This is a genomic window from Pinibacter soli (assembly GCF_029961145.1).
In the GTDB taxonomy this organism is placed as follows: domain Bacteria; phylum Bacteroidota; class Bacteroidia; order Chitinophagales; family Chitinophagaceae; genus Pinibacter; species Pinibacter soli.
This window is the reverse complement of sequence record NZ_JASBRG010000008.1, coordinates 85,465-200,807: the sequence shown is the minus strand read 5'-3', so window position 1 is coordinate 200,807 and position 115,343 is coordinate 85,465. Positions and strand designations below refer to the sequence as shown.

Sequence of the window (115,343 nt, the reverse complement as noted above, 5' to 3'; positions counted from 1 at the left end):
TGCCACGCGGTAAGGTTGCTGGTAATATTTTTTCTTTTCTCTATAACTTGATCCTCCAGTTTTTTAATGGAGTCAGATAAGTCAACTTTTGTCTTCTCTTCAGTTTGCTTTAGTTTTTCGATCTCATCAAAGATTTCCTTAACAGGTTTTTCGAAATCAAGAAATTGTCGATTTTTATTGTCTGGCATAATTGAGTAATGAAGTGTAAAAATAAGGGTTGAAAATTTTTTTAAAAAAGATTTGTTTGGAAAAAGAAAATCGCCTTATATTTGCACTCCCAAAACGATACAGCGGTAACGCAAAACGTTGAAAGGCAAAGTTCTTGGATCGGTAGTTCAGTTGGTTAGAATGCCGCCCTGTCACGGCGGAGGTCGCGGGTTCGAGTCCCGTCCGGTCCGCGAAAAGGTTCACAGCAATGTGAGCCTTTTTTGTTTTTAGCTCATTTTACTTTCAGTAGCTTGATTCCTGGTATTTAGCAATGAAACTGGATTAATCAAAATTGTATTTGCGAAACTTGCATTATATAATTCTCACTTGCGTAAATAAAAATATTTTGTTGGATATCAACGTTTAAAAAATATTTCCGCAAGTATTGAGAGATGACAAACATGCGTATTTTTATTAGTTGGCTGCAACTCTAAAGACACAACCCTATGCTTTGGAAAAAGAAAATAAAAGACGACAAACCAGATAGCAAAATCATTCTGGGAATGATCATGCTTAATGACATAGATCCCTTTAACCTCGACAATCTTGTTGAGGATTATAATTCAACCTATGACAATGAAATTCAGGAATCGCTTGGCGACAATTCTTCCGCCGTATTAACCATTGCTGGACAAACTGTAATAGTAGGACACATTCCGACCCCTATCCCTTCCGGTGATATTGAGGGAACTGCAGAGTATGCATACAATTGGGTTAATGCATTAAATGACACAAAAGATCATAAAAGTCATTTAATAATTTCAGTTATGGGTAGCAAACAAAATCAAATTGCACGTTTCAAAATATTCACTCAAGTTCTCTGCTCCTTACTAAGGACAACAAACGCCATTGGCGTCTACAAAGGAAACCAGTCAATACTTGTTCCCAAAGTTGACTACCTAAAAGAAGCATCACGTATGACAGATGACTATTTACCACTTAATCTTTGGATTTATTTCGGTTTGCAAACTAATGACAAAGGAAATTCAGGTTATACTTATGGACTTAAAGAGTTTGGCAAGACAGAAATGGAAATTCTTAACTCATCAAAAGACCTGGAAGATATTAGAGGATTTCTTTTTAATATGACCCACTATGTTCTTGACTATGACGTAGCGTTCAAAAGTGGACAAACATGTGGCTTGTCGGCCGACGAAAAAATTAAGATCACTCTATCCAAAGGCAAATTAGCCGAGGGTGACACTTTTAAGTTCGCTTATTGAATAATTGAAGAAGAGCAGCAGCCAACAAGGGTTTTGCAAAAGTTGGGCAGAAGGAACTGGCCCATCGGCAGTAGGAATTCTGACCCAGCTTCAGTAATTTGGCTTTAACTAATCGACCACTTTTGTGGCCAAGCGAACAGAAGGAATGCTAATACCCAACCTTCGCAAAGCCCAGAACGTTAATGGTAACCCTATGAAGGCAACAACCCACATTTTTGCAATTGCGATACTTCTACTCTTCATTTCGTGCAGACAAGCAAATGAGAAGAAAACGGTTGCAGCTAATCACAGTGACACAAAAACCTTCGTTGACAAGAAAGAGGAAGAAAGACTTGAAAAAAGAAAACAGATTGACGAACAAGAAAAGCTTGACAGCATAAACGACGATAAAGTTTTAAGCGAAGCAATTAAAATTGTTGAACAAAGAAAGGGACAGGATAGATATAAAATGAGCTATGTTTCAACAATGCCGGATAGTTCGTATCAGGTGGACGTTGACATAAAGAGTGATTTTTATTTTTCAAATGAACTTCCGAATTTGATAATTAGAAGAACAACACCAAGTTCTATTTACATTGACATTTTCTTGAAGAAAAATCAACTATATCAAAAGATACTTTTCCATAAACAGTGGGCACTTGAATATACCAGTGACACTATTCGTGACATCAATGGAGACGGTTTAAAAGACTTCGTTGTAAACTGGTATGGCAGAACCGGCTGTTGCCTAAAGGCTTTCAGTAATGTTTATTTATTAAGGTCAGACAAGAAGTCGTTTTCCAACAGCTTTGAGTTTATCAATCCAACATTTTCACCAAAAGAGCAAATTGTTCGAGGCGTATGTTACGGGCATCCCGGTGAAACGGAGATGTACAAATACAAATGGAATAAGGAAGCGGTTGATACTATAGAGTACATTTATTATGAGAAAAACGGCAAAGGAGAGAAGACAGGAAAATTTATTATATCGAATAATCTGCCATACAGCGACAATCACAAAGTTTTAAAACGACTAAGCTTTATGCCTGCTGAATATAGAAAAATCGAAGGCTATGACTGGTTCACAGACAACTTAACTTTATAAGCCATTTTAGGACGACCAAACTATGGACAAACTATACGAAGACGGTACTGACATTTTTCAAATTCTTGATGCAATAGAAAAACGGACAGGCTTATTTCTTTTAAATAGAAACTTAGATTACCTGTATAGTTTTATTGCAGGTTATAAATTATTAGCAGCAGAAACAAAGTCTGAAGTCAAAAACATGGAAAAGTTTGACCAGTTTTCATTATTTCTAAAAGACGAGTTTAAAGAAGAATATGAAAATACGATGAGTTGGTTCGGACAACTTCATTCTGAATTTGGATCAGAGCAAGGATTTATTAAATTCTTTGAGTATCTGCACAAGTTTAAAGAAATAAACAATTACTGACACTGCATGACAACCAAACAAAAGTTGATTTTATTTCTAATTTCTTGCGACCCTGGAATCCGAGATATTTACACAATGGTTAAAGTTTATGATAAAGCAGACTTCCCAGCAAAAATGACAGAAAACTTAAAACCTTTGCTTGACAATAGCCTAATTGTTGTAGTTCAAGATTTTGATAATGGAACGCCAAATAAATATGAGATTACAGTAAATGGCAAAAAATATCTGGACGAAAACTTTGATGCTCACGAAACAATTAAATACATCAAGGCAATGGACAACCCGGAACAACTTTTATTCATTACACAAACCTACCTTGACAGACAAAGCAGCTTATAACATGGGGTTTTATGCAAGTTTAGCTTGGCATTATAACATCAGCTAATTGCAAATCCCAGGTTCAGTTCTGGCTCGACGAATAAACCTCAACATTAGTTTATAAATTCAACATGGTTCGTGAGGACACGAACCAAGGCATTGGGTAATTGGATCGCCCACTTAAGCGCATGTTAAAATTGCAACTTCCATCCGTTGGTGTTCGATTTGCAATTATATAAAATACTCATCCTTAGCTTATTCGCGCCTCCATAGCGGCGGTATATATATTCTATTTAAATGACCCTATATATATAGCTAACCCGAATGCACTCACAATACTTATTAGTCCATAAAGGAGCAGGAATGTACTTATTTTCTTTCTTGAAGATTGTGACTTATTTCGCCACTGCTTTTCAATCACATCAACAGAGTGATTTTCGCGATATATATATCTAATGTAGGTGGTAATTTGAAAGATTATACACAGGGTGATTACAAAAAGCTTATTTATTTCTACATTTTTTGCATCTGGCAGTTTGAAAACCAACACTATTGTAAACACATTCAAGGCTTGGAATCCACCTATAATCCCTGCAGATGTAGATGCGGCACCCTTTTCGTTATAACTAGAATAGAACCTATAAATCAGATAATATAAAAAATCGTAAAAAAGCATGTCTTAGTTTATTTGTTTTTTAAAAAGTACCAAGTACAGGACCCTCTGGGCTGAAGTATTTCTTTACTACATTAAAAAAGAGGATTGAAATTAATTCAATCCTCTTTCTTGATGTATCGTTTTTAAAATTTCGAAGGCGCAAAATGGCTAGTGAGTGAGGCTTTTCACATCTATTGTTACACTACTTTTTCCTAAACCTTCAGATTCAACGATCAGTTTCAATTTACCTGACTGATTTGCTTTTGCTTTTACGATAGCAAGCATTAATCCATTGAAGGCCGGACGCACAGGATTAGTAAATCCAATGAGGCAGGTAGCATCGCCATTGTCTGTCGCGACTATTTCTCCGGGTCCTTCCACTTTACAGGAAATTATATTGTTTGCCGTTGGAACCATTGCACCATTTTTATCAGTAACAGAAATTGTTACAAAAATAAGATCCTCCCCATCTGATTTAATGACAGATTTATCTGCTGATATTTTCAGCTTAGCGGGTGCTTCTGTTGTTTTTACCAAAGATTCTGCCCAGCGCTTACCATTTTTATAAGCAACTGCTTTTAGCTCTCCTGGCTGATAGCTTACACTGTCCCAACGTAAACGATATTCGTATGGCTGTTTCTTTTTTCTTCCCAACGATTTTCCATTCAAAAACAATTCAGCTTCATCGCCTGAAGTATAGATGAATACTGGTGTTATCTTTCCTACTCTATCCGGGAAATTCCAATGTGGTAATATGTGAACCATTGGCACATCAGGATTCCATCTTGATTGATATAAATAATAACGGTCTTTGGGAAACCCCGCCAAATCTATTATTCCAAAATAACTGCTTCTTGATGGTGGGCGATTTTTTTCGATCTTTTCCAGTTCCGCTTTTTTCTTCTCAAGCTCTTCCTTGCTCAGGCCATTATAATTTAATAAAATAGAAGCATCACTATTAAACGGTGTAGGTTCACCTAAATAATCAAAACCGGTCCAGACGAATTCGCCACATATCCCGGGTGATTTATCCAGCGCTGCAAAATCTTCATCAGGCAAGGTACCCCAACCGGGCTGGCGTAAGTCATAAGAAGATACTTGAAAATTTTTAGAAAAATATTCTCCCCGCGTACTTATTGTTGAAGAGCTTTCACTGGCAAATCCCGGCAGATTTTCATGTCCTTTGAAATTAAGGAATCGTTCGTATAAATCCGGGCTGCCATATGATTTATTAGGAGGATAGTTCATTCCATGAACATCCATCACTAATTCTACTCCATTGAAAGCAGTGTTTTTGGGAAAAGATACACCGCAAGTGACAGGGCGCGAAGTATCGTACTTCCTGATTATATTTTTCAGTTCTTCAAACAAATAAAACTTATCAGGATAATGTTGTTCAGGAATTTCATTTCCCATGCTCCACAGAATTACACTTGGGTGATTCCTGTCCCGTTTTACCAAAGCGCTCAAATCTTTTTCATGCCATTTATCAAACAGACGTGCATAATCTTTTCCATTGCTCTTGTCATCCTTGCTGATTTTAAAACAATCAAATGCTTCATCCATTACTAAAAAACCCATTTTATCTGCAAGCTCCAATAGTTCCGGATCAGGCGGATTGTGAGAGGTTCTCAAAGCATTGCATCCCATACTTTTTAATATGGAAAGCTGCCTTTGTAACCCGTGAATATTAGCCGCTGCGCCCAGTGCACCTAAATCTCCGTGATTACATGTCCCCTGAAGCTGAACTCTTTTTCCGTTCAGTAAAAATCCATTGTCATGCGTAAATCGAATCGTTCTAAAACCAAAGAAAGTCTCGTATTTATCAACTGGTTTGTTTTCACTTAATACAGAAACGCGAACCATGTAACGATTTGTATTTGATAGATCCCACAATTTTGGATTGGCGACTTTTAGCATTACATTCCCTGTGGAGCTTTGATTAGCTTTGATCTCCAAATCTTGTTTATTACTTGTCACAACTTTCCGGCCAGCATCACCATTTTTATTTAGTTCATAAATATCAACCGTATATTTTAATTGCACGGTCTTTGCCAGATTATTCAAAACTGAAACATTCACAGATGCCATTCCATATTCATTTGTGATCTCCGGAGTATTTACGGAAACGCCCCATTGTGCCACATGAACAGGCTCGGTTTTTACTAAATGTACATGACGATAAATGCCGCCACCAGGGTACCAGCGAGATCCCCATTCTTCGGTATTTAAACGAACTGCCAAAACATTTTCTTTTCCCAACGATATATACGGCGTAAGATCTACTCTAAATGATGTGTAGCCGTAGGGCTGTTCACCAATTTTATTTCCATTGAGCCAAACTTCAGCATTAGCCATTGCGCCATCAAAGTCAATATAAAATTGTTTCCCTTTTTCGGTTGATGGCACATTAAAATGTTTGCGATACCAACCGATAGCACGCCATGGTAACTTACCGGTTCTTCCGTCCAGATCAGCCCTGAAATTGCATTCCACTGCCCAATCGTGTGGCAACCTAAGTTTTCTCCAGTTTGAATCATCAAATGATGTGCTTGCGAGCAATGAAGAATCTGTCGGCTCGGAAATTCTGGAGCCATCAGCTTGTAAGCCGTAACGAGCAAATAACCAGTCTGCATCAAAGTTCTCTTCTGTCCTGGTCGATTGAGTAAACCCTTTAAAAAAACTTAAATAGGTCAACAGAAGTACAAGCACATTTCTCTTCATAGTTTTTTGATATTAAATCCTGTTTTATACTGAATTTTGGTCCTGAATTTCATTTGCGCCTCATGTAGATTTTTTGGAAAAAGCAAGAAAGGATCGGTTGTTTTAAACCAATCCTTGTCTACATTATTTGCACCGGACGGCATGCGCAAGCCGTGTTTGCTAATCTATTTCACTTCGGCTTTATCAATAATACTTCCGTCAGGCTTTTTAAGTGTAACGGTTATCTTGTTGCCATTTATTTCTACCAGCGTATAGGCTGTAAACCTTTTAGGTTCTGAATAATTTTCATAAATGGGGGATCCGCCAATTGCGACAAAATATGGGCTTTCCGCTTGTCCCGGCGTTAGAAGACGGGGCATATGTGTATGCCCGTTTAGCATCAGGTCAATTTTAGTTTGCTGAAAAAGCGGCAAAAAATTAGTTCTTAGATCAGCAGCGCCATGCCAATCTCCTCCACCGTCTTTATCATTAACGTAGGTTTTATAAATCGGTATATGCGAGCAGATGATTCTGTTTACAGCTTTTTTATATTCTTTAGTTTGAATTAAACTGCTATACCACTCGGCTTGTTTTTTTCTGTACGCATCATAGTCTGCAAGCCCAAAATAACTTTCATACTTGTTATCTTCTTTATCTTCTCCGCAGTCAAGAAATGTAAAATTCGTATTACCGTAGAGGAAATTATAATAATATTGATTAGCAGGATAGTCAAAATATTTGATCAGCGACCGTGTGTATCCACCGCGGGTTTCATGATTACCGCGTTCATAAATAAATGGTTTTTGTGCGCCAAAGAAACCGGAAATCTTATCAAGAAAGTTGCCATAAATCTGCTTTTCGCTCATTATGTCAGCAACAACATCTCCGTTGAAAATCACAAAATCGAAATCCTTTTCATGGGTCATGACCTCCTTGAGATATTCACACTTATTGTGTATGTCATTAAACACTAAAAACGAAAATTTTGAAACTTTTTCAGCAGGCAATGTAAACGTATGTAGGTCGCTGTACACTGTATCTTTAAACACTACCTTATATGATTCATATTTCACGATACTTTTCGAAGCTGTTCTGTAATAATAAGTTTTGCCGGGAACTAAGTTCTCAATTGCTATTTTTTGAATTTCAGAATTAGCATCAATTTGTCCGTTGGAAGAGTTAACCGCTTTTTTACCCAATGCCTGGGTTTCACCAAATTCAATCCAGCTCGTACAATTCTTGTTCATTAACCAAAATATGGATACACCTGAAGTGGTCATATTTTGCAAATATGGATGGCAAATGAAATCAAATTTCACGTCATCTTGTTTCTGTACAGCGGTCGTAGCGGACGTCACGTTTTGAGCATAATTGATCGTGCCAAATCCTATAAATAGTAAGGTCGCTAAAAAATACTTTTTCATTATAATGATGAATTTACTCCTTTAGTTGAAAAGGTACATAACAACAATGCGGATGAGTCTAAGAAAATCATCATCGACTTTATAAATAACCAATATACCGCATAGTTTGAGAACAATTGCATTCCCGGTTTTTGCATATGACTGAACTGAAGGTGATAGCAAAGTATCAGCGCATCAACCTTTGCGACAGCTAAATGCATGGAACAATCAATATGGTATTTGCCACTTCACGTTCACCATTATGATCAAATTTCTTATTGTCAGAAGGATAGTTCACTACTCCATGCTCAGGTTCTCCTTTTATATACATTGTAGATGACCCGCCACCATCCAGGTTAAGTGCAGAGACACAACCCAGCCACCGCATAATTTGCTGAAGTTCGATAAGGCTCATACCTGCTGATTCTTCGAAGCGCCCATCTACTACCAATAACATGATAGAACCATCAGCCATTTTACCAACGGCCGTACGCGGATGTCTTTTTTGGCTAAAATCATCTGCTGGTATGGGCGTATTTTTGCCTTCCAAAAGTAACAACGGTCCTGATGTCATGATGTCTCTGGAGGCAATACTATTTTCCCAACCAAAATTAACCGTGTCGGCCTGTAATATGGCCAAGCTTGTGTCACCGATGGCTACGGAGCCCTGTTGATCTCTTCGGCGGGCTGTCTGTTTGGCAACTACTTTGTTAGGAGCTACTAATTGACTATCCTTACGCAAGTAGGTTTCAGCGCGGTTATACGAAAGCTTAGAGGGTTCCAGTTTGGGCACATGGTTCAATTGCGAATGGTCATCTGGATCTGCACCGCGCATTTTGAAAAATGACCCGTTAATACCTGCAAGCGCATTGTATCTCAAAGCTTGTTGCGAGGTTGTTTCTAAAGAATCAGAATAGCCAACCACCAGCTTCACACTATTTGAATGTGGCGGAATAATGATCAGACTGATATTTTCGTTTGCAGCAAACAAATCATGCTGTGTTAAATGCGCTGTTTTCCAGTAAACCTGTGTATTCAATTTTTTAACGGCCCATTGCGCTTGCGATAACGCAATGGAATCGTTCTGCGCAAATAACAGGACACTGAATAGTAAAGCGCTTAATAAGAAGTAGTACTTTTTCATTGATGTATTTTGTCAATGAACTACGGTTTTAAGTCTTTCAATATAAATTCTTTTGCTTTTGAAGACTGATTGAAGATATCATTTAGGGTCAACGTTATGTAATATGATTTTTCTGTCGTTGATAAATTCGTTGCCGCCAATGCGACGCTTCTAATATCAGGATCGGTACCTTCTTTTTTTACAATGGGAGCTCCTGTTTTCTGGGGGTTATCATATACGGCAATACTGTACGATAACTGTGGCGCACAAGATGCTTCTATGGACCAGTCTACATAAATCATTTTCTCGCCTTTGTCGTAGAATGCACCTAAATCGTAAATACCAGCAGGTTTAATGACAGCAGGTGCTGTGGCTGTTTCTGTAACAGGAAAAGTTATTGGCTTTTTTTCTGTAGAATCCCATTGACCACATGATGTAAGGCGAATGCCATCATTGCCTAATAATTTAGCGTCCCAAAACCCATTCTTCCCAGCGTCTGCTTTGAGAGAATCTGCGTGACGCCATTCGTTACCAGTGGTCAGTAACCAATAACTTTTATATTCTGTAATTCTTGGGCGTTTACGTTGATCAGCAAAGTTTTCCAAAAAACTCGAGATGCCACTTCCCAATTTAGCATCAGCTTCAGGAACGTCGAAGGTCACATAATGGCGCCATTCATTTTTTGTATGATCATAGATAAAATATCCAACCTGGGTTTTATCTCCACCTGTATACCATCGGCGTACCACGCTCGTGTACCATTGGCCCTGAACGCCTCCAAAATCGCAATGTGAATGCAATCCTGTTCCTTCTCCACCAAAGCCACCGACAAAAGTCATAGGATCTTTATAGGATGCATGTATTTGAACTTTATTAGGGAAATCCCATACTGAAAAGATATTGTTCAATGGTTTGCTGGTACTGGCGTTACTATTTTTATTTTGAATACCGCAATAACCACCGCTTTTTCCCAGCTTAAATTGAATGCTGCAACTATATGTGTAAGGTGCGTTGGCTTCCGGCGTTACTCTAACGTCTGCCATTAACAAGTCTGCCTCTTGTTTGCCTGCAAATTTTGCACCTATATACGGGCCCCATGAAGGACCTGTTTGTGAAAAAGATGTAAGGTTTAATAAAACAGTCGCTGCGACAAATAATAATCGTTTCATTATAACATTCATGCTCGCAACGACTGCAATTTTACTGCAGCGTTGCGAATGATTTTTGATATTCTTTATTCGTTTTTTTACTCTTATCTCGAAAATTCAACTAAATATTGATCAAGCCATGCACCATAGTCCAACGCTGGTTTCCATCCCGCACTAACCGGCACATTGAACCAGTACAAAACATTAGGGAAAAGACTTGTATTTCTTGTCAAAGGATCTCCGGTAGGAGTTCCAAATGTTTGAGGAGCGTCATTCAATAAATACCACTTAGCTACTGCGCCAGGCGCTTTGCTTGCAATGAAATTAGCTGCAGTCGCCAGTTTTGATTTAAGCGTATCACCACCTCCTTCATCACAAGGCCAATACCCCACCATGCTGCTGTAGTAAGGATGCTGGGTAGCATCTTTAAGTGACACATAGTTAAACAGGATACTATCGGGCAATACGGTCTTCCAGATTCTTATATCGTTAATATACAAATTAGGATCTACTCTGGTACCAAACGGATCTTTTGGTGCTCCTACGCGATAACCAAGAGCCAGCGGCAATGTGCTGTGTATGCTGTCAAGTCCTGTAGGCATTGGTTGTGTGGAGGTTCCTTGTTTTAAGCCATCTTTAAATATATTTACCGTTTGTGATGTCCCTGTATTGACAATTGTTCCGGCCACAGTGTGCCATTTGCCATCGTTAAAACCGCCGGCAGTTGTCTCTGGTTTAGCATTGCCGCCAGCTGTGCCTGGTTTAGCACAAAAGGCCATATTACTACCTCCCTGCCAAAAACTCCATCCCGGAGGATTATAACGATCCAGTTCCGTACCTAAAATGAAAGGGTTGCCAAAGGAGTAGTTTCCGGATGCATCAGGGATGTATTTAACTCTAAATTCAACTGTCAGGCCCTGATTTTTCAGGATGTTAAAATTTCTATTTGCAGTGTTACCACTCAAAAGCACTATTCCCGGAAAGGTTGTTCCTGCAGCTGTATCACCATAGACTCTTAAAGCTGTACATGCAATAGGGTTAAACAATTTTTGTGTAAACCCTTTATTATAATATAATGAGAATATATTTTTTTGCTGTGCCAGGGTTCCTTTGTTTCCACCAGAATTAGATGTAATCATTACCATCCAGTTTTCCTTGCCATCACTATAGTGCGTTCTGTTTTGCAATGCCTGCATAATGCTTTTGATGTAATTATCAATATTGCTCACAGCTTGTTTGTAATTAGCATCGCTAAATACAAAATCATTAGCCTCTCCAGCTATCTCTGCACCGTTCAAATGAACAAATACGATGTCGGCATTGGACTTTGTCAATACACTAACAGCAGAATCCCTTGACTCAGCATCGCCACTCGTAACATAGTTCATATTGGCATACGACAAAAACCTTTTGCTGAATTGTCTCCAGGGTGTTATGGCAGCAATGTTTATAAATGGATTAGCATCGGTCAAACGTGCGAATACATTAAGTGTGTTTTGACTGCTTGCTTCAGGATCATTGGGATTTGATTGTATTTGTAAAGTGCTGTCACTTATTCCTGAAGCGCTGCTTGAAACACCGTTTAATAATGCGGCTATTGAAGCAGCATTATTTGCAGCATCGTCAGCTATACCTGAGAAGCTATATTTACTGTGCGGCAACAATGACCATACTGTTGACATCACTTTCCCACTATCTTTTTGAAATTCCTGTCCACGAATTCCGTCTATAGCAATGATCAACATTTTACGTTTACCATTCGCAAGTGTATCCGGTGAATAGGTTTCATTGTAGGGCGGTAAATTGGTAAATTTTTTACAGGACTGTAATATTCCTACCGTAGTGATAAACATCGCAACGGAAAAAACAATTATTTTATTCATGTGTATATTTTACATTTTTCATTTTTGTCACATGGAATTTCGCATAAAAATTTTCATCGCGTTTTGTATAAAGTTGCTCGAAAATTTTTATGCTTCATTTCATACAAATACTTTTCATTATTGGTATATCCCCGAGATTCTTGTTTATTAATAGATCGCACTTATTTCATTTATCCTAATAGTGTTGGTTGCATCCGTATAGATGTGTCCTGCCGTTCTTGGTATTTCAATTTTCAAATAGCGACAGGTTACACGCGATGCAAATGTCATTACCTGCTCTGTATTATTTCTGGCCAAACTTGTAGTTTGATAAGTGGGTGTAGGTGAAAAAGTAGTTGATGTACTTGCATACACATTGCAATAGTCAAAGTACCTGGACGCATCCATAATAAGCGAAACGCTGGAAATACTATAATTCGCTCCCATATCAATAACTATAAAGTGAGTGGTGCCCGCAGGATTACTGGCCCATTGTGTTTGCCAATAAGTAGTTGCATTTCCATCAATAGCTTTCGCTGCGGTATTTGAACCATCATCCGAACTTTTAGAGTTAACTGTCCACGCGGTTTTAGACACGTAAAGGTTACTGCTAACTGTTCTTGTACCACCGGTATCGGTAATAGGATTGTATGTCCAAAGATCTTTTACAGTTGCCGGTAATGGATATTTTGCCCTGATCCTCGCAGTTGCCAATGCGCTTACGTTAATACCCCATTGGAAGAAGAATTTTTCAAGATTCTGTCCTGTATAATCACATGCATTTTCAACTATGAAGTCCATTTTACTTTGATCATCGAAATTCAGACGTTGTATTCTTCTGCCTTGCTGATACCAGTAATTCATAAGGTTATAACCATCGCCGCCTCCTATTGGAGTTGTTTTTTCAAACAACTGAACAAACGGCAATATTCTTCTGAAGGGATCATTAATGGCCGCATCCACGTTAAAATTTTTCAAACCAGAAGTTGCTGCATACGCGAGCCCGGTTGCAAATGCGCCGGTAGTACCAGGCAAAGCAGGGTGAAGTTTTGCCATGTTAGCATGCGAAGTGCCTTTTCTGTGTGCGTATTTAAATGAAAACAGGTTATTGGATGTTTCACCCAGAGAGCTCAGACTCCATGCAGTACCCATTTGGCAGTTATGTCCCAGTTCATGAAGCACACCCCAGTTACCTGAAGCCAATATCGTGTTGAGGTTGACAATTCCGGTAAACCAGTTATTATCATTTTGCAATTCTATTGGATAGCCGTTATGTCCGTAACCTGCTGAGATCTGAATATCCTGAACGGCGCGCCACGGCAATCCCGGTGCCTTATCTACATCATTAGAAGCCGTGTCTGAAAGTCCCATCCAGCCATAGTAATCCTTGTTAACAATGTCATCCCAGGTTTGCATTAATGCTATTGGGTTGGTTAAAGGGAACTGGTCAAATTTATCGCGTGGTAATGTAAAAATGAAGTTGTTGGATCTCAGTTCCAGCCATGGCACTGTGGATCTTTTTACCTGCGCGGCCCATGCAGCTTCGTCGGTAGTGGTTCCTAAAATAAAATCAGGTTGTGCACAAGCGCCGGAAAATTTAAGGTTGATAATTTTACCAAGAGAGCGGGATGCTCTTACATAAATTGTACCGCCATAAGGATTACGTGCATAGTTTCTTCCAGGATTTAAAGTAGTCTGTGATACAATAATCGGATCACGCAAAAGATCTGCCTTTCCAGTTAAATTATCAGTATGCGCACCTATCTGTAATGACAGGCCCATGCCGTCAGCCGGCACATCAATAATGATCAATTCTCCGGCTGGTGCCCACAAGCCGGTGCTGAATTGTGGTTGAGGCTGTACAGATATTCTTAAGTATTGGTTGAACAACCCTGCATCCTGAAACGTAGCATTAATGGATATAGTTGTATCCATTACTCTTCTTTCAGTAGGATCCACCATTCCCGGAAATACCCTGGCTTTGCTGTACATACTTTTGTCTATTACAAAAATAGAAGTATCTACAGTCTGGTGCCCACCGCTGTCACTCCCTTTGGACCAGCCATCAGGATAACTAATTACCTGGTTTTTTTGGCAAGAGATCATACCCAACAGCATTCCTGTCAGCAATAATGACATTAATATGGGTTTCATCATATAAGCTATATTTTATAGAATGTTATAAGAAATTCAGTTTTTAATTAGCCACAAATGTATTAGGAGTCCATGGATATCCGCTAAGATCCCAATTAGGTTTCTTTGCATTTAGCCATGACAAAATCATATATGGTATATCTACACTATTGGGCACCTTTCTGTACGTACTGGTATTAACGTCAGGACTCAAACGCAGCGGATCCGTATCACTAAATGAGTTCCATGTATAAGCACCGGTAAGCGTAAAGTCATGACCAAATCCGCTTTCATCTGTTAATGCAGATCCTTTCCCGTCAAGACATGGCCAATAGCCGATCACGTTATTTAAATATGGATGGCCCACCACTCCTGTTTTTTTGAAATATTTTTGTACAACAGTATCAGGTAATGCCGCATTGAATACTTTTATCGATGTTATAAGAAAATTAGGGTTACCGCCATCGCCAGCCAATGCACCTATAGCCAATGGAGCTGGGGAGTTCATTAAGTCTTTCCTGTCCTCTATACTTACTTTACCGGTATATACGCCATCGTTATAAGCCTTTACATATCTCTTGCCTGCATCACTCGGTTCATTATAGAATTCGCCTGTAAGCGTATGCCAAGCGCCATCATTAATATTCACTGAGGAGGCTAATGTTTGCACATTGCCACTACCATTGTTTATGTTAATACCCCAGTAATTGCCCTGACAGAAAAACAGCCATCCTTTATCTACTGACCCAGAGAATTTTGCTCTTTTCGAAAACAATGTTGGATAGTTGAACGAACCCGGATTGAGGATTTTTATTTTGAACTCAACAGTGTACTCTTTTCCAGTATTGGCATTGAAATTAAAAAAGCCATTGTCCGTTAATGCCTGCGCCTTTGGGTTGCTTGGATTGTTTGAATTGGTGATCTGTGGAGCTACTCCGGTAAACGTAATGCCTGTATTGGGCTGGCCAACATAAGTGGATCCGTAACTAGGGCTATAGAAGAACACAAATGTATTTCTTCTGCTATCCTGAAATTTTGTGTCAGCGCCTTTCCATGTAGCAGTATCACTGCCTTTATTGGAAGCCAATACCACCAGCCATTTTTCTTTTGAATAAGTGGGTCTGCTTTTCAATGAAGTCATGATCGATTGAATGCATGAATCAATGTGAACTATAGCGGCGTTGTATTCAGGCACGCTTGAAGTGTAGCCTTTAGCTGCTCCGGCTGCTGCCACAGAATGAAATTGACCAACAACCACATCCACTTTGCTGCTTGTATCCAAAACTTTGATTACAGCACTTTTTACTGCATCATCTGTAGGTAATGCGCTGTGAATATCGGCACTATCAGAAAAGTAGTTATTGAAATCAGGTGATGCGCTAAAGGCCGCAATAAATTTTGCTTTATAATCGGCATCTCGTTTTATCATCTTAATAAAAGATGGATACGCTGCCAGGTTGTTTCCTGAAAATGTATTGTCGGCCACGCGATGTTTGGATCTGGTAACGCCCGTCATCATATTGGCCCAGCCTTCTCCGTCTGTATAAGCGGGATCCACATAGCTGTTGAAGTCAGCCAGTGCATTCCATGAATAAACGGCATTTTTTGAAAGTTGATTAATGCCGAAAGGGTTGATATTTTGAATTTCAGTTCCAACGGCCCCATCAACAATTAAATACAATACTTTAGGTTGCTGTACTACATAAGTAGTAGTATCGGTGTGTGTAGTTAGCAGCCTGTCAAATTTTTTGTTGCAACTACCGAAGGCAAGCACCAGCAACGCTGGCAGCAAAATAGGTACAACTAAAGAAGATTTAATTTTTTTCATCTGAATATATTTTTTCTCGCAGCTGGGATTGGTTTTATAATATCATTTTTTATCGACGACTGCTACCGCAAGCCACTTCACAAAAGTTTTATTTTAATAATTCTATCCTCACGATATTGCCTGCCGGCTTGCCATCAAATTTGGAAATGTTACCAACCATCATGATCGCCGGGTGGCCCAATGAATTGGTGATTTCTATTATTTTCTTGGTAGCTCCTTCAAACAGCCCCATGTTATTGTATGCCGGAACCAGGTTTCCGTTTTGATCCAACACCATAAAACCTTGTTTTACCACAGTTGGATTCACGTTATCTGTGTATTTATTAAAACTTCCGGTAACAATAATGTAGTTATTTGATGCAGCTGATAACTGAACAGCGTAATTGGCACTTCCTCCTATTATTTGTCCGCATTTAAAAGTTGTATTAACAGATCCATCACTGTTTAGCATTACAACGCCATTAGCAGGTGTTCCATTAAAGTTTTTAAATGAACCGGTAAGTAAAAAGCTGGTGCCATTATATGTTATTGATGAAATGATACCGTCAGAACCTAAACCGCCGAATGAGTTGTCTATCGTTCCATCTGCCTTAAATTTGGCTATGTTATGAGGTATTGACTTTCCATTGAAACTGGTAAATAACCCCACCGTAATAATTGAACCGTCTGTTAACATGTAGGCATCATTTATAATACCGTTTAAGCCAGCACCAGGAACCACAGAATAGTTGTATGTAGAATCGATTGAACCATTATAATTCATACGTACCAAATTATTGATCGGAGCAAAGTCAGTCCAGGATGTTAATAGCGTAGACTTAGGATAGTAAACAGATTGATACCCGTTGAAATTGCCTAACGCAACAATTTTACCTCCTAAAGAAGCAGGTTGAACGAATACTTTTGAAACAGTTCCGCTAATTCCTCCATTGAATGCGGAAACTATCGCGGTGTCTGGAGGACTTAAAGGCTGTGTACTGTTAACCAGACTTTTCATTGTATCCAACAAGCTGCTAATCGGATCAATCCTGGCGATATTGGAAATGTTGGGCCTGGAAGGAAATGTGTCATACAAGCTGATGTTTCCGGCAATCATTAATTTTCCTGTACTCGGTACAATCGCCAAAGAATTTATTGAGCCTGAATTAGCGCCTCTGCCATATTTATGGAGAAAAACACCATTGGGATCTACCTGTACTAAACCACCATAAGTGGTACCGGAATTTGTATATTCATAATCGCTAAACGAACCGGCCAGTATATAGCCTGAAGCATTTGGAACAAAATCAAAAATACTGCCTCCTGTTGCTCCGTTAATTACTCTAAATGACACATCACTCCTTAATTTGCCTTCTACTTTGAATACAGGTCCGAAGAACACCTGATCTTTTACCTGCACGGTAACAGCGCCTGTACTTGCCCATTTTGGAATGCTAAATACCAGCATGCTGTCAGTAACAGATTTTACAGCAGTAACGGGCGTTCCATTTACAGCTATCTGTAGCTCACCGGCATATTTTTTAAGTCCCTGGATCCCTACAGATACGGTACTATTTTCAGCTCCGCTGGCAGGCACGAGTGCGTTGTCTAAGAACTTAATGCCAAGCGGTGCTTCTCCCGCAGTATAAAGATTGGTGGAGCTGTAACTATTTGATTTATTACATGCAACAGTTGAAAACACTAGTGCTGCACAGAAAACTTTTGCAACTCTGATTAATATTGAGCTCATGAGTTATTGATTAATCTTTTGAGATACTTTTTTTGCTGAAACTTTCTTTAATTAATTCACCAACGAGAGAAAGTAGTTAAAGTCAAATCCTAAAGAATGAGGCGGATTACTAAACGCAATCACATGAACTACTCCATTGGTGGGTTGTATATCACTCGAAGTAACCCTTGCCATTATCCAGGTTCCATTACTTGTCCAGGTCGTACCTACTAAATAAGTTGGCCTCGTTAAATCAAGGATATAAGAAATATAAAGACTTCTGTATCCGGCATACTTAATACTTCCTTCATCATTATATCGCACGCCTATGTTCATTGGCCTACCATTGTATGAAACGTACATGCCTCCGGAAAAAGAATTGATAACATCAAGGTCCAACTGATGAAAATCTGTCAATTTTCTGGCTCCTTTGAACACATATAGAGACATCAGGTTTTTCCAAACAGATGGGTCTATGTCACTCAATTTTTTTACAGTGTCTCTACCCAAACTACTCAGGTAAAAATTGTAATTGGTAACCAGATTTCTTATACATATATTATTAGGAGCAAAAAAAGTAATGGTATCTGTGCTGAAAACCTTTTCCATTCCTGCGAGTTTAATAACCTGTACAGTTGTATCAAAAACACCTGTTTTGGATTGCAGATAATCCATTACAGTTCCGTTGAATTTGGGGTTACTGGTGCCGCTATCAACATAGTAGTCATTTTTTTTGCATGCCGTCAACAATAAACAGCCCAGAGTTACTATTCCTATTATTTTGCTTATACGCATAGTTCAATATTTTTTGTTGGAGTATTTATTTAAAACCTCTTACTGGCTCCAATAAGTATTAAGGATGATCGCACTGTTATTTGTTTTAGCAGAAGGGTCCAATGGCCATGTCCATGCACCGGCGCGGAATGCTTCACCTGTCATGAATTTTCCAAATGCTTTTGCCGGATCAAGTATCCTTTTTGTTCTTATTAAATCATAGTAAAAATGCCCTTCACCCATTAACTCTTTACAGCGCTCATAAAATATATCATCCGGCAACTTGTCATCAGCAATGGAAGGATCTTCAAGCACGGCGCCGGCTCTGCTCCTTACCATATTAAGCATTTCAATTGCGGCATCTTTTTTACCAAGATTGGCACATGCTTCAGCTCTCAACAGTATAGCATCTGGCAAGCGAAAGACGATCATATCATCATCCGAGTTAACATCTTCTCCGGGCCTGCCAAATACGTTCACGAATTTGCTAAATGTAAAATCAGCAGCGCCTGCATTCAACCCAGTAGCAAACCACAATGTTTTTCTTTTATCCTGGTTGTCGACAGTTGGATAAATTGTATTCAAAAATTTTGTATCATAGATTATATAGCTGTATGGTATAACCGATTTAAACGGAGCACGCAATACAAGGTCAAAGTATGTTGATGCTTGAGGGAACTGCTCACCATAGTTTAAGTTTTCTGGTACTTCGAAAAGACTTTCGGTTGTACGTCCTTTAAAAATTTCTTTTGTATTTTCTATAGGAAGCAGCGTATAAGCTTTACTTGCCAATATCTGCTGACCCAATGAATCCACCTGTTTGTAATAGTCTGCTTTTTTACCTTCGTCAAATCCTGCCAACCACATGTTCATGTGCATCATTAATGCCAGTGCTCCTCCTCTCATTGCCCTAACGCCTCTCAACGAAGGATCGGCATAGGTCCAAGGCAAATTTTGCTGCACACTACCCATATCCTTTATGCAACTTTGCAATACTGTTACCATGTTGGTTCTTGGCATATTTGATTCATGATATGCCTCAGTATAATATGGTACATCGCCGTACAGCCTAACCATAAAAAAATAAGCAAGGCAACGTTGAAAAACAGCTTCGGCCTGGTAATACAACTTATCATCATCAGACAAGGTTGGTACGCTGCCCACTTGTTTGTACATGATATTAGCAGACTGGATCATTTGGTAGAATGAATTCCACTTCTGGATGTTACCAAATCCAAAGCCGCCATAGGTAACCCACCATTGGTCCGATGACGATAGCAGAGCTGGATTTAGTAAAGTTTTCAGATTGTTGTTTGCCAAATAGTTTATATAGTTCCTGGAAGTGGATGCTTTTGTATTCCACTGAACCGGAGCCATACGTAAATCGCCGGTTCCCGGAAAAAAGCAATTCTTACACGTAAAGTTTCTGAACGTGTTATAGGTACCCAGAGAAAATGCTTCTACGTCCTGTTTAGAGGACCAGAATTCATTACCCGTCATTTGGTCAATGGGCGTTACTGTCAAGAATTTTTTACATCCCGAAGCGAAAGAACCTATGATGATTAACAGAATACTAAGTTTACTAAATATGCTTTTCATATTTTCTTTTTGAGAGATTAGAATTGTAGATCAAGGCCTAAACTGTAATTTTTCGACTGAGGATATCCATCAGAGCGGTCATAACCCATGTCAGTCACATTCTCAGGATTAGGACCTGTATATTTTGTGAACGTATATACGTTGTTCATGGTAAATGTTAACCTCGCTGATGTTATACCATATCTCTTGGTCTTGTTCCTGTCGAAATTGTATGAGAAAGCGATGCTGTTAATTTTAAAGTATGAACCATCTTCCAGGAACAATGTCTGATCCGCACGGAATGGTAAATAAGTGCCATTACCAATATTGTCTGCGCTGTATTCGCCAGTTCTTGTGAAATCGTATGGGTTAGGGAAAACTGTACCTTTGGTATTCGAAGGTGACCAATAGTTATACTGATCAATAGGCAGCATTTGTCCTAATTTTGTTGGACTGTAAAACCGCTGAAAAGCCTGCGCTGCCGCCGTATTAATGATATCTCTTTTGTATTTAAATGAAGTACTTACGTTGAGGGTAAAATTTTTATAGTTGGTATAGGATGAAAAACCACCTATCACCAATGGCATTGCATTACCGCATACGATATAATCGTTTTGATCAACAACGTAGTCGCCATTTACATCTGTCCAGCGGGCATCCCCCTGCTGAAAATAAATGGGATTACCTGCGGTGCCGGTGTGCATTCTTAAACCAGTAGCCGGATCAACGGGCACATCAGCATTGCTGGCATATACACCCTTTGTATTGTACATCACATTTGATAAGCTGTTTCTTCCCACACGATACATTGTACCAAGGCCTGTGTTGGGATCTACAACTACCATTTGCTTTGCTTCTCCAGGCAACCTTGTAAGCACTTCATGGTCAAGCGCGGCGTTGGCGGTAATAGTCCATGATACAGGGCTCGACGCACTTAAAGGTTTTGCTGTAACTGTCAATTCATAACCGTAGTTAACTAGTCCAAGTTCATTGGTACTAACCTGGCTGAATGCGTTCATGCTGGAAAGATTTTTTACATACAGGTTGTTGTCGTTCTGTTTGTAATACGCTTCAAATACAAATTGCAGCCTTTGCTTAAATAAACCCAATTCTGTTCCGAAGTTTAAGTCTGTTTTTGTTGCAGGAATAAGATGCACGTTCGGTGCCGATGACCAGTCGATATTGATAATAGGCGAGCTATTATATGTTGTGGTACCATTCAGATATTTACCGTAGGTATCGTAAATTGTACCAACAGGTATTGAGCTTTTGCCCCAGCCCAAACGGAAAGAGCCATAGTCGAGGAATGAAACGTGATCAAACAACTTTTCTTTGCTGAAGTTCCATCTTACGCCAACTGTAGGGTTAAATGCCCATGGCATATTGGGGCCGGTGATAGAACTTTTGCTCCACATAGCACCTGCGTTAAGTACATATTTTTTGTTGTAGTCATAAGAAGCATTGCCTGCATATGAAACGTCTCTCGTCTCAGTATTAGACAACGTACCACCCAAAGATGTTGCTGCACCCAATGGACCGCTTATGCCATCACTTGGTGTACCTGTTTGTTGTATAACGTCAACCTTATATTTTTTGCTGCTGATCTCAGAAAAACCATAAAAATTAATTGAATGGCCGCGCTCAAATGTTTTTGCATAGTTCAACATGAAACGATTGTATAGCGTTCCTGTCAAATCATTGTAAGCATAAGACTTAGACATGTTACCATTCATAATTGCCGGAGTGAAAGTATTTTCGGTGCCGGACATATAGTTATAGCTAAAAGTATTGGTAGCTCTCAATCCTCTTACGAATTCATATTGCATTTCGAAATTGGTATTCAACTGAGCAGTTTTGTTATTATCTATAACAGCCAGCTGTGCAAGGGCTGTGCTGTTAGCTCCAAATGCACCGGGAGGCGGCAATAATGATGAGGTATTTACATTTTGGGCAACACCGGTCTGCATAATACCATTTCCACTACCTTTTTTATTTTCGCCCATGGCAGCAGAAATAGTAGTAGACAATTTAAATTTTTGAACAGGCTGATACTGCATGTTCATGTCTACATTGTACCTGCTAAAGCCAGTATTTTTGATAATACCCTTTTGGTTAAAATAACCTATGTTGGTTTTATAGTTGAATGCCTGATCACCACCTGACACACCTACGTTATATGTTTGGTTCCATGTGTTTTTATAAAACACATCCTGCCAGTTAGTGGAGTTATTGTAATAAGCGTTCAAACTATCTGTAAGAGCAGGAGTCTGATCGATGGTCGTAAGAGCATGCTGATAGTTCGGATCAAATTGAACGATCTCATTCAGTCTCATCATTCTCTCGTCCCGTCCGCCAATGACTTTTCTTAAATTTGGTACAGTGCTCAAAAATTGATTTGTTCTAAAGTTTACAATAGGCACTTTAGACTTACCTCTTTTAGTTGTGATCAGGATTACACCATAAGCACCGCGGGAACCATATAAAGTAGTGGCCTGTGCATCTTTCAATATTTCAATTTGCTCAATATCTTCCTGCGGAATTAATGAGACAGGGTTGATACCAGGCCCTCCGGAATTAAATCCGTATTCATAAGTTGAATTTACATCAATAGGAACCCCGTCAATTACAAATAATGGAGATGTTGGTGTAAGAGCCGCATCGGCACCGGCACCGGAAAAGGAAGGATTAGAAAGCCCACGTAAATAGATAGAGCCTGTAGAACCAGGCGCCCCTGATGACGTATTGATATTGAGGCCCGCAACTTTACCTTGCAACAGATCCATAACGTTTGCACTTGGCACGTCGCGTATATCTTTAGCCGTAATAACTACCGTTGAACCGGTGGTTACCTCCCTGGCCTTTTTTGTATAACCTGTTACCACAACTTCACTCATTTTATCATCACGCACTTTCATCAGCACCTGCACGGCGGTTTGCCCAGGTTTTAGTTTCAGGTTAAAATTTGCATAACGTACATCAGTAAACGTAATAGCAGCATCTTCAGTTACTTTTATTGAAAATGTACCGTCGTTTGCAGTGATACCGATCACTTTTTTATTTGCGTAAATACTTACGCCGGCAACCGGTTCCTGAGTCTCACCATTTTTAACAATACCCGTAACCGTTATTTTGTTTTGTGCAATCAAAAAACAGGGTATTATTAAAAGCAATGCTACTATCTTAAGCATATTTTTCACTTTCATAAATTTTCCAGTTAGTATGGCTAAAAGCTATTTTTTAAATGAAACCTTTTTTAGTTATTTTCAAATTGAGGAACATCATCTTTAAACCAGAAGTCTACTTCCCAATCGCCGCTTTCATAAATACTAAAAGGGAAATTTATAACGGCATCTTCCTTTAGTCCTCCAAAACCTATTCTTGAATAGGAGAACACAGCCAAAGCCTGTGTACCATCTGAAGTAGTATAGGCAGTAGGGTATGTTATTAACGGTATAGGATACGCTACCTGGTAAGTTATCATTGCAGAATCAATCTTTTTTGGTCCCGATGTTGAATCTGCTTTCCACACAGGATTAAACCCGTGAATTAATGTAGCCCATTTAGTGGTATTGAATTTAGAGAGTTTGATTGGGTTATAGAGCGTATCGAAAAATCTAAAGGTCAGAGAAGTACCCGAAGGTATCTTGTTGTCTTTTGGTATGATTTTATGAAAGGACACCTGAACACTGCCAATGTAGCCGCGGGTCTTAGCTCCTTTAACATTAAACAAGCCTCCTATTGTTGTGTACGGAGTCAGCTGCATGCCAGATGTATGATCAAAATTTGACGGTGTATACGGAATTGGTTTGCCCGGAATCAACTTCATGCCTCTAAAGTATCGTGTACCTCCCTTGTTAGTAACTTTTACATCAAATAAATATCCTGGCTGCGGGTTAGACTGAACAAGTGTTGATGAGTTAGGATACCCCCAGAATACAAAATCCCCAGCATGATCTCTTACTTCAAAAAGAGAGTGATATTCTGTAGTTCTTTTTGCTTCAATTTCTGCGAGCGATTGCTCTTTTCCTGTGTAGGATTGCGACCATATTTTTACAGGAAACTTATCAGCAAGTTCACTTGCCGGCTCACCGGTCGCGGCATTCCTTATGTTCAATATTGAAAACGTAACAGGTGTAGATGTGTTACCATAATTGAAACTGGCGGGTATCAAAGTTGTCCTTTCCAACAGAGGATAAAATGCCTTTGTTAAATAGTCCGCCTCAGGATCCATTACCTCCTGCTCTTTGGGCACATAATCTTTGGCACATCCAGACAACATTACTATCATAGCTAAGGTCAGGATAGTATTGAATGCCTGAACAATCGATAGTCGTGATAATTTATTCATTGGTGTCTTTTTCTCTTGTATTAGATATTATTGAGTTAAGCCTCTTTTCGTAAATTCATTAAATCCAAATTCGTGACCTGATGTAAGCACGTTCATCAGTGCGTTTTTGGCTTTGCCGTTCACCGAATGGGTAGAAGCTGTTATCCAGTAACGTTTAAAAATTGAATTCTTACGATCAGAAAACATTATGTACAACTCGCCACCATTTATTACTCCTTCTGCTGTTGTTCTTAGTGCAGAACCCTGCATTAAATAATGATGATTTACTAAGCTGTCAGATAAGTTTGTTGTATCGACTGCAAGCGAGGGCAAATTCATTCCATCCAACAAACTACTTAACGTATCGGTAGTGTAAGTACCTGCTATAACATAGCGCCTAACCAATGTATCCAAATGATTGACATCGTATGTGGCAAGACTCAATGGCGCTTTACCGCTAATACTTCTTTCCCTGTTCAGATTATCCAATGCCAGACTAAAGCTTGCATTGGTTGGCAGGAACACAGTATACCTGGCTGAAAGGTTCTGTAATGTGTCTTTTAGATTTCCCGGCAGTCGATCAATTGCCAATCCAAAAGAATCCAATACTCCTTTTTGAGATTTAATATACTCGTACACACTTCCATTATATGAATCGACAGGAGTTTCATAACTATATGCTCCTCCGTCTTTTTTACACGCAAAAATTATAAACGACAACAGCACAGGTAAGACTAATATTTTTGCATACTTCTTAAACATAAAGTCTATTTTATTATAATTTGAAACTAGTTCCAGTATGAATTTTGAGATAGTTTTGGATTTGTAGCCAGTACACTTACAGAAACCGGCCAGTAAATTCCTTTCGTGTTTACCATATTCTTAACGAACGTAGGATCCTTGATTTTTTTGTACCTCACCAAATCATACCATCGCCATCCTTCTCCTATCAATTCCTTTCTTCTTTCGGCAAAAATTGCATCCAGAAGGTCCGTTCTGCTATCATATACAGCGACACCTCTTTGAGATCTTACGTCATTCAACAATGCCACCGCTTCGGGGCTTGCAGGACCCCAGATATTATACAGCGCTTCGGCTCTAAGTAGTTTAATTTCTTCCAGGCGGGTAAATACAATCGCTGAGTTGAACATTGGCAAAGTGCCTTTGTTACTGTTGATCACGCATTTTACCTTACTGAATACTGGTATCTCACCAGTGAAATTGGTGAAGCATTTTTCATAATATAATTTGGAAACAGAGTCACGACCAAAGCGAGGATCCGGTGCAATTCCCGGTTGGGCCCAGTCAGGAAATATAGACGTAATGGAATCTTTACTCACATACATATCGGGCACTGATTTAGATACAAACGGAGCGGCGAGGGTAAGCTCTTCCAAATGTCCGCTTCCAACATTTTCAGTAGCTCCGAAAGCAAAGGCTAAAATTTGGCGCTGATTATTTCCTGTAAACAAATTGCCAGATTGTGTAGGATCGCTCAAATAATTTGAACCGGTTACTCTCATCGCACTCGGTTGAATTTGAGAGGTACTTAATTCATTCACGACGTGAGAAGTGTACGCATCACAATCTATGTAATGCCCTTGCCATGCTGCGATATGAGCCAATATAGCATACGCAGAATATTTTGTAATCAAAATTCCGTACCATGACCCCGGGCCTTGTCCATAATAAGTGTTAGGCAATAACGGATCATTAGAACCAGCATAAACACCTGGCAGATCATTGATACATTTCAGTATTTCCGTCTCGGCGAAGTTTAATATAATAGTTTGGTCCGTAGCTGGTTTGGCAACAAACTCACCTTCCTCCGAAGTTGTTATCAATGGCACATTCCCCCATATACGGCTCATATAAAAATATGCGAATGCACGCATTACCCTTGCCTGCGCCACATCAGCCTTCCAGTTAGCCTCGGTGTAACGTTGATCATTGGCGCGTACAGTTCCTGAATGCTCAATAAAAGTACTTGCACTATTGATCACTGCATAAAATCGTCTCCAATCTGACAACGTTTGCAATGTGGGATAGTTATAGTTTAAGTTCCCGTTGATAATTGCTTTCAGGTCAGAGCGTGAGGTTGAGGTAAAATCACCTCCGCGCAATTCTCCCCAGAGCCAGTGAGCGTTGTCTTCAGCCAAAGCCGCACGCATCAAGCCGTACATACCCATTAGTGAGGCACGGGTATCTTCAAGTCTCTTCCAGGAATTTGCTTCAGGGGCCAATCGTGATGATTGAACATCCAACGCCTTATTACATGATGAGAAAGTTCCTAAGAGTATACAAATAAGCAGATAGGAAACTATTTTTTTATTCATCTCTTACTATTATAAATATTGAATAATGATTTTTCAGGTATAAATTCAAACCAGTCTATAGGTCTAATTTGATACCGAATGTGTATGACTTTGATAGTGGCAAACCATATCCTGTATAGTGGCCGTTAAAATCTACCAGTTCTGGATCGTTGCCTTTAAATGGTGTAATGGTCAACAAGTTCATGCCCGTTACATACACATATACCCGGGTGAAGGTTCCGCCAAGTTTTTTGATAAATCTGGAGTTGATAAAATCATATCCTGCAGTTACTGAACGTAGTTTAACAAATGATGCATCTTCCAAAAACAAATTCTGGTTTAGCTGATACGGTATTACATTGCTCCATGGGTTATATACAGGATATTTCGACAAGTCCGCATTTTTTTGCCAGTAAGTGATCTCCTTAACAGAGCTCATTGTTCCGCCATTTTCATTATTGACAAAATCTAATCTTTGAGATGCGTACTCATTTAATATTTTCTGGCCCAATGCGAAGTATATATCAAAGCTTACGTTGAAGTCTTTATATTTAATGTTATTAGCAAATCCTCCTGTTACCTTAGGCATAGCGTGGCCCATCAATACTTTATCATCATCATTAATTGTACTTGGATCGCCTTGTGTATTGGCCCATATTGGATCGCCGGCTTTTAATGCGATACCTTTATAGTTTTGCGTACTGGCCGGATCGGTGATATAAACTCCATTATTTTTCAACAACCAGTATTCATCAATCGCATGACCTACCTGCAATTTTCTGTCACCAATTATTACAGAACTCAAATCGCCCGGCAGCTTGGTTAATTCATTTTGATTATATGCAACATTAAGCTGTGCATTCCATGTGAAATGGTGCTTAGTGTCTCTTATGATGTCGCTGTTAATGATCACTTCAACACCTTTATTCAACACATCCATTCCATTGAGGTATTGACTAGCATAACCCGACTCAGATGATACAGGCACAGCAAACAACATATCCTTGTCGGCTTTTCTATAAACATCAACGCCGATATTTAACCTCGATTTAAACAGGTCTGCTTTAATGCCTGCGTTGAAATTTTCTGTATGCGCCCATTTGAAACCATATCCTACCCATCCACTTGAGTAAGGCCTTGTTAAACCAGCGAATCCATTATAGGAAGCAATAGTTGTCGCGTCTTTCCAACCCAGATCCACACCATATTGCGGGCCGGCACCAAAACGGTCATCAAGGTTATCTCTCCCTACCACTCCATAAGAAGTAGAGAAAATCAAGTTATTAATTGTGTTATGATTATTATCTATCCTGAAGATCTTTGTTAGATCCATATCAACAGCAGCGGTTGGCAATGGCATATACCAGCGGGCGTCAGGTTGTTGAGTAGAAGAACCGTCACTTCTAACCAACAGAGATGCATTGATCATCTCTTTGTAACCGTAATTAACTTTAGCGTACAGGCTGGCGCGGCGATGAGCTTCCTGATCAATAAACCTGGTAACGAGCATGCCCGCTACCGGAGTTAAATACACAGTTCCTTTAGGGTTTGAAGCGGAAATTACAGCAGAAGTGTGATTTGAATTTCCATCAACCATGTTTAGCTTAATGAAATCACTTGGCGTGTTGTACGCGTAAGCGTAGTTGTATTTATTCAGGTCAGCAGTGTAGGAAAACCCTGCTTTGAATTCGAACTTATTCGCCTTGTTTAAGTCCCATTTATATGTAGCAGCATTATCGAAAAACAGCCTTTGGTTATATCCGAAATAATTAGATACAAAGTTGTTATTCTCCATTATGGTTGTAGGAAAGAACTGATCTCTCACACCTGTGTTATAGTCGAAAGACAGCTTGGAAACTATTCCGAAATTATTAAGCTTCGCCGCCAAAGAGAAAGCGCCCTGAATACTGTTTGTAACATTATTATCAACGCTTGTAGTCAGTTGGTCAAGATAATTCGCATACATCGTTTTGTTTGGTGCGAGAGGAGTTGTCAGATCCGGAATATATCTTGCTTCAGCAAAGCGATCACGCAAATATCTTGCTCCCTCGCGTTTCATCATCGAAGCATTGATCGTGGTAGAAGAAGTCAACCATTTTAACGGAAGCATATTTACTGAAAAGAATGCCTGGTAACGGCTGAAGCCTGTTTGATCAGCTGTTCCATTATTCTTAGTTGCACCTCCAAAAAAACGGAAGTTCGCACGGTCAGAACCACCGGTAACACTTAAGTTAACATTGTAAAGTGCTGCGTTTTTATAATACAAATCCGTCCAATCTGATTTTCCGTAGTAATCAGGACTAAGATTATTGGCCAGGTATGATGGGTAATTTGTTTTTTGATCTGCAGTTGCATACTTGGCATAAAATGGTTGTCTGAAAGCATTTTCATCAGCCGCATTCAAAGTGGTGACAGCAGGTCGTTGAGCAAACCCAACATAACTATTTACACTTACCTGGCGCTCAGCTTTATGCGCATTTTTAGTAGTGATCCAAATTGCACCGTTAGGAGCCCATGGACCTAACTCTCCAATATCACCGGCATTCTTGTAAACATTAATGGATTCAACGTTGTCCAGATCGATTATTGACAACAAATTGGTTTGACTGCCTATCCTGTTGTAGTCATATTGCTGCACATCGTATGCGAAAGGATTTTCCTGGATAAGCGGCATTCCGTTTAAAAACACGGTGGGTTGTGTAGCAGTGATATTGCGGCGCAGCAGCAAAGGCATAGACAAGCCCCTGACAAACATATTTGTTTGATCTGAGCCTGGTTCTCCGCTTCTTTCCGGAACATATACACCCACTGCATTTCCTTTCAGCATTTGCTGTAAGGAAATCAATGGCTTTGTTTCAATTGTACCCATTGATACCGATCCTACAGATCGTTTAACAGGTAAGATGGAATAATCGGCCTTGCTCAATAACTGAGTTGTATCTTTTGCAGCCTGTGAAGTGTCTTTTGAGTCGCTTTTGCCTTGTGCCTCTGTATGCAGTGTGGTTCCAATACAGATAACGCAAAATAGTCCCAACCTTAGTAACAACTTATTTCCTATTCTCATAAGAAGATCTCTTTTAGAAATTTATTGATTACAGAAAATGCTTATGCTTTTTTGCTTCTCTTTCGGAGTGCTTAAAAGCTTAAAAATTTGTAACCAAATTCTTTAAGCAGTGATAACATTTTCAGCAATTTTGGTTTTAACAAATCTATGTGAGTTTTACATATTCTGCCAACTAAACACATTACAAAATAACACATGTGATAGCAATGACGCAGTTATCAAACGTTTGCGTAATCTTAAAAACAGCATAGTAAATCCACGTTCTATCGATGATTTTGGGAAAAAGTGCGCATAAACTTCATATCAATGACAAACAAAGAAATCTATATACGATCATTTTGAAGCAATTCCTGATACAGAGGATGGCGAAACAATACTTTTTAAAAAACCTCGAAAAAAAGCAGCGAAAGTACCGAAAAAAATGCATCTTTACCCGCCCTAAAAATAATTACCCAATTAACGAATTGCACCCTGTTCTTCTGTTTGCAAGGCTGCGTAAGAGACTGTTATGGCCGAAAAACAACCAACAATAAAGGAAATAGCAAAACGGTTGAATATATCTATCTCAACTGTTTCCAGAGCATTGCACAATCATCCTTCTATAGGATTAAAAACAAAAACGCTTGTTCAGCAATTAGCGCAAAAGCTGGATTATGAGCCAAACCAAATGGCCATCTCCCTTCAGCAACGCAAAACATTTACGCTAGGGGTTATTCTGCCAGGTTTATCAGAGTCATTTTTTTCTTCTGCAATTAGCGGCATTGAGGAAGTAGCCAACATGAACGGCTATACTGTGTTAATGGGGCAAAGCCACGATGATATCGAAAGAGAAAAGCAGCTGATGGAAACAATGAAAAAACATCGTGTGGACGGGCTAATTATTTCTATTACAAAAAACACAAAAACATTTGAGCATTTTGAATTTTTTAAAAAAGCAAACATACCTGTAGTTTTCTTTGACAGAATTCCTGACATGAACGACATCAATTATGTTGCGTGCAATATTTTATCCGGCACCATAAAAGCCATCAGCTATCTGCTTAAAGCACGTCACAGAGTTATAGGAATGATCAATGGTCCCAAAACGTTAGTCGCTACTGCTGAAAGGCGGGACGGCTATATGCAGGCAATGCAAAAGAACAGACTCAAATTTGATCCTTCATTGGTATTCAATTGTGACTTGTCAAAAGAAAGCGTTTATGAAGCCACTCAAAAATTACTGTCACATAGTCGAAAGCCAACCGCCATTGTTACATTCAATGATTATGTAGCTATGGATGCTATGCACTATGCCACTCAACAAAATATTTGTGTAAACAAAGATTTGCTGTTTGTAAGCTATGTCAACCTGCCCATGCTGCCACACCTAAAATTTCGTCCAATTGCAAGTGTTGAACAATATCCATTTAAGCAAGGCCAAAAAGCAGCACAAATGTTGGTAGAACTTTTGCAAAATAAAATTGAAAACACGGAGCGTCAGATGCATTATAAAATCATTATTGATTCGGATTTGGTAATCCACGCTTAGTCATAATTTTTGAATGATTAAGCTTCACTTATACAATTACCAAAACATCTGAATACGTTCTATTCTCAAACCCGCCTTCACGTGCTTTAAGCCACTTGCTAAATAGTGCTCTGGACAAACTCAAAAAGAGCATCCGATTTTCATTTGTTGCCTCTTTAAAACAATCGTGCGTCCTTTTTTTAAAATCAGTAAAATTATTTATGGTGCTGTTTCTGTTCTCGCAACCATTTCAACTAATGACCGGTCTTTAGAGATTATAAAAATCTAAACCGCATCAAATGAAAAAACATTTTCTCGCAATTGCTTTATGTGTTGCAATTGCATCAGCTTCAGTGGCCCAAACTTCAACCAACATTCTTGCAGCAACGCAAACAACAGAAAGCACTATTAAAATTGACAAAACAGAGCGCAGTGCCATAGCATGCGAGTACAACATGACAGCCGATGCACTAAAAGATGCATTGAAAGAAAGTTTCAAAGCGAAAGGAATAAAGCTCGAAAAATCCAAAGGTCTTTTAATCGCTAAAGGAGTTTCACTACAAGAAATGGGCAACAATACCTATGACGTATATTTTGAGGTTGACAATAAAAGCCGTTCGGAAAAAGACAAGTCTATCGGCAAGATGGCTTTATCAAGTGGCTATGACAATTTCATAGACCCAACAAATACCGACACTTATCTAAAAGCTAAAAACTACATTCTTTCTTCTCTTAATCCTTCGATATATGCGGAGAAAAAACAGGTCGATATCTCTGCACAAACAGATGCCTATACGAAAGCCCAAAATAAATACAATGATCTGATAAAAGAAAACGAAAAATTGGAAAAACAGCGTAAGAACCTGGAAGGAGACATTGCTGAAAACAAAAGAACCCAGGAGCAACAACTTAAAGAAGTGGAACGACTGAAAACAGCGCTTGATACACTAAAATCTATCAACAATAAATAATATCCGAAATGAAAAGCCCCCTGTTAAGTACCAGGGGGCTTTTTCTAAAATGCTTGTTTGAATATTGTTTCAACAAATCTGATCTACATAGCTGCAACGTTACACTCCAAATAGATTTGCTGACTTAATTGTTTCATGTGATCCTCAAGATCTGAAATATAAAATACGGCTATCAGCTTAAACTCTTTCATCAGCTTTAGCAGCATTTCTACAACTTCAATCTTTTCGCAGGCTTCGGCTGCGTGGCGGGTTTTATCTGCAGACATATCCATTTTATAAAGCGTAATGACCATCTCAATGCACGCTTTGCTTAAACTCTTCATCATTGCTTTCTCCATTGTTCTTTCTACCCTCTCCACAAGTCCGGATATCTTCACAAAAAGATCATACGCCCTTTTATAAGCCACACTATTTGAAACATTGCTTTTAAGGCGCTCTACAGCATTGAATTCACCGGTAGCGCGAATTGGCTTCAATTCATGAATCTGAACCAGATGTTTTTCGTCATATTCTAGATTTTTCATTGGTGGGCGTTTTATTCAAAATTGAGCAATCTCAATCTGCTATTTGGTTTCAAAAAATTCGTGTATTGTTAAATGTTAACAAACTGAAGACTGAATTATACTGACGATAGTTGCTTTCTAAAATGTAGAAAAGGCCGTCAGTCTTTTTTAAATATTATATCAAAAGCTGAGTGAAGATTATTTTACTTTAGGATACATACGATTCTCATCTCGTTCGTCAAGTCGTCGTTCCGCAAAAAAAATACGGCAGCATAACCAAACAATGAATAAACTACCAGATACGGCACAAGTGGTATTAACAACTTGCGAAACAAGTTGCCAGTTAACAAATGCAAAATTCCAAAGGCAAAAAATAGTTACGGTCAATAGACAAATAATAATGGAAATAGCGATGAAGCCTATGAGTGTTTTCATGGAAATTATATTTAGATTTAATCCGTTTTTTATTACAAAAAGCGAGTTGCAAAGAAATCAACTCTTTTGCACTATTACTTTATGAAAAAGTTAGATTTGATTAGGAAAAAGCCCTAAATAGGTCTGTATGGGGAGGTTGATATAAGATTCTAAAGGGCCACGTCGCCATAGATAAATATTCTGACAACGCATGCATTGATTTATGTAACCAGATTGCTACAATGAAGCAGAAAGAACCGGTTGTTTATTCAAAAAATAAATGGGCAATATTACCGAGATTGAACTTCAATTTCACTTGGCGACACTTTAAACTTTTTTTTGAACGCCACGCTAAAATTACTGATTGAATTAAAACTGAATTCATAGGCAGTGTTACTAACTGATTTGCCCAAAATTATGGCTTGGCGAGCCCCCTGCAGACGATAGTGCTGATAATATTGATAATATGGTAACTTAAATAATTTTTTAAAAAGGGCCTTAAATTTAGTAGCACTCATTTGAGCCTTTTTCGCCATTTCTTCAAGCAGAGGACAATCATTCGAAAAGTCTGCAATCAATAAATTTCTTATCTGGATCATTCTTGCGACCTCTACTACTCCGGTAGATTGCTTAAGTAATTCGCGATCGGCTTCTATTTGCAGAAATAAAACCGCAAGTAACTGATAAACTGCCCCCAGCAAATACAATGATTGAATATGCTCCACGGATTCATGTTCAAATATGTCGGTTACTTTCTCAACCATTTCTGCATTCTTGTTTGAATACCCTTTTAAAGACTGACCAACACGAAAACCCGAAGATTCACTATTAGTAGAATAGGGAAAAATATTATGAAGAGCCCTACTTGTAAAAACCAAAATCACAATTTTTGTTTCCTCGTCCGGTGTTACCCTAAACAGGCTTTGCACATCTGATGAAAAATAAAGCACAGAGTGCTTTCCAGACAAGCCCAGACCGTTCATTTCCTGTTTGTCAGCTTCGCCGTCAAAAACGTGCATATCAATGCCTTCCTTTAAAGAAAATAAACAGGCATAATACTCCGGCCCTGACTCAAGTAGTCGCTTAAAATTGATTGCTTCAGCAAATAAAATGCCTATTCGCACCAGCGCAATTCCGTTGTTGAATGGGAAAAAATCAACATAGCCTTTGGCAAGGGAATTATCTATTTGTATGCTATCATTTTTTAACACTACCCCTACCCCAAGCGCATCCAGCATAGTATTAAAGAACTTGTTGAAATGGGGCTTGTCCACGCCCCAGTCCGCTATTATTTCCTTCATATGCAACTGATAACAATACATTAACCAAAAAAGTTTAATTGCCATCTCGCATTTAATGGACTAATTATAAAATTGACGACACGAGGTTGCAGAAAACCAAGCTTCAATGTAAAATTTGTGCCCGGGAAACAACACTCTATAATGTCATGTTTAAGTCATCGTTAGTGGCTGCCTTTTATCGAAAATCGAATGACATTTTGATAAACTTCAGCGAATAGCTAGTGGATAATTTTGTGTCTTCAATATTTAAAAGTGGGCGAGCATAAAACAGCAATTAGCTAACTACGGCCATTAAATATTTTTTTAACACAACAGTAAAACCTAGCATTATGAAACTGGAATTTAGCAGAGAGTCGGTTACCAAACAGTGGCAAATTAAAACAATGCCAGAGCCAGGCGAAAAATTCCTGGGCGATGTGAAATTTAGTGGGGAAAAGGTTGTATTTCCGGAAAGTATTGCGACAGGCTTCAGTTCGCATCACAAATTAGACGATGATATCGAACTTTCCACTTGTAATCTGATATTTAAGACCGATGCGTCTCTTGAGCGCAAAGCAACTGAAGAAACCGAATTTTATACAATGCACATTAATTGTAGTCCCACTCAATTATCCCATTTCTGCGAAGGCAGACAATCAAAAATTGGAGGTGATCTAAGCTTAGGTGTATTTTGGTCCGCGTCGGATATACAATCTTTTATTAAGGTGGGAGCAGGTGAATCTTTTTCGGGAATAGTGATTCATATGTCAAAACAGTTCTTGCAAAATGCTTTAGGATATTCGGCTTTGCCAGCCCTAAATACTAACCAAATTATAGAAACTGCGAAGCATCATCTACATAATGAGCCTGGTAACAAGGCCATTAGCACTACTGCTTATCAAAAAAACATAGTTTCGGGAAGCATCTATTCAACCATTTGTGAAAAAAAATATGAGTTGGTGCGAGAAATTTTAAGTTTTGACCTAAACCACTCTCCTCACGAAAGACTATTGATAAAAGCTAATATTCTGAAAATACTTGCACTTTTCATAAAACGCATCTCAAGTAAAAATGAAAGAAATGAAAAGTATGCACACTTCAGCGATGCGACTAAAATTTTTGAAATAAAAAAACTAATAGACGACCATGCAGCTTCTGAAGATTTCTCTCTGACTTATTTAGCAAGAGCGGCAGCTATTAGCAAAACTAAACTTAAAACAAAGTTCAAAGAAATTATAGGCAAAACCGTCTATCAATATTACCTGAATGCAAAAATGGAAAAAGCCAAGTTTATACTTGAAGATAGTCCGATTCCGATAAGCGATCTGGCTTATGAACTTGGATTTAAATCGATAAGTCATTTTTCCCAGGCATTTAAAAAGCATTACGGAGTATCTCCAAGTCAGTTAGTTTAAGAAAACCAGGCATTCAAATTACACAGTTTATCTGGAGAGAAATCAATCAAACCCGCTGTACAAGAGAATCATCAACCTGAAAAGGCGTGCATTTTGCACGCTTTTTTAATGTGTTATTGCCAGGTGATGCAGCTCTTACACGGGACAATTTTGATATTCCTTTTAAATAAAACCTGTTAACATGCGTGTCGATAGATATCCGGCTCACAAGCCAGATCTTCTGGCATTAAGGAAAAAAATATAAAAGAAAAAAACTGACAAATGCCTAAGGTCAACGGAGAGTGAGATAACCAATTGAGAGTGATGCACCTGGATTCCTTTCATAACAGCTGTAAAACATACTTAGTCCTTCGAATTTCTTTGACTGGCCTTTCCTTAAAATCGAATGCCCTAATAATAAACTCCAGCGGCTCAAGTTAAAATAATTTCGCATCTGTAAACCTGACGTGCGGCATTCAAGCGTATGGATGCGCACTAATAAACCTTAAAAAAATTAAACCTATTAATAACCGATTCTATGAAAGTAATGTTTAAAAAAGATGGGATTGATAACCAATGGTTAGTTGACATGGTACAAGATATGAATGCAAAGTTACCAGGCAAGATTGAACTCAGGGATAACAAAGTTATCTTCCCTGAAAATATTGCAACCGGTATATGCTCTTATCACCAATTATCTGAACGTCTTGATTTATGTATTTTTAATCTTACGTTTAATACGCCATTGTGGATCGAACGAACCGCAACAGATGATTCTAAGTATTATTCAATGCATATCAATTGCAGCCCTTCTGAAATATCTCATATTTCGGAAGGCAAGGAGTCAAAAATTGCAGGTCCTGTAAACTCAAGTATATTTTGGTCTGCCTCCGATCTGTCTTCATCCTTTAAAATTGAAAAGGGACAGACGTTCCAGGCAATAATCGTTTACATGACAAATGAGTTTTTGATGGAGGCATTCGGAGAAGAAACAGCACACAATTCCTCTGCCGAAAGCAACAGCACCAGATGCCAACAGAACGACACTACAACTATGAGACATCTCATCGAGCAAAAACATTTTATGTCCCGCAGTTTACAAACAGGCTTAGGAACATTAAAATATGAGCTGATGCAGGAGATTCTGAATTTTGACAAAAAAGACTCGTTTTCAGAAACGCTTCTGATAAAAGCGAACATTCTAAAAATTATTGCACTGTTTATAAAACGTGTTGCTAAAAAAAATAACAGAGATGAAGGATCTGCTAAATACTGTGATGCCAACAGAATCCTTGAAGTAAAAAAGATAATTGATGAAAATGCAGGCAACGAGCCAATTTCGTTAACCGATCTTGCAAAAAATGCTGCGATGAGCAAAACGAAACTCAAAACAAAATTCAAAGAAATTGTAGGAACAACCGCTTACCAATATTATCTGGATGTAAAAATGGAAAAAGCCAAGTCTATACTTGAAGATAGTCCAATTCCAATATGCGATCTGGCTTATGAACTTGGATTTAAATCGACAAGTCATTTTTCACAGGCCTTTAAAAAACACTATGGAGTAACTCCAAAATCCGTAGCCTCAAAAAACTAACACACTACACAAAATAAATTGCTTCAAAAAAGAGGAGCTTAACGGTCGCGCCTGAAGCATTTCAAAACAAATTCATCTTATCCTTTTAGCCTTCGTCCTTTAAAACAAGGCGTGCAAATATTTTTAGCACGCTTTGCTTTTTATACTTCGTGCATCGAAATACTCATCACTCATCACTTCTTTCCATAACTTTTCGTCCAGAAATTTGCCAGCGGAATATCTATGGCCACAAACCAGTTGCTTCGCCAGCGTGACTTATCTGACACCAATAGTTTTCCTTCATCATTCTTGTAGTACAGCTTTGATCCATATTGCCAGCCATATCCAACGGACAATGGAATGTAGGGCGCTTTTTTAAAAGGCAATCCAATTCCATAAACAAGATACCCGCCCGGCGCAAAAATATCATTCAAAGTAACCTTCTGTTCCAGTGCCGTACTATCGTCATTAAGTCTGTAACCAGCAATGGCCCCCACATCGATTACTGTAAAATATGCACTTAGAGAGCCCAGCGTCCGTCCGTCCTTCCAGAATCCGAGGCCCTTGCTTACAGCGAATCCCACCGGCGCCGTCACCCCCACTTTTGAATTGCCTCCGTCTATTTGATCGGTGCTATTAAATGACCTTCCAAAATATCCTCCTATATAGGCATTAAGAGAAATGTTCCATGCAGAATTCTTTTTAATGGATGAACTTCCAGCCGGTAACACTGCCGCTTCTATCGCAGCTTGTGCTTCTTCGGGTCCTTGAGATTTTACAATACTAGCCATCACGTTTCCATACTTCAGAGCACCTTCCACAAACTTCCAACGATCCTTTATCGAATCAAGAGAAAAAAACCTGCTAACGTCAAGCTTTGATTTTGCAGCAGCAAAACTTGTCTTTACAGGCGCTGATATTCTGGTGTCCACTCTAAAGACCGAATCTTTTGCAGCAACCGCTTCTTTAGGTTTTTCCAGTACTTCCTGCAAAATCTGGTACGCGTTCATTACCGCAGCATTGTAGTTTTTTGTGTAGATGTTCTTGTATAAACTGTTTGCGTTTCGCGCCATTACAATGTACCGGTCATTTGCAATACCATCTTTAATCGTATTAGCTACCTTAAATCCATAATCTACAACATTGATTGCTTTTTCTATGTAAGTGGAATAATCATCGTTGGAAAGATTGCCTTTCTTTGTTTTGATGTCTTTCAGTGTTTGTTCTACGTCATTTGCCAACACCAAAAAATTTTCTATGAGATCTGCAATCTTCAAAATATTATCCGCATTATCTCTCATAAAATCCTGCACGCTAGTGTCTTTGCCGGGCGCATAGAGGAAAGCAATGTTTTGCATTTTTTGATACAACAGGCCCAGGTATATTCTTAACGTGATAGTGTCATTCAAAATATGCTGGTTAAAATCACAGAATCTTATCCAGGCTACATCTTTATTGTAAATAGTGTCATATTTAAATAAGACAACGCTGTCCAGCCTGACCAGGCCCTTTGCGGAAATTTTTGTGGTGTCCGTTTTAAAAAGATTGGGCCCAAGCTGAGTCATCTTCACCATAAATGTGTCTTTTGTTAATGGCACTGCCTTTACTGTTAATGATCGTGCCGTATCCACAGTGTATTCAACACGTCTCACGCTTTCAGAAATTTTATCGAGTACCTGCCACGAACTTTGCAGATTGATGTTCATTTCGCCCCACTCGCTTAATTGTGCAAAATGATTGATGAGAATTGCAGGATGCAGTGATGAATCAGGTTGCGAAAGTGCACTGATTATTTTTGCGGAGCGTATCGCCAAACGAATCTCTGGCAATGTTTTCAAAAGCTGCTGGTACTTGGGAAGATCAATCAACAAATTCAAATTAACAATCAGGTTGCTAACATCCTTATAAAATGCTTCGCGTAGTGATTGCAAAAATTCCGAATAACGATACGAAGCTATGCTACCCAAAAAAAATGTTGTAGAAGGAAATAATGTTCTCGCCTCAACATGATCCTCAAGATATTTTTTCATCCTTTCAAAAAAAGCAATGTTCAATTCTTCTTTCCCCCGCTTGATAAGAAATCTTGCGAGACCATCTGCGATGTTGGTTACATCAAGATTTCCAAGCGCACCAATGCCAGATTGCACAAGACTTGTAAAAGCACCTTTCGAGGCGTTCGGATCAAATCTTATGAAGGGATTGTATTTAAACGACTTTTCCATGGAATCGATCGGGCTTTTTTCTGGTGTAACGTACCATTGCATTATCTGATGCACTTCGGGAATATCAGGAATATTGATAAACACAGAGTCACCAATCTTCAATTTATCTTCGCCAACTGAATAAAGCGTACGAAGCTTTATTGCATCATAGTATGCGTTCTGTGCGTTTAATAGAATTGGAATAATCAGCAAGAGGCCTAAGGTTATTCTTTTCATGATGTTACGTTGATGAGGTTTAAACTATTGAATGATTCCACAGAAGAGGGAAATGCTATTTCATTTAATGCATTTTTTATTGATGCTCTATCAAATCCAACTTTGTTAGATGATATCAATAAAGCGATGATTCCGGACACAACAGCACATGCAAAGCTGTCGCCTCTTTGTTGTGCGAAGAGACCGGATGTTTTACCGTAGGATACGAAATTGTAATTCGGCAAAACGAAATCCACTTTGCTATTTAGTTTTGGAAGATTGCTTAAAGGCTTTGTTATTGCTCCAACCGCAATAACATTGTCAAGGGAAGCAGGATCTCTGATTATATCTGCAGATAATTGCTCATCAATTCCAGCCGCGGCAACTACAATCTTGTTGGGTCTGAAATTTTTAATTGTATCATTATACTGTGCATCGAGTTTGTTGCTGATATTAACAATCATCGGCTGATCATCTCTATTGATAAATTGCAATACCGCATTTATATCAATTCCGCCGGAGCTGGCTCTGGCATTGAATACAGGCAATTCAACCAAACGGCATTTGTTTGCAAATCCTATTATTCCCGTAGTTCCTGCGATGATGCCGGCAATGAAGTTTCCATGGAAATTAAAAAGCGGATCGTTTACGTGAAATGGAGCACTAACCGGATTATTAAATTGGATCGATGTGCTCATTGGATGATCCAGTATTCCGATGGTTACGTTTTGACCGCCGGCAATTTTAACCGCATCCTCTATTTCCAGCAACGCTCCATAGTTGATTTCAGATTTGAGTGTTTGCCCATCAAAGCAGGAATTCAAAAAAGATTGCAGATCGGGTATTGGTTTCTCTGCTGCCGATGGAGAACCCAAACCAACTTCCCATGCCCAATAACCCTTTTCGTTTTGATACCATTTCCCAACTTTGTTTGTCTTTTCATTGACACTTATGAAAGGAGCGCCGTTAAACAATTTTGCCACCACATTGCTCTTATCAGAAAAATCTTCTACAGGAGCTTTGCGAATATTAAGCTTCGGTACTATTACCCTCATTTGCGTCATACTGATGATTTATAGTAAGAGACTTGTGTCTTTTAAAATATTCAAATCAACTGTTGGATTCCTGCCAATGGTACCATGTTCCGTATACTGCCAAACGGCCCAATCATTCCAACCATTTGGTACAGGCACTTTGGTTGCGTCAGGGTTTGATGGATAATACGACATCCATAGTTTATGCTTTCCCAATCCATGATTGGCCGGTAATTTTCTGTCGAGATATTCTTTTCGACTGTAAAGCATTACTCCTTTTGTAAAATGGGCATCGATGGCTTCGATAAACGTATTTACCCATAGCAAATAATCGGCTTTACCCAAAGGAGAATCCCATGTTGGCTGATCTTCAAGATCAAGCACTATGGGCAAATCGGGCGATGCGAGAGTGGCAATTCTGCTAATCATTTCATTTGCTTCTGCTGTGGCATCGCTTTTTACAGAACCGCCGTTTCTTGTGTCTGGTCTGCAAAAATGATAATAGCCAATTTTAAAATTCTGGAGCTTTGCATTGTGTACATGCGTTGCAGACAGCATATCAGGTGTGCCCACTCCTTCTGATGTTTTGATATACACAAACTCACAACCTGCATTCTTAAAAGCGTTCCAATCCGGTGCATCGTTGTGATGCGAAACATCAACTCCAAAGGAAAAACCCGCCGGCAGATTAATGGGAAGATTTTTGAAATTGGAAATAACTCTTCCCGGAAGTCTTATCACACCACCACCCCAATAGTAGATTCCTGCCTTGTCTCTATACCATTTGCCGATAGCTGGATTAGTGGGGTCTTCCGTTTCCTCTCCTTCAAATTTAAAGCCTTGCAAAGCAACGCCGACAATATTGTTTTTATCGGCAAGACTTGGAGGAAAACCGCTTCGTTTGTTTAATTTTTTTGCGCTAACCTGTAACAGCATATTATCCTACGGCCTCCTCTCCTGAATTAGGGTTGACTATTATTGTAGGAGCATTGCTATTATTATTGTTCGGTTGATTACCGGAACTTTTGCTATCATCGCCACTGCCGGTGGCCGTATCGACTTTTGTTCCTACTCCTCTTATGCTGATTAGTTTATTCAGCATGTCAAACCAAAACGGTGCGCCAAGACAAATAGCAACAGCAGTAATCAACCATCCTATTATGGTAACAAATCCTCCTTGCTGCCTCGAACTGTTCTTAAAATAATGGTGTTTTCTCTCATTTTGTATATAAGCACAGCGATCGTTAAACATCTGCATTCTCGCATACTCAGATATAGCCGATGAGCCCATTTTTTTTAACGATTCATCGATGTTTTTCTGTTGTACTCGAAATGCATCGGCCTTAGTTTGTGCAACGTCTTTTCCTTTATTGTCCAACTTCTCAGCCCTCGTTGTATATGTGTCGATAGAATCTGTCAATGTGGCTCTCAATATCCTGGTTGCTTGAATTGTATCTACGATAAGCTTTAACGAGTCGATCTTGCGATAATATTCTTTGGTCAATGTTTCTTCGCAAATTTTACAAGTGTCGCCCCAACCCCATCCTAATCCTAATATCTCGTTTGCCGTGTTTGCATCATTGTTGAGCTGCTGATAAATTGTGTTGATAGTTGTATCGTTATTCTGTGCTGCGTATACCTTTCGCAGCTTTGCGGTATCATCGTACAGGTTGTTAATGATGCTCCCATATTGTTGCTGCCGGCTGATGGCCATTTGCACCAATTGATCCCTCGCCGTTTTGTCTTTTGCCAATATCGAATGAATAGCAATAGTGTCTACATTAAAAAATATCGCCATTATCAATCCCAAAATGAAGAGAATAACGCGGTTATATCGTTTATACCAGCCCGAACATCTATCCATTGTATCGTTGAACCATGCTTCTAGTTTTAGTTTGAAAGTATCCAAATCAGCGTTTGACTCTAACCAGAGGGAACGTAAAAACAGTGCAGTATCCATGTTGATATCAACTGTATCAAGTGTTGAGACAACAGTGTCTTGTTTTTGGAAAAGAAGAGCTTTTACTGCTGGATTTTTTTTATCAGATTCCAGATTGATGGGCAGTTTGTAAATCTTGCCATTATTAATAGAATCAGATATTGTTTGTATTTCGTTGAGGTCATCTTTACCAAAGCCCTTGAGAAGATCGACAATTACTTTTGAAAAATTTTGCGGAGAAATGTATGCGGGCTTGCTGTAGAAATTATCTTCTCCCAGATATCTTATCAGTGGATGTGCATAAAACCAGGGAGTAATGGTTTTGTCTTTTAGCAAGTTAGGCTTCCCGAGCAAATGCGCAAATGACTTTAATCTACTCCAAAAACCGTTTGCTGTCGTGGCTTTGCCGTCTTCCAACATGCGTATAATTGCTTTCTCCAAAACCTTCGATCGAAAGGCTAGTTTAGTAGAAATCATCTCCTGCAAAATGGTAGCAAGCAAGCTGTATAATAGGAACACGAATACGAGTCCTATAAAAACATCAAGGGCAACATTGTTGAACATCGCTATTGGGAGTTATGTGTTCTTGTTTACAAAGACGAGATATCGCTTACATAACGGACCGTGTTCACATGCTTTACTTACGGAAAAGCTTATGAATAAAGCTTTTTAAGGGGACGGTATAAGATGAGGAGATAACAACTTCTTTTGTTACTCTAAGCTAACTAAAGTAATTTCTATTTGCAACAGCAATTACTAACACTACTCCTGATTGACGATTATGCGCTTTTTTCTTTTTGTCATGGCAGCTAATGCAAAGAAAACGCCTGCAAATGCAAACGATTCGCAAAGTCCCATTCTGTCGCTGACATCGTTCATGTTGGAAACAAATCTTGGTATATGCAGTAAAATAAACCAGCCCAGGATCATAATACCGCAAAGCAAAGAAGCGAGATGTATGGTGGGGCGCAACAGTATGCCAACGCCACCGGAAATAAGGCACACACCGCAGAAATATGTCCAGAATTCATGGAATGGAATATAGGTAGGAATGAAATTTCGTACAAAATCTGCATACTTGAAATGCGCATAACCACCGGCTATTAGAAAAGGAGCGATAAAAATAGTACCTGCAATAATCAGTAGCCTTCGCCTGCTATCATGCGCGGAGGCGTTTGGAATGATGTTGTGTTTGTTTTCTAAAAAACTGGCTGCAATGATCAATGCGCCTCCCATTAGTGCGATGGCTTTATAACCATTTACCCAGTCATTCATAAAATGGAATAATGCCCTGATAACAGAAAGAAAGAAAATAAGCAATGCAATTAATAAGGCAGAAATAACTGGACGTTTTTTTAAAATAACGCCAATGCATAGAATAATTAGAACGGTAGCGGAAACATAGGCCAGTGCAGGATTTAGATTAAGGCTGGCGGGCCAGGCAGGTGGACGGCCCACAATAAAATCTTTTGAGATAAAGCAAATAATGGAAAGACCTATGAGGCCGATGGCGTACATAACACGGCCCGGTTCTGACAGCTTTTTCATTAATGGCGTATTAAAATGGTGCGATAAGGATAGCTTTAAATATAGAGCCATTTAAATATAAATAAAAATACCCAAAGCACAGAATGATGACTGTACTTTGGGTATACATGTAGAATTACTCTATTAACTTCCTTACCATAAACCTAACAGGTGCCACCATGCGCCACCCGCTAAAAACCAAACAAGCAGGAATAATGTGCTTATAAAAAAACCATGCACCCACCATTCTTTCATTGTTACATAATTAGATCCAAAGTAAATAGGTGCTGGTCCATGACCATAATGCGTCAGTGATCCTGTTAATGTTGCGGCTGCGCCAAGAAATATTGCTAACATTGGGCCAGGTATGCCTACAGACACACCAACAGTTAAGAATACTAAATACATGGATGCGGCATGAGCTGTAGCACTGGCAAACATATAATGGCAGTAGGAATAAATTAAAATAATAACAGGAAAGGCTGTTGTCCATGGCAAATGACCAATGCTGGCACTTACCGTTTTTCCGAACCAGCCTATAAAGCCCAGGGAATTAAGATATGATCCCATCATAACTAATGAAGAGAACCATACGATAGTATCCCATGCTCCTTTTTCAGATTTCACATCTTCCCAGGTTAATACACCAGTCAATAACAATATGCAAAGCCCGATCAATGCACCGGTAGTAGCATCCATTGAAAACAAATTGCCGAATATCCATAGTGTCAGGAGAACCACAAATGTGAATATCATTAGCCATTCTTGCTTTGTAATGGGTCCCATCTCTTTAAGTTTTTGAGATGCTATAGATGGTGCATCCGCGGTTTTCTTAAGCTGAGGTGCATAAAATTTATACAAGTACAATGGCAATAAAATAAAGCATAGCAATCCTGGTACACTTGCTGCAATAAACCAACTCGTCCATGAAATGGTAATGCCTAATTCCTTCGCGAACTTTTGTGCCATGGGATTACTTGCCGTAGCTGTTAAGAACAGAACAGAAGTGACCATATTGTTATTATAACTGCCCAGGGTTAGAAAACTTCCAATTTTTTTCCGTGATGCTTCGCTGTCTGGCGTTGAATCATAGTTGATAGCAATAGATTTCATAATCGGGAAAATAACCCCTCCTGCCCTTGCAGTATTGCTTGGTATTGCAGGCGCCAACAACAAGTCTGCAAGGTTTAATCCGTACATAAGTCCAAGGGAATTTCTGCCAAATAATTTTACAAAATAGTAGGCTATTCTTGTGCCTAAACCCGTTTTCACAAAGCCTCTGGCAATAAAAAATGCAAGCCCTATTAACCAAATAACCGAATTACCAAATCCGCTCAATGCGTTCGTAACTGCTTTAGAAGGCTCTCCGGGAGCTAATACCTGTGTAACCGCACAAGCTGAGATACCAAGCATGGCCATTGTTCCCATCGACCCTGCTTTTAAAATAATACCCAGAATGGTACCCACAAAAATTGCAAAAAGATGCCAGGCATTTTCTTTTACTCCCGCAGGAATAGGCAGGAACCATATTACTAATGTTACTGCAACGGCAGCTAACATTGAAAAAGGTTTAATCTCCTTCATAGTATAAGATTTTTTTGATTTAGGGGCTTAGAATTTCAACTGCAATTGCGCATAGGCAATATTCTTATTGTAGGAAGTTGTTAGAGGTACCTGGTTTTTGTATATATCGATTATAGTACCGATCATTAACACGGCTGCATAATTATCTGAAAATATAAAGGAAAGATTAGGTGTAAAGGTTTGGTGAGGAGAGGTTTGAAGTTTTGAATTTTCATCAAGGAGCTCATAGCGTGATGAAAACTCGATAGCTCTTAGACGAGGTTTTGCAAGTTCGTACGAAATTACAGGTAATACATAGAATCCCTGCATCACATAGTCTTTGGCTTTCTTTTTAATATCGGGTGCAATACTATTGCACAGTGCGAAGTTTGTGCCTTGCTTGTATTCTGCATTTAAAAACAATTTCCATTTAGGTGCTAATCTAAATTTTGACACTACATCTGCTCCCCATGCGTTTCCTTTTCCACCTCCATCGCTTCCAAGTGCACCATTTACGCTTATTGTAACAGCTTTCTTTAGAATGTCTGTTTCAAGACGGGCATATACATTTTTCGTTTTGTCATTATCCACTTGTTTGTTACGATTGTTACCATTATACACTCCTGCATAATATCGCAATGGTATTTGTCCTTTATCTGTATTTGTAACATCTCCAAAAACAGTTGCACCTAATTGAAAGCTTTGCCAACCGCTGCTTCCAAACAAATTATACTGGTTTGAGTAATCCCATGTCATAGTATATTCTGCGGGATATAGGTCTTCCACTCCAAAAAATGGCCTGAATTGTCCTACCTGTATATTTAGGTATTTGTTTTTTGAATATTTCACAAACGCATTTTCCAAAACTCTGTTGGCAATATCAGTATTTGAAAAATCAGCGAAGTTTATCAAAAGGTTAGCGGAAAACTGATCATTGATATTTCCTTTTAGGCCCAATCTTGCACGCTTTAGTGAGAAGGAATTGTCTACACCTTTAGTTAAAGAGGGGTTGAAATTTTTACCGGTTACATCCACATTTTTAGTAAGCGACTGCTGATCTCGGACTTGAAGCAGTCCAAAAATTGAGAGTGATCTTTTAAAGGACGAATAATTATTAACTGTGTCTGCTTTAATATTCTGTGCTGATGCCATCAAGCTACTTAAACATGCAATTACAGCAAGCATGCATTGCATTTTTCTATGTAAAATCATAATTCCAAATTTTTTATTTAAAATGGTATTTGGTGATTCTACTATCTGTAAAATGCTCGTTACTAAAATCTAAGATGGGAGCTATTGTGGCTTAATAAATAGCTGATTTTTCCAATAGGAAGCAATATGTATGATTTGAATATAAAACTAGAGATATAGTCAATTAAAATTTATAATCTGCGTCAGAATTATATATAACAAACATCAACTGAAATAAATTTCCGGTTTTTCAATTTCAAATAGATGCGTTTGAAAATTGATTTTGGTCATTTTCCAGTTGTTCGTTCATCAAACTAAAAAAGAGGCTGTCTCAAAAGTTTTTTATTCGGGTCCCTGATGGAGCGTTGTAGTCGTTTACGCAAATCCAGGGCTCTTTTTTACTTTGATACAACCTCTCTACAAATAATTTATTTCAAAATCCGTTATTCCGCCAACACCAGGCTATCCTTTAACAGACTACCCAGATTTTTTGAAGATTCAGTTTCGTTGCTTACGAGGTCATGCAAGGTAATTCTTACGAGCAGTTGGTTTACTACAAACTGCACCATTTGCCAGAGCGACCTCGCGGAGCAATCTACAGAGTTTGTACATAATCTCATGGCTCCGGTATGCTGGCCGCAGAACTCTTTGTCGAACATTTCTCCACCCAACACAGTAAGTAAGTCCTTGATAACAATATCCTTTGCAGATTTAGCCAGTAAGTAGCCGCCTTTATTACCAGGTGTACTTTTGATAAAACCTCCCATTCTTAATGCCCTTGCAAGTTTCGCAACATAATGACTGCTCAGTCCCTCCGATTCGCTCAGTTGAGGAATGCTTATACCGGCAGCATCCTTACAACCTGCAATGCGTATCAATATGCGCAAACCATATTCTTCTTGTGCTGTTATTTTCATTTGAACTTTTCCTGATATTTTTAATAACCGAATGACTGAATAACTGAAAGTTTTAAACCGAGCAACCATTCAGTTACTCAGTTACTCAATTATTCTCTACCGCTTCATTTTCAATTTTCCCGCCTGAATGACTTTAGTCGGGCAGGAATTTTCCTTACATAAATCCCAGTTCCAGCTGGGCTACTTCACTCATCATGCTTTTATCCCATTTTGGAGTCCAGGTAACGGAAACATACACATCGTTCACGCCTTCTATCAAGCGCACTTTCTGGTCTACTTCTATTGGCAGTGACTGTGCTGCAGGACAACTTGGTGCTGTCAGAGTCATTACAATCTGAACATTATTGATGGGCAATACGTCCACTTCATATATTAAACCCAACTCCCAAATACTTACAGGAATCTCAGGATCAAAGATTGTTTTCAGGCAATCAATCACCTTTTCTTTTAATTCTTCTGTATTCATTTTATTGCAATTGAGAATTTTTAATTTTAAATGCCACCGCGTAATTTTTCATTTGCTTCACCATAGATAACAAGCCATTGGAGCGGGTTTGCGCCAAATGCGTTGTCATGCCAATTCGCTGAATGAAAGTTAAAGGTGCATTGATAATTTCATCCGGCGTACGACCCGATAATACTCTTATCAGCATACTTATCAAACCCTTCACAATTATCGCATCGCTATCCGCCGTAAAATAGATCTTGCCGTCTTCTTTATATTCCGCAGCCAACCACACAGTGGATTGGCAACCTCTTACCTTATTCTCGTCTATTCTATATTTATTATCGAGCGGTGCCAAACGTTTTCCAAGGTCGATGATATATTCATATTTATCGTCCCACGAATCAAACAATGAAAATTCTTCTACTATTTCGTCTTCTATCTGTTGAATAGTCATATTTGTTAGTTGCTAGTTGTCAGTTGTTAGGCCTGATACTCGATCAGTCTTTTTGACTTTCAACCAATTCTTAATTCCTAATTCTTAATTCTTAATTAAACCAAAAGCTTAATTGCTTTTTTCAATCCCTCTACCAATGCATCAATCTCTTCTTTTGTATTATAAATCGCAAAAGAAGCACGGATGGTTCCCGGTATGCAGAAACGATCCATTAATGTTTGTGCACAGTGGTGACCGGTACGAACTGCAATGCCGCGGTTGTCGAGCAAAATGCCCACATCCTGAGGATGCACTTTATCTATTATAAATGAGATAAGACTTGTTTTTTCACGAGCCTTACCAATAATTTTCAAACCTTCAATTTGCTCCAACTGTTCTGTCGCGTACGCCAGCAATTCATGTTCGTAATCACGCATTTTTTTCATGCCTGTTTCCGTCATGAAATCGAGCGCTGCTTTGAATGCTACAACATCAGCAATGTTTGGAGTACCAGCTTCGTATTTGTATGGAAGATCATTGTAAGTAGTTTTTGCAAACGTTACTTCTTTGATCATTTCTCCACCACCCTGAAAAACAGGCATTGCTTCGAGAATGTGTTTCTTGCCATACAAAGCACCGACACCTGTTGGACCATATAATTTATGTGCAGAAAAAGCAAAGAAATCGCAATCCATTTCCTGTACATTGATGTCGAGGTGTACAGAAGATTGTGCACCGTCAACCATTACCACTGCTCCTTTCGCATGAGCAGCATCAATGATCTGCTTAACAGGATTCACAGTTCCCAGTGCATTTGAAACATGCACAACGGAAACGATCTTTGTTTTTTCTGTTAGTAATTTTTTAAATTCTTCCAGTATAAGTTCGCCGTTGTCATCAACAGGAATTACTTTCAGCACAGCTTTCTTTTCTTCACATATAATTTGCCATGGAACAATATTAGAGTGATGCTCCATGCCTGAGATGATCACTTCATCACCTGCATGCAGATTTTGTCTTCCCCATGTATATGCTACAAGGTTAATGCCTTCTGTTGTTCCTCTGGTGAAAATTATTTCTTCTCTTGATGCTGCGCCAATAAACTTTTGAATAGTATCGCGTGTTGCTTCAAAAGCTGCTGTCGCTTCTTCTGCCAGTGTGTGAATGCCGCGATGGATATTTGCATTGTAGTTTGTGTAGTAGTTTACCAACGCGTCAATAACTACCTGTGGTTTTTGAGACGTTGCCGCATTGTCGAGATAAACAAGAGGCTTTCCTTTTACTTCTCTTTTAAGTATAGGAAACTGCTCTCTGATTGCATAAACATCTAATCCTTTCTGTAAATCTGCAGCTACTTGCATAGTCAACAATTTGAAAATTTGAAAATGTGGTAATTTGAAAATTGCTTTTAGTGAAACAGTCTTTCATTTATTTAGAAACAAAATGTTGCACCTGTCATTTTCAAATTTTCAAATTATCACATTTTCAAATTGGTTTATTAATTCCCCAAACGTTCCGCAACAAGGTGATCCACGTATGTGCGGATGTGTGGAAGATTGATCTTATCGAGAATATCACTTGCAAAACCTACCAACAACATTGATTTTGCAATTTTTTCAGGAATACCTCTTGATTGCAGGTAAAACAACCCCTCTTCATCCAATTGACCAATTGTACAACCGTGTGAGCATTTCACATCGTCTGCAAAAATCTCCAACTGAGGTTTGGTATTTACGCTTGCATTGTTTGACAGCAATATATTTTTGTTTGACTGGAAGGCATTTGTTTTTTGTGCAGGCTGTCTTACAAAAATTTTACCATTGAAAACGCCGGTACTGTTTTCGTCCATCATGCCTTTGTACAGTTCATTGCTGAAGCAATGAGGCATCACGTTGTCAACAATGGTGTGGTTGTCAATATGGCTATTGCCTTTCTGGAAATACAAACCGTATAAATGCGCTTCACAATGCGGCGCTTCCATTACAACGTTTGTATTGTTGCGAACGATCTCACCATTCAAAGAAACGATGATAGCGTTTACATAACTCGTGCCTGTTTGCCTGATGTGCGTAGTGCTTACTTGGCTCGCATTCGCAGAGTCATTTTGAATTTTGCAATATTCAAATCTCGCGTCTTTCTCTACTATCACTTCCATGATCTGGTTAGTGAAGCTGTCTTCTGTACCACGAGTTGCAAATGTTTCAATGATTTGCAGTTGTGCATTTTCTGACAAATAGATAAGACTTCTTGGCTGTGCTAAAATGTTTTCAGCAGCAGCATCTGTGATGTTATAAATGTAAATAGGCTCTTCAATGATCTTGCTTCTCTTTACATGTATAAAGATGCCGTCTTTCACGAAAGCTGTATTCAGTGCATTGATACCATCTTTCAAATAATCGCTGCTATGTCCGAAATGTTTTGACACGATTTCACTATACTCATTTTTTGCAGCTTCTGCTAAATGCAATACAGTTAAATCTTTTGAGCGAATAGTTGAAAGTTTGTCTGCAAACTGACCGTTTACAAAAACTAGTTCATTTGCATCTTCGTGTCCGGGCAAACGATAAGCATCTACATCTTTTGCAGAGAAATTTACCTGCCCGCTTACCTGTGATTTATAATCTTTAGCGAATAGTGTACCAATGCGAGTATATTTCCATTCTTCATGGCGCACGGTAGGTATTCCAAATTTATTGAAAGCGCTAAATGCCTCTTCACGCAGGGCACTCAGCTTGCTATCTTTATCTTCAGCCTGCAGTTGTGCAAACTGATCTTTAAAAAGTTCTGTCATGTTCATGATCTGTCCGTCTTAGTGTTTTTCCGCAATTGATACTTCTTCGTCTTCGTTGATTTCATTTTTAATGAAATCGTACCCTTTTTCTTCCAGTTCCAAAGCTAATTCTTTGGTACCGGATTTTACGATACGTCCATTGTACAACACATGCACAAAATCAGGAACGATGTAATCAAGTAATCTTTGATAGTGTGTGATCAAAAGAACAGCGTTGTCTTTGCTGCGCAATTTGTTTACACCATTAGATACAATACGGATAGCATCAATATCAAGACCGGAGTCAGTTTCATCCAGGATAGCCAATTTCGGATCGATCATGGCCATCTGGAAAATTTCATTACGTTTCTTTTCACCACCTGAGAACCCTTCGTTTAAAGAACGGCTCAACAGCGTTTGATCAATGTTCATCAACGCCATTTTCTCTTTCATCAATTTTAAAAATGCCACTGCATCCAAAGTATCCTGTCCGCGATATTTACGAATTTCATTTACCGCAGTTTTGATGAAGTTGGTAGTGCTCAAACCCGGAATTTCTACCGGATATTGAAAGCCAAGGAACAAACCTTCACCTGCTCTTTCTTCGGGAGCAAGGTCAAGTAATTCTTTTCCTAAAAATTCAACTGAACCTTCAGTTACTTCATAATCTTGTCTTCCTGCTAATACAGAAGCCAAAGTACTTTTACCGGCACCATTTGGTCCCATGATCGCATGTACCTCACCCGCTTTAATTTCAAGGTTAAGGCCCTTTAAAATTTTTTTGTCTTCAATCCCCGCATGCAAATTGCTTATCGTCAACATAATTACAGTGTCTATTTTAATTTACTTACTATTTTTATTTCACGCAAAGGCGCAAAGTTTATAAGACCGCAAAGAAATTGTTGAGAGCGTTTCATCATTTTCAATTTTCAACTCTCAATTTCAATTCTCCATTATCCAACGCTTCCTTCAAGGCTGATTGCCAGAAGCTTTTGCGCTTCTACGGCAAATTCCATTGGCAGCTGATTCATTACTTCTTTTGCAAAACCATTGATGATCAATGCAACAGCCGTTTCTGTATCAATACCTCTTTGGTTGCAATAAAAAAGCTGATCTTCACCTATCTTAGAAGTAGTTGCCTCGTGTTCTACAACGGCAGTATTGTTTTTTACTTCTATGTAAGGGAAAGTGTGCGCTCCGCATTTATCGCCCAGCAAAAGAGAATCACACTGAGAGAAGTTTCTTGCGTTCGCAGCATTTTTGCTTACCTGTACCAAACCGCGGTAACTATTATTACTGTGCCCGGCAGAAATACCTTTTGACACAATGCGGCTTTTTGTATTCTTGCCGATGTGCATCATTTTAGTACCTGTGTCGGCTTGCTGATAATTGTTGGTAACAGCTACAGAGTAAAATTCACCTACAGAGTTGTCGCCTTTTAATATTACGCTTGGGTATTTCCAGGTAACTGCAGATCCTGTTTCAACTTGTGTCCAGGAAATCTTAGAGTTATCACCCTTACAAATACCACGTTTGGTTACGAAGTTGTAAATACCGCCGTTACCATTCTTATCACCAGGGTACCAGTTTTGAACAGTCGAGTATTTCACCTCAGCTCTTTCCATCGCCACGATTTCAACCACCGCTGCGTGCAATTGATTTTCGTCACGCATTGGCGCTGTACAACCTTCAAGGTAGCTAACATAGCTGCCAGCTTCTGCAACGATGAGGGTTCTCTCAAACTGACCTGTGTTTTCAGCGTTGATACGGAAATAAGTAGAAAGTTCCATCGGGCAGTGAACGCCTTCTGGTATATAACAAAACGAACCGTCGGTAAATACGGCAGAGTTTAATGCAGAGAAAAAGTTGTCGGTAACAGGCACCACAGAGCTAAGGTATTTTCTTACCAAATCCGGATGCTCCTGGATCGCTTCACTCATAGAACAGAAGATGATTCCCTGCTCTGCCAATTGTGCTTTAAAGGTTGTACCAATAGAAACGCTGTCAATAACAGCATCTACCGCTACACCGGAAAGTCTTTTTTGTTCGTCCAGGGAAATGCCGAGCTTCTCAAAAGTGTCTCTCAGTTCAGGATCAATTTCGTCCAGACTGCCAACTTTCTTCTTTTGTTTTGGGGCAGAGTAGTAAATAACGTCCTGGTAATTTACTTTGGGATATTTCACATTGGCCCAGTTTGGTTCTTCCATCTTAAGCCAGTGATTATAAGCCTTTAAGCGCCATTCGAGCATCCACTCAGGTTCATTTTTCTTTGCAGAAATAAACCTGATAATGTCTTCACTTAATCCCTTTGGAGCCTCATCCGCTTCAATATTGGTCACAAAACCATATTCGTACTCCTTGAGGACGGCTTTTTCTATATCTGTGCTTGAATCATTCATAAATACACTTCAGAATTTATCATTTTCAATTATCGCGCAAAGATACGAATGAATTTATACAAAAAAGTATAAATAGTTTCTATGATGAGATTGTTTTACACAGGGCAGACAAACATATACAATTGAAAAACAATTTATTATGAACTCCTAGTGATTTAGTAGAAATTTTAATAATCTGTCAAAGCAAAAAATTCCGGTGTTCGAAAACGCCGGAATTTCTCTCGATACGATTTATCTAAATCAAAATTTACAGAGCAAATGCCGGTATTTGTGTAGTTGTGCGTACACTTTTTACCTGCTGGTATTTTTTCCAGTAGAAATAAAGTACTATAAATAAAGCGAGCACAATCAAAGGAAAAATAGTTTCCCCTGCACCATCTCCAACAAAAGCTCTTGACATAAAAGCGCCGATGAAATTAAAAGTGAATCCAGCGAACGCCCACTCCTTTATTGTTTTGTATTTATCTTGTATAAGTGCAATAACTCCTAATAATTTAGCTACGCCAAAAATGGTAAGCGCATACATTGGATAACCCAAATGGCTTAAAACTTCTTGTCCTTCTTTTTGACGTGTAACGCCTCCAAAGCCATCCATCAGAAATAACAGGGAGAAAATAATTGTTAGTGTCCAGTAAACGATTTTGATTGTTTTCGGTTTCATAAAAAAAGTTTGATGTGTTTAAAAAAGTAATGAGAAGTTGTTGTTGTTGGTTATTAGTTGTTAGGCTTTAAGGATGACTATTCAATAATAGAGACTATCAACTTTCCATAAAATTAAACGCCCACTCTTTTCCATACTTGTCGATAAGCTCGCCGTAAGTGGCTCCCCAGAATTGTTTCATTAGAGGAAGCTTTACAGTGCCGCCTTGCGAAAGGTTGTTGAAGTAACTGGTAATCTCTTCTTCACTGCTGCAATTGAAAAGCAAAGTGGTATCGTTGCCTTTGACAAAGTCTTTGCCCCTCATATCGGAGGCCATTAGTGTAATGGTATCTTTTACCAGCATGGAATGTAAAACCTTGTCATGCATTTCAGCTGGCATTTGATTGGACATGGGAGTTTCTCCTACTCTTTGGAGCGTAAGTTCAGCTCCCAGGCAATCCTTATAAAAATTCATTGCTTCTTCGCATTTGCCATTTAAGTTTAAGTATGCTACAATTTGTGTCATAAAAAAGGTTTTGTGTTGTTTGATTTGTTGTTGTGTTTCTGACGTAAAATTATTTTGTGAAATAGATTCTTGTGATGGGCAAAAAAGACAATCTGAAGGGGTATTCGCGACACGCCTTTTAGATAGACTCCAAAACCATTGTCAGTACAGCTTTTTCACTTTTGCTAGTCGCAAACGACCCTGAGTTTGTCGCAAACTCAGGTATTCAATTATTCAGTTATTCAGTCCGTCCGTTCCTCTCTATCTTTACAACATGAAGGATTACAAAAAATATTACATCTTACCTGCTCCGCCTGAAGAGGTTTATATAGCGCTTACCAACCCAGCAACAATGCAGCTTTGGACTGGCGAACCTGCGATAATGAGCACCGAACCAGGCTCTGAATTTTCATTGTGGAATGATGCCATTTCGGGTACAAACCTGGAGTTTGAAACCGGGCGTAAAATTGTTCAGCGATGGAACTTTGGTGAACAGGAAGAAGATTCTATCGTAACCTTTATTTTACATCCCCATAAAAAAGGCACATCTGTGGAGTTACGACACATCAACATTCCCGACGAAGATTATGAAGACATGATAGAAGGCTGGGATGAAGTTTATTTTGGATCGTTGGAGGAGTTCTATGATGAAAAGGGAGCATAGTGTACTGTGTACTAAGTACGTTAGTTGCTATTTTACCTGACAGGGTGTCGGTGCAGCAGAACAGTTTCACTACGATTGTTTAGATTACAAAGCTTTACAAATCTTGATGGACAATTTACTTTTTTTCCAACAACAAATAATGACAAAATTTTGGAAAATAACAAATGGAGCTATTTTAATCATACAATTAATAACTTGTTCGGTAGGAACATTTTTTAAACACATTTCGTTTGGGTGGGGACTGGGAGATATGTTATGGTACGGACTTATGTATTTATTACTAATTATTCATTTCATTTTGACAATTACTTCAAAAAATAAAAAAGCAATCCGCTTTCAATTGATGACAATTATTTTTTTAGCAACTACAATTTTTATTTGTTTAAAGGCAACAATTTGGCGAGGTGTTGAATATCCTGGAATGGAAAATTATTTTACGACAACTAACGTAACGAAGGAAAAAAAATCTCCCAAACTCCTACAAAATTACTAGAAATTATAGACTACTCTATAGTGCTTAACTGTCTTGCATTTGGCTAAAGTCCCTTTATTTACTAGACTTTCCGGCCAACGCCATTCTAATTTTTCGGGTCAAAATATTGTCTGTTTATTCTTTTCACGAAGTAAAAAATCATTTAGTTTCACGCCCTGCATGTGCATTTTGCTGCACCGTTAAACAAAAGATTGCTTAGTAATGGACAATTTTATAGTACTTATTTTAGGAGGTTTTATCATTGGCACTTTGGGAACTTTAATTGGTGCAGGAGGCGGATTTATTTTGGTTCCGGTATTATTACTGGCATTCCCACAGTTGCCACCTGATGTTGTTACCGGAATTTCAATTGCCATTGTTGCGTGCAATGCCATTTCAGGATCAGTTGCCTATGCAAGATCCGGAAGAATTGATTTTAAAGCGGGATTGTTATTTGCATTGTTTACTATTCCAGGCTCAATTTTAGGTGTCCGGGCGACCAAATATATTTCACCGCAGGTGTTCACAATAGTTTTCGGCATCATCCTCATCGGTGTTGGTATTTTCCTGTTTTTAAATAAGAAAAACGGCGCGGAAAAGCCTTCTTCAGACAGACGTTCGCGCAACTGGAAACATCATGAACTTATAGATAATAAGGGCGAGAAATATTCTTATTCATACAATCAAACGATCGGAATTATTATTAGCGTTTTTGTAGGGTTCATCTCACCCGTTCTTGGCATTGGCGGCGGAATTGTGCACGTGCCCGCGATGGTGCAATGGTTGCAATTTCCAGTACACATTGCCACGGCCACATCTCACTTTATTCTTGCTATCATGTCCATTATAAGTGTTGTCACCCACTATTTGCAGGGAAGCTATAATGATCCTGCAGTGGTAAAGATGATTATTTATCTAGCTATCGGTGTAGTTACTGGCGCTCAACTTGGAGCATTCTTATCCCACAAATTAAACGGCACCACAATTATCAAGGCGTTGGCGGTTTGCCTGACGATTGTGGGAATCAGGTTGTTGCTTCACCACTTGTAGTTGCCGAAAAGTTGTTCGTTGTTAGTTATTAGTTGTTTGGCTGCATAGCATGACAGATCTAACAATTATCAACTCACAACTTACAATCGGCCTTCTCAGTTATTCAATTATTCAGTCATTCAGTTATTAAAAAAAATAAACCCTCCTTAGACAAGGAGGGTTCCCATTAGTAACCTATGACCAAATACTTACCTGATGCAAAGGTGTAGCGCCGCAAACCACTTTCAATATTTTCCTTCCATTTTGAACCTTTTGTATTAGAAAGTTGATCTATAAAGAATGTTCAAGCAGTTATTGGTTGTTAGTTATTAGTTGTTAGGCTTTATAACATGGCAGATCTGACAATTATCAACTCAAAGTATCCTTCTCAGTTATTCAATTATTCAGTCATTCAGTGATTAAAAAAAACAACCCTCCTTAGACAAGGAGGGTTCCCATTAGTAACCTATGACCAAATACTTACCTGATGCAAAGGTGTATTAGATCAATCCGGAAGCAATGTTTTTCCGCCATTTTGAACCTTTTGTATCATATAATTGAGCTAGAAATGCTTTCATACTTTTAAATCAAATCGATTTTATCTTTATTGAAAACAATCTTGTCCGTTTCCACATGCCGTTCTTTGGCCAATTGATGTTCTTTGTATTGTTAATTAATCAACGATTTTGATTAGTTATCATACAACCTTATCACATGCTTATTAAAATTCCCTTCGTTCTGGATTGCGATATCGCAAGCAGCGAACAGTTGAAAAGAGGCTCGATCTCGCAAATTTTTGGCTATCAGTTTTCTCGACAAAGAGTTAGTTTATCATCCTCATCGGGCAATGGAATAATTCAATATTTTAAATTGTCAAAGGGCCTCTCTGTCCTATCATGCTCACAGGAGTTTTTTCATCCTGTTCATTTTATTAAAGAAAGTTCATGCAAAGACAGTCTTATTATTTTGTTTGACCTGTCAGCTGGTGAAACAGTCTTTTCTATTGAAGACCGAAATAAGATTTGTGCAAGCGGCGAAATAAGCAACAAAGTATTGTCATTTAATAACTCACTGACGTTGTCGATAAAGCCTGCGCTAAATAAACCGAATAAAAGGCTTTGGCTGATCATTGACAAAAGCTGGTTGATTGAAAAAACAAGATATATTTCACAGCAAGCATCGGAGCAAGTTCAAAAAATTCTTCGTTTTGACAATCTGTTTTGTGAACACGATCTCACGTTGAGTGAAATAAAAGCTGCAAAAAAAATTCTTGATCACCCGTTTGATAACACGAACGAGACTGCTACATTTTTCCATATCAACGCCTTTACAAATGAATTAATTTCTTCTTACTTAAAGGAAAGATTGAACATCGAGAAGAGCTACAATTTTGATGTTAAAATGTCGGAGCTGGCAAAAATCATAGAGATACGGAAATATGTGACGGAAAATATTTTGCAGAAAACGCAGATATGTCTAAAAACTCTTTGTCATCGATTTCATATAACAGAATCAACTTTTCAGCGCAATTTCAAGAAATATTTTGACTGCAATTTCATTGAATTTTATAATGAAGTAAGATTGAAAAAAGCCTATGAATTATTGCGCTACAAGGATACTGTTTCTGTTAACGAAATTGCACGCAGCCTAGGGTACAAGAACGTTCCTTATTTCTCAAAACGTTTTAAGAGTATGTTTAATGTATATCCAAGGGAAGTGAGGAAATACGCTTGAGATCCAATTAAGAATTAACAATTAAGAATGCGGGTGCAGCTTCGCATCTATAAGCTACCTTTCCCGATATGCTGTGAGTGTATTTGTTAAGGTTAAGGAAGTAGGTACAGAAAGCATTCTTAATTCTTAATTCTTAATTCTTAATTCCTCAAAATCTATACGTCACACCTTCAATCGCCAACAATGTATTTGGAAAAACTTCCCTTGCTTCTTTTTCAAAAAGCTCGAGCGTTTCATATTTTGAACTGAAATGACCTATAAGTAGTTGAGTGGCATTTGCTTTGAGTGCAATGGTGGCAGCTTGTGTGGTAGTGCAATGAAACCTAAGTGCAGCGCGGTCTTCAAGATCTTTCAAATAAGTCGTTTCGTGGTACAGCACTTCTACTTTATATACTTTTTCAACGAGGGATTCGTCGTAAACAGTATCAGCGGAATAAGCATATGATCTCGCTTTAGGAGCCGCTTCTGTTACCCATTCGTTTTTTATAACCTCACCTGTTTTGGTGGTGTAATCTTCGCCCCATTTCAGTCTTTCATAAAATGCTGCAGGTATTTCGTATTGACGTGTTTTATCAGGGTTTATGCGGCGAGGCGCTTTTACCTGGTCGAAACGAAATCCCCAGCACTCAATTCTGTGAGAAACCTTGAAGCAGGACACCTTAATTTTTTCCTCCTGCATTATTACTTCATCCCCTCTTAAAGGATGAAAGATGAGTTGATAAGGTAATGCAGTATCAGCAACTTTTAACTGCAAATTTATAATCGCTTGCAAAGGCTCCGGGCCAAATAAGTGCAGATCCTGCGTTCTGCCAAGCAAACCCATACTTGTTATTAAACCAATTAAACCGAAATAATGATCGCCATGAAGATGAGAAATGAAAATGTGGTTGATGCGACTTCTCCTTATTTTATATTTAGCAAGCTGCATTTGTGTGCCCTCGCCACAATCTATTAAGAAAAGCTGATCTTCCAACGTAAGCACTTGTGCAGTTGGATGCCTGTCAAATGCCGGTAGAGCGGAATTATTTCCCAGTATAGTTAATCCAAGCATACGATAATTCAATTATACGGTTGCTGTTACCCAATCAGAGGCATCTTCGATAAAGATACTCTATAAATAATAAAAAATATTCCCAATAATGATCTGATTGATGTGCTATTGTTGCTCTAAATAGTATTCGCCTTTGGAATAAAGAATTGCCTTGCCTGCCATTAACACCCTGTCGCCCACATAGTCGCAATAAATAATGCCTGAGCGTTTTGAAAGCTGTTTAGCAACAAGCTTTGTTTTGCCCAGTTTCTTGCTCCAATAAGGCACCAGTGTGCAATGCGCCGAGCCGGTAACAGGATCCTCCATTATAACAGAATTAGGCACGAAGAAGCGGGATACAAAATCAACGAAGCTGCTCTGAGCAGTTACAATAACCCTTGTTGATCCCAACGCATCAAGGATACTAAAATCCGGAACAATTTTTTTAACCTCTTCTTCTGATTCGTACAGCAATAAATAGTTTTTCGCCTTGTATATTTTCTGTGGAATAATACTCAAGCCTTTGATCAATGCAGGATTTACGCTGTCAACAGGTTCAGGAACAAGTGCGGGAAAATCAAGCTGTATCAATCCACCGTCGGTCTTTGTTACTGTCAATATCCCACTCGTTGAATTAAAAGTAATGGAGGTCGCATTATTATCGATAAAATTGAAGATTACGTAAGCGCTTGCCAATGTTGCATGCCCACACAGGTCTACTTCAAAATCCGGTGTAAACCATCGGATGTGATAATGCTCTTCTTCCTTTACGAAAAAGGCGGTTTCAGAAAGGTTATTTTCAACTGCTAATTTCTGCATCACAGCATCCGGAAGCCACTCCTGAAGCGGGCAAACCGCCGCCGGATTGCCTTGAAACAATTTCTCCGCAAATGCATCTACGACATAAATGGGTAAGCTCATGTTTAGGATTTTAAGGTTGAGCAAATCTATGCTCCACTGTTGAACGGGCATAAAAAATGCGTCCTGTTGAGAACGCATTTTTTTATTATTTATTGGCTGTTTATTTCTTTATAGGCTGATATCCTGCATTCAGACCTTTGATAAGATCACCGGTGATATCGTAAGCTGAATCTTTATAGAACATCAATTCAGGCTCATAAGAGATGATGTAAGCATATTTTCTGTCTTTGTTATAATCTTTCAGGAACGCTTCGATCTTCTCTTTAATATTCTTTCTTTTTTCCATTTGCAAATTACCAATCTGCTGCTCGAGCATACCTCTTCTTTGCTGATAATTTGCCTGCATTTGCTGATATTCCCTATTTGCTGCTTCTGCTTCAGACTGGCTCATAGATGAACCACGTTGCTGCCACTCCTGGATCTTTCTCTGATAAGATTTTTCAAGAGACTGTAATTCGTTATTCATGGACTGCTCTTTAGTTTTCAATTCGTCAAGAGCATCTTTATAGTATTGATAGTTGTTTTGTAAAGAGTCAATGTCGAAATAAGCCATTTTAAAGCTGTTATCCTTTTCTGCAGGACCGGCGTGGACTTCTGTGTGAGGTTTTTTATTTGCAAACTGGAAGTAAAAAAGCACAGCTATCAGAGCGAGAGCAATAACACTTAAAATTGTGGAGAGATGCTTCATGATAATTTTTAAATTAATTTCTTGTAATCTATTTTAAGCAACTTGTAAAATAGATAAACGGATTCTAATTATTTACCTAAAGAAAAACAGGTGCCGAAGATACACTTTCGGAGATTAAACGCAACATGATTATTAGAAAAAAATAAGGCCTTTCTGTAAATATTACCGCCGTTTCACATAGCAAACATATAATTCAGCAGTCATCTACCAAAAAAAGGTAGGAAGTTTTAACACTTCCTACCTTTTAAAAAACTATAAAGAACTTAATAATTATTCTTCGTCGTCAAAAGTCATGGCTTCACGAGTAGTTTGCAGCAATTCATATTCTTCCTTGCTGCCAACGATCATGTTTTCAAAGTCACGCAGACCAGTACCCGCAGGAATTGCGTGTCCGGTGATTACGTTTTCTTTCAGGCCAAGCATATCATCGGTTTTACCCATGATCGCTGCTGATGACAATACTTTGGTTGTTTCCTGGAAGGACGCTGCTGAGATCCAGCTTTGTACACCCAACGATGCTTTTGTGATACCCAACAACAACGGTTGAGATGTTGCAGGATTAGCATCACGGAATTCAACCAGTTTTTTATCTGAACGACGCAAGATAGAGTTCTCTTCTCTTACATCACGCAGGCTAACAATTTGACCGGCTCTCAGCTTAGTGCTTTCACCTGGTTCTGTAACGACTTTCTTATCGAAGATCCAGTCGTTCTCAGTCATAAAGTCAAATTTATCTTCAGTATCGTCTTCAAGGAATTTAGTATCCCCCGGATCAACGATGGTTACTTTACGCATCATTTGACGTACGATAACCTCGATGTGTTTATCGTTGATACGTACACCTTGTAAACGGTAAACTTCTTGAATTTCGTTTACAACGTATTCTTGTACTGCGTAAGGTCCTTTGATATTTAAGATATCGTAAGGAGCGACCTGACCATCAGACAATGGAGTACCTGCTTTTACGAAGTCACCATCTTGTGCAAGGATCTGACGTGTAAGAGGTACAAGGTATTTTTTAACAACACCGTCTCTTGCTTCCACGATCATTTCGCGGTTACCACGTTTGATGTTACCAAATGAAACCACACCATCAATTTCGGATACTACTGCAGGGTTTGCCGGGTTACGAGCTTCAAACAACTCAGTTACACGTGGCAGACCACCCGTGATATCTCTCAATTTACCCAATACACGAGGAATTTTCACCAACACCTGACCTGCTTTTACTTCTTCACCTTCGTCGATTACGATGTGAGATCCAACAGGCAAGTTGTATGATTTGAATTCTTTTCCGTCAATTCCGATAGAAGGAAGCTTCGTTTTATCTTTTGATTCGATAACCACTTTCTCGCGGTGACCTGTTTGCTCATCCGCTTCTTCACGGTAAGTGAAACCTTCAAGAACATTATCAAATTTCACAGATCCATTGATCTCAGAAACGATTACGTTATTATATGGATCCCATGAGCAGATTGGTTCGCCTTTGGCAATTTTCTGACCATCTTTTACCAACAAGGTAGCACCATAAGGCACGTTACTTGTGATCAACAGACGATCGTTCTTAACATCCATGATACGAACCTCACCTGTACGGCCGATTACCAATTGTACTTTTTCGCCTTCTTTGTTTTCTGTAGTTACAGTACGCAAACCGTCGAACTGGATAGTACCATCGAATTTTGCAGGTAATGTAGATTCTACTGATGCAGAACCGGCAACACCACCCACGTGGAAGGTACGAAGTGTCAACTGTGTACCAGGCTCACCGATTGACTGAGCAGCGATGATACCAACTGCGTCACCTTTTTGTGCCAGGTAACCTGTTGCAAGGTTTTTACCGTAACACTTAACGCAACATCCGCGTTTGCTTTCGCAAGTCAACACAGAACGGATCTCAACAGTTTCAATACCTACTTCTTCTATTTTTTTCGCAACAGAAGCAGTAATTTCTCTACCTGCTTCAGCAATCAGTTCTTCTGTTGTAGGATGGTATACATTGTGCAATGAAGTACGACCTTCAATTCTATCGCTTAGTGGTTCGATTACGTCTTCGTTATCTTTCAATGCTGAAGTAGCGATACCACGCAATGTTCCACAATCTTCTTCTGTTATTACAACATCCTGTGCAACGTCAACCAGACGACGTGTCAAGTAACCTGCATCGGCTGTTTTCAACGCTGTATCGGCAAGACCTTTACGGGCACCGTGCGTAGAGATGAAGTAATCCAATACGTTCAGACCGCCTTTAAAGTTTGAAAGGATCGGGTTCTCAATGATCTCAGAACCTGTAGAGCCTGATTTTCTTGGTTTTGCCATCAAACCTCTGATACCTGCAAGCTGTTTTACCTGTTGTTTAGAACCACGGGCACCTGAGTCAAGCATCATGTAAACTGAGTTGAACCCTTGTTTATCATTCTGCATTTCGCGTATCAATGTTTCTGTGATACGCGTATCTACTCTTGACCAGATATCTACTATTTGGTTATAACGCTCGTTGTTTGTGATAAGACCCATGTTGTAGTTATCCCAAACTTCGTCAACTTCAACTTTAGCCTGTTCAAGCAATTCTTCTTTTGCATCCGGAATGATCAAATCCTGCGGGTTGAACGACAATCCACCGCGGAACGCCATACGGAAACCAAGTTGCTTGATATCATCAAGGAATTTAGCTGTTTTTGGAACGTTGGTGATTTCAATGATATCACCGATGATTTCACGCAAAGACTTTTTAGTCAGCAATGCGTTGATGAAACCAACTTCTACAGGAACAAACTGGTTGAACAAGATACGACCTACTGTAGTTTCAATCAGTTTCTTTTCCAGCTCTCCGTTTGCATTACGCACGTTTGATTTCACTTTGATCCATGCATGCAGGTCAATGCGGTTTTCATTGTAAGCAATGATTACCTCGTCTGCAGAATAGAACGCCATGCCTTCACCGCGTAATGTTTCTTTATCGTTGGTTCTTTTACCCTTAGTGATGTAGTAGAGACCGAGTACCATGTCCTGAGAAGGAAGGGTGATCGGCGTACCGTTTTGCGGGTTAAGAATGTTGTGTGAAGAAAGCATCAACAATTGCGCTTCCAGTACTGCGGCGTTGCTCAATGGAACGTGAACCGCCATCTGGTCACCATCGAAATCGGCGTTGAACGCTGATGTTACGAGAGGGTGCAATTGGATCGCTTTACCTTCAACCAATTTTGGCTGGAACGCCTGGATTGACAAACGGTGCAGTGTTGGGGCACGGTTTAGCATTACCGGGTGTCCTTTCAATATGTTTTCAAGAATGTCCCAAATGATAGCTTCTTTTTTATCTACCAGTTTGCGGGCACTCTTAACAGTTTTTACAATACCTCTTTCAATCAGCTTGCGGATGATAAATGGTTTGAACAATTCCGCTGCCATGTCTTTTGGAAGACCGCACTCATGTATTTTAAGCTCAGGTCCTACAACGATTACAGAACGACCAGAGTAGTCAACACGTTTACCAAGCAAGTTTTGACGGAAACGACCTTGTTTACCTTTCAATACATCGCTCAAAGATTTCAATGCACGTCCACCTTCTGCTTTTACCGCATTTGATTTACGGCTGTTGTCAAACAATGAGTCGATCGCTTCCTGTAACATACGTTTTTCGTTACGTAAGATTACTTCAGGAGCTTTAATCTCTAATAAACGTTTCAAACGGTTGTTACGGATGATCACACGACGATAAAGGTCATTCAGATCAGAAGATGCGAAACGACCGCCATCCAGTGGAACCAACGGACGTAATTCCGGTGGAATAACAGGAATGTATTGCATCACCATCCACTCAGGACGGTTAGTGATTCTTGTGTTTGCATCACGGAAAGCTTCTACCACGCTCAAACGTTTTAAGGCGTCTGCTTTACGTTGTTGAGAAGTTTCGTTAGCCGCAGCGTTACGAAGATCGAAAGACAATTGGTCAAGATCTATTCTTTGCAACAGATCGTGAACGGCTTCCGCTCCCATTTTCGCGATGAATTTGTTTGGATCGTCATCTGGCAGATACTGGTTATCTTTTGGAAGAGTATCAAGGATTTCCAGATATTCTTCTTCAGTTAACAGGTCACCGTAGTTTTGACCTTTGTCTGCGCGGATACCTGGCTGAATTACCACGAAGCGCTCGTAGTAAACAATGGTTTCCAATTTCTTGGAGCTCATACCGAGCAGGTAACCAATTTTATTAGGGAGGCTTTTAAAATACCAAATGTGAACAACAGGTACCACCAATTTAATGTGGCCCATGCGCTCACGACGCACTTTCTTTTCGGTCACTTCTACGCCGCAACGGTCGCATACGATTCCCTTGTAACGAATGCGTTTGTACTTACCGCACGCACATTCGTAATCTTTCACCGGCCCGAAAATTCTTTCGCAGAACAAACCATCTCTTTCTGGTTTGTACGTACGGTAGTTAATAGTTTCAGGCTTCAGCACTTCACCATAACTTCTTTCAAGAATAGAATCCGGAGAGGCAAGGCCAATTGTGATTTTGGAGAACGTAGCCCTGGGACGATTTTCTTTTTTAATAGCCATAAATTAATCTGCAGATTGTGTTTATGTTCTTGATTTAACAGCTTTTTCCTCGTACAATAAAATACTGATAACCAATTTGATATAATCAAATTAGCTTCAAAATCAATACTTTATCAGTAAATCCGAGGAAAACTTACCCATTAAACCCAAAATAAATAGTGGGCAAAGGTAGGGATTATAGTTTAAAGTACCAATACTAGAAATGTTTCAATAGAAATTGTAACACTCCACGGTTCAGGAGTCCTGATTGGCGACTTTACTATTTATCCTTACCTGCCCACTTGGCATGAAAAGAAATTAGGAATTGGGAGTTAGGAATTAGAAATTTATCTTGCGTAACGAATTGATAATTACCACTGTATCCTTAACCAAAGATTTTGGTGATTACATTCCGCTAAAGAATGGAGCATTGCTGACTCCTAATTTCTAATTCCTAACTACTAATTGCTACTGTATCCAAGGCTGTACTACCAGCCCTTTTGTACCATCTTGTAGCTGGAAAGTGATCCAGGTGATACCAGAGGCAGACTGAATAACTTCTGTTTTGCTGCAGTCAACCCATGCTGGGGCACTGCCGTTTTTTCTCACATATAGTCTGCTGCCTGATTTTTGGCCGAGCGCCTTCACATCTCCGTTTACTTCCAGGAAAAGGAAGTTTTTGCCGTCGCCGGAAGCCCAGCCATACTTTGCTTTTGTTGAGCCAAACATTTTACCATTGTCACGGTAAACATGATTGTAGCCAAATCCTGCGATGAGGCTGTCGTTTGATATGATTGTAGCCAGGGCTGATGCACCGCTTTGTTCGAAACGGAATTTGCTATTTGCCTTTGCATCCACATAAGGATCGCCGATGGTAATTGTAGCTATTGAAACACCTTTATCAACACCTGTAACTGTAATAGTAATAGGCGCAGAGGAAGATGCCGTTTTGCTGTTTGTTGTTAATATTATTTTGTTATCGGACAATGTGGCGGTAAGTTTTGTATTGTCGGACACTGTAATAGTGTACGGCGCTTTCCCACCGCTAATGGTAATTGAATCAGTGCTGTTGATTTCCATTGCAATGCTCGTTTTGGACAACGTTGGATTAACAGGCAGCGGCGCCGGATTTTCTTTTTTATTGCAAGATGTGATCGTTGCAGCTGCTATGCAAAAAGCAAGTGCTCCAGCGAAAATATTTTTAAGTTTCATATAAAGCTTTGTTTGAGTTAGTTGAATGAATATTATTTTATTTCCACTGTTTTTTCAACCACTAATGTTCCGTCTGCTTTTGACACACGCATCGTGTATTTACCTGCAGGCAGTGGCGAACTAACACCATTTGCATAGAGGCGATGTGTTTGCCTATTAGCAATTTGGTCCATTTGAGGTGTAACAATATTTCCTTTACTGTCAATTATTTGCCAGTTTGTAAGGGTTTCACTCAATTCGCCCTTAAGGATCAATTTCATCTGCGGAGAAACAATATTTGTCACGCCATCATATACATCTTTAAGGTTAGCAAACATTGGGATTGGCTCTCTTGTCATTGTTACTTTCGCAATACCAGATACTGCTGAATCTACTTCATTACGAACTCTACAGTAATAAGAACCTGTATCGCTTATAGCAGTTAGTGGTAATGAGAGGGTTGCACTATTCTGTCCAGGTACAACGTTTCCGTTTGCATACCACTGATAACCGTCATTGTTATACGCCTTTACCACCTTAGCAACTACACTTAATTTTAAAGTGTCAGCTTCTGCAATTGTTACATTCTGAGGGTCAGTTACAATAGTCGCCGTTTTTGTTACAGCTGGGTCAATTACTGCAATATGTATCAGATTAGTTTTTATTGTTATTGCCGGCGATCCGCCATTTGAAAGAACGCAATAATAATAACCAGAATCCATATAGTTTGGATATCCCCAATATAAAGGAGATGCAGGCTTTAGTACTGACGCATTGCCGCCCAAACTTGCTAAAGATGTGAATGTCCCTGTTGCTGTTTTACCATAATACCATGTGTAAGATGCGGTATTCTTTGCACCTCCAATCGACATGAAATCTATTGAAGATTTATAGAAAAGTGTATCGTAATAGGTAATAGCAGAATCGGGAGCCACACTGCCATTAATATTTGTAAATGTTGGCACCGCAGTACTTGAAACAACAGTTAGATGGAAAGTATCACTCAAAGTAGTTCCAACACTATTTTTTAATTCACAATAGTACCAACCGGAATCTGTTACCATTACAGGATTAAAAACAAGATTTGATACACCGCCACTTACACCATAACTTGTAGTAATATTTCCTGTTGCACCGTCTGTAATTGTACCGCCGCCTATTTTATGCCATATAGCTGTAGAAACACCTGTAGCAGCCTGTGCCTGTATTGTCGGACTTGTTCCTACTACTACCGTTTGATCGCCGTTAGCAGGAATCAGGGGAGAATTTCCTCCGGCTGTACCATACCTTAAAACAGGCTTAGAGGGAGCTGCGGTCGCAGCAGTAACAGTTACACTTACGGAGTTGGAAACAAGAGAGTCCATATATGTTACTCCGGGTGCAAAAAAATCAGCAAAGTTTGAACTTGGCCCGAGGCTAGGCAAGAGATTGCCGTCAAAAAATCTAACCTTGCAATAATAATCACCCGCGGTCCACGGTTTAACTGGAACAACTGAAAATGAGATATTAACACTGGTAGCAAATCCACCGGTAATAGAAGTATCGGGAGCTCCGGGAGCGCCTTTTTTATACCATTGATACATTGCTTTTGCAGGTGTTGCAATATTGGTGGCAGTGTCCATTACCTTATTTGTAATATTAGCCTGGTTGCTTCCAATTTTTATGAAAATGGTACCAAATGGTACTGATGCACCTTCAGTAGCGCTATAAGAAGTAATAGTTGGTTGACCCGCCGCACTTAATACAGGGTGCTGCGCTTTCGCCTGACTCACTGAGAGCAGGCTTAACAATGCCCCTGTCACCAAAGGCAGTTCGCATTTTTTTAGAATGAATCCTCTCATGATGTTCGTTTGTTTAGGTTTGATTGTTTATTTGATGTTTACTTTTTTTCAGTAAGATGATAGACCAATCCGAAGCGAAGTGTATTGGCCATTGCGCTTTGTGCTTTAGTAGCGCCGGAAGGAACGAGGTAAGCAAAATTCAATTCAAACGCATCGTATTTTAGCCCTGCTCCTGCTGTTATGTATTTGCTGTTGCCAATGTCATCACCGTCGAACGTGTAACCGGCTCTGAGGTTAAATACGTTGTTATAAGAATATTCCATGCCTGCTCCCAGTTTATACGCCGTGTTTCCAAAAGACTGTGACCAGCTTTGCATTACTCCTGTAGTGTAGTAATCCTGCATTTCTGCTTCTGTAACCGGTGCTGCAGGTACTAATAACTTATTGGCTTCAATACCAAATGTTATTTTGTTTTGCTCATCAAATGTTTTCGTGTACGCAGCGCCGATACCTGCGTTGGCAGGAATGAATGCTTTTTCATTGCTGTTGCTTGTGTAGCCAATTCTTGAACCGAGATTTGACAATGCTACGCCTGCGGTAAAACCATTTCCTTCTTTATCTATACCATTATAAAAAGCAGAGATGTCTCCTGCAAAAGCATTTCCGGCTGTGTAGTTAACACCGTTCACAGAACCATCTGCCAGTTTTGAATAGATGTAGCGTGCGGCGATTCCTATAGAAAATTTTTCTGAAAGCTTTCTTGAATAACCGAGATCAACTGCAAATTCATTTGGCCTGTAGATGCCGAGTTTTTTACCACTATAATCAGAAACAGGAACATCTCCCATATTGAAGTAGCGCAACGAAGCAGATACAGATTGGTTGTCATCAAGTTTGCGATTGCCTGCCGCACTTACAAAAGAAATTCCTGAGGTAGCATTTCTTAACCAGGGAGTATAGTTGAGTGAAATGTTTCCTTTGTCTTCATTGAAAACTGATTTGGACAAATTGTGAAACATCGCATCCGCATCTGCGCTTGTCGCGATGCCCATGTTGCCCATGCCACCGGCACGTGTGTCCGGTGTTATCTGCAGAAACGGAACTGCTGTTGTGGTTACCTGCACGGGTGTTTGAGCAAATGACATCATATTGTTTGCAGACAATATTCCTGCAACGATCAATAACCTTCTGAATAATTTTGCGTGTATATAATTCATAAAATATACTTGAGAAATAGACTTATTTAATTTTCACTTTTTGGTCCAGCAATGTTGTTTTTCCTGCAAACCTTACTACGTACACTGCCGGAGCCAACGTGTAAATTGGAATCTGGAAATTTGTAATTGAGTTAGGCACCTCTACTTGTTGTGACCACAACATTTTTCCCGACATATCTATCAATTGCAATACGCCGCTTTGTTGTGTTGTTGAATAGATATTAACCTGCAATGTGCTTGTGCTGCTGCAGTATGCTTCCAGTTTGTCTTTATCCGAACCTCTGTCAGGATAAATAGTGAATGTTCCATTTACCAACACGGGTTCATATTTTGAAGACACACCACCTTGTAGCGTAATCGGGTATATGCCTATTGGCGATTTTGCTACGGCAGGTGTAACGATGGTTGGCAGTTTTGTAAAACTCATTACATCATCACCCTTTACAAAATCATGGAACGTCATTGTTAACTGTGGTATATCATGACCATATTCGATGGATTTGTTTTCGGCGATAATGGTCATTTGTCTTTTTCTTACCACAATTGTTTTCGGCAAGCTTGTTTTTGAAACATATACATCTGTTCCGGGGAAATAAGCCCGTACATGAAAAGTGCCTGCTGTTAGTACGTCAATTTTATTGTTATCATCAACTACAGCGATGTCTGTATTGTCAACAATGTATTCCGGTAATATGCCCGTGTTGGAAGTACCACCAAGGAAAGGAACTGCATCGCCATAAGTAATGTATAATGTGGCAGTATCAAAATCTATCGTTTGTCTTAATGTACCGTTGCCTAGCGTACCGCCTGTAACCTTGCTGTTTTTAATATTTTGAACAAGCTGAAAGTTTGCAGATGTTTTGCTTGTTGCCATTGCAATAACCAACTGACTATCTGCCGGCATATAATCGCTGAGCACCCCGCTGGCAATTCCATTAACTGTGGACACGGTGATAATAGAATCTCCCATTGTCCATGCTCTTTTGGCCGTATAATCTACTTTTATCGCTTTTACTGAAGTTCTTGCCGGTTGCACTCCTTCTGCATATACCACTATCAAGCCATCACCCGTATTTCTCATGCCTATGGCTTGCGGATAGGTCTGGGCCGATCCATTACTTAATGGTAATATTTCAGGGCCCGTGGAACTGTCGCCATATAACAGTTTACCGCTTAAATCTAAACCCTGGAGATAGACTTTATTCCCATTTAGTCCCCCATTGGGCACATCGTCCATAACTGCAAACCACAATTTATTTGTTACAGTATCGTAAGCGGTACCTGCATCACTGCTGGTTGAGCCAAGCGTATTTTTTGCAACAAGTTTTGAATCCGCTCCCCATTTATTTGCACCAGTTGCTGTATCAATTCTTTGTGCATAGATCTCTCCGCCTCTGGAACCGCCTTTCATATAACTTACAATGACCCCACCTCGGTTATCGTTATAATACTTTGATGGGCCACCGGGTACGGTTGGATTGTTGGGAGAGAGTTCTGTAGCTGTGCTCCACACGCTTGCACCATCTGCTATTTTGTATTTTTGGGCCGCAAGGTTAAACGGTGTTGATCCGGCACTGCCTGCAGGTCTATGTTCCCAGGTAACTATAAAGCTGCTGTTGCTTATAACTATCGGCTGGGGAAATAAGCTCATCATAGCAATGTTATCCTGGATAACAATGCGTGACGGCCACATAAAGCTACCATCGGCACCACTTATTTTTTGCATGTACACTCCATCACGTGTGCTTTGCCCTACCAAGATGCCATGGTTCCAGGTTACTATTATATCATTTGAATTAGTAACCGCTACGGTGGGTGAAAGCGCCTGATAGTCGTTTGCTGCAGCTGAGTCAATTTTGGTGGCCCAGACCATTTGTCCCGTTGTTCCATCAATTTTATAAATAACAGGAAATTGTCTGTATTGACTAACCCGGGCATTTTGTGTTGCAACAATCAGGTTACCGTTTTTGTCAACAGTCATTCCATCTCTATATCTTGCGGAACCTACCAGTGTGTCTATCTTTATTCCTATATCACCCCAAAGCCTGTTTCCTTTTTTATCTATTTTTTGCACAAACATTGCATAACCATACCTGCCCTGCGGATCAGTTTGCACCCAGCGAACAAAAAAGCTACCGTCCTTTTGCGATGAAGCAATATCGGGCTTGTCTGTAAGGGATAGTGGCGCCAGGGTCGTTTGTGTATTAATTGAAGCTTCACTTGTCCACTGTGCCGTTGCTTTTTCAACAAACAACAACATTGCAACAGCACCAACTATAAACAGATTCTTCAGTTTCATTTAAAATATTTTATTTAGAACAGATGACCGAAACATTTCCGCGTCGATCATCTGCAACTTTTTAGAATGGTATTACTACAAAAAAGAAATTTGGATCATCGAGACTTTTAAACTGTCCCAGCATGCCGTATGAAGGCGATTGATAATAATCCAGCGTTAACTGTTTGCTTCCACTTTCAAAATATTTAAGCAGAGGATTCATTGCATATCGAAGGTTCTCTCCTCCTGGATCCTGCTTTAGATAAGTAAACGTGTATGTCTTCCCGTCATTTGCAAGCGCGAAGTTGTAAGTGTATGTTCCGTAGAAAGCCTGGCCACCTTTTCCTAACGACACGTAAATGGTCATTTCTTTTTTTGACGGGCTGAATAAATAATCCATTTCACGGAAAGTGTAGCCTCTCCCGTTAACCGAATCATTTATTGTTTTGATCAGGTTTTTATAAGAAGTTGAAATAGCAGTAGCGCTTTGGTCAGGATAGCCTGATGGCTGAAACAATCCTGTAAATCCATTTCCAAACAATGCAGACAATGGGAAGTCTGGCGTGTTTGATATTTGTGAGTTGTTATAAATGCCATCAATGTAGAAACCATTGTTTGTTCCCTGGTTCCAGATCAAATCTGTAAACGGATATTTTTTATACCAGATCGTATCGCGGAAGTGAATGCCTTTTGCAGTATAGCTGAATAGCGTTCCCTGGTTCACTAATTTGCCCGTTGTATCGTTCTGATAGCGGAAGTACATTGCACTTCCACCGGCGTAACTCAGACTCATTTGTTTACCATCCTGCATTTTCATGTTAAAGAACATAGCCTGCGGCAAATAGGATTGTATACGGGTTTGCATGTCCGCCATCTTCTTTCCGCCATCCTGATCAAATCCTTGTTCTACATCGCCTCTGTTATCATCTGTGACCTTTACCAATGTTAAAGGCATGCCTTTTTGTGCGCCTTCCATCCAAATCGTGTCTTTATTATCAGAGACTTTCATGAAATAAAATTCATAGTCTGAATACAATCCCTGTCCTGAAGTTCCACCGATTACATTTGGATCAGGATCTGCGAGTAAGTGCAAATAAGAATAGGTATCAAAGACCAATGTGGTCATTTGCAATGCACGTAAACTGTAACTGCTTTCCACCGGCGTGGTAATAGTCGAGCCAGCCAAATCACAATTGGTGATCACTCTGTTCGTACTATCGAATTTGAACAAAAAGGTGCTGGCAAGATTACCAGAGCCCGGATATACATATGCCTGCCATCCATAAGGAGCAGACGTAAGTATCGTTTTATAATCTTTCAACATTTCTGCAGAACGCTCCTGCGGAAGCTGCTCAAAAACAGATTTGTCATAATCTTTTTTACAACCGCTGAACAACATCAGTGCTACGACGACGTATAATATAGAATTGGTTAGCTTCATATTGAGATCTAGATTTGAGATTTGAATAACGATTTCAAACCTTAAATTTTTTTGTTTGTATTAATGTGATGTTACGTATTGTATTGCCTCTACCGTTCTCGCTTGCAAAGCGTAGAAGTCGATATTGTAGATATCGTTGAAATAGTTTACTACAATGTTTTCTTTTGCTCTTAATGCAGCACGGCCGGTTGGCGATGTAATGCCATTGATCATACGATCCCATTCCTGTTTGCTGGTAGTTACCATTGTAGAAACCATTTCTGCAAAATCTTCGTCGGAAGAGTTCATGGCATACGGTGTAATGAACCCTTGTGCGTTCGCCTGATCCGCAGTGAAGTTTGTCCACGTGCTGGTATAAACCGGTGTCAATGTTTTAAACTCTGTAGGGTATCTTACATTCATATGCAGGATGTGCGTAAACTCGTGCTCAATAACATGCATCAGTTTTGTTACTGTTGCAGGCTTTGTTGTTGTAAGATTATTGATGTTGTACAAAACCACTTTACGTCCTGCTTCCGCTGTACCAAGAATTACACTGCCATCTGTTTCATAATTAGCACTGCCCACCAATAAGAATTGTTTTGGACAAAGCGATTTGAAGAAATCATTTCCTGCTTGTGCAACGTAGGTATCAATCCAAACCTGTTTTACGATTTTTAATGATGGTACAATCTGCGATTCGTAAGGAGGAACGAGTGTTTTATACAGATCAAGTTCCAACGCATCCCATTTGTATTTTACAGCAATGTTGTAAGGAATGGTCAGCGAATCCCTGATCCAGATATCTTGTGGCAAAGGTTGCTCGTCCGGTGTTTTAATAGGAGGAAGCTCAGATGCAAGATCCTCTTTCTTGCCGCAAGAAACGGCCATGATCACCAGCATTAACAATGTTATTATTCTATTCAGTTTCATATTTTTTTGATGGCACGCAGATGACGCTGATTGAGCAGATTTACGCAGATGTTTCTTGGTCATTCAACTTTTACTTCATCTTTGCGTTGTGAAAATTTTGTTTTCTATTCTTTCAAAATATTTTTGGGAAACAAACACTTTCCGTTAAGATGAGTCTCTTGGGTTTAGTGCCAAACCAGACAACGCTGCGGCATCCGGCAATTGAATCAATCTGCGTTTATCATCTACTTTTAATACCGTAGAATCGGATGCATTGTTGCTTACCATGTATTTATGCTTCACTTCTTTCTTATAGCGAAGAATATCAAACCACCTAGAACCTTCGAAAAGAAACTCTGCACGTTTGAAATCCAAAACAGCATTGATAACTTTTGTTTGAAGATCGCCGGTTGTATAATATTTATTTACTGAATCGATAGTGATAGTATTCTTTGCAGGATCGTAAGGAATAATATTTCCATTGGCGTCGTAACCATTGAAAATGCGCTGGCTTGCAAACGTGTTAAGATCTGCCAAAGCAAGACCATACTTCTGTTGCTTTGCATACGCTTCTGCCCTGTTAAGCAATACTTCTTCTGTTGTAAACAATGGAATGGTGGTATAATAGTAACCTGTGTTGGCATTCAAGCCACCCTGAACAAAATGCGGATAGAACTTTGGAATATTAAGCACTTGTGCATTTCCATACACCATGTAAGCATAGGTACCATTGGCAACATTTTTACCTAAAATTGAAGTTTGCAATGCAGAGGTGAAACCAAAACGATAGCCATAAAAACCGTTCGCCCAGTTAGACAATGTTTCTACCAATAATAGGTTTGCCTTTTGATCGATCTGTGTATACTGTTGCTGAAGCGCATAATAAGTAAGCGTTCTGTACGTTGTTAACCACGGACGCATATTGGAAGCAAAGTCACCGCTCGGGAAAACTTTCGATGCAAAAACCACGGCGCTGTCATACTGTTGCTTATACAAATAGAAACGCGTAGCAAATGCATTTGTCGCTGCTTTTGTAAAATGATATTTAGGAACGGTATAAGAATCATCACTTATCAACGACATACCCGTCAGCAAATCATTTCTGATGGAGTCGTACGTAGAAGCAACCGTGCCTCTGGTGTATTGACCAAATACAACCGTTTCAGGTTTTGTTACGTAAGGAATCCCCGGATCTGTACTCGCTGTTGCCGGGTCATATGTTTTTGCGAAAAGGTTCACCAACATAAAGTGAGCATATGCTCTTGCCACCAATGCTTCTCCTTTTTGTGCGTTTAAAACTTTAGGATTCGTTGCCTTGCCAATTGCTTCTAAAGCCTGGTTACACAAAGCGATTGCTTTGTAACTCTCATCCCAATAAGTCGTGGGCATATCCTGAGTATGGTTGTTATTCGCATCTGCATACTGATACGGATAAAAATTTGACAACACCAAACTGCCGCCCAGCTTGTCATCTACGTTATCAGACATTGCTTCGCAAAAGCCCATGTAGTTGGCTTTTGGATAAGCATTTACCAATATCGCTGAAATGTTATCAACCGTGATGTTTGATGGATTGTCCATATCCACACGGTTATCAGGCAGTTCAGATAAAAACTTTTTACAACCGAATAACCCAACAACACTCAACACGATAAGCGCAATATTTATAGACTTTTTCATGCTCGTTATTATCAAAAATTCATTTCACCAGTTATCAAATTGCCTGTTGCCGGCAACTGGTAACCGGCAACTGGCAACAATTTATTTTTAGAACCCAATTTTTAATGCTAGTGAAAGCTGTGTAAACACCGGAGATCCTACACCACCAGAGTTAGCAAACTCAGGGTCTTGTCCTTTCAGCTTCTTGTCGGCAAACATTAACCAAAGGTTGTTACCCGTAAATGTTAATGATGAGTTGTTGATGCCGATTGATTTTGTAAGGTGTCCCGGCAAAGAATATGTCAGTGCCACTGTTTTCAATCTCACAAAGCTTCCTCTCGCTACTCGCACATCGGAATAATTGTAGTTGCCGTATGGTGATGAACTTCCAAGGAAATACACAACACGCGAATCACTGATGGATGGAATAGTTGTTTTCGTTTCATCGCCCGGCGCTTCCCAACGATTGATGAAATCTTTTGGCATTGCATTCATGTCGCTGTAGGAGGCACCAAACACTGGCGATAAACGCACCTTGTTACCAGCCTGGTAAACGAACAGAATATTCAATGAAAGGCTTTTGTAAGTGAATATGTTTGACAAACCGCCCGTGTATAAAGGATCTGCTGAGCCTTCATATTTAAGATTGCTTGTGTTGCTGCTTTGCAGGAACACATCTGTGTTTGTGTTACCGGTTTGGTCTGTAAACAACGGAACGCCACTGTAATGATCCAATCCTTTAAATGGTATAGAGAAAATAGCACGCACAGGATAACCAAGAGAAGAACCACCTTGTGGAGCTACCAAATCTGCAATCTGGCTCAAACTTTTGATATTGGTAATTTTTGTGATGTTGTATCCAAACGTAAGGTTCGCGCCCCATGTAAATGCTTTTTGCACAATGATCTTACCTCCCAATGTAAACTCCACACCGTGAGATTCCATGTCAGCATAGTTTGCAGCTTTATACACTTGTCCGCCTACACCTGCCGTAGGGATAAGGCTGATAAGATCAAAGCTGTTTCTTCTGTATACATCGGTAACCAATGTTAATCTGTCTTTGAAGAAACCTAAATCAATCCCAACGTTCCCTTCATATTTTTTCTCCCATGTAAGATCTTTGTTCTCTAAACTCACGAGATCCATGCCTGACTCCTGCTCTGGAAGTGTTGGTCTTTTAGTTGTTTCCATGCTCAGAATAACAGAAGAGTTATTCGCCGGACCGAAGTCTGCACTCAAACCGTAGCTACCTCTAAGGTTAACGCGGTTAACTTTATTGTTTGCAAGGAAATCGTGGATAAGCGGCTCATTAAAGACATTCCATCCGCCACCTACCGTCCATGTTGGCAACCATCTTGATTGGGTTGATTTACCAAGGCCATTGGAACCATCTTCTCTCACTGTTCCGTTCAATGTGTAACGACCTTTATAAGTATAGCTACCGTTTCCAAAGAATGCCACAAAGCGGTCACGTGTATTTGCAAGGCCATAGTAGTTAAAGTTGGCTTCCAGCAATTGTTTCAGCGCTCTGTAATCAACAAATGGAATACCACCGCTGTTGTATTGATAACCGTATCCTGTATTATTGGAAACACGTCTGTCTGTAGCCTTGATCTCCATACCGCCCATTAAATTCAAAGAGTTATTGCGGTTGAAATCTTTGGTGTAGGTCAATAGATTTCTAATGCTCCAGTTCAGCATCCTGTTGTCTGTACGGTTGTAAAAACCACCCTTTGGCAAAACCACTTGCGGCTCATCATCTGGATGCTCAGGATCGCGGTATAGGAATTTGTTGTTCTCTCTGATAAAAGAATTATCCGCAGCGCGGTAAGCCTGCGCCATGTTTGAATTTTCAGTGATCTGGTGCTCCAGTGAAGATTGCACCAAACGGATCGCCCCGGTAAAATCAAACTTTAAATCTTTTGAAATTTTGTAGCCCAGATCGCCTTGTAATTTTGCATCCAGCACGTTTACATCCAGCGTGTTGTTTTGCAATTCATTTACAATATTGAATGGAGCAAAATTTCTTCTGAAATATTCAAGGTTACCATTTTCATCATATGGAGTAATAATGCGGCTGGTGGTCAAAGCATAGTTGAATGGATTGATATCAAAATCTCTATCGAAACCACCGCTCACTTTATTGCTCGTTCTGTCAACCGTACCTGGAGCCATTTGCTGTCTGTAAGACGCATTGGTCAAGAAGCCCAGTGTTAAGCAATCGCTTGCATTGTATGTATTGTGAAAGTTAGCAGTATAGCGGTTAACACGATCACCGATCGTCCAGCCATTGTCCTGGTAAAAGTTGGTAGAGAAATACGATTGTGATTTATCTGTACCAAACGATAAGCTAAGGTTGTGCTCCTGCGCAAATGAATTTCTAAACAAAACATCGAACCAATCTGTATTTGCCAAACCATAGCGTCTGTAAAATTCTGCGAGACTATCAACATTATTGTCCAAACCAAACTTGCCTTCTGTTTTATCCCATTTGCTCACAAGATCTGCGGCTTTTGCAAACACACCTCCAGTTGAATTGCGCGATACATCAGAAAAATTCAACCAGCCTTTTTGCGCCAACTCAAGATCTACGCTCATTTGCTGAGCAGAGTTCATGATGTTGAACTTGTTGTAATTGGGTTTTAAAATGCTGGAGAATGTGCCACTGTAGTTGATCTGTGTTTTCCCAGATTTACCTTTCTTCGTTGTGATAACGATTACTCCGTTCATCGCACGTGCGCCATACAACGCAGTAGCAGACGCATCTCTAAGGATGTCCAACGATTCAATATCATTGGTATTGATGCCTGCAACAGAAGAGCCCAACATGGTTGTGGCATCACCGCTGGAAAGCTGATCGTTTGTGACATTCACGATGTCTTCCAGCACGATGCCATCAACCACCCATAGAGGTTTATTAGAGCCATTAATAGAGGTAGCTCCGCGGATACGAATCTTCGGAGCTGTACCAAAGGTACCGGATACGTTTTCTACAGTTACCCCTGCAACACGACCTTCAAGCATTCTTGCAACATCCATAACGCCTTCCTGTTTGATGTCATCCATTTTTACTTTGGCTGCAGAGCCTGTAAATTTTCTTTTATCAATTTTTTGAAACCCTGTTACTACAACCTCAGGAGCCAGCGTTTCATCAGCTGTAACAAGTGAAATGTTGAAATAAGATTGGCGACTTACAGCAATTGTTTTGCTAGCCTTGCCGGCGTAGCTTACACGCAAAGTGTCGCCGGGCTTTACTTCCAGCGTAAACTCACCAAGATTATTTGTGTTGGTTCCTCTTTTGGAATGAAGGATTGTTACTGACGCAAAAGAAAGCGGAGAATTGTCTTCAGCGCTTGTAACCTTTCCGGCAATTTTTTTAAGAATGATTGTGTCGGTTGAATGTTCTTCCGACACAATCAAATGTTCAATGGGTGCAATGCTTTTGTCTTTTGAGATAATGATGTTGCTTCCAGTTATGGTGAAAGACAAATTTTTTCCTTTCAAAATAACCTTCATGGCATTTTCAATCTGCATGCCTTTAATATCTACGCTGATCATTTCCCTGTCGTTCAGCAGATCATTGTTGTAAAATGCATACAACCCCGTTTGTTTCTGTATTTCTTTAAATACTTTGGAAATAGGTATGTTGCGTGCAACGATCGTTACTTTATACTCCTGCTCAGGATGAGCAAATAAAGCCTGAGATAGACATAAAAGAAATGACAAGCTAAAAACTAACAACGCCTTTCTGTTATTAACACGAAGAAGCCCATTCTTCATAATTCTCATCATAGCAGTTGAAAAACTTTGGTTTTAAAATCTATTCAACACTATTAGAATCAGTTTCCTTTCGAACGGGTGAAGAAAAAGTTAAGTTTTTTTAAAAAATTATTTTGCGGGCAATGTGATGGCCTTTGCGGGGACGTTTTGAGAATGGAAAATGAAGGTTGAAAATTGAAAATTGCCTGAAGGCTGATGGATAAACAGGTTAAGGATTGGGTTGGCATGTTACGCCCGTAGAGACGCATGATAATGCGTCTCCGTAACACCCAAATGACCAGTGCAATTTATTAGGATTGGCACGCATGAATGTCGGTGCAAGGTTCGTTGGATGACGACGCAGCCCGAATTTCAGGAGACGCATTGTCATGCGTCCCTACGATCAATTATTTTGAATGAAAAACCACCTGCTGGTTCTTCACATGGAATTTTAAATCGGAACTTTTTGTAAGGGAATTGAGAAATTCCTCGATCGGTTTATTTTTTTCAACAGTGCCTGTAAACCTTTTATTAGCAAGGGTTTCCTCTTCAATTACCACTTCCATATTGTACCATCTTTTTATGATGGATTGCAAGTGACGCAAATCCTGGTTGTTAAATACATAGATGCCTTTTAACCACGACAGGGTAACATCTTCTTCAAAATCTGCAATTTGAAATTTACCGTTATCGATCGTTGCTTCTTTACCAGGAATAAGCACAGTATCCTTACCGTTATGCGCCTGCAATGCAACCTTTCCGGTTACCAAAGAAGTTTTTTCAGGTTCGTCTTCGTAGCATATGATATTGAATTCTGTTCCCAAAACTTTTACGTTCATCTCAGGACTTTTCACAATAAACGGTCTGCTGCTCTGATGAGTCACTTTAAAAAATCCTTCACCTTTGATAGAAACCGTTCTGGTATCGCCTGAAAAAGATAATGGAAACCTGAATTCTGTTAGTGCATTCAACCACACCTCAGATCCATCGGGAAGCACCATGTGGTAATCCTTTCCCGCAGGAACGTATATAGTATTGTATTCGTCTTTGTTGAGCTTTTCCTTACTGGCAGATGTTAAAATGCTCCCGTCTGTCAGCCTAAAAGAAGCATCTGAACCTGACTGCTCCACATTCATTTCCTGTTCGCCGCTCGGAATTTCAATGGCTTTTCCGTTGGACATTCTCAACACGACGCCTTTGTACGCCAGTGCCGGATGCTTTTCCTTTTTATTAAACAGCAACACAGCTCCGCCAACAGCTATTACAAAAAATAATGCGGCAAAAACGAGCGATTTTTTTCTTGTAAAAAAAGTAGACGACCCTTTCTGAACGCTTATAGTTGGAGAAATTATCAGTTGACTTTCTATTTTTTCCCAGGCTTTCTTGTCATCAAAGTCATTGGCGGCTGTGCCGGCAGAAAAAAGATCATGCGCATTCTTCATGTCGAGCCATAGTGCTTTCGCCGATTCGTTTTCCTGTATCAGCAGCTCCAATTCATCATTTTCCTGCGGAGTAATTTCTCCCATAAGCTTCTGGACGATGAGTTGTTCTATATGGTCTTGATCAAATGGCATAAGTTCATTTATGTATAGAGTGTTTTTTTCAAAAATCAGGTGAAAGGATTTCTATGTTTTTTAAACATTTTTTTCAAATCAATGCTTTGTTCGCCCGATATCAATTTATTGTCCCTTCATGGCCTCCCGTAAACGGCTCATGGCAATCTTCAATTGTGTTTTTACTGTGTTAATTGACACGCCCAAAACATCCGCCGCTTCCTGGTAACTCTTCTTTTCAAAGTATACCAGCTGAAAGATCTGCTTGCACTGTGTGGGCAATTGTTCTATTTCACCCTCCATTTTTTTAAACACTTCATCCATGTATTCTACATCATGATGATCGGAGGATGCATTTAAGGTAAGGTAATCGTCCATTCCTTCCTGCTCCCTTCTCGATTTGCGCAAATGGCTCAGGCAGGCGTGCCGTACGGAAGTTCCCAGGTAGGCTGATAATGAGGTCTCAATATTTTCGAATTTCTTATTGTTCCACAAATAAATGAAAGTCGATTGTACCACATCTTCAGCGTCCTCATTGTTCTTAAGCAGTAAATAGGCTTGCATGCATAACGGCTTGTAATACCTGGCAAATAATGCCCGGTATCCTTCAATCTGCCCTTCCTTGATCAATTGCAGTATTAAATGGTCGCCAAAATTACTCATGCCTAGCTTAGGTATTGAACAAATTAAAACAGATTTTCCCAGTAATTTTTAAATGCAGTGGAACTTTTTTTAGAGAACATCTTTTTACCTTATCGTGAACTCTCCTTTTTGCATAGTTGAAAAGTAGAATTATTCACTATTTTTAAGAACTCACAAACTCTAACAACCGTCTATGAAGTTTATAACAGCAGTATGCTGCCTGGCTTTATTAATCTTTGCAGGCTGCAAAAAAAATAACGATTCCGGTTCGTCAGCTTATCATATCAATTTCAAGGTAAATGGTGAGCAGCAAAACTTTAATTACCAGGCCACTTTTCAATATAGCGTTCCGCAAAATGTCGGCATTAACTTTTTCCGTGCGTCTCTACTAGATTCAGCATTAGAAGCAACACCTGACAATATTGAGTTCGCATTGAACGGCGCCAATGTTGCACATATTAATCCTGCTGATGTGCCCAAGTTCACGACAACATTAAATTTCAGCTACTACGATAAGGATGGCAAAAAATACGCTACTTCAAATCTTCCTCACAACACGGATGAATTCGTAAAACTCGAGATAACTGAAATTACCAACAAAGCGATCAAAGGCTCCTTTAGCGCAAAAGCGTACAACGGAACGAGTGCAGTGAGCATTACTGACGGGGAAATGTATGTGGAGAAACAGTAATTGTTTAAGTCTATCTGTCATTGAGGTCGAAGTGCGAGGTTTACCACTAAGACACTAAGGCCACTAAGTTTCGCAAAGAAATGGCTTAAATTTCAGGCACTCCTTAGGAGCTTAGTGCCTTTAGTGCCTTAGTGTTGAAAAAAACTCTTGCGCACATTTGGTAGGCGGATTACCACGAGGCAAACCAAACAACTAACAACTAGTTTTCTTTCTATCCAAATACTTCTCCCTTATTATGTCCTGCACCTGGCGGCCCTGTATCTTACTTTCAAGCCATGAAATGACATCGAGATATTGAAATGCGCGGGTTTCGAAGCGATTATTTTCCTGGTGCTTTAATTTATCCAGTAACTTTTCAAAAGCAGGTTTTATTTCCTTCGGAGAAAGTTGAAAGGCGCTGCGCAAAAATTTGAACATCTCCTCTTCCACCAAACTGAGGTTTTCCATTTTCGCCATGAAGCGATAAACAGATTTGGTGAGATATTCCAGCAGATCAAAATTGCCCAGTTCGTAATGGGCGATCAGGTGCAGCAGACGAGCGTAACATTGTAAGTCCGTGCGAAGGTCCACTTTCCAGTGAATGATTTTATTTAAATAATCAATTGCTTTTTCATTGTCGCCGCTTCCAAAGTATAAGCAGGCAATTTTATAATACAGCACCAAAATACGGTGGCGGTCTATCTGCAGTTCATATTCTTCAATCCTGTCCTCAATTTCCTGCACCAGGTAAAGGCCTTCCGTAAAAGTACCTTCCATAAAATGCTTGTTTATTTTTGCAGTGTAGAGGTAAATGAATGTCTGAATTTTCGTGTTGGCATTTTGCACCACTTCTTTGGTTTCTGAAAATTCTTCCAGCGCTTTAAGAACTTCCGCAAACTTACCGCGATTGCCCAGTGCAAAATGAGCACTTAGTAAGTTGTGCATTGCCTTCAGATAATAGATAGATTCTACAGGAATCATTTTCTTATTGTACTCAAAGAGGTCAAACCATTTTTGTGTGTAGCGATAATACTGGAGAAAATTTTGCTTTATAAACCCTTTCCAGCAATTACTTTGGTACCAGTAGAGCCTTCCGTAGAAACCCGTGATATTCTCTCCATCTATATTAACAAGGTGTCTTTCAAAAAACTTATCTACCTCTTCCTCGTCTTTTTCATTGCGAGCATGGCCATTTTTAATGTACCAGCTGTAAAGCAGCAGGGAAAGGTCTGAAAGCTGGCTGATGATATTCAGTCTTTTGTTTACGTAATCTGCCTGCTCGGTGAGTTTTTCTGCCCTGTCCTGCATACTGCGTGTAATGTGCAGCATTTCAATTTTTTTCTCAAAGAAAAGTGCCTGCTGCATGAAAGTGACCTGGTTGTGCTCCGAAGCGATTTCCTTTAGCTTTTCCAGCGTTTTCAAACTTTGCAAATAAAGGCCCTTGTTATAAAGGATCCTGGCAAAACCCATCAACTCATTTAGTTGAATATCAATATTATCTGCATCTTTTATAAGGCGAAGACTGGATAATATTTGTCTGTATAGGCTGGCTTTAATATTGGAAAGCTGCTGTTTTCGTATTTCGGGATTTTTCTTCAGTAAAAGCGGCTCATCGTAGTTTTCCATTTTATCCAGAGCATCAAAAAGTTGCACCGTTTTCAGGTCCTCGGTCGAACTATTCCTGTTTACATATAGCTTAAAATTCCTTTTTTCCGACTTTTCGAGCGATTTAATAAGCTGAAATAAAGCATCTGTTGAGCGGTTGGGCATCGTATTTACTTTTCTTTACAATTCAATGCTAATGAGCGTTTTAGCTAAATTTTGTCTTGATTGCATCCTGTAAAACACCCTTTACTTTGATTTTTTATCCCCCTTAGAGATAAATACTTTCGAATATGCAGGTTTATGTTATGCAAGTACACAAATTTAATGCAGACAGCGTTTTAAAAATCAATTTATTACTATGGCTTCAAATCAAATCCAAATTTTTGACACCACACTTAGAGATGGCGAACAGGTTCCCGGTTGTAAACTCAATACTTCTGAAAAAGTAGAACTTGCATTGGCACTCGAAGATTTGGGTGTTGATATTATCGAAGCCGGATTCCCTATATCCAGTCCGGGCGACTTTGCTTCTGTGGAAGCAATCTCTAAAGTAATTAAAAATGCAACGGTCTGTGGTCTTACACGTGCCGTGCAAAAAGATATCGAAGTAGCGGCAGCCGCATTGAAACATGCGGTTCGTCCACGTATCCACACAGGTATCGGTTCTTCTGATATCCACATCAAACATAAGTTCAACACTACCCGCGAAGACATTATTGAACGTGCAAGAAAAGCAACGATACTTGCCCGCAACCTCGTACCAGATGTTGAATTCTTCGCAGAAGATGCCGGCCGCGCCGATCTTCCTTTCCTTGCAAAATTGATCGAAACTGTTATCGCTGCGGGCGCTACAGTTGTAAATATTCCAGATACTACAGGCTATTGCTTGCCACATCAATACGGCGAAAAGATCGCTTACTTAGTGAACAACGTTCCTAACATCGACAAAGCGATCATTTCCTGCCATTGCCATAATGACCTTGGCCTTGCTACTGCCAACTCCATTGCGGGTGCTATTGCAGGTGCAAGACAAATCGAGTGTACCATCAACGGTATCGGTGAAAGAGCCGGTAACACTTCATTGGAAGAAGTAGTGATGATCATTAAAAAACATCACGATCTTGGTCTTTTCACGAACATTAAAACCGAAAAATTAAATCCACTTAGCCAACTGGTTTCTGACACCATGCGTATGCCGGTGCAGCCTAACAAGGCGGTAGTGGGTGCAAATGCATTTGCTCACTCTTCCGGTATTCACCAGGATGGCTTCTTGAAAGAAGCTACTACTTATGAGATCATGACCCCTGAAGAAGTTGGTGCCGGTGGTTCCAAGATCGTATTGACTGCAAGAAGTGGCCGTTCTGCACTGGCTCACCGTTTCCTGAAACTGGGCTTCGAATTCAACAGAAACGATATCGACACACTCTATAGCGAGTTTTTGAAAGTAGCCGACAAAAAGAAAGAAGTACTGGATGAGGATTTGAAAGCAATGGCGACACAATTTGCAAGCGCGTAAGAGAATGGAACGCCCGCCTGAATGACTTTAGTCGGGCAGGCAGATTGTCACGATTTTTTATGATTTTTTATAACGATCTGTAGAATTTAATCACACCCACAAAGACAAAAAAGAACGCAAGAACAAAAAGAAAAAGATCATAACAAATCTTCACAATCTTAAAAATCTGCGTTCCAAAAACATATAACATGAGCACATTATTTGATAAGATCTGGGACAAGCACGTGGTGAAGAGCATCGAGGGAGGTCCGTCTGTTTTATATATCGATAAACATTTTATTCACGAAGTAACTTCTCCTCAGGCGTTTGACGGTCTTCGCAAAAGAGGTATCCCGGTTCATAACGTAAAGCAAGTAGTGGCAACCGCGGACCACAACGTTCCTACGATCGATCAGCACCTTCCAATTAAAGAAGCATTGTCAAAAATGCAGGTGCAAAAACTGGTAGACAACTGTGCTGAATTCGGCATTGAATTATATGGTCTTGGTCACCCTTATCAAGGTATCGTTCACGTAATCGGGCCAGAGCTGGGCGTTACGCAACCAGGCATGACGATGGTTTGCGGCGACAGCCACACTTCTACTCACGGTGCTTTTGGTTCAATTGCTTTTGGTATCGGAACAAGTGAAGTGGAAATGGTTTTGGCAACGCAATGTTTGTTGCAAAGCAAACCAAAACAAATGCGCATTACCATCGATGGTGAATTGCACAAGGGTGTTACTTCTAAAGACATTATTCTTTATATCATTTCTAAAATATCTGCCAGTGGTGCAACAGGTTACTTCGTTGAGTACGCAGGCAGCGCTATCCGTGCATTGAGCATGGAAGCCCGTATGACCATCTGCAACATGAGCATCGAAATGGGTGCCCGTGGCGGTTTGATCGCTCCTGATGAAACAACCATCAACTACGTAAAAGGCAGAAAATTTGCTCCGCAAGGTGCTGACTGGGATAAAGCGGTTGCTTACTGGAACACATTACGCACAGATGATGATGCAAAATTTGATGTAGAAATCAACATCAAAGCAGAAGACATCGAGCCGATGGTTACTTATGGTACCAACCCTGGTATGGGCATTAGCGTGAACGAAAATATTCCTTCTGAAAAAGCGATCGACGAGAAAGAAAAACCTTCTTTCCTGAAATCACTCCAATACATGGGCTTTGAGCCAGGTGAAAAAATAAAAGGTCATAAAGTGGATTATGTATTCATTGGTAGCTGTACCAATGCGAGAATCGAGGATCTGAGAGCAGTTGCCTCTTTCGTAAAAGGCAAAAAGAAATCCGACGATGTGGAAGTATGGATCGTGCCGGGTTCTAAACAAGTAGAAGCACAAGCAAAAGAAGAAGGCATCGATAAAATATTTGAGGCCGCTGGATTCCAGCTTCGTCAGCCAGGTTGCTCTGCATGTCTTGGTATGAATGAAGATAAAATTCCTGCAGGAAAATATTGCATCTCTACCAGCAACAGAAACTTTGAAGGTCGCCAGGGCGCGGGTGCAAGAACATTGCTCGCCAGCCCATTGACTGCTGCTGCTGCTGCGATTACCGGTGTAGTAAGCGATGTGAGAGAAATGATTTAGAATACACGAATGCAGATCCTTAACATTGTGATGATTAGTTATGATCTTAATCAATCTTAACAATCATAAAAATCTGCGTTCTCCCTTCCGTCCTTTGCGTGAAACAAAACAAATTTTATGAGCGTAGCGAATACAACATATAGCCCGAACATAACATGGAACGCGGAGTTGTACGACACCAAACACAACTTCGTGTCTAAATACGGAGAGGATGTTTTGGAATGGCTGCAGCCTCAGCAAGGAGAACATATCCTTGACCTGGGTTGCGGAACAGGAGAACTGGCAGCAAAGATTCAGGCAACCGGAGCAATCGTGAGCGGCATGGACAAATCACCGGAAATGATCGCTAAAGCAAAGGCAACCTTTCCGGGTTTGACTTTCGAAGTCAAAGACGCGACGAACTTTTCTTTCAGCGAACCCTTTGATGCGATCTTTTCCAATGCAACATTACATTGGGTCACAGATGCAGAAAAAGCAGTGGCCCGTATGTACGACAACTTAAAAAAAGGCGGCAGACTGGTAATAGAAATGGGTGGCAGAGGAAATGTAAAAAGCATTGTGACGGCAGTGAAAAAAGCAATGGCCTCTGAAGGATTGTCTGATAAATTGTCAAATGAATTCTGGTTCTTCCCATCATTAAGCGAATATACAGTGATGCTGGAAAGAAACGGTTTCAGGGTAACAACAGCGGCTCATTTCGACAGACCCACCAAACTGGAAGGCGAAAACGGAATGGAGAACTGGATCAGAATGTTTGGCGGATTTTTCTTTTCGCAAATCTCTGCCGCAGAAAGCGAAACTGTAATCAAAAAAGCAGTCGAATATTTACGACGCGATTTTTATAAAGACGGCGTATGGTACGCAGATTATGTGAGACTGAGAGTGAAAGCCGTTAGGGTGTAACAACTAATTTCACGCAAAGGCGCAAAGAAGCAAAGGCCGCCAAGACTGCGTAAAAGAATTGACAATTATTGTAAGATAAGTTAAACGAAACTTATGCGCCTTTGCCCCTTACGTTGCTTTGCGTGAAACAAAAAACAAAAAAGACATTATGAGCAAACCTCTTAACATAGTAAAAAGCAGATTCGTTCCGATAGCAATTGAAAATATTGATACGGACCAGATCATTCCGGCACGTTTTTTAAAAGCTACCACTCGTGAAGGTTTTGGTAAAAATCTTTTCCGCGACTGGCGCTATAACAACGATAACGAACTGGAACCTAAAGCAGATTTTCCTTTGAACAATCCAAACTTCTCTGGTGAGATTTTGGTAGCGGGTAAAAACTTCGGTTGCGGTTCTTCAAGAGAGCACGCCGCATGGGCCGTTGATGATTACGGTTTCCGCGTGGTAGTGTCCAGCTTCTTCGCAGATATCTTTAAAAACAACGCACAGAACAATGGCGTGTTGCCGGTTACTGTGTCAGAAGAGTTTCTGCAAAAGATATTCGCACTTGGCAACGAAGCAACTTTGACTGTGAACCTGGAAGCGCAAACGATCACGATTGATGCTACAGGCGAACAGGCAAAATTTGACATCAACAACTATAAAAAAACATGCTTACTGAACGGCTACGATGACATCGATTATCTGCTGAGCATTAAGAATGAAATAAAAGAATTCGAAAAAGCATAGAAGAGAATGGCACACGGATGACACGGATTGGACTGATTTACACGGATTTCTCAAATTGAAGGTTTAATTAGCCATAAGAAAAAGATCAGTGAAAATCCGTTAAATCCGTGTCATCCGTGTGCAAACAAAAACAATGACCACCACTTCAACGATAGTAAACAATATTAAAATCACATGGCTTGGGAAAGCTGTGCTTGATGATATTTCGTTTACGCTTAACAAAGGTGAGCACCTTATGATCACAGGTGTTTCGGGAAGTGGTAAAACATTGCTTGCCAAAGCTATTGCCGGAAAAATTTTCCACGAAGGAACGATTGCTTTTCATGATACTAATGGTAATGCTGCACAGCCACACATCATTATGGTGGACCAGCATTACCACTTTAAGAACCGCTCCAATGTAAGCACCTTCTATTATCAGCAAAGATTCAATAGCATGGATGCGCAGGACGCGGCTACTGTAAGGGAAGAATTGGAAAATTGCATATCTGCCGTACAGACGGTTAATTATGCGTCTCCGGAGACAGATAATTATCTGTCTCTACTTGAAAAATTTGACATGGCGCATCGGATAGACGCGCCTTTGTTACAATTATCCAGCGGCGAACACAAACGCTTTCAAATCATCAAGACTCTTCTGCAAAAGCCCGATGTACTGATACTCGACGAACCATTTGTTGGTCTTGATATTGAGACAAGAAAAAAACTAAAAGCGCTGATCAATGAATTGGCAGCAAACGGAACAACATTCATCATCATTTGCGATCATGCTGATATACCATCGGCTATCACGCACGTGGCGTATTTGCAAGACGGACATCTGAAAGAATTTGCGCCAGCAAGCTCGTTTGATTCCCTACCCACAGTTGCTTCCAACACGATCACGAAAAAAGCGATCCCATCAAGTCCGTTAACACCGGATTTTTCCACCACCATAGAAATGAAAAACGTTTCTGTGAAATATGGTGGAAAACAAATTCTGCATAACATTGACTGGAAGGTGAACCGCGGAGAAAAATGGTTATTGAAAGGTCACAATGGTGCCGGAAAATCTACACTCCTAAGTTTAATCACTGGTGACAACCCACAGGCATACGCAAACGAAATCTATTTGTTTGACAAACGCCGCGGTTCCGGTGAAAGCATTTGGGACATTAAGAAAAATATCGGTTATGTTTCTCCTGAATTGCAATGGTACTTCGACAACACTGTTAATTGTTTCCAGGCGGTTGCTTCAGGATTATTTGACACAATAGGTTTATTCAAACATATCAATAAAGAACAGGAAGAGCAGGTAAATAAATGGCTCGACTATTTTGAACTAACTGCTTATGGGTCCAAATTATTATCGGCTCTTTCTGCCAGCCAGCAGCGACTTGCTTTGCTAGCAAGAGCAATGGTTAAAAATCCTCCCTTGCTCATTCTCGACGAACCATGCCAGGGATTGGATCAATTACAAAAAAACAATTTTATAGAACTCGTGGATGCTTTGTGCGAGGACGATCAGCGAACACTTATTTATGTAAGCCACTACGCGGAAGAAGTTCCGGAGGCGGTAAATAAAATGATTCTTCTCGAGCACGGCAAAGCAACCATACAAGAGTACCCGCAAAAAAATTTATTAACTGCTTAATTAAACACATACTATGAACAAGAAAATAGCTGTCATTTTAGGAGATGGTATCGGACCAGAAGTTACACAACAATCTATTAAAGTATTGGACGCTGTAGCAAAACAATACGGTCACGAATTTCATTACACAGAGTGTTTAATGGGCGCAGACGCCATTGACAAAACAGGCAATCCGCTTCCGGACGAAACCATTGAAGTTTGTCTTAACAGCGATGCTATTTTATTCGGAGCAATAGGTCACCCCAAATACGATAACGATCCTAACGCAAAAGTTCGTCCTGAGCAAGGCTTACTGAAACTTAGAAAATCGTTACAACTGTTCGCAAACATCAGGCCCGTAATTACGTACCCTTCTCTGCAACACTTATCACCATTGAAGGCTAAGCAACTGGAAGAAGTTGATTTCATCATTTTCCGCGAGCTTACTGGTGGTATCTATTTTGGCAAGAAAGAAACAAACGAAGAAAAAACGTATGCTTTTGATGAGTGCTCTTACAGCCGCGAGGAAATTGAAAGAGTGTCCCATCTTGCATTTCAGTATGCACAGAAGAGAAGAAAAAAATTAACGTTGGTCGACAAGGCCAATGTTCTTGAAACTTCAAGACTTTGGAGAAAAGTTGTACAAGAACTTGCTCCGCAATATAGCGATGTAACAGTTGATTTCCTTTTTGTAGACAACGCTGCTATGCAAATCATCGTGAATCCGAAACAATTTGATGTGGTACTTACGGAGAACATGTTTGGCGACATCATCAGCGATGAGGCAAGCGTGATCAGTGGTTCACTTGGTTTATTGCCTTCTGCATCTGTAGGAAATGGTTCTGCATTGTTCGAACCTATCCATGGTTCTTACCCACAAGCAGCTGGTAAAGACATCGCGAATCCTTTGGGTTCTATCCTGTCTGCAGCTATGTTGCTTGACCACTTTGGTTTGAACAAAGAGGCTCAGGTTGTTCGCGAAGGTGTAGAATGGACGATCAACAACAAATTCGTTACAAAAGATATCGATCCGGTTAATTTCTATTTCACATCTACCATCGGTGATTTGATTGCTGATTTTGTGAGCAATAAAATTCCGGGCGATATCAACCAGGCAAATATTGAGTTGAGAAAATCAACGATAATATAGAGTTGTAAGTTTTAAGTAGTAAGTTTTAAGTTCTTCTCTTGAGCGAATTTTCTTTTAATCAAGCTCACTGAAATTCCAACAAAAAACTTAAAACCTATTACTCATAACTTAAAACTCAAAAAAGTTCTTTGTTTTCTAAACGGGCGGTTGTATATTCGCTTTTATAACACACTTCATGTTACAAAGCAGAATACATAATGTCATTAGCCAAGTCGCAATTATTATTGTGGTGGTTGTCATTATTATTCCTGCAATTAACGGAGGTGGTATCCAAGTATAAAGTAAGTAATGCGATATATAAGACCCGCCTCCAAAAAGGCGGGTTTTTTGCTTTTAGGGATTTCACGCAAAGACGCAAAGAAGAAAAGCCAAGGTGCAAAGAAAACCAGACCAGTTTTTTAAAATCTTGATTTCCAATTTCTGTCAAAAAGCCTTTGCGTCCTTTGTTATTTTCCTTCGCGCCTTTGCGTGAAACTGGGCGTGAAACAAAAACTGTTATTAATAAACGTCATATAAAATATAAATCAACGGCTCAACCATGGAACTGAATAAATACTCGAAAACATTAACTCAAGACGAAACGCAACCTGCGGCGCAGGCTCAGCTGTATGCAATTGGTTTTAAAGAAGAAGATTTTCAGAAGGCACAGGTCGGTATCGCAAGTATGGGTTTTGATGGCAACCCTTGTAATATGCACTTGAATGATTTATCAAGAGTCATTAAGAAAGGTGTGTGGGACAATGGTTTGGTGGGTCTTGTTTTCAATACCATTGGCGTAAGCGATGGTATGAGTAATGGTACAGATGGTATGCGTTATTCATTGGTGAGCCGCGATGTAATTGCCGACTCTATCGAAGCAGTTTGCGGTGCACAATATTATGATGGATTGATCACCGTTCCTGGTTGCGACAAAAACATGCCAGGCTCTTTGATAGCAATGGGTCGTTTGAATCGCCCCTCAATTATGGTGTACGGCGGAACAATTGCTCCGGGGCATTATAAAGGACATGATTTAAACATTGTATCTGCATTCGAAGCATTGGGACAAAAGATCGCAGGTACTTTAGATGAAGCAGATTTCAAAGGTATCATACAACATGCCTGCCCGGGCGCCGGCGCTTGCGGAGGCATGTACACAGCAAACACAATGGCAGCAGCTATTGAAGCATTGGGTATGAGTCTTCCTTATTCTTCTTCCAACCCTGCATTGAGCGAAGAAAAAAGAAAAGAGTGCGAAGATGCAGGTAAAGCGATTCGTTTACTGCTTGAAAAAGATATCAAGCCAAAAGACATCATGACGCGTAAAGCATTTGAAAATGCAATCGTAACGATCATGGTAACAGGCGGTAGTACTAACGCGGTTCTTCACTTGTTGGCAATGGCAAGAGCGGTTGATGTAGAGTTGTCTCAGGACGACTTCCAAACAATCAGCGACCGCATTCCTGTATTGGCTGACTTTAAACCAAGCGGAAAATATTTAATGCAGGATCTGCATGAGCATGGTGGTATCCCTGCTGTAATGAAATACTTACTGAGCAAAGGTTTGCTGCACGGTGATTGTTTAACTGTAACCGGCAAAACAGTAGCAGAAAATCTGGCAGACGTTCCAGCGCTTGATTTCGACAAACAAAAAATCATTTTGCCTCTGGAGACTCCAATAAAAGCTACAGGGCACTTACAAATATTATACGGCAACCTCGCAGAAGGCGGAAGTGTTGCTAAGATCTCCGGTAAAGAAGGTGAGCGCTTTGAAGGACCGGCAAGAGTTTTCGACGGAGAACATCACTTAATTCAAGGTATACAAAGCGGCCGCGTTCACGCTGGTGACGTGGTTGTAATTAGAAATATTGGTCCTAAAGGTGCACCGGGCATGCCGGAAATGTTGAAACCTACCTCTGCCATTATTGGAGCGGGTTTGGGTAAATCTGTGGCTCTTATCACAGACGGAAGGTTTAGCGGTGGCACACACGGTTTCGTCGTCGGTCACATCACTCCTGAAGCTTTTTCAGGTGGATTGCTGGCATTCGTTGAAGATAATGACACCATCGAATTGGATGCTGTAAAAAATACCATCACATTGAAAGTTTCAGATGAAGTGATTGCGAAAAGAAAAGCCAACTGGAAGCAACCGGCACTGAACGCAACAAAAGGTCTTTTGTACAAATATGCAGTATCAGTGAAGTCCGCGGCAGAAGGTTGTGTAACGGACGAAGCTTAATTAATTGAAAATTGAAAGTTGAAAGTTGAAAATGAGTTGTACTAACAACTATCAACTAACAACCAACAACTAAAATAAAAATCATGACAAACGCGACTACATTAGAAGCAAAAACGCCCAAGGCAATTCCACATTCCTCTGGCAAGCAGGTGGATGAGGTAACAGGTTCGCAAGCGGTGTTGGAAGCTTTTATTGCTGAAGGCGTGGACACTATATTTGGTTACCCAGGTGGTGCCATAATGCCTATCTATGATGCACTTTACGATTATCACGATCGTTTAAAACATATACTTGTTCGCCATGAGCAAGGCGGTATTCACGCCGCTCAGGGTTATGCGAGAACATCCGGACGTACAGGTGTTGTATTTGCCACCAGCGGTCCGGGTGCTACAAATCTTGTAACGGGTTTGGCAGATGCAATGATCGACAGCACTCCTCTTGTTTGTATCACAGGACAGGTGTTTGCTCACCTACTGGGTACAGATGCGTTCCAGGAAACAGATGTGGTGAACATCACAACGCCTGTTACCAAGTGGAACTACCAGGTAACTGACGCTACAGAAATCCCTTCTGTGTTGGCGAAAGCGTTCTACATCGCGGGAAGTGGCAGACCGGGCCCGGTTTTGATCGACATTACTAAAAATGCACAGCTTCAGAAATTTGCATACGAAGGTTATACACCTTGTAAACATATCCGCAGCTATCGCCCGAAACCAATTGTTCGTAAAGAATTTGTAGAGGAAGCGGCAAAGCTGATCAATGCTGCTGAGAAGCCTTTCATCCTGTTTGGCCAGGGAGTTATTCTTGGAAAAGCGGAAAAGGAATTCAAAGCCTTCATTGAAAAAACTGGTATTCCTGCTGCATGGACAGTGCTCGGTTTGAGTGCATTGCCTACAGATCACCCGTTGAATGTTGGTATGCTGGGTATGCACGGCAACTACGGCCCTAACGTGTTGACAAACGAATGCGATGTATTGATCGCTATCGGTATGCGCTTCGATGACCGCGTTACCGGACGTTTGGACAAGTATGCAAAGCAAGCCAAAGTAATTCACCTTGATATCGATCCGTCTGAAATAGATAAGAACGTAAAATCGACTGTTCCTGTTTGGGGCGATTGTAAAGAAACATTGCCAATGCTTACTCAACTCGTTGAGAAAAAAGAGCATAAAGCATGGCTGGCAAGGTTCAACGAATACACCAGGCAGGAAGTAGAGGCTGTTATTCATGATGAGCTGAACCCAACATCAGACATCCTGACTATGGGCGAGGTTATCAAAACAGTAAACGAATTGACAAATGGTGACGCTGTAATAGTAACGGACGTGGGCCAGCACCAAATGGTGGCTTGCCGTTACGCAAAATTCAATCAATCAAAAAGCAATGTAACCTCTGGTGGTTTGGGTACAATGGGCTTTGCGCTGCCGGCAGCGATCGGTGCGAAGTTCGGAGCACCTGACAGAACAGTTGTTGCAGTGATTGGTGATGGTGGTTTCCAAATGACATTGCAGGAACTCGGCACTATTATGCAAAGCGAGGTGAACGTTAAGATTCTTATTCTTAACAATCGTTTCCTTGGTATGGTGCGCCAGTGGCAGCAATTGTTCCATGATAAACGCTATTCTTTTGTGGACATCCAAAGCCCGGACTTTGTAATGTTGGCCAAATCTTATGGCATTGCAGGAAAATCAATCGATCAGAGAACTGATTTGAAAGCTGCCGTTACAGAAATGATCAACCACAACGGTTCCTTCCTGCTGGAAGTAATGGTAGGAAAAGAAAACAACGTTTTCCCAATGGTACCACAAGGTTGCAGCGTAAGCGAGATCCGTTTGAAATAAAAACAAATCGCACACTGATGACACAGATTTAGACCGATTTACACGGATTTTTAAAGATCGAATGCAATCAGTCAAAAGAAAAAGATCAGTGAAAATCAGTCTAAATCAGCGTCGTCAGTGTTCCAATAAAAAACAGATATGTCAAAACAAGAATTCACAATAACGGTATACACAGAGAACCAGATCGGTTTATTAAATCGTATTGCGATCATGTTCTCCAGACGTAAAATAAATATCGAAAGCCTGAACACCTCTCCTTCTGAAGTGGATAGTGTTCACCGCTTTACCATCGTGATCAACGAATTTGAGGAAGTAGTAAGAAAACTGGTTCGTCAGATTGAGAAACAGGTGGAAGTATTAAAAGCATACTACAACACAGAAGAAGAGATCGTATGGCAGGAAATGGCTTTGTACAAAGTACCTACTGATGTTATTGCAGAAAAAGTGAAAGTGGAAAGATTGTTACACCAGTATGGTGCAAAAGCAGTGGTGATCCGCAAGGATTACACTGTGTTCGAAACAACCGGCCATCGTGAAGAACTCGAAGGGCTTATCAAAGCGTTGGAACCATATGGCCTAATTGAATTTGTTCGCAGTGCAAGAATTGCGATCATCAAAGCAAGCAAAGGTTTCCACGAAAAATTAAAAGAATTCGAAGAACACGAACCCGGCGAAGAAGTGATTGAGAATGAGTTTTTGGATAAGCAGGATGAAGTGTTTACGATGTAAGACAGTAAAAAGTAAAAAATCAAAAGTCAAAAATGTTGCATCGCATAACGCATATTAGACTTTCAACCTTTTTGACTTTTACCTTTTGAATTTTTAATTATCATGCAATACGCTTTAAAATACATCAGAAGAATCAACGAAATTTTCATCGAGCTAATGAGCGATCTAACCATCGAGCAACTCAATGAAATACCGGAAGGCTATAACAACAATATCATCTGGAATTTCGGCCATATTGTGAATACAACACCTGCATTGTGCTATTTGCGCACCGGTGTTGACACTACATTTGAGGTTCCACTTTTGGCGAAATACAACAGAGGAACAAAACCAGGTGATTTTGTAACAAAAGAAGAATTTGAAGAATTAAAAGGACTCGCATTTTCATATTTGGAGAAAATTGAAAAGGATTACGCGAACGGCGTGTTTAACAAGATTACACCATTTGCAACACTCACATTCAAGTATGAAATGGAAACAATGGATGAGTTGCTCACTTGTATCACAGCGCATGTGAGTTTGCACTTAGGCGTGGCTAATGCGATGAAAAAACTGGCCAAGCAAAAAGCACTAACAACTAATAACTAACAACGAACAACTTTGTTCAAATCATAAATCTCACATAAAACACAAATAAACAATCATGGCTAAATTAAATTTTGGCGGCGTTGAAGAAAACGTAGTAACAAGGGAAGAGTTCCCACTTGCCAAAGCACAGGAAGTTTTGAAAAATGAAACAGTAGCAGTTATCGGCTACGGCGTACAAGGTCCTGGTCAGGCACTTAACCAAAAAGACAATGGTATCAACGTAATCGTTGGTCAGCGTAAGAACTCTAAAACCTGGGATAAAGCGATCGCTGATGGCTTTGTACCTGGTGAAACTTTGTTCGAAATCGAAGAAGCTTTGCAACGCGGTACCATCATTTGTTACCTTCTTAGCGATGCTGCTCAAATTGCATTGTGGCCAACAGTTCAAAAACATTTAACTCCGGGTAAAGCATTATACTTCTCTCACGGTTTCGGTATCACTTTCAATGAGCAAACTGGCATCGTTCCTCCAAAAGATGTGGACGTATTCTTAGTAGCTCCAAAAGGTTCTGGCACTTCACTTCGCAGAATGTTCCTGCAAGGTCGTGGTTTGAACAGTAGCTACGCAATCTTCCAGGACGCAACTGGTAAAGCAAAAGAAAGAGTAATCGCTCTTGGTATCGCTGTAGGTAGTGGTTACTTGTTTGAAACAGATTTCAGAAAAGAAGTGTATAGCGACCTTACAGGTGAGCGTGGTACTTTGATGGGTGCTATCCAGGGTATCTTCGCTGCGCAATATCAAGTGTTGCGTGACAAAGGACACACTCCTTCTGAAGCATTCAACGAAACTGTTGAAGAATTAACTCAATCATTAATGCCATTGGTTGCAGAAAACGGTATGGACTGGATGTATGCAAACTGCTCTACTACAGCTCAACGTGGCGCATTGGATTGGTGGAAAAAATTCCGCGATGCAACTGCTCCTGTATTCAAAGATTTGTACGAAAGCGTTGCTACAGGTAAAGAATCTCAGCGTTCTATCGACAGCAACAGCCAGACTGATTACCGCGAAAAACTGGATGCAGAATTGAAAGAACTTCGTGAAAGCGAAATGTGGCAGGCAGGAAAAACTGTTCGCAGTCTGCGCCCTGAAAATCAGAAGTAATACATTGGCACACGGATGACACAGATTAGACTGATGACCACGGATTTTATGTACTAAGCTCAGTGAAAATCAGTCCAATCAGTGTCATCTGCGTGCTAAAAAAACAAAAAATGAACACAGATACACACACCAAGCCAACGCTCAATTTCCACGATGCTGCGTTCAGGTTAAAAAAAGTGGTCACCAAAACACCACTGATGTTGAATGCTAACCTGTCGCGCCGATACAATGCGAATGTTTACCTCAAAAGAGAAGATCTTCAAATTGTACGTTCCTACAAAATTCGTGGTGCATACAACATGATGAGCCAGCTTCCGCAGGATCAACTGGAAAAAGGCTTTACTACAGCGAGTGCGGGCAATCATGCACAGGGCTTTGCTTTTAGTTGTAAAAAACTAAACATCAAAGGTGTCGTGTTCATGCCTATTGTTACGCCCAAACAAAAAGTGAATCAAACGAAAATGTTTGGCGAAGACAATATTGAGATCAAACTTATAGGCGACACATTCGATGATTGTGCCGCTGCTGCAAAAAAATACACAGAAGAAAACGGAATGACTTTCATCCCACCTTTTGATGATTATCGCATCATCGAGGGCCAGGGAACAGTTGGCGTAGAAGTTTTGGAAGATCTTTCTAATGTTGATTATGTATTCGTGCCCATCGGAGGCGGCGGATGCGCATCTGGCATTGGCTCCTACTTCAAAACTTTTTCACCTCAAACAAAAATTATTGGCCTCGAGCCGGAGGGTGCACCTTCTATGCTTGAAGCGTTAAAAGCCGGTCACCCCGTTACGCTTAGCGACATTGATCGCTTTGTAGACGGTGCTGCGGTAAAACGCGTAGGTGATCTCACGTTCCAAATTTGTAAAGAAGTATTGGATGATATGCATTTGGTTCCTGAAGGAAAAATATGCACAACAATCCTTAAATTGTATAACGAAGATGCAATCGTTGCAGAGCCAGCAGGCGCTTTGTCAATTGCGGCACTTGATGATTATGCAGAACAAATAAAAGGCAAGAACGTTGTATGTATTGTAAGCGGCAGCAACAACGATATTGACCGCATGCCGGAGATTAAAGAACGTTCTTTACAATATGAAGGCCTGAAACATTATTTCCTTATCCGTTTCGTACAAAAACCCGGTGCATTGCGCGAGTTCCTGAATAAAGTATTGGGACCGACAGATGACATCACCCGCTTTGAGTACATGCAAAAAACAAACAAGGAAAGTGGCCCCGCTCTTGTAGGTATTGAGTTACAAAAGAAAGAAGACTACAACGCTCTGCTTGAACGCATGAAGGAGTATAGGATCGACTTCACAGAATTGAACAAACACGATACACTATTTGGTTATTTGGTGTAACGTTCAACATATTCGACGCGTGGTACATATAAGCTTTTCAGAAATGGAAGGCTTTTTTTATTTCTCGCGGTGGCCGCAACGGAGCAACTCCCCGAGACACGCATTCAATGCGTCTCTACAAAGCGCACAATTCCTAACTTCTAATTCCTATTTGTTTACAGCTCCGAATACTCCGCCGGTTTCAAAAAAATAATCTCTGCCTTCGAAACATTGTTCTTATACTCATCCGTTGCAAACAACTTTTTCACCGCAGGGTCAGCGCTGAAAGCTTTCCAATGTTCGTCGCGACTCTTTCTGTTTTCATATGTGGTTAGGTACATAAGGTTCGGCATATGGCTGCCAGCAATCACTTCTGCATAAAACACACTATTAAAACCAAGCCTTGAAAAAATATCAATCTCGCCACCCTGGTTAAACATCTTCACTTTATTTCGGTATAGTTTCTCCGTTGGGCTCTCATAACTTCTTAGTTCGTACAGTCTTTCGCTTTTAGGAGATTGTAAGCCGGAAGCTATTAGCCTCGGCGCCAATTCGAATGCATATAGCAAAATACTTTCAGTGCGGATGTAAGGCGCTTTGTTATAAGCTGCGTCTAAATAGGCGCTTCCATTTTGCAGGTAATCTTTATCTGCATTCATTTTTTTATCCATTGAAGCAAATTCCTCCAACGACTTAAATGGCGTCAAAATATACATAACCTTTTCTGCAGCTGTATCGTTTGCTATCGCTTTAAAAATGCCTACTGTTTTTACTCCAGCTTTATGTACGGCAGGAATATATGCTTGACTAAAGTAAGCGTCCAATATCTTTTCCTGAATAGAATCTTTATAACGATATACTTTCAATTCATAGTATTCCCTTTTTGTTTTTTGTGAGAAAGAAAAGTTGCTGATGATCGTTAGTGCAAGAAGATATACCAAGTGTCGCATCGTGTAAATTTTGTTTAAGATAAAAGAGAATTTCACATATAGGAAAAATACTTCTTTCATATCAAGTACTTGCCCCCAAACAACATATTGCTCAATCCCTTATTTTCGCGGTCGGAATCCCGGGGCGCCTGCGGGCACTTTATGAAAAACTATTTTTAAACAATCAATTTGTAACTATGAAAAAGACAATTTTATTCGTTCTTTTTATTGCTGCGACACAATGCATCTTCGCTCAAAAAGTTGACCTTGGTTTTAAGATCCACCCATTAGTTGGTTGGTTCAACGGAACAGAAGGAAATGCAACATCCGGCGGTCCGCGTATCGGTTACTCCTATGGCATTATGGGCGATTTTTATATCACCGACAACTACGCTTTTGCAACCGAACTCGCCATTACAAATATCTGCGGCAAGTTGAACTATTTAGGCAGCAAAGAGACCCAGTTAAAAATGCGTCTTTCTTATGTGGACCTTCCTATTTCATTAAAACTGAAAACAAATAAATCTTCGTCTAACCCATTCAGATATTACGGACAGTTTGGTTTTATGCCAAGCTTTAAAATAGGTGGCAAAATAAAAAATGATGCGGGTGATCAAACAAGCATTTCAAGTGATCTACAGCCTGTAAAAGCAAGCTTGCTGATCGGCGGCGGTACAGAATATACGTTGCAGGATAATACTCGTTTATTGCTAGGCATTACTTACAACAGCGGTCTTAGCAACGTGTTTAAGAAATCAGAAGGCTTTTCTTCAAAAATTTCTTATATCGCATTGAACGTGGGTGTATTCTTTTAAATTCCTTGAAATACATTTTTAAAAACCCTGCATTGCAGGGATTTTTATTTGTCGGCCCTGAACATCTTAAGCGTTAAATCTGCAGGTATTTGTGTTTCCTTTGTGCACTTTGCCTTTGTATAAGGCGTACCTTCATTGAAACAATATGTTCACCCATATCTCCCTATTATGTCAACTATAATTACTGGTACCGGCAGCTACATTCCATCTATAACCAAGTACAATAAAGAATTTGCTATAAACAGTTTTTATACTGAAAACCACGAGGCGCTTAAGCAGGATAATCTTGAGATAATTGAAAAGTTCGAAAAAATAACGGGCATTGAAGAGCGGCGTTATGCGCCTGTAAATATAACGGCATCAAGCATGGCAGCCAGCGCGGCTGTACTTGCCATTCAGGATGCAGGCATCGATCCGGAGACAATCGATCAGATCATTGTTGCACATAATTTTGGAGATGTAATAAAGCATACTATCCAAACAGATGCTGTACCATCACTTGCTTCGCGGGTAAAGCATACACTTGGCATAAAAAATCCAGCCTGTATTCCTTACGATATTTTATTTGGATGCCCCGGTTGGGTGCAGGCGCTGATACAAGCACATGCATTCATGCAAGCGGGCGTGGCAAAAAAATGCCTGGTCATAGGAACAGAAACACTGAGTCGCGTAATAGATTCACATGATAGAGACAGCATGATATTTAGTGATGGCGCCGGAGCATGTATACTCGAGTCGAAGGATGATGGAGGAAAACAACAAGGCATCATTGGCGTTAGCGCAAGGTCCTACGCTATCGATGAACTTAATTACATATACCTTGGCAAATCATATTTTCCGGAATCAGACAGCCGCATTCGATATATAAAAATGCAGGGGCGAAAAGTATACGAGTTCGCATTAAAATTTGTACCGGATGCTATTAAGGTTTGTCTTGAAACCAGCAACGTTGACATAACAGACGTAAAGAAGATCTTTATTCACCAGGCAAATGAAAAAATGGATGAAGCGATCATTACAGCATTGTATAAACTTTATGGCATTAACAATGCTCCGCTGGATGTAATGCCAATGAACATTAAGGAACTTGGCAACAGCTCAGTAGCCACCATACCTACATTGTTTGACATGGTACTCAAATCCAATGTTGCCGGACATTCTGTAGCATCAGGAGATATTATTGTATTTGCGTCCGTAGGTGCCGGAATGAATATTAACGCCATTTGCTACAAAATGCCATAGTTAATAATCCCAAATTTGTTATTCGAAATACACACACGACTGACAAAGATTTGATAACTCAAACATTCGTCAACCTATTCAATGGCGTAGATAAACATGATTGAGAAATTAAGCTGAAGTGCCGTTCAATTTGCACTCGATAAATAATTTTTATGCAAAAGATATTCGCCATTCTGGTTTGTAGCATCCTGATCATTTCCTGCAAGGGACAAACAAAACAACTTGCTGTCGGAGATACCATCCCAATGTTTTCATTGAAAAATCAGAATGATAGTTTGTTTAATGTTGCCGACTACATTGGCAACAAAAAACTGGTCATTTATTTTTATCCCAAAGATGAAAGTCCTGCATGCACCAAAGAAGCCTGTTCATTTCGCGACAGCTATACAGATTTCACAGACGCCGGGGCGATTGTAGTGGGCATCAATTCGGCTAGTGTGAAAAGTCACCACGATTTCATTACGAATCATCAATTGCCTTTTACACTCCTGAGCGATCCGGATAACAAGGTTTTAAAGATGTTTGGGGTAAAGGGGAAATTCTTTATCACGGGAAGGAAAACATTTGTCGTTGATCTCACGGGGAAAATCGTCTACACCTTCGATTCCTTCAGTAACGGCAGTGCACATGCGGAGAAGACTTTGGAGTTTTTGAAAGGTTCCTAAGGCTCTTTTAACCACAAAGAGCGCAAAGGTTACGCAAAGGAAACGGAGAGTTATTTAGGTATTACTTTGCGCATCCATGACCAGCGACATAAATGCATAGGAAAAGAACTTTTTTTCTTTCGGTAGGTTCTTCTTATTTCTTCGACAACCTTTACTCACTTTGCGCAACCTTTGGGCCCTTTGCGGTTAAATAAGATATCGCAGATATCATCATCGCATCTCCCTCACCCTTATCACATTATCTCCAATTTACATATCTCGTAAATCTCCCACTCGGATTTTACTGAAAGCCACCAGCCAACGTATTCGCTTTTTACGCGTTTTTTCACTAAATTGAAATAAGATCAAAATCAGCCCGAAAAAGTCATTTCTGAAAATTATCCAAATAATTCACAAAAAAATAAATTTAAAATAATGATATGCTCGATAAAATATTGCATATCTAACAATTTAGTGAAATAAGTGAATTATATTTGTAGTCTGCCAATGAAATAATGCTTGTCCTAATGCACAAGTAACCAAGCTAACTGATTGCAACAAAACTGTTGTGGTAATAATTCTCTTAACAAAAACTATTGCGCTGCTATGGCAAGTAACGTTGGATTGTATTCTCCCGAATTTGAGCGTGATGCGTGCGGGATCGGGTTCGTCGCCAATATAAAAGGCAACAAGAACCATCAGGTCGTGTCTGACGCGTTAACCATCCTGGAAAACATGGAACACCGCGGAGCCTGCGGTTGCGAAAGCAACACCGGCGATGGAGCGGGTATCCTCATCCAGATTCCTCACGAATTCTTCTTTGAAGAGTGTATTAAACTTGGTGTGCACCTTCCTGCTTATGGCAGATATGGTGTTGGCGCCATCTATTTTCCAAAGGAAATTAAACTGCGTGAAGAATGCCGTGATATTTTCATTCGCAGTGCTGAAAAGCTCGGCCTTGAAATTATTACATGGAGAAAAGTTCCAGTTAATCCTGATGACATCGGACCTACAGCATTGTCTGTAGAACCTGAAATGGAACATGTGTTCATCGCGTGCCCGGATCACATCAGCAATCCGGAAGATTTCGAACGTAAGTTATTTGTGCTGCGCAATTATGCACAACACACCATCAATAGTACGGTTAAAAAAGATGCTATCGGTTTCTACGTAGCGTCTCTTTCTTATAAAACATTGGTGTACAAAGGTCAGCTTACCAGCGGCCAGGTGCGCCATTACTTTCCTGATCTTAGCAACAAAAGCGTAGTAAGTGCCTTCGGCCTTGTACACTCCCGTTTTGCTACCAACACCTTCCCATCATGGAAACTGGCTCAGCCTTTCCGTTATGTGGCACACAATGGTGAGATCAATACACTTCAAGGTAACCTCAACTGGCTTAAAACAAGCGAAAAAGGTTTCACTTCTCCTTACTTCTCTAAGGAAGAAATGGAAATGTTGCTGCCACTTGTTACAGATGGTCAGTCTGACTCTGCATGCCTCGATAACATGATCGAATTGCTTACTCTTTGCGGCCGCTCACTGCCTCACGTAATGATGATGCTGGTGCCGGAAGCATGGGATGGCAACGAGGAAATGGATCCAATTAAAAAAGCATTCTACGAATATCATTCTGCAATGATGGAGCCTTGGGATGGCCCGGCGTCTCTTTCATTTACAGATGGAAAAATCATCGGTGCTACACTTGACAGAAATGGTCTTCGTCCTTCACGTTATTGCGTTACTACAGATGACCGCGTAATCATGGCTTCTGAAACAGGTGCTTTGCCTGTTGATCAGCGCCTGGTAAAAGAAAAAGGTCGCCTGCAGCCGGGTAAGATGTTCGTGGTAGATATGGAGCAAGGCCGCATCATCAGCGATGACGAGCTGAAAGCTAATATCTGCGGACAAAAACCTTACGGCGAATGGTTGAACAAATACAAGATCCGTTTGGAAGAATTGCCTGAGCCTCGCGTTATGTTCACTCACCTTGAAAGCGAGCAGGTTTTCAAATATCAAAAAGCATTTGGTTACTCAACAGAAGATCTCGAAACAATCATCGCCCCAATGGCGCTTGAAGGTAAAGAACCAATCGGTTCTATGGGAACTGACGCGCCTCTGGCCGTGTTGAGCGATCAGCCACAACATATCACCAGCTATTTTAAACAACTTTTCGCGCAGGTAACCAATCCGCCAATCGATCCTATTCGTGAGCGTTTGGTTATGTCACTTGCAACATTTGTTGGTAATAACGGAAACCTTCTTGTAGAAGATCCGCTTGCTTGTCATAGTGTAGCTCTCAAACAGCCTGTACTTAATAACCATGAACTGGAGCAGATCAGAAGTATTGATACAGGCATTTACCAGGCTAAAACTTTGCAATGTTATTTCCGTGCCGATGGCAAACCGGGTTCATTGCAAAAGGGCCTTGACCGTCTTTGTCGTTATGCAGTAGATGCTGCGGAAGATGGTTTCGAAGTATTGATCCTTTCCGACAGAGCGATTGATTCAGATCACGCTGCTATACCTTCATTGCTTGCAACAGCAGCAGTGCACCACCACCTGATCCGCAAAGGATACCGTGGACGTGTAGGTTTGGTAGTAGAAGCAGGAGACGTGTGGGAAGTCCATCACTTCGCATGTTTAATAGGTTTCGGTGCCACAGCCATTAACCCTTATCTTGCTATTTCCTCTATCAGGGACATGAAGTTGAGCGGTAAACTGCAAACTGATCTGGAACCTGATTACCTGAAAAAGAATTACGTGAAAGCCGTTAACGACGGGCTTTTGAAAGTATTCTCTAAAATGGGTATCTCTACTTTGCAGTCTTATCAAGGTGCTCAGATCTTCGAGATCATTGGTATCAACAAAGCAGTAGTGGACAAATATTTCACCGGCGCTACATCCCGCATTGAAGGTATGGGCCTTGATGAAATCGCACGTGAAACTTTGACCAAACACAAATACGCTTTCAGCAAAAAAGAAACTCCGGTTGACAGATTATCTGTAGGTGGTGTTTACCAATGGAAACGTAAAGGCGAGTTCCACTTGTTCAACCCGACCACTATTCACTTACTGCAACACTCTACTCGCATGAACGATTACAATACGTTCAAGAAGTACTCGAAAACAGTGAATGAACAAGGCGAGAAAGCGGCTACATTAAGAAGTCTATTCCAATTCAAACATCTCCGTCCTTCTATTTCTATTGATGAAGTAGAACCCGCAGAAAAAATATACAAACGCTTCGCAACAGGTGCCATGAGCTTCGGTTCTATTTCCTGGGAAGCACACACAACCCTTGCTGTTGCAATGAACCGCTTAGGTGGCCGTAGCAATACAGGTGAAGGTGGTGAAGATGAAAGACGCTATGAGAAAATGGCCAACGGCGATTCTATGCGTTCGTCCATCAAGCAGGTTGCTTCTGCACGTTTTGGTGTAACGAGCTTATACCTTACCGAAGCAGACGAACTGCAAATTAAAATGGCGCAAGGTGCAAAACCAGGTGAAGGCGGACAGCTGCCGGGCCACAAGGTTGACGATTGGATCGGTAAAACTCGTCACTCTACACCGGGTGTAGGTTTGATCTCTCCTCCTCCGCACCACGACATTTATTCAATTGAAGATCTGGCGCAATTAATATTCGATCTTAAAAATGCCAACCGTGCCGCACGTATCAGCGTGAAGCTGGTATCTAAAGCAGGTGTTGGTACCATCGCTGCCGGTGTTGCGAAAGCAAAAGCAGACGTAGTTTTGATCGCGGGTTACGATGGTGGTACAGGTGCATCTCCGTTGAGCTCTATCAAACACGCAGGTTTGCCTTGGGAACTTGGCCTTGCAGAAGCGCAACAGACTTTGTTGAAAAACAGGTTGCGTAGCCGTGTGGTATTGCAGGCTGACGGACAAATGAAAACAGGCCGAGACATTGCCGTGGCTGCATTGTTGGGTGCTGAAGAATGGGGTGTTGCAACTGCTGCTCTAGTAGTAGAAGGTTGTATCATGATGCGTAAATGTCACCTGAACACTTGTCCGGTAGGCGTTGCGACACAAGATCCCGAGCTGAGAAAAAGATTTACAGGCGATGCTGATCACGTGGTGAACTTCTTCAAATTCCTTACACAGGAATTGAGAGAGATCATGGCTGATCTTGGGTTCAGAACTGTAGAAGAAATGATCGGTCAGGTTGAACACCTTGAAGTAAGGGACAACATCAACCACTGGAAATACAGCAAGCTGAACCTCGCTCCAATCTTGTACAAAGAGCCAACTGCAGAGTTCACAGGTATGTACAACATGGAAGAACAGGATCACCTGATGCAAAACATCCTTGACTGGAAATTGCTGGAAGCAGCTAAACCTGCATTGGAGAAAAAAGAAAAAGTAAAAGCTTCTTTCGATATCATCAATACAGACAGAACTACAGGTACTGTACTTTCTAACGAAATAACTAAAATATACAGAGCGGCTGGTTTGCCGGAAGATACCGTTCACATCAAACTTACCGGAACTGCCGGACAAAGCTTTGGTGCATTCAATACAAACGGTGTTACACTGGAACTGGAAGGTGACGCGAATGACTACTTTGGTAAAGGTCTTAGCGGAGCCAAGCTGATAGTTTATCCTTCAAAACAGGCAAGCTTTGTTCCTGAAGAAAATATTTTGATTGGTAACGTTGCTTTCTATGGCGCTACATCCGGAAAGTCTTACATCCGCGGTAAAGCAGGTGAAAGATTTGCGGTTCGTAACTCAGGCGCACAGGCTGTTGTAGAAGGCGTAGGCGATCACGGTTGCGAATACATGACCGGAGGTACTATAGTAATTCTTGGTAGCACAGGAAGAAACTTCGCTGCGGGCATGAGTGGTGGTATCGCTTACGTGTACGATGTGAAAGGAACATTCCCTGGCAACTGCAACATGGAAATGATCGACCTTGATCCGGTTGGCCATGACGATGTTGAAGGCTTAAGGAAAATGATCCAGGAACATTACGACTACACAGGCAGCACCGTTGCAAAATTTGTACTGGACGATTTCGAAAACCAGCTACAACATTTTGTAAAAGTATTCCCGAAAGATTACAAGAAAGCCTTGAAGGAATCAAAAGGTGTAAAGCAGAAAGCGTAACGAAGAAATTAGCCACAGAAACACAGAGGTACTGAGAATACAAAGTTCTCTACCAAAGTTTTCCCAGTACCTCTGTCCTTCAATGGCAAACAAAAAGAGATCGAAGATCTCCCTGTCAAACAACTATCAACTAACAATCAACAACTATAAAAAGATGGGCAAACCAACAGGCTTTTTAGAGTTCACAAGAGAGTTGCCGAGCAAACGCCCGGTAGCAGAGCGTAAAAAAGATTACAACGAATTTGTAAACAGATATTCCGACACACAGCTCAATCAACAGAGCGCAAGATGTATGAATTGTGGCGTTCCTTTCTGTCACAGCGGTTGTCCTTTAGGAAACGTTATTCCTGAGTTCAATGACGCTATCTACAGAAAAGAATGGAAAGAGGCGTACGAAATTTTAACCTCAACAAATAACTTCCCTGAATTTACAGGTCGTATTTGTCCAGCTCCGTGCGAACATGCATGCGTGTTAGGCATCAACCAACCAGCAGTTGCGATTGAAGAAATTGAAAGACACATCATCGAGATCGCTTTCGATAAAGGCTTTGTGCAACCACGCACACCAAACGTTCGCACTGGTAAAAAAGTAGCGGTAGTTGGTTCTGGTCCTGCGGGTCTTGCTGCAGCAGCACAGTTGAACTATGCGGGTCACTCTGTAACTGTGTTTGAAAGAGATGATGCAGCCGGCGGCTTGTTACGCTATGGCATCCCTGATTTCAAATTGGAAAAATGGGTGATCGACAGAAGAATTAAAGTAATGGAAGATGAAGGAGTTTCTTTTAAATACAATGCCAATGTAGGCGTGAATATAAAAGTAGACGACATCTTAAGAGAATACCATGCAATTGTATTAACAGGTGGTTCTACTGTTCCAAGAGACTTGAAAATCCCCGGACGTGAATTGAACGGTGTTCATTACGCAATGGATTTCTTGAAACAACAAAACAAACGCAATGCTGCAAAAGATCCTTTAGCTAATGCAGCAATCGAAAGCAATATATTGTCTGAGCATGTGTTTGCAACAGATAAGAATGTCGTAGTGATCGGTGGTGGTGATACAGGTAGTGACTGTGTAGGAACTTCAAACCGTCATGGTGCGAAATCCATCACACAGTTTGAACTGATGCCAAAACCATCTTCTTCACGTACACCGTTTATGCCTTGGCCAACTTATCCTATGATCCTGAAAACATCTACTTCTCACGAAGAAGGAGCAGACAGAGACTGGGCAATTGGCACCAAAGAATTTATTGGTGATGGCAACGGCAACCTGAAAGGCTTGAAAACAGTAAAACTTGAGTGGAAGTTTACAGAAGACGGTCGTCCTGCGCAGTTTGTAGAAGTACCGGGCAGCGAAAAAGAAATTCCTTGCGAATTGGCTTTATTAGCAATGGGCTTTGTACATCCGCAACACGTAGGTATGCTAAAAGAACTGGGCATTAATCTTGACGAAAGAGGAAATGTGCAGGCTTCAGAAAAAGCTTACCAGACAAATATTCAAAAAGTGTTCACAGCCGGCGATATGCGCCGCGGTCAGTCCCTGGTAGTGTGGGCCATCAGCGAAGGAAGAGAATGCGCCCGCAAAGTAGATGAGTTCCTTATGGGCTTCTCTCTGCTTGAAAGCAAGGACATGAATCTCGAACTGGCTCTCTAATTATTGCTTGATTTTTTCTCAACTTATCTGCCATATGTATGCCCTCTCGGGAAGTTTCCCGGGAGGCTTTTTTTTGGGCGGAACAATAAAAAAGTTTGTCTGAATAGACTATTTCCTGCTTAAAAAAATCCCTAACTAGCAGCCTGTTATCAAACAATCAGGGCCATTTGAAAAAATGGTTCTCAAATTACTCTCTGATTGTTGATTGACTTTTCCCATTCACTCGTTACTATTAAACGCTACCTATTAAAAGCCAAAGAATAGCCCTTAAATGAAACATTTCCTTTATTTACTCTATATCCCCCTTTTATTGTTCAGTTGTAAAAATCATGAACAAAAATTGTCCGCTTTATCAACAAGCGAACTATTTGAAAAATTTCGAAAAAGCGTAGTGCTCATAAAAAATAAAAGTTATTACAAAATAACATTTGAAGATAAAAGCGTCGCCTTTTTTAACACCATATCCGGCAGTAATATAAGCGGCTTTACATTCAACGAGGAAGATGCCAAAGAAAATGCGTCCTCCTGTTATGGCACAGGTTTTTTTATTGGTAAAAACGGATTGATTGCTACTAATTTCCACGTTGCCTGTGGTGGTTTGCGTCAGTTGTTGTCCGAGATAAATTTTAAAGCCGCTGTTATCCAGGAAATGAGAGACCAACACGAAGGAATCAAGTCTGACATTAAGTATTATGCGCAAAGACTAAAACGGAATCACCCGGATGACTCTTTATATTTTTCTAACTTTTTACCTGCAAACATCGATGAAAATTCTTCTACCGGTAACGAAGAAGACGAAGGAGGAGATGAGGAAGAAGAAGATATAGAGAATACCTCGGTTGCACATTTTCATAATGTCATTGACTCAAAAATAGAATTGAAGAGGAAAATAGAAACTGTTGTCAGTAAAAGATTCAAAATAGAAATAATTCCAGTTGAGTTGGGCATTACCCTGGACGGCTCCACTGACGACACCAATGAATACTTTTGCCATTTGTACTCTCTTACAGATAACAAAAATGTTGATCTGGCAATTATCCAAACCGATTCAAAAAGCGAACCCGGTAATATCGGGAAAGGTATAGACGTGTTTAGCACAAATACAGGTGTAGGTAACATCGTAGACAAAAAAGATACCATTAAAGTTACCACGCCCTTGTTTCTGGTTGGTTATAATTGTGGTCCTGAAATCGCTCAGACATCCAAAGGAATTAAAGTACAACTAACCAAAGGAGAAGTTTCGCAAGATAATGATGACTACAGAGTCTTATATAGCATACCCTCGTTAGCAGGCAGCAGTGGCAGTCCGGTATTTAATGGCAACGGGCAACTTGTAGCCATTAATTATTGCGGTTATGCTGACGAAAACAATTTTAACTATGGAGTGCTGGCGTGTCACTTACAAAAACTCTTAAATAAAAAACCTAAACTCACACTACCAGACTAAAGAGTAACAGTCTAGATTATCAAATAAATGAGCGAAAGTCTTTAACCTTACTGCCTCTCGGGAAATTTCCCGGGAGGCTTTTTTGGGAAATAACTGACAACTGATTGTTTGGGGGCTAGCCTACTTAGTTATTCGTTACTAACTTCTTCTCAGCTACTTCTAAGTGTTAACCTGTAAACCTCACACATATCCCTTTCATAAGTTGGATTTTACTCAACGCAGTTATATATTAGCGTAGTTTATAGTAACAACCACTAAACTTTAAAATTCAAACTATGAAAACAAAAGGTCTTTTGTTTGGCTTAATTGCCATTGTAGCATCTTTCACAATGGGTTCCTGCAAAAAAGATAATGGCACCCCTGCAAACTCGTTTACCTATGCCTCTCAAAGTTATCAAACACCTTACGCAGCGGGAAGTGGAGAAGCTAGCGCCGGTGCAGAGTACACCGACCTCACTTTCCTTTCTGTCGATCCAAGCAAGATCCTTACTTCCGGTAAAATTTCGATGGGCTTTATTGAGTTTGCCAGTTATCCTTTAACGGCCGGCACATACACATTCAAAGCTTTTGGTTCAGATGGATTCGACAAAAAGAAAAACTTTTCTTCTGCCGATTTTGGAATAAATATGGACATTAAAAACGGAACGCCGGATGACACAAGCGGTACTCAATTGATCGAGGACGACCTCACAGGTGGCACTATTACCGTGGCTAAAAGCGGTGATGTTTATACTATTACCTATAACCTTACTTATAAGTCTGGTACAATTTCAGGCCAGTATAACGGCAAGATTTCAGGTCTGTAAGAGTTTTTTGGGTAGCGATGATTCTTTGGGGTTGAATGATTAATGATGCAATTTGCCTTATCAGATCGCAACGCATCACCCAAAACTCATTTCCCGAAACTGACATTTTTCGTGATTTTATAGTTGTTAAAAGCCGCAATACCTGTTGCGGCTTTATTTTTTCTTATTTTACCCAAACACCTTTATTCCATTGAGTACCAACAAAATGTGATGAAAAACTGCTTTTTCTAAAAAAACTTAGTCGGTTTGCTAAAGGATAATTTGAAAGCGGCGTTTATTTTTGTCTAAATTAACATGCCAGTGCATAACCCCTTTAAAATGAAAACAAGTCTTTTCGCAACCTTTTTATTGCCGTTTATTTTTTTACTGACATTAAGCTCGTGTCAAAAAAAACAAATAGACCGCAGTAATTATCTTTCTCATAATGCAGACGTGTACTCTGTTCCTTATGGCACTTTTACCAATAAGAACAACTCAGGGACACATATGACGCTTTCCTCTGTGGATTTCCGCTTCAACCTTGTTTATATTGGACCCTATTACAAAGTGGACATTCTTCTCAACGATAATAAAGTCATAGACGGAAGGTACACAACAGGCAAGTTTACTTTTAAAGATCATAAGGATCCATCTTTTGATTCCACAAAAAACTTCGACGTAGCAACGGTTATACTCGACCGCACTTACCGATACGACACAACCTATTCAAACGGTATTGCATTCAACACGCTTACCAATGGAACGGTGTCGATGAACAAACATCTCGACATGTACGACGTTACATACGAACTTCACTACGGCACTGAATTGATCACAGGAAATTTTACCGGCAAGCTGTTTAATAATAATTAAGAGTTGGAATTGAAAGTTGAAAATGGAATGCCCTTCTGAATGACTTTAGTCGGGGGTTCCATTTTCAACTTTCAATTTTTAATTCTCCCCCGGGCTGTTGTGCGAGGACGAATGCGATTCGCCCCTACCTTTGCTTCAAATTTTAGATCATGAAAAAACTCTTTATTGCTTGTTGCCTATTGAGTGCATTGCATTTTGATGCGTCCGCACAGAGCCTTAAGGTTCCGGCTCCTTCTCCAACGCAAACCGTAAAACAGGATTTCGCATTGTCTTCTATCGAAATCACTTACTCAAGACCGGTTGTAAATGGCAGAAAAATTTTTGGTGATCTTGTGCCTTACGGCAAACTATGGCGCACAGGTGCAAACGGCGCTACAAAAATCGCATTTGGCGAAGATGTTTCCATTGGCGGACAAAAAGTAAAAGCAGGCGAATATGCTTTGTACACAATTCCAAACGCCGACGAATGGGAGATCATTCTTAATACCGGTGTAAAAAATGGCGGCGTGGTTGGTTATAAAGAATCTGAAGATGTTGCAAGATTCAAAGTAAAATCCCACAAACTAAAAACTTCTGTTGAATCCATGACCATAGAGGTGGCAGATGTAAAGTCAAATACTGCTAATATTAATATTATGTGGGACAAAACATCCGTAAGCATTCCCGTTAGTGCTGATATTGATGGAAAGATCATGGCGCAGATCGAAGCAAACATGAAGTCTGATAAGCCGGCTTATTTCCAGGCAGGAATGTACTATGTTCAAACCAACAGAGATTTAAACCAGGCAATCACGTGGTTCGACAAAGCAATACAGCAAAATCCAAAAGGTTTCTTTATATATTATCAAAAAGCAAAAGCATTAGCTGCACTTGGTAAAAAGGAAGAAGCAAAAGCTACAGCGCAGAAATCAATAGAACTATCGAAAGAAGCAGGCAATGAAGATTATGTGGCGTTGAATCAAAAGTTACTGGCAACATTAAAATAGCGTTTGGCGTTGAACACCAAACGTTTATAACTTAACGCGTTTAGGAGCAACTATCATTGCACGTAGAATCTCAATGTTATTAAGAAAGCAGTCTTCAAAAGAGGCTGCTTTTTTAATACCAACCTAAACACACAACACACATACTATGTAATAATAGCCCAAGAATTGCATCCGGCGGCAACTATAAGACTTTTGTCGCCAGATCCATACAGTGGTCATGAATAAATCAATAAATTATACATTATACATTATCGTCATTATTTTATTTTCACCTATTTTTTTCAAATAAACTTCATTTTAAAAACATATTAATAAAACGACATTCTTCCATTTTACAGTCAAAACCGGTCTTTCCGATTATATTATATTGCAAAACCAGCAAAAATTATAACGCTTAAACATTTTTTTTCGAATCATTTTTTGTTGAATTTTTTAACCTAATACTGTTTTCAAGTTAATTTCAGTTCAATAAATAGCCGCTTTAGTATTCAGAAAATCAAAATAAATCACATTTTAAAAAATT

Annotated in this window: 84 protein-coding genes and 1 tRNA gene (1 of these 85 running past the window's edge); 35 read left to right on the top strand and 50 right to left on the bottom strand. The window is 40.0% G+C overall.

Translation table 11 applies throughout. From position 1 onward, the window contains the following. A protein-coding gene (locus tag QJ048_RS23295; protein ID WP_282336876.1) for an acetyl-CoA carboxylase carboxyltransferase subunit alpha crosses the window boundary here: on the bottom strand, positions 1-188 show its start. Its footprint begins 790 nt before the window's first position; only the first 188 of its 978 coding nucleotides appear in the window; its start codon is at positions 186-188; the stop codon falls past the left edge of the window. 136 nt (positions 189-324) lie between these two features. Between QJ048_RS23295 and QJ048_RS23290 the strand changes: the two genes are divergently transcribed. From QJ048_RS23290 to QJ048_RS23270, 5 genes are all read left to right on the top strand, one after another. Continuing rightward, positions 325-398 (top strand) — tRNA-Asp (locus QJ048_RS23290). 255 nt (positions 399-653) lie between these two features. After that, positions 654-1,430: a DUF4261 domain-containing protein gene (locus QJ048_RS23285; RefSeq protein ID WP_282336875.1), complete on the top strand. Its 777-nt coding sequence runs from the start codon at positions 654-656 to the stop codon at positions 1,428-1,430. A 124-nt stretch (positions 1,431-1,554) separates the two neighbouring features. Beyond that, positions 1,555-2,514 (top strand): XAC2610-related protein, encoded by a 960-nt coding sequence (locus QJ048_RS23280; RefSeq protein ID WP_282336874.1) that lies wholly within the window; start codon positions 1,555-1,557, stop codon positions 2,512-2,514. Between the two features lie 22 nt (positions 2,515-2,536). Continuing rightward, on the top strand, positions 2,537-2,866 hold the full coding sequence (locus QJ048_RS23275; protein ID WP_282336873.1) for a hypothetical protein: 330 nt from the start codon (positions 2,537-2,539) through the stop codon (positions 2,864-2,866). A gap of 6 nt (positions 2,867-2,872) precedes the next feature. Continuing rightward, positions 2,873-3,205 (top strand): MarR family winged helix-turn-helix transcriptional regulator, encoded by a 333-nt coding sequence (locus QJ048_RS23270; RefSeq protein ID WP_282336872.1) that lies wholly within the window; start codon positions 2,873-2,875, stop codon positions 3,203-3,205. 802 nt (positions 3,206-4,007) lie between these two features. Here the strand turns inward: QJ048_RS23270 and galB are convergent. The 15 genes from galB to QJ048_RS23195 form a co-directional block, all read right to left on the bottom strand. Further along, entirely contained in the window at positions 4,008-6,563 is a 2,556-nt protein-coding gene (galB, locus tag QJ048_RS23265) for a beta-galactosidase GalB (protein ID WP_282336871.1), read from the bottom strand. A 164-nt stretch (positions 6,564-6,727) separates the two neighbouring features. Then, positions 6,728-7,966 carry a metallophosphoesterase family protein gene (locus QJ048_RS23260; RefSeq protein ID WP_282336870.1) on the bottom strand — a complete coding sequence of 413 codons (1,239 nt, stop codon included), beginning with the start codon at positions 7,964-7,966 and terminating at the stop codon, positions 6,728-6,730. 190 nt (positions 7,967-8,156) lie between these two features. Further along, entirely contained in the window at positions 8,157-9,089 is a 933-nt protein-coding gene (locus QJ048_RS23255; protein ID WP_282336869.1) for a phosphodiester glycosidase family protein, read from the bottom strand. Positions 9,090-9,109: 20 nt separating this feature from the next. After that, positions 9,110-10,237 carry a DUF3472 domain-containing protein gene (locus tag QJ048_RS23250; protein ID WP_282336868.1) on the bottom strand — a complete coding sequence of 376 codons (1,128 nt, stop codon included), beginning with the start codon at positions 10,235-10,237 and terminating at the stop codon, positions 9,110-9,112. A gap of 83 nt (positions 10,238-10,320) precedes the next feature. Beyond that, entirely contained in the window at positions 10,321-12,099 is a 1,779-nt protein-coding gene (locus QJ048_RS23245; protein ID WP_282336867.1) for a LamG-like jellyroll fold domain-containing protein, read from the bottom strand. Between the two features lie 147 nt (positions 12,100-12,246). After that, positions 12,247-14,235 (bottom strand): M60 family metallopeptidase, encoded by a 1,989-nt coding sequence (locus QJ048_RS23240; protein WP_282336866.1) that lies wholly within the window; start codon positions 14,233-14,235, stop codon positions 12,247-12,249. Positions 14,236-14,275: 40 nt separating this feature from the next. After that, positions 14,276-16,039 (bottom strand): LamG-like jellyroll fold domain-containing protein, encoded by a 1,764-nt coding sequence (locus QJ048_RS23235; protein WP_282336865.1) that lies wholly within the window; start codon positions 16,037-16,039, stop codon positions 14,276-14,278. An 88-nt stretch (positions 16,040-16,127) separates the two neighbouring features. Continuing rightward, positions 16,128-17,768: a DUF5008 domain-containing protein gene (locus QJ048_RS23230; RefSeq protein WP_282336864.1), complete on the bottom strand. Its 1,641-nt coding sequence runs from the start codon at positions 17,766-17,768 to the stop codon at positions 16,128-16,130. A gap of 51 nt (positions 17,769-17,819) precedes the next feature. Beyond that, positions 17,820-18,542 carry a fasciclin domain-containing protein gene (locus tag QJ048_RS23225; RefSeq protein WP_282336863.1) on the bottom strand — a complete coding sequence of 241 codons (723 nt, stop codon included), beginning with the start codon at positions 18,540-18,542 and terminating at the stop codon, positions 17,820-17,822. Between the two features lie 39 nt (positions 18,543-18,581). Next, positions 18,582-20,120, bottom strand: coding sequence for a RagB/SusD family nutrient uptake outer membrane protein (locus QJ048_RS23220; protein WP_282336862.1), 1,539 nt, complete (start codon positions 20,118-20,120; stop codon positions 18,582-18,584). 17 nt (positions 20,121-20,137) lie between these two features. Beyond that, positions 20,138-23,302, bottom strand: coding sequence for a SusC/RagA family TonB-linked outer membrane protein (locus QJ048_RS23215; protein ID WP_282336861.1), 3,165 nt, complete (start codon positions 23,300-23,302; stop codon positions 20,138-20,140). 50 nt (positions 23,303-23,352) lie between these two features. Beyond that, positions 23,353-24,447, bottom strand: a complete 1,095-nt coding sequence (locus tag QJ048_RS23210; RefSeq protein WP_282336860.1) for a DUF5007 domain-containing protein — start codon at positions 24,445-24,447, stop codon at positions 23,353-23,355. Positions 24,448-24,474: 27 nt separating this feature from the next. Beyond that, positions 24,475-25,188: a fasciclin domain-containing protein gene (locus QJ048_RS23205; RefSeq protein WP_282336859.1), complete on the bottom strand. Its 714-nt coding sequence runs from the start codon at positions 25,186-25,188 to the stop codon at positions 24,475-24,477. Between the two features lie 26 nt (positions 25,189-25,214). Beyond that, positions 25,215-26,762, bottom strand: a complete 1,548-nt coding sequence (locus tag QJ048_RS23200) for a RagB/SusD family nutrient uptake outer membrane protein (protein WP_282336858.1) — start codon at positions 26,760-26,762, stop codon at positions 25,215-25,217. A 55-nt stretch (positions 26,763-26,817) separates the two neighbouring features. Further along, the gene (locus tag QJ048_RS23195; protein ID WP_282336857.1) at positions 26,818-29,805 is read right to left on the bottom strand and encodes a SusC/RagA family TonB-linked outer membrane protein; all 2,988 of its coding nucleotides are present in this window, start codon (positions 29,803-29,805) and stop codon (positions 26,818-26,820) included. 508 nt (positions 29,806-30,313) lie between these two features. Here QJ048_RS23195 and QJ048_RS23190 point away from each other — a divergent pair. Continuing rightward, on the top strand, positions 30,314-31,333 hold the full coding sequence (locus tag QJ048_RS23190; protein ID WP_282336856.1) for a LacI family DNA-binding transcriptional regulator: 1,020 nt from the start codon (positions 30,314-30,316) through the stop codon (positions 31,331-31,333). A 278-nt stretch (positions 31,334-31,611) separates the two neighbouring features. Then, entirely contained in the window at positions 31,612-32,283 is a 672-nt protein-coding gene (locus tag QJ048_RS23185; RefSeq protein WP_282336855.1) for a hypothetical protein, read from the top strand. 83 nt (positions 32,284-32,366) lie between these two features. On the opposite strand, the gene QJ048_RS23180 is transcribed toward QJ048_RS23185, so the two are convergent. Further along, positions 32,367-32,807 carry a hypothetical protein gene (locus QJ048_RS23180; protein ID WP_282336854.1) on the bottom strand — a complete coding sequence of 147 codons (441 nt, stop codon included), beginning with the start codon at positions 32,805-32,807 and terminating at the stop codon, positions 32,367-32,369. Positions 32,808-33,490: 683 nt separating this feature from the next. Further along, positions 33,491-34,501, bottom strand: a complete 1,011-nt coding sequence (locus QJ048_RS23175) for a helix-turn-helix transcriptional regulator (protein WP_282336853.1) — start codon at positions 34,499-34,501, stop codon at positions 33,491-33,493. A 329-nt stretch (positions 34,502-34,830) separates the two neighbouring features. Here QJ048_RS23175 and QJ048_RS23170 point away from each other — a divergent pair, with 329 nt between their 5' ends. Then, entirely contained in the window at positions 34,831-35,895 is a 1,065-nt protein-coding gene (locus QJ048_RS23170; protein WP_282336852.1) for a helix-turn-helix transcriptional regulator, read from the top strand. Between the two features lie 517 nt (positions 35,896-36,412). After that, the gene (locus QJ048_RS23165; RefSeq protein ID WP_282336851.1) at positions 36,413-37,471 is read left to right on the top strand and encodes a helix-turn-helix transcriptional regulator; all 1,059 of its coding nucleotides are present in this window, start codon (positions 36,413-36,415) and stop codon (positions 37,469-37,471) included. A 173-nt stretch (positions 37,472-37,644) separates the two neighbouring features. On the opposite strand, the gene QJ048_RS23160 is transcribed toward QJ048_RS23165, so the two are convergent. From QJ048_RS23160 to QJ048_RS23085, 16 genes are all read right to left on the bottom strand, one after another. Continuing rightward, on the bottom strand, positions 37,645-39,888 hold the full coding sequence (locus tag QJ048_RS23160; RefSeq protein ID WP_282336850.1) for a hypothetical protein: 2,244 nt from the start codon (positions 39,886-39,888) through the stop codon (positions 37,645-37,647). Then, a complete protein-coding gene (locus QJ048_RS23155) occupies positions 39,885-40,931 on the bottom strand; it encodes a S8/S53 family peptidase (protein WP_282336849.1) in 1,047 nt (348 codons plus the stop codon). Before QJ048_RS23155 ends, QJ048_RS23160 begins: the two co-directional genes overlap by 4 nt. Positions 40,932-40,940: 9 nt before the next feature. Then, a complete protein-coding gene (locus QJ048_RS23150; protein ID WP_282336848.1) occupies positions 40,941-41,837 on the bottom strand; it encodes a glycoside hydrolase family 25 protein in 897 nt (298 codons plus the stop codon). A gap of 1 nt (position 41,838) precedes the next feature. Then, complete coding sequence (locus QJ048_RS23145; protein WP_282336847.1) at positions 41,839-43,404, bottom strand: hypothetical protein; 1,566 nt, start codon at positions 43,402-43,404, stop codon at positions 41,839-41,841. A gap of 198 nt (positions 43,405-43,602) precedes the next feature. Then, the gene (locus tag QJ048_RS23140; protein WP_282336846.1) at positions 43,603-44,388 is read right to left on the bottom strand and encodes a hypothetical protein; all 786 of its coding nucleotides are present in this window, start codon (positions 44,386-44,388) and stop codon (positions 43,603-43,605) included. Between the two features lie 132 nt (positions 44,389-44,520). After that, a complete protein-coding gene (locus QJ048_RS23135; protein WP_282336845.1) occupies positions 44,521-45,951 on the bottom strand; it encodes an anion permease in 1,431 nt (476 codons plus the stop codon). Positions 45,952-45,978: 27 nt separating this feature from the next. Next, a complete protein-coding gene (locus QJ048_RS23130; protein WP_282336844.1) occupies positions 45,979-47,115 on the bottom strand; it encodes a porin in 1,137 nt (378 codons plus the stop codon). 449 nt (positions 47,116-47,564) lie between these two features. Then, positions 47,565-48,038, bottom strand: a complete 474-nt coding sequence (locus tag QJ048_RS23125; protein ID WP_282336843.1) for an RrF2 family transcriptional regulator — start codon at positions 48,036-48,038, stop codon at positions 47,565-47,567. Positions 48,039-48,192: 154 nt separating this feature from the next. Continuing rightward, the gene (locus QJ048_RS23120) at positions 48,193-48,504 is read right to left on the bottom strand and encodes an iron-sulfur cluster assembly protein (RefSeq protein ID WP_282336842.1); all 312 of its coding nucleotides are present in this window, start codon (positions 48,502-48,504) and stop codon (positions 48,193-48,195) included. Between the two features lies 1 nt (position 48,505). Then, complete coding sequence (locus QJ048_RS23115) at positions 48,506-48,940, bottom strand: SufE family protein (RefSeq protein ID WP_282336841.1); 435 nt, start codon at positions 48,938-48,940, stop codon at positions 48,506-48,508. A gap of 95 nt (positions 48,941-49,035) precedes the next feature. Next, complete coding sequence (locus QJ048_RS23110) at positions 49,036-50,280, bottom strand: cysteine desulfurase (protein WP_282336840.1); 1,245 nt, start codon at positions 50,278-50,280, stop codon at positions 49,036-49,038. A 137-nt stretch (positions 50,281-50,417) separates the two neighbouring features. Next, positions 50,418-51,716 (bottom strand): Fe-S cluster assembly protein SufD, encoded by a 1,299-nt coding sequence (gene sufD / locus QJ048_RS23105; RefSeq protein ID WP_282336839.1) that lies wholly within the window; start codon positions 51,714-51,716, stop codon positions 50,418-50,420. 12 nt (positions 51,717-51,728) lie between these two features. After that, a complete protein-coding gene (sufC, locus tag QJ048_RS23100) occupies positions 51,729-52,511 on the bottom strand; it encodes a Fe-S cluster assembly ATPase SufC (RefSeq protein WP_217794312.1) in 783 nt (260 codons plus the stop codon). Between the two features lie 131 nt (positions 52,512-52,642). Beyond that, complete coding sequence (gene sufB / locus QJ048_RS23095; protein ID WP_282336838.1) at positions 52,643-54,088, bottom strand: Fe-S cluster assembly protein SufB; 1,446 nt, start codon at positions 54,086-54,088, stop codon at positions 52,643-52,645. 247 nt (positions 54,089-54,335) lie between these two features. After that, the gene (locus QJ048_RS23090) at positions 54,336-54,749 is read right to left on the bottom strand and encodes a DoxX family protein (protein ID WP_282336837.1); all 414 of its coding nucleotides are present in this window, start codon (positions 54,747-54,749) and stop codon (positions 54,336-54,338) included. Positions 54,750-54,846: 97 nt separating this feature from the next. Further along, a complete protein-coding gene (locus QJ048_RS23085) occupies positions 54,847-55,254 on the bottom strand; it encodes a VOC family protein (RefSeq protein ID WP_282336836.1) in 408 nt (135 codons plus the stop codon). Positions 55,255-55,507: 253 nt separating this feature from the next. Here QJ048_RS23085 and QJ048_RS23080 point away from each other — a divergent pair, with 253 nt between their 5' ends. The 4 genes from QJ048_RS23080 to QJ048_RS23065 all read left to right on the top strand — a co-directional run bounded on the left by QJ048_RS23080 (position 55,508) and on the right by QJ048_RS23065 (position 59,132). Next, positions 55,508-55,897, top strand: a complete 390-nt coding sequence (locus QJ048_RS23080; RefSeq protein ID WP_282336835.1) for an SRPBCC domain-containing protein — start codon at positions 55,508-55,510, stop codon at positions 55,895-55,897. 139 nt (positions 55,898-56,036) lie between these two features. After that, complete coding sequence (locus QJ048_RS23075) at positions 56,037-56,390, top strand: hypothetical protein (protein ID WP_282336834.1); 354 nt, start codon at positions 56,037-56,039, stop codon at positions 56,388-56,390. Between the two features lie 201 nt (positions 56,391-56,591). Then, the gene (locus QJ048_RS23070) at positions 56,592-57,419 is read left to right on the top strand and encodes a sulfite exporter TauE/SafE family protein (protein WP_282336833.1); all 828 of its coding nucleotides are present in this window, start codon (positions 56,592-56,594) and stop codon (positions 57,417-57,419) included. An 849-nt stretch (positions 57,420-58,268) separates the two neighbouring features. Then, positions 58,269-59,132, top strand: a complete 864-nt coding sequence (locus tag QJ048_RS23065) for a helix-turn-helix domain-containing protein (RefSeq protein WP_282336832.1) — start codon at positions 58,269-58,271, stop codon at positions 59,130-59,132. A gap of 148 nt (positions 59,133-59,280) precedes the next feature. On the opposite strand, the gene QJ048_RS23060 is transcribed toward QJ048_RS23065, so the two are convergent. From QJ048_RS23060 to QJ048_RS22995, 14 genes are all read right to left on the bottom strand, one after another. Further along, entirely contained in the window at positions 59,281-60,183 is a 903-nt protein-coding gene (locus QJ048_RS23060) for a ribonuclease Z (protein ID WP_282336831.1), read from the bottom strand. Positions 60,184-60,288: 105 nt separating this feature from the next. After that, the gene (locus tag QJ048_RS23055; protein WP_282336830.1) at positions 60,289-61,083 is read right to left on the bottom strand and encodes a PhzF family phenazine biosynthesis protein; all 795 of its coding nucleotides are present in this window, start codon (positions 61,081-61,083) and stop codon (positions 60,289-60,291) included. Between the two features lie 100 nt (positions 61,084-61,183). After that, complete coding sequence (locus QJ048_RS23050; RefSeq protein WP_282336829.1) at positions 61,184-61,771, bottom strand: OmpH/Skp family outer membrane protein; 588 nt, start codon at positions 61,769-61,771, stop codon at positions 61,184-61,186. 270 nt (positions 61,772-62,041) lie between these two features. Then, positions 62,042-66,334 carry a DNA-directed RNA polymerase subunit beta' gene (gene rpoC / locus QJ048_RS23045; RefSeq protein ID WP_282336828.1) on the bottom strand — a complete coding sequence of 1,431 codons (4,293 nt, stop codon included), beginning with the start codon at positions 66,332-66,334 and terminating at the stop codon, positions 62,042-62,044. Between the two features lie 447 nt (positions 66,335-66,781). Further along, complete coding sequence (locus QJ048_RS23040; protein WP_282336827.1) at positions 66,782-67,525, bottom strand: hypothetical protein; 744 nt, start codon at positions 67,523-67,525, stop codon at positions 66,782-66,784. Between the two features lie 32 nt (positions 67,526-67,557). Then, entirely contained in the window at positions 67,558-69,345 is a 1,788-nt protein-coding gene (locus QJ048_RS23035; RefSeq protein WP_282336826.1) for an immunoglobulin domain-containing protein, read from the bottom strand. A gap of 38 nt (positions 69,346-69,383) precedes the next feature. Continuing rightward, the gene (gene porV / locus QJ048_RS23030; protein WP_282336825.1) at positions 69,384-70,502 is read right to left on the bottom strand and encodes a type IX secretion system outer membrane channel protein PorV; all 1,119 of its coding nucleotides are present in this window, start codon (positions 70,500-70,502) and stop codon (positions 69,384-69,386) included. Between the two features lie 22 nt (positions 70,503-70,524). Beyond that, a complete protein-coding gene (locus QJ048_RS23025) occupies positions 70,525-72,801 on the bottom strand; it encodes an MBG domain-containing protein (RefSeq protein WP_282336824.1) in 2,277 nt (758 codons plus the stop codon). Between the two features lie 61 nt (positions 72,802-72,862). Further along, positions 72,863-74,221 carry a DUF4302 domain-containing protein gene (locus QJ048_RS23020; RefSeq protein ID WP_282336823.1) on the bottom strand — a complete coding sequence of 453 codons (1,359 nt, stop codon included), beginning with the start codon at positions 74,219-74,221 and terminating at the stop codon, positions 72,863-72,865. Positions 74,222-74,281: 60 nt separating this feature from the next. Continuing rightward, positions 74,282-75,133 (bottom strand): zinc-binding metallopeptidase, encoded by an 852-nt coding sequence (locus QJ048_RS23015; protein ID WP_282336821.1) that lies wholly within the window; start codon positions 75,131-75,133, stop codon positions 74,282-74,284. Between the two features lie 144 nt (positions 75,134-75,277). Continuing rightward, on the bottom strand, positions 75,278-76,792 hold the full coding sequence (locus QJ048_RS23010) for a RagB/SusD family nutrient uptake outer membrane protein (RefSeq protein ID WP_282336819.1): 1,515 nt from the start codon (positions 76,790-76,792) through the stop codon (positions 75,278-75,280). An 87-nt stretch (positions 76,793-76,879) separates the two neighbouring features. Beyond that, the gene (locus QJ048_RS23005) at positions 76,880-80,563 is read right to left on the bottom strand and encodes a SusC/RagA family TonB-linked outer membrane protein (RefSeq protein ID WP_282336817.1); all 3,684 of its coding nucleotides are present in this window, start codon (positions 80,561-80,563) and stop codon (positions 76,880-76,882) included. A gap of 374 nt (positions 80,564-80,937) precedes the next feature. Further along, entirely contained in the window at positions 80,938-82,104 is a 1,167-nt protein-coding gene (locus QJ048_RS23000; RefSeq protein WP_282336815.1) for a FecR family protein, read from the bottom strand. A 105-nt stretch (positions 82,105-82,209) separates the two neighbouring features. After that, on the bottom strand, positions 82,210-82,746 hold the full coding sequence (locus QJ048_RS22995; protein WP_282336814.1) for an RNA polymerase sigma factor: 537 nt from the start codon (positions 82,744-82,746) through the stop codon (positions 82,210-82,212). A 172-nt stretch (positions 82,747-82,918) separates the two neighbouring features. Here QJ048_RS22995 and QJ048_RS22990 point away from each other — a divergent pair, with 172 nt between their 5' ends. Then, the gene (locus tag QJ048_RS22990; RefSeq protein WP_282336813.1) at positions 82,919-83,416 is read left to right on the top strand and encodes a hypothetical protein; all 498 of its coding nucleotides are present in this window, start codon (positions 82,919-82,921) and stop codon (positions 83,414-83,416) included. A 192-nt stretch (positions 83,417-83,608) separates the two neighbouring features. On the opposite strand, the gene QJ048_RS22985 is transcribed toward QJ048_RS22990, so the two are convergent. Further along, positions 83,609-85,165: a hypothetical protein gene (locus QJ048_RS22985; protein WP_282336811.1), complete on the bottom strand. Its 1,557-nt coding sequence runs from the start codon at positions 85,163-85,165 to the stop codon at positions 83,609-83,611. A gap of 193 nt (positions 85,166-85,358) precedes the next feature. Here QJ048_RS22985 and QJ048_RS22980 point away from each other — a divergent pair, with 193 nt between their 5' ends. The 12 genes from QJ048_RS22980 (at position 85,359) to ilvA (ending at position 100,342) form a co-directional block, all read left to right on the top strand. Beyond that, positions 85,359-86,516 carry a 2-isopropylmalate synthase gene (locus QJ048_RS22980; protein ID WP_282336810.1) on the top strand — a complete coding sequence of 386 codons (1,158 nt, stop codon included), beginning with the start codon at positions 85,359-85,361 and terminating at the stop codon, positions 86,514-86,516. Positions 86,517-86,704: 188 nt separating this feature from the next. Beyond that, positions 86,705-88,099 (top strand): 3-isopropylmalate dehydratase large subunit, encoded by a 1,395-nt coding sequence (gene leuC, locus QJ048_RS22975; RefSeq protein WP_282336809.1) that lies wholly within the window; start codon positions 86,705-86,707, stop codon positions 88,097-88,099. A gap of 117 nt (positions 88,100-88,216) precedes the next feature. Continuing rightward, a complete protein-coding gene (locus tag QJ048_RS22970) occupies positions 88,217-89,002 on the top strand; it encodes a class I SAM-dependent methyltransferase (protein WP_282336808.1) in 786 nt (261 codons plus the stop codon). A 148-nt stretch (positions 89,003-89,150) separates the two neighbouring features. Next, the gene (gene leuD / locus QJ048_RS22965) at positions 89,151-89,732 is read left to right on the top strand and encodes a 3-isopropylmalate dehydratase small subunit (RefSeq protein ID WP_282336807.1); all 582 of its coding nucleotides are present in this window, start codon (positions 89,151-89,153) and stop codon (positions 89,730-89,732) included. Positions 89,733-89,865: 133 nt separating this feature from the next. Further along, complete coding sequence (locus tag QJ048_RS22960) at positions 89,866-91,365, top strand: ATP-binding cassette domain-containing protein (protein WP_282336806.1); 1,500 nt, start codon at positions 89,866-89,868, stop codon at positions 91,363-91,365. A gap of 13 nt (positions 91,366-91,378) precedes the next feature. Continuing rightward, complete coding sequence (leuB, locus tag QJ048_RS22955; RefSeq protein ID WP_282336805.1) at positions 91,379-92,494, top strand: 3-isopropylmalate dehydrogenase; 1,116 nt, start codon at positions 91,379-91,381, stop codon at positions 92,492-92,494. Positions 92,495-93,032: 538 nt separating this feature from the next. After that, positions 93,033-94,712, top strand: a complete 1,680-nt coding sequence (ilvD, locus tag QJ048_RS22950) for a dihydroxy-acid dehydratase (protein WP_282336804.1) — start codon at positions 93,033-93,035, stop codon at positions 94,710-94,712. Between the two features lie 83 nt (positions 94,713-94,795). Next, on the top strand, positions 94,796-96,553 hold the full coding sequence (ilvB, locus tag QJ048_RS22945) for a biosynthetic-type acetolactate synthase large subunit (RefSeq protein WP_282336803.1): 1,758 nt from the start codon (positions 94,796-94,798) through the stop codon (positions 96,551-96,553). A gap of 138 nt (positions 96,554-96,691) precedes the next feature. Continuing rightward, complete coding sequence (ilvN, locus tag QJ048_RS22940) at positions 96,692-97,282, top strand: acetolactate synthase small subunit (protein ID WP_282336802.1); 591 nt, start codon at positions 96,692-96,694, stop codon at positions 97,280-97,282. 102 nt (positions 97,283-97,384) lie between these two features. After that, positions 97,385-97,870, top strand: coding sequence for a DinB family protein (locus tag QJ048_RS22935; protein ID WP_282336801.1), 486 nt, complete (start codon positions 97,385-97,387; stop codon positions 97,868-97,870). A 55-nt stretch (positions 97,871-97,925) separates the two neighbouring features. Further along, complete coding sequence (gene ilvC / locus QJ048_RS22930; RefSeq protein ID WP_282336800.1) at positions 97,926-98,975, top strand: ketol-acid reductoisomerase; 1,050 nt, start codon at positions 97,926-97,928, stop codon at positions 98,973-98,975. 110 nt (positions 98,976-99,085) lie between these two features. After that, entirely contained in the window at positions 99,086-100,342 is a 1,257-nt protein-coding gene (gene ilvA, locus QJ048_RS22925) for a threonine ammonia-lyase (RefSeq protein ID WP_282336799.1), read from the top strand. A gap of 155 nt (positions 100,343-100,497) precedes the next feature. On the opposite strand, the gene QJ048_RS22920 is transcribed toward ilvA, so the two are convergent. Continuing rightward, positions 100,498-101,271, bottom strand: coding sequence for an NIPSNAP family protein (locus QJ048_RS22920; protein ID WP_282336798.1), 774 nt, complete (start codon positions 101,269-101,271; stop codon positions 100,498-100,500). 176 nt (positions 101,272-101,447) lie between these two features. Here QJ048_RS22920 and QJ048_RS22915 point away from each other — a divergent pair, with 176 nt between their 5' ends. The 9 genes from QJ048_RS22915 to QJ048_RS22875 all read left to right on the top strand — a co-directional run bounded on the left by QJ048_RS22915 (position 101,448) and on the right by QJ048_RS22875 (position 114,820). Next, on the top strand, positions 101,448-102,065 hold the full coding sequence (locus tag QJ048_RS22915) for a porin family protein (protein ID WP_282336797.1): 618 nt from the start codon (positions 101,448-101,450) through the stop codon (positions 102,063-102,065). Positions 102,066-102,233: 168 nt separating this feature from the next. Then, positions 102,234-103,307 carry a 3-oxoacyl-ACP synthase III family protein gene (locus QJ048_RS22910; RefSeq protein ID WP_282336795.1) on the top strand — a complete coding sequence of 358 codons (1,074 nt, stop codon included), beginning with the start codon at positions 102,234-102,236 and terminating at the stop codon, positions 103,305-103,307. A gap of 152 nt (positions 103,308-103,459) precedes the next feature. Then, positions 103,460-103,972, top strand: coding sequence for a peroxiredoxin (locus tag QJ048_RS22905; protein ID WP_282336793.1), 513 nt, complete (start codon positions 103,460-103,462; stop codon positions 103,970-103,972). Positions 103,973-104,557: 585 nt separating this feature from the next. Beyond that, positions 104,558-109,072: a glutamate synthase large subunit gene (gene gltB / locus QJ048_RS22900; protein ID WP_282336792.1), complete on the top strand. Its 4,515-nt coding sequence runs from the start codon at positions 104,558-104,560 to the stop codon at positions 109,070-109,072. 154 nt (positions 109,073-109,226) lie between these two features. Continuing rightward, positions 109,227-110,729 (top strand): glutamate synthase subunit beta, encoded by a 1,503-nt coding sequence (locus tag QJ048_RS22895; RefSeq protein WP_345774548.1) that lies wholly within the window; start codon positions 109,227-109,229, stop codon positions 110,727-110,729. Between the two features lie 391 nt (positions 110,730-111,120). Further along, positions 111,121-112,176 (top strand): S1 family peptidase, encoded by a 1,056-nt coding sequence (locus tag QJ048_RS22890; protein WP_282336790.1) that lies wholly within the window; start codon positions 111,121-111,123, stop codon positions 112,174-112,176. A 275-nt stretch (positions 112,177-112,451) separates the two neighbouring features. Then, positions 112,452-112,982 (top strand): hypothetical protein, encoded by a 531-nt coding sequence (locus QJ048_RS22885; protein ID WP_282336789.1) that lies wholly within the window; start codon positions 112,452-112,454, stop codon positions 112,980-112,982. 318 nt (positions 112,983-113,300) lie between these two features. Further along, the gene (locus tag QJ048_RS22880; protein ID WP_282336788.1) at positions 113,301-113,834 is read left to right on the top strand and encodes a hypothetical protein; all 534 of its coding nucleotides are present in this window, start codon (positions 113,301-113,303) and stop codon (positions 113,832-113,834) included. Between the two features lie 149 nt (positions 113,835-113,983). After that, on the top strand, positions 113,984-114,820 hold the full coding sequence (locus tag QJ048_RS22875; protein WP_282336787.1) for a DUF2911 domain-containing protein: 837 nt from the start codon (positions 113,984-113,986) through the stop codon (positions 114,818-114,820). Positions 114,821-115,343: the final 523 nt, after the last annotated feature.

Coding starts and splice junctions, on each gene's coding strand:
- QJ048_RS23285 (WP_282336875.1), top strand. CDS start 654: ATGCTTTGGAAAAAGAAAATAAAAGACGACAAACCAGATAGCAAAATC.
- QJ048_RS23275 (WP_282336873.1), top strand. CDS start 2,537: ATGGACAAACTATACGAAGACGGTACTGACATTTTTCAAATTCTTGAT.
- QJ048_RS23270 (WP_282336872.1), top strand. CDS start 2,873: ATGACAACCAAACAAAAGTTGATTTTATTTCTAATTTCTTGCGACCCT.
- galB (WP_282336871.1), bottom strand. CDS start 6,563: ATGAAGAGAAATGTGCTTGTACTTCTGTTGACCTATTTAAGTTTTTTT.
- QJ048_RS23260 (WP_282336870.1), bottom strand. CDS start 7,966: ATGAAAAAGTATTTTTTAGCGACCTTACTATTTATAGGATTTGGCACG.
- QJ048_RS23255 (WP_282336869.1), bottom strand. CDS start 9,089: ATGAAAAAGTACTACTTCTTATTAAGCGCTTTACTATTCAGTGTCCTG.
- QJ048_RS23250 (WP_282336868.1), bottom strand. CDS start 10,237: ATGAAACGATTATTATTTGTCGCAGCGACTGTTTTATTAAACCTTACA.
- QJ048_RS23245 (WP_282336867.1), bottom strand. CDS start 12,099: ATGAATAAAATAATTGTTTTTTCCGTTGCGATGTTTATCACTACGGTA.
- QJ048_RS23240 (WP_282336866.1), bottom strand. CDS start 14,235: ATGATGAAACCCATATTAATGTCATTATTGCTGACAGGAATGCTGTTG.
- QJ048_RS23235 (WP_282336865.1), bottom strand. CDS start 16,039: ATGAAAAAAATTAAATCTTCTTTAGTTGTACCTATTTTGCTGCCAGCG.
- QJ048_RS23230 (WP_282336864.1), bottom strand. CDS start 17,768: ATGAGCTCAATATTAATCAGAGTTGCAAAAGTTTTCTGTGCAGCACTA.
- QJ048_RS23225 (WP_282336863.1), bottom strand. CDS start 18,542: ATGCGTATAAGCAAAATAATAGGAATAGTAACTCTGGGCTGTTTATTG.
- QJ048_RS23220 (WP_282336862.1), bottom strand. CDS start 20,120: ATGAAAAGCATATTTAGTAAACTTAGTATTCTGTTAATCATCATAGGT.
- QJ048_RS23215 (WP_282336861.1), bottom strand. CDS start 23,302: ATGAAAGTGAAAAATATGCTTAAGATAGTAGCATTGCTTTTAATAATA.
- QJ048_RS23210 (WP_282336860.1), bottom strand. CDS start 24,447: ATGAATAAATTATCACGACTATCGATTGTTCAGGCATTCAATACTATC.
- QJ048_RS23205 (WP_282336859.1), bottom strand. CDS start 25,188: ATGTTTAAGAAGTATGCAAAAATATTAGTCTTACCTGTGCTGTTGTCG.
- QJ048_RS23200 (WP_282336858.1), bottom strand. CDS start 26,762: ATGAATAAAAAAATAGTTTCCTATCTGCTTATTTGTATACTCTTAGGA.
- QJ048_RS23195 (WP_282336857.1), bottom strand. CDS start 29,805: ATGAGAATAGGAAATAAGTTGTTACTAAGGTTGGGACTATTTTGCGTT.
- QJ048_RS23190 (WP_282336856.1), top strand. CDS start 30,314: ATGGCCGAAAAACAACCAACAATAAAGGAAATAGCAAAACGGTTGAAT.
- QJ048_RS23185 (WP_282336855.1), top strand. CDS start 31,612: ATGAAAAAACATTTTCTCGCAATTGCTTTATGTGTTGCAATTGCATCA.
- QJ048_RS23180 (WP_282336854.1), bottom strand. CDS start 32,807: ATGAAAAATCTAGAATATGACGAAAAACATCTGGTTCAGATTCATGAA.
- QJ048_RS23175 (WP_282336853.1), bottom strand. CDS start 34,501: ATGAAGGAAATAATAGCGGACTGGGGCGTGGACAAGCCCCATTTCAAC.
- QJ048_RS23170 (WP_282336852.1), top strand. CDS start 34,831: ATGAAACTGGAATTTAGCAGAGAGTCGGTTACCAAACAGTGGCAAATT.
- QJ048_RS23165 (WP_282336851.1), top strand. CDS start 36,413: ATGAAAGTAATGTTTAAAAAAGATGGGATTGATAACCAATGGTTAGTT.
- QJ048_RS23160 (WP_282336850.1), bottom strand. CDS start 39,888: ATGAAAAGAATAACCTTAGGCCTCTTGCTGATTATTCCAATTCTATTA.
- QJ048_RS23155 (WP_282336849.1), bottom strand. CDS start 40,931: ATGACGCAAATGAGGGTAATAGTACCGAAGCTTAATATTCGCAAAGCT.
- QJ048_RS23150 (WP_282336848.1), bottom strand. CDS start 41,837: ATGCTGTTACAGGTTAGCGCAAAAAAATTAAACAAACGAAGCGGTTTT.
- QJ048_RS23145 (WP_282336847.1), bottom strand. CDS start 43,404: ATGTTCAACAATGTTGCCCTTGATGTTTTTATAGGACTCGTATTCGTG.
- QJ048_RS23140 (WP_282336846.1), bottom strand. CDS start 44,388: ATGAAAAAGCTGTCAGAACCGGGCCGTGTTATGTACGCCATCGGCCTC.
- QJ048_RS23135 (WP_282336845.1), bottom strand. CDS start 45,951: ATGAAGGAGATTAAACCTTTTTCAATGTTAGCTGCCGTTGCAGTAACA.
- QJ048_RS23130 (WP_282336844.1), bottom strand. CDS start 47,115: ATGCTTGCTGTAATTGCATGTTTAAGTAGCTTGATGGCATCAGCACAG.
- QJ048_RS23125 (WP_282336843.1), bottom strand. CDS start 48,038: ATGAAAATAACAGCACAAGAAGAATATGGTTTGCGCATATTGATACGC.
- QJ048_RS23120 (WP_282336842.1), bottom strand. CDS start 48,504: ATGAATACAGAAGAATTAAAAGAAAAGGTGATTGATTGCCTGAAAACA.
- QJ048_RS23115 (WP_282336841.1), bottom strand. CDS start 48,940: ATGACTATTCAACAGATAGAAGACGAAATAGTAGAAGAATTTTCATTG.
- QJ048_RS23110 (WP_282336840.1), bottom strand. CDS start 50,280: ATGCAAGTAGCTGCAGATTTACAGAAAGGATTAGATGTTTATGCAATC.
- sufD (WP_282336839.1), bottom strand. CDS start 51,716: ATGAACATGACAGAACTTTTTAAAGATCAGTTTGCACAACTGCAGGCT.
- sufC (WP_217794312.1), bottom strand. CDS start 52,511: ATGTTGACGATAAGCAATTTGCATGCGGGGATTGAAGACAAAAAAATT.
- sufB (WP_282336838.1), bottom strand. CDS start 54,088: ATGAATGATTCAAGCACAGATATAGAAAAAGCCGTCCTCAAGGAGTAC.
- QJ048_RS23090 (WP_282336837.1), bottom strand. CDS start 54,749: ATGAAACCGAAAACAATCAAAATCGTTTACTGGACACTAACAATTATT.
- QJ048_RS23085 (WP_282336836.1), bottom strand. CDS start 55,254: ATGACACAAATTGTAGCATACTTAAACTTAAATGGCAAATGCGAAGAA.
- QJ048_RS23080 (WP_282336835.1), top strand. CDS start 55,508: ATGAAGGATTACAAAAAATATTACATCTTACCTGCTCCGCCTGAAGAG.
- QJ048_RS23075 (WP_282336834.1), top strand. CDS start 56,037: ATGACAAAATTTTGGAAAATAACAAATGGAGCTATTTTAATCATACAA.
- QJ048_RS23070 (WP_282336833.1), top strand. CDS start 56,592: ATGGACAATTTTATAGTACTTATTTTAGGAGGTTTTATCATTGGCACT.
- QJ048_RS23060 (WP_282336831.1), bottom strand. CDS start 60,183: ATGCTTGGATTAACTATACTGGGAAATAATTCCGCTCTACCGGCATTT.
- QJ048_RS23055 (WP_282336830.1), bottom strand. CDS start 61,083: ATGAGCTTACCCATTTATGTCGTAGATGCATTTGCGGAGAAATTGTTT.
- QJ048_RS23050 (WP_282336829.1), bottom strand. CDS start 61,771: ATGAAGCATCTCTCCACAATTTTAAGTGTTATTGCTCTCGCTCTGATA.
- rpoC (WP_282336828.1), bottom strand. CDS start 66,334: ATGGCTATTAAAAAAGAAAATCGTCCCAGGGCTACGTTCTCCAAAATC.
- QJ048_RS23040 (WP_282336827.1), bottom strand. CDS start 67,525: ATGAAACTTAAAAATATTTTCGCTGGAGCACTTGCTTTTTGCATAGCA.
- QJ048_RS23035 (WP_282336826.1), bottom strand. CDS start 69,345: ATGAGAGGATTCATTCTAAAAAAATGCGAACTGCCTTTGGTGACAGGG.
- porV (WP_282336825.1), bottom strand. CDS start 70,502: ATGAATTATATACACGCAAAATTATTCAGAAGGTTATTGATCGTTGCA.
- QJ048_RS23025 (WP_282336824.1), bottom strand. CDS start 72,801: ATGAAACTGAAGAATCTGTTTATAGTTGGTGCTGTTGCAATGTTGTTG.
- QJ048_RS23020 (WP_282336823.1), bottom strand. CDS start 74,221: ATGAAGCTAACCAATTCTATATTATACGTCGTCGTAGCACTGATGTTG.
- QJ048_RS23015 (WP_282336821.1), bottom strand. CDS start 75,133: ATGAAACTGAATAGAATAATAACATTGTTAATGCTGGTGATCATGGCC.
- QJ048_RS23010 (WP_282336819.1), bottom strand. CDS start 76,792: ATGAAAAAGTCTATAAATATTGCGCTTATCGTGTTGAGTGTTGTTGGG.
- QJ048_RS23005 (WP_282336817.1), bottom strand. CDS start 80,563: ATGATGAGAATTATGAAGAATGGGCTTCTTCGTGTTAATAACAGAAAG.
- QJ048_RS23000 (WP_282336815.1), bottom strand. CDS start 82,104: ATGCCATTTGATCAAGACCATATAGAACAACTCATCGTCCAGAAGCTT.
- QJ048_RS22995 (WP_282336814.1), bottom strand. CDS start 82,746: ATGAGTAATTTTGGCGACCATTTAATACTGCAATTGATCAAGGAAGGG.
- QJ048_RS22990 (WP_282336813.1), top strand. CDS start 82,919: ATGAAGTTTATAACAGCAGTATGCTGCCTGGCTTTATTAATCTTTGCA.
- QJ048_RS22985 (WP_282336811.1), bottom strand. CDS start 85,165: ATGCCCAACCGCTCAACAGATGCTTTATTTCAGCTTATTAAATCGCTC.
- QJ048_RS22980 (WP_282336810.1), top strand. CDS start 85,359: ATGGCTTCAAATCAAATCCAAATTTTTGACACCACACTTAGAGATGGC.
- leuC (WP_282336809.1), top strand. CDS start 86,705: ATGAGCACATTATTTGATAAGATCTGGGACAAGCACGTGGTGAAGAGC.
- QJ048_RS22970 (WP_282336808.1), top strand. CDS start 88,217: ATGAGCGTAGCGAATACAACATATAGCCCGAACATAACATGGAACGCG.
- leuD (WP_282336807.1), top strand. CDS start 89,151: ATGAGCAAACCTCTTAACATAGTAAAAAGCAGATTCGTTCCGATAGCA.
- QJ048_RS22960 (WP_282336806.1), top strand. CDS start 89,866: ATGACCACCACTTCAACGATAGTAAACAATATTAAAATCACATGGCTT.
- leuB (WP_282336805.1), top strand. CDS start 91,379: ATGAACAAGAAAATAGCTGTCATTTTAGGAGATGGTATCGGACCAGAA.
- ilvD (WP_282336804.1), top strand. CDS start 93,033: ATGGAACTGAATAAATACTCGAAAACATTAACTCAAGACGAAACGCAA.
- ilvB (WP_282336803.1), top strand. CDS start 94,796: ATGACAAACGCGACTACATTAGAAGCAAAAACGCCCAAGGCAATTCCA.
- ilvN (WP_282336802.1), top strand. CDS start 96,692: ATGTCAAAACAAGAATTCACAATAACGGTATACACAGAGAACCAGATC.
- QJ048_RS22935 (WP_282336801.1), top strand. CDS start 97,385: ATGCAATACGCTTTAAAATACATCAGAAGAATCAACGAAATTTTCATC.
- ilvC (WP_282336800.1), top strand. CDS start 97,926: ATGGCTAAATTAAATTTTGGCGGCGTTGAAGAAAACGTAGTAACAAGG.
- ilvA (WP_282336799.1), top strand. CDS start 99,086: ATGAACACAGATACACACACCAAGCCAACGCTCAATTTCCACGATGCT.
- QJ048_RS22920 (WP_282336798.1), bottom strand. CDS start 101,271: ATGCGACACTTGGTATATCTTCTTGCACTAACGATCATCAGCAACTTT.
- QJ048_RS22915 (WP_282336797.1), top strand. CDS start 101,448: ATGAAAAAGACAATTTTATTCGTTCTTTTTATTGCTGCGACACAATGC.
- QJ048_RS22910 (WP_282336795.1), top strand. CDS start 102,234: ATGTCAACTATAATTACTGGTACCGGCAGCTACATTCCATCTATAACC.
- QJ048_RS22905 (WP_282336793.1), top strand. CDS start 103,460: ATGCAAAAGATATTCGCCATTCTGGTTTGTAGCATCCTGATCATTTCC.
- gltB (WP_282336792.1), top strand. CDS start 104,558: ATGGCAAGTAACGTTGGATTGTATTCTCCCGAATTTGAGCGTGATGCG.
- QJ048_RS22895 (WP_345774548.1), top strand. CDS start 109,227: ATGGGCAAACCAACAGGCTTTTTAGAGTTCACAAGAGAGTTGCCGAGC.
- QJ048_RS22885 (WP_282336789.1), top strand. CDS start 112,452: ATGAAAACAAAAGGTCTTTTGTTTGGCTTAATTGCCATTGTAGCATCT.
- QJ048_RS22880 (WP_282336788.1), top strand. CDS start 113,301: ATGAAAACAAGTCTTTTCGCAACCTTTTTATTGCCGTTTATTTTTTTA.
- QJ048_RS22875 (WP_282336787.1), top strand. CDS start 113,984: ATGAAAAAACTCTTTATTGCTTGTTGCCTATTGAGTGCATTGCATTTT.